This is a genomic window from Nonomuraea sp. WAC 01424 (genome assembly GCF_003947315.1).
Lineage (GTDB): Bacteria > Actinomycetota > Actinomycetes > Streptosporangiales > Streptosporangiaceae > Nonomuraea > Nonomuraea spiralis.
The window spans coordinates 1-114,789 of the sequence record NZ_QHHZ01000003.1 but is presented as its reverse complement, the minus strand read 5'-3'; the positions used below and the strand labels follow the sequence as shown (position 1 = coordinate 114,789).

Genomic DNA, 114,789 nt, shown 5'->3' with positions numbered 1-114,789 from the left:
GCGGTTGTGCATGGCGTTCAGGTTGGCGATGGCCGCCTCCAGGTCCGCCTCGCCGGGCTGGTCGAACGTCGCCGGGTCGCACTTGGCCGTGTTCCAGGTGTTGCGCCAGGGGTAGACGTAGCTGCGGTTCGGGGAGGCCGCGTTCGTCCGGGTGCCGACGGTGAACGGGTCGCCGCTCGCGCGGTTCTCGTACGTCCGGGTGGCGTTGCCCGCGCTGGTGTACGTCGGCGTGCCCGTGGCGTGGTCGACGTCCCACGCGCGGCCGGTCGCCGGGTCGCCGCCGGTCGCGAGGTCGCAGCCGGGGCCGGGCGCCTGGCACCAGGTCCGGCGGGCGTCGGCGGAGGAGTAGTCGCCTGGCGGGTTGACCGGGAAGGCCGCCCATCGCGGGTTCTCGGGGTCGAAGTGGTCGACCAGGTTCTCGCGGGTGAGGATGCCGCCGCTGACCGCGTCCACGTGCGTGGTGTACGCCGCCGCCTGGCCCTCGCCCCCGCCGATCAGGACCACCTGGTACGCGCTGTGCACCCCGTCGGGCGCGGGCACGGCCACCTTCGTGACCTGCTTCGTCGTCGCCGTGGCGAGGTCCACGCCGCCGTCGCGGGCCGCGATCTCCAGGGCCCGTGCCTCGCTGATCGCGGCGGCCGGGGGAGCGGTCTGCTCGCGGGCGAGCGAGGAGGTGACGTGGCGTACCTTCCCGTGCACGACGCCGACGGCGACGAGCCCGTCCACCCCGGCCGGCAGCCCGCCGAACTTCTGGCGCAGGAGTACGGCGTAGCCGGCGCCGAGCGGGTTGACCGCGACCTTCTCCAGCCCGGCGACCTCCTCGGCCGACAGGCCGAACAGCGGCTCGTTGGCGGTCAGGTAGGCGCGGGCGGCCCGCTCGGGGTCCTCGCCCAGCCCTTCGGCGAGCGGCGCGGCGCCGGTGACGACGGCGGGCGTGCCGAGCGCGTTCCAGCGGATCTCGGCGCCGGCGGCCCGCGCGCCGAGCCCGGCGGGTGGCGCCACCCGGCCCTGCCGGTTGTCCACGTCCGGCTTCTCGTGCTGCTCGGCCTGGAAGTCGTGGGCGATCGGGGCCTGTCCGCCGGGTTCGCCCCGGGCGGCGCCGGAGAGGGGCAGGGCAGAGACGGTGACCGCGACGGCGATCACGGCGCTGCGTAACCAGGGTCTCGTTGACACAGTTCCTCCTGGGCACGAAAGACGCGCGATTGACGCGCGTCCCGCAAGTGGTAACACCGCCCCGGGGTCCTGACAAGATCGGGTAAACGTGTGGGCTGTCCAGTTCTTGACACGGCCACGTAATCAACCTGTAGGTTGATAAACCAATAGGTTGAACAAGGAGGAAGAGATGCTGCTCCAGGACAAGGTCGCGGTGGTCTACGGCGCGGGCGGCTCGATCGGCGGGGCGGTGGCGCGCGCCGGCGCCTGCGAGGGCGCCCGCGTCCACCTGGCCGGCCGTACGCGGGCCACGCTCGACAAGGTCGCCGACGACATCCGCGCCGCCGGCGGCACGGCGGAGACCGCCGTCGTGGACGCGCTGGACGAGCGGGCCGTGGACGACTTCACCGGCTCGGTCGCCGCCCGCGCCGGCCGCATCGACGTCTCCTTCAACGCCATCTCTGTCCAGGACGTGCAGCGGCCGCTGGCCGAGATCTCCGTCGAGGACTTCCTGCGGCCGATCCAGGTCGCCGCGCGCACGCAGTTCCTCACCATCAGGGCCGCCGTCCGGCACATGACCGGCTCCGGCGTCGTCCTGCTGTTCGGCGGCGGCGGCCCGCAGACGCAGCCGGGGCTGGGCGGGTTCAAGGTGTCGCTCGACACCATGGAGGGCATCCGCCGCCAGTGGGCGTGCGAGGCCGGGCGGCAGGGCGTGCGCGTCGTCACCCTGATCACCGGCGGCGTGCCGGAGAGCATCCCCGACTCCTACCCCGGCAAGGACGAGCTGGAGGCCGAGCTGCGCGGGCCCACCCTGCTCGGACGGCTCGCGACCCTGGCCGACGTGGGCGAGGTGGCGGCGTTCGTCGCCTCCGACCGGGCCCGGACCATGACCTCGGCGACCGTGAACGTCTCCTGTGGCGCGATCGTGGACCATTAGGTCAGCGCCACCACGGAAGGAACGTACACCCCGATGCCCGACGACCAGCTGAGCCTCACCTTCGCCGCCCTGGCCGACCCCACCCGGCGGGCCATCCTCGCCCGGCTGGCCGACGGCGAGGCGACGGTCAACGAGCTGGCCGGGCCCTTCGACATGAGCTTGCAGGCCGTGTCCAAACATCTGAAGGTGCTGGAACGGGCCGGGCTGATCAGCAGAGGCCGCGACGCGCAGTGGCGGCCGTGCCGGCTGGAGACCGCCCCGCTGGAGGGCGTCTCCGAATGGATCGACCGCTACCGCGAGCGCTGGACCGGCCGGTTCGACCGGCTCGACCAGGAGATCAGGAAGCTCCGGCGCGGCGAGGAAAGGACGTGACCATGGGTGACACCGAGTTCGTCATCGAGCCGGGCCGCCAGGACATCATGATGATCCGGGCCTTCGACGCCCCCAGGGACGTGGTGTTCCGGGCGGTGACCGACCCGGAGCTGATCCCGCGCTGGTGGGGCCCCCACTGGCTGGACACCAGGGTGGAGGCCATGGAGGTCAGGCCGGGCGGCCGGTGGCGTTTCGTCAACATCGACGCCCGCGGCAGGGAGTACGCCTTCAGCGGCGTCTACCACGCCGTCCTCCGGCCCGAACGGCTCGTGCGCACGTGGGAGTACGAGGGTGCGCCGGCCGAGGTGGCCCTGGAGACCGTCACGCTGGAGGAGTCCGGCGGCCTGACCCGGTACGTGGCCCAGTCGGTGCACCCGTCCGTCGAGGCCCGCGACGCGATCGTGCGCGCCGACGGGGCCAAGGGCGGTGCGCAGTCGATGGACCGCCTGGCCGAGGTGCTGAAGGGCCGCTGACCGCTACTTCGGGGCGCAGGCCAGGCGCCAGCCGCCGAACAGCGCGGCGTCGGGCGCCGCGAACGCCGACTCCGGCACGCCGCGCAGCGCCTCGGCCATCGAGGCCCGCCAGATCGGGCCGGGGATCGCGGCGCCGTCCACGACGTCGTACCGGCGTCCGCCGATGGAGGTCTCGGCCAGCCCGTGCCGTACGGGGACGTCGGGGAATCCGAGGCTGACGGCGGAGGCCAGGTCAGGGGTGTAACCGGCGTACCAGGCCGACCTGGGCTCGTTCGTCCGGTCGGCGATGCCGGCCGCGTCCCGGCCGAGGCCGCCGGTCCGCAGCAGGCCGGTCACCGCGTCGGCGACGGCGGGGTCGAGCGCCCGCTCGCACTTGGGGGCGAGGGCGTGCAGCACCTTGCCGGACGCGTCGCGCACCTCCTTGACCGCCCTCGGCGCGCAGCGCAGGCCGTGGGCGGCCAGCGTGGCGTAGGTGCCGGCGACCGTCACCGTGTCCACGTCGTTGACGCCGAGCGTGAACATCTCGTACTCCGACACCGGCACCCCGCCGGGCCGCGTGAGGCCGAGCGCCCGCGCCGTGCGTACGGTCTCGCAGAGGCCGATCCGCTCCTCCAGCCGCATGAAGAAGGTGTTCAGCGCGTCGCGGGCGCCCGCCCGGAGGGTGACGAACGTGCCGTCGGACCTGTCGCGGGCGTCGACGACGGTGAGGGCGGGGTCGGCGACCTGGTCGCCCTCGCAGTCGGTGAACGCCTCGCGGCCGGCGGCCTGGTAGGGGCCGGAACGGGGGAGGCCGTCGTCCGCCCGCATGCCGCCCGCCATCGCCGCGGCCAGCGTGTACGCCATCGCCGTCGAGCCCTGCGGCAGGCCGGGCGCGCCGTCGCCACGGCTGGCGGCCAGCGCCCTGATCTCGCCGCTGCCCGGCGCCACCATGGCCTGGACGGCGATCGGGGCGTCCGTGGCGCGCACCCGGGCCTCGATGGCCCGCTGGGCCGCCTGCTGCGCCCGCGGGTCGAGCGTGGTCGCGACGACCAGGCCGCCCCTGGTGAGCAGGCGCGGATCGATCGCGGTCAGCTCGTCGCGCACCCGGCGGCAGAAGGCGGGGTGGGTGCTGACCGCGCAGTCGGGGGCGAGCTTCTCGACGACCTGCCCGCCGCCGTCGACGATCACGCTGTCGCGGACGACCAGCGGAGCGACGTTCAGTCGCTGCCTGTCCGGAGCCTGACCGGCCGGCGCGGACAGCAGCACGACGGCGCCCCACACGGCCGCCGCCACCGCGACGACGCCCAGGACGAGGAGGAGTCGCTTCATCGGCGCCTTTCGGGGGGAGGGGTGCGGCCGGACTGCCCATCATGGCCGACCGCACCGCCCCCGTGCACCGGAGTTAGGCGGTCACACCCTTTGCCACAGGGCGGGCACGTTCGGCGGCTCCCAGCCGGGCAGCGCCGTGTGCGGCTGGACGCACCGGTAGGTGGCGTTGTTGTAGACCACCTGGTCGCCGCTCTTGTACGCGGTTCCCGCGGTCCAGTTGCCGGTCGGGCCCGTGGTCGGGGTCACCGTGGGCGTGGGGGTCGGGGTCGGGGTCACCGTGGGGGTGGGAGTGGGCGTCGGGGTCGGGCCGCCGGGGCCCACCTGGAGGTCGACGCAGTTGTAGAAGGCGTTCTCGGTGTCGGCGATGTTCCAGATGGCCAGCAGCTTGATGCGCCCGGTACGGCCGCCCAGGCTCACCGAGTGCGTCACCGTGGAGCCGGGTTGCCTGCCGCGGTCGTCGAACACCGCGACCCGGGTGCTGCCGACGTAGTACTCCCACGTGCTGGTGGCGTGGCGGGCCTCGATGAGCCACTTGAAGTTGACCGTGTCACCCACGCTCGCGGCCGGCCAGGCCTTGCTGTCGTCGTCCAGCGGGGCCCATCGGGAGTCGCCGCCGCTGCAGTTACGCAGGCCCTTGGGGCCCTCGACGCTCTGCGGCTCCCAGATGATCTGGCCGCAGTTCTTGACCTTTCCGGCCGCGCAGTTGGCCTGGCGGCTCGGGGGGTCGGAGATGTAACCGTGCGCCGAGGCCGGCGGGGAGAGGGCGACGACGGTGGCGACGGAGACCGCCGCCATGGCTAAGAAGGTCCATACTCTGCGCATGTCACCGTTCCTTCATGCTGGGGGATGCTTCCAAATATAAAGGAAAGTTTCCTAACGGTAAATGGCGCAGTCAGCGGGTTTCCCGTCCGGAGTCAGCTTTCCGGCGGGCGCCGGTGCCCGCCTCCGCGCGGACGGCGGCCGGGCCGGTCAGGACCGTCCCGCACGGTCGTGCTCGCCTTGAGGTGGTGACATGTCGGGACATCGCCTAGGCTGAGCTCGGCGAGGGGAGTACTTCGCAAGCGCCGGCCCGGTCAGTACGGACGTCCCAGACGGTCCCCGGGCGGCCGCCCGCGCGACGACGCACGGGCGAAGGAGACCTCGAACGATGACGCGCGTTCGAGGAGGACCCATGCCCATGGGCGTACCGCAGCCTGTCCAAGCCCTGACCACCATCGCCACGCCGGCACTCTGGCTGGTCGCGATCGGCGGCCTGGTGCTGCTGCTGGCGCTGGACCTCCTGCTGACCCGCCGCCCGCACGAGGTGCGCATGCGCGAGGCGGCCGGCTGGTCGGTCTTCTACCTGATCCTGCCGGTCATCTTCGGCGGCTATTTGTGGGTCGCCCATGGCGGCGGCGTCGCGGCGGAGTTCTTCACCGGTTTCGTGGTGGAGAAGTCGTTGTCGGTGGACAACCTGTTCGTGTTCATGTTGCTGCTGGCCGCCTTCGCCGTCCCGGCCGCGCTGGCCCGGCAGGTCCTGCTGTACGGCATCGTCGGCGCGCTCGTCCTGCGCGCGGTCTTCATCTGGCTCGGGGCCGCCGCGCTGCAGAGCGGCACGTGGGCGTTCCTGCTGTTCGGCGCGATCCTCATCGTCACCGCGGGCAAGATCCTCGACGACGTGCTCGGCGGCCACGAGCAGCAGGTGGACATCTCCTCCATGCGCAGCGTGCGGCTGGTGCGCCGCTTCGTGCCGGTCACCGACGGCTATCACGGCTCCCGGCTGACCGTGCGCGAGGGCGGCCGGCTGGCCCTGACGCCGCTGGCCCTGGCCGCCGTCGCCATCCTGGGCACCGACATCGTCTTCGCCGTGGACTCCGTCCCCGCCGTGTACGGCGTGACCGAGGACCCGTTCCTGGTCTTCGCCACCAACGCCTTCGCGCTGATGGGCCTGCGGGCGCTGTACTTCGTGCTCCAGGGCGTCCTGACCAAGCTGCGCCACCTCAACCACGGGCTGAGCGTCATCCTGGCCTTCATCGGGGTCAAGCTCATCCTCCACTGGGCGCACGGCGTCTGGGACTGGGTGCCGCAGATCCCCACGCTCGCCTCGCTCGGCGTGATCGTCGCCGTCCTGACCACGGTCACCCTGACCAGCCTGTACGCCAACCGCCGCGACCGGGACAAGGAGGTCGCGGGGTAGGTTCACCGCTCGGACGCCTGGGTGCCCCCGATGCGAGAGCCGGCCGTCATGTCGGCATGACGACATGGTCGCGAGACGCTTTCAGGGAAGGACCCCGCGCCCATGACGATCTCTCTTGCCACGAACCGGTACACGGTCGGCATGGCCACCAGCCCCGCCGACCTCCAGGCCGCACAGCGGCTCAGGTACGAGGTCTTCGCCGAGGAGATGGGGGCGCGGCTCGACAGCCCGGTCTCCGGCCTCGACGTGGACAGGTTCGACGCCTACTGCGACCACCTGCTGGTCCGCGAGGGCCGGCGGGTGGTGGGCACATACCGGCTGCTGCCGCCCGGACGCGCCGACCGGCTCTACTCCGACACCGAGTTCGACCTGCGTGCCCTCGCGCCCATCAGGAAGAACCTGGTCGAGGCCGGGCGTACCACCGTGCACCCGGACCATCGGGACGGCGCGGTGGTCGCGCTGATGTGGGCGGGGATCGCCCGGTACATGGTCGACGGCGGCCACCAGTGGCTGGCCGGCTGCTGCTCGGTGCCGCTCGACGACGGGGGTGCGCTCGCGGCCGGCGTGGCCGGGCGGGTGCCGCTCGGCCCCGAGGAGTACCGGGTCACGCCGCACGTGCCGTGGGCCGGTTCGGGCGCGCCCGGCGCCGACCGGTTCGTGCCGCCCGCGCTGCTGCGCGGTTACCTGCGGCTGGGCGCGTGGGTGTGCGGGCCGCCCGCGCACGACCGGGACTTCGGCACGGCCGACTTCTTCGTGCTGCTCCCGATGGCCCAGGTGAACGCCCGCTACCTGCGCTACTTCCTGGGCGGGACGCCGTGACCGGCGTATGGCTGCGGATGGGGCCGTGCACGCCCGACATGTGCGTGCGGGCCGCGGTCCTCGGCGCGGGGGCGGCGCGCCGTACCCTGCGGCTGCTCGCGGCGGTCCTGGTGGTGCTGGCCGGGGTGCCGGTCGCGCTGACCGCCCGCCACGCCCGCGCCGACCGGCGGGCCCGGATCACCGGCGCGTGGGCACGCCTGCTCCTGCGCGCCCTCGGCATCCGCCTGGACGTCATCGCCGAGGAACCCGTCGGGGAGGGGGCCGGGGCGCTGGTGGTGGCCAATCACGTGTCGTGGCTGGATCCGCTGGTCATCGCGGCGGCGCTGCCCTCGCGCCCGCTGGCCAAGCGGGAGATCGCCGGCTGGCCGGTCGTCCGCACGCTGGCGGCGGGCTCCGGCGCGCTGTTCATCGACCGGGAACGCCTGTCCGCGCTGCCGTCGGCGGTCGCCACGGTCGCCGGGGCGCTCCGGGCGGGCGACACCGTCGTGGCCTTCCCCGAGGGCACCACGTGGTGCGGGCTCGGTATGGGCGTGTTCCGGCCGGCGGTGTTCCAGGCGGCGATCGACGCGGGCGCCGTCGTACGCCCCGCGGCCCTGCGCTACCGCGAGGACGGCCTGACCTCGACCCGGGCGAGCTACGTGGGCGAGGACTCGCTGCTGGCCTCGGTGCTGCGGGTGGCCGCGACCCGGCGGCTGGCCGTCGAGGTGCGGCTGCTGGCTCCCCTGCGCGCCGTCCCGTCGGCCCGCCGGCCCGAGGTGCGCGCCGCCCTGGCCAGAAGCGCCGAGGCCCTGGTACGCGCCGGCATCGAAGCCCCGGACGGCCCTCCCGGACGGGGGAGGGCCGCCGTTCACCTGCCGAAGCCCGCGGTCAGCCCGCTGAGGAGCTGACGCCGGCCCACCACGTAGAGGACCAGGATGGGCAGCGTGGTCAGGACGACCGAGGCGAGCACCGCGGGCACGTTCACGCTGTACTGCCCCTGGAACGTCCACAACGCCAGTGGCAGCGTGCGCTTGTCCGGGCTCTGGGTGAGGATCAGCGGCAGCAGGAAGCCGTTCCAGATCGTCAGCGCGTTGTAGATCGTCACCGTGACCACGGCCGGGCGGGTCAGCGGGAAGGTCAGCCGCCAGAGCATGCCCCAGTCGGTGGCGCCGTCCAGCCGCATCGACTCGAACAGCTCCTTGGGCACGTCCCTGATGAAGTTCGACAACACCAGCACCGACAGCGGGATCGCGAACGCGATGGAGGGCAGGATCATGCCCAGCAGCGAGTCGTACAGGTGCAGCCGGATGATGATCAGGTAGATCGGGATGATCGTGGCCTGGAGCGGGATCGCCAGCCCCATGAGGAACAACGAGTTCACCCCGCGCAGGAACCGCCCGCCGCCCCGCACGATCGCGTACGCCGCCATGAACGACACCCCGACGGCCGGGATCACCGCGCCGAGGGTGACGAGGAGGCTGTTGAGGAAGTACAGCGCGAAGTCCGACTCCAGCAACAGCCGGTACGCGCCGAGCGTCGGCCCCGTCGGCGGCGCGAGCGGGTTCGAGGCGTAGTAGGAGCTCTGCTCCTTGAAGCTGGTGATGACGATCCAGTAGATCGGGACCACCACGACCGCCAGCCAGAGCCACCCGGCCACCCCGGCCACCCAGTTCCTGCGGGTGGTGGCCGGGCCGCCCGCCCGCGGGGACGCGCCGGCGGTCCGGTGCGCGGGCTTCGTCAGCGTGGTCGCCATGTCAGGCCCCTTCCTGCTGGCTCGCCGAGGCGTCGCGGCCGCCCAGGCGGCGCAGCAGCAGCGCCAGCGCCAGCCCCACGAGGACGAGGATGACGGCGATCGCGCTGGCCGGGCCCATCAGGTTGGCCTGGAACCCCCGCTTGTACATGTCCAGGGCGAGCACCCGCGTCGCGTCGCCGGGACCGCCCGCGGTCAGCACGAAGATCAGGTCGAAGAAGGTCAGCGACCCGACCACCATGAGCGTCGACGACGTGATGATCGTGTACTTGAGCTGCGGCAGCGTGATGCTGAAGAACATGCGCACCCGGCCCGCGCCGTCGAGCTGGGCGGCCTCGTACATCGAGCGCGGGATCTGCCGCACGCCGCCCTGGTAGATCAGCGAGTGGAATGGGATGAACTGCCACGACACCACGAAGATCACCACGCTGAACGCCAGGACGGGCTCGCCCAGCCAGTCCTGGGCCAGCAGGTCGAGGCCGAGCCCGGCGCCGAGCCCGAAGTTCGGGTCCAGCAGCGCCTTGTAGGTGATGGCGATGGCGGCCGAGCTGAGCAGCAGCGGGATGAAGTAGAACACCGACAACACCGCGCGGTAGCGCTGCGCGCCGGCCAGGAACACCCCGAGCAGGATGCTGGCCGGCGTCTGCACCGCCCAGGAGGCGGCCATCACCAGGAACGTCACCCACAGCGCGTGCGGCAGCCCGGGGTCGGACAACACCGCCTGCCAGCTCGACAGGCCGGCGAAGCCGATGTCGCCGAGCCCGTCCCAGGAGGTGAAGCTGAGGACGAGGACGCCGATCAGCGGGAGCACGCCGAAGCCGACGAAGAACAGCAGCGCCGGCACGGCCAGCCAGGCGAGGGAGCCGCGGCCGTCCCGCCGGGCGGCCGGCGGCGCCCCCCGCCCGGCGGGGATCGGGATCACGCTCACTTGCCGATGACCGCGTTCATGTTCGTCTGGAACTGCTGCGGCGAGATGGACAGCTGGAACAGCTTGGCGATGTTGTCCAGGAGCACCTCGGCCGCGGTCGGGCTGAGCGCCTGGTCCCACGACTGGGCGAAGGTCTTGGCGTTGGCGGCGATGCCGTAGACGAACTTCAGGAACTCGGCGTCGGGGGAGGAGGCGAAGGCCGCGTCGGCGCCCTTGGCGATCGGCACGCCGCCCGTGTCGGCCCACTCCTTGACCTCGGTCTGGTCGAGCACGCCGCTGGTGAAGAACTTCTTGGCGATCTCCTTCTGCTCGGGGGTGGCCTTGGCGGAGATCGACAGGTACTGGCCGGGGTTGCCGACGGTGTTGCTCGGGTCGCCCTTGCCGCCGTCCACGGGCGGGAAGTTCATGTAGCCGAGGTGGCCGCCGGGGACGAAGTCGCCGCCGTCGTTCTTCATGCCGCCGTACGTCCAGGCGCCGTGCAGCATCATGGCCGCCTTGCCGGTGTAGAGCAGCGCCTGGTCGGCGTTGGAGTCGGCGGTGATGGAGGAGAAGCCCTTGATGAAGCCGTTCGCCTTGATCAGGTCCTGCATCTTGGTGAGGGCGTCGAGGGCGGCGGGGTTGGACCAGGCGTCCTTCTGGCCGTCGAACACCGCCTGGAACACCTCGGTGCCGCCGATCCGGTCGAACAGGAACTCCAGCCACATCATGTTCGTCCAGCGCGACTGGCCGCCGAGCGCGAACGGCGCGATGCCCTTGGCGTTGATCTTGGGCACGATGTCCATGATCTCGCCCCAGGTCGTGGGCGGCTGCACGCCGACCTTCTCCAGGACCTCCTTGTTGTAGTACAGGACGATCGGCTGCACGGTCTCGCACGGCATCGCGTAGATCTTGCCGTCCACGGTGGCCGCGCCGAAGGAGGAGGGGAACAGCCGGTCCTTGACGGCGGCGTTCTCGGAGAACCAGGACGTCAGGTCCTCGACCTGGCCGGCCTGCACGTAGCTGCGCAGCGTGCCGCCGCCCCAGCCCCAGATCAGCGTGGGGGCCTGGCCGGCGCCGATGGCGGTCTTGATCTTGGTCTTGTAGGCGTCGTTCTGGAACGCCGTGCCCTCGATCTGGGTGTTGGGGTTGGCCTTGTTGAAGCGCTCGATCGCCCGGCGGCGCACGCCTTCCTGTGGCTCGACCGACAGGTACCAGTAAGTGGCCTTGGCGCCGCCGCCGCCACCTCCGGTCGCGCCGCCGTCACCCGCCCGGGTGGGGCCGGACGTGCCGCAGGCCGCGAGCGCGGCTCCCAGGGGCAGCCCCATGGAGAGGCTGAGGAAGGTGCGGCGAGAGGTTGACCTGGTCTCCACGCTGATCTCCGTACTCGAATGCCGTGGCCTGGCCGCGGCTCGGTTGTCCTAGGGACGCGTTGGGCCGGCGGTCGGATCGGCAACCCCCCAAATGCCGCTCGTCCACTCGCCGTTGAGTGAACTCGTCGAAACATTTGCGACATGACCGCGCGGCACGTCAATCTAGATTTCGACCATTACCGTGTCAAGACCTCTGGCCGGAAACCGCCTCTGGGCGGGGGTGGGGGCCGTGTAGTACTCTCGCGCGGGCATCTAGCTGGCTATTCCATCGCCTTTGCGGCATTGTGCCGGTAGTCGGGCCAAGGCTCGAAACATTTCGAAAGTTTGCGGCAGGAACACTTGAAGGAGTGCAGCTCATGACGGCTCTAGATCGGACACCGGCGGCGGATCGGGTCCTCGGTCCGTGGCTGGACCCGGCGCTTCCCGTGGCCGAGCGGGTCGAGGCCCTCCTTCAGGAGCTGACCCTGGAGGAGAAGGTCGCCCAGCTCGGCAGCCGATGGGTGGGCAACGACATGCGGCACGAGGAGGAGGCCCCCGCCCCCGACCCGGACGGCACCGGCACCCACAACGTCGCCCCGATGCAGGACGTGTTCGCCGCCTCGGGCACCGTCCCCTTGGGAGAGGCCGCCCGGCACGGGCTCGGCCACCTGACCCGCGTGTTCGGCAGTGTCCCGGTGACGGTGGCCGAGGGCGTCGCCGAGGTGGTACGCCTGCAACGCGAGGTCGTCGGCCTGTCCAGGTTCGGCATTCCCGCCCTCGTCCACGAGGAGTGCCTGACCGGTTTCACCACCTACGGCGCGACCGTCTACCCCGCGGCCATCGCCTGGGCCGCCACCTTCGACCCCGAGCTGGTCGAGCGCATGGCGGCGGCCATCGGGCGGGACATGCGCGCCGTGGGCGCCCATCAGGGCCTCTCCCCGGTGCTCGACGTGGTCCGCGACTACCGGTGGGGCCGGGTGGAGGAGACGATGGGCGAGGACCCGTACCTCGTCTCGATGCTCGGCGCCGCGTACGTGCGCGGCCTGGAGAGCGCCGGCGTGATCGCCACGCTCAAGCACTTCGCCGGCTACTCGGCCGCGCGGGCCGCCCGCAACCACGGCCCGGTCCCGATGGGCCGCCGCGAGCTGATGGACATGATCCTGCCGCCGTTCGAGGCGGCCATCACCCTCGGCGGCGCCCGCTCGGTGATGAACTCCTACTCCGACGTGGACGGCGTGCCCGCCGCCGTCGACTCCTGGCTGCTGACCGGCCTGCTGCGCGAGGAGTGGGGCTTCACCGGCACCGTCGTGTCCGACTACTGGGCGGTCCCGTTCCTGGCGACCATGCACCAGGTGGCCGCTGACCGCGCCGACGCCGGGGCGCAGGCGCTCGCCGCGGGCGTGGACGTCGAGCTGCCCGACACCCTCGGCTTCGGGCGGAACCTGGTGGAACGGGTGCGCGCGGGCGAGCTGCCCGAGTCGCTGATCGACCGCGCGGCACGCCGGCTGCTCACCCAGAAGGTGCAACTCGGGCTGCTCGACCCCGGCTGGACGCCGGAGGGCTCGGTGGCCGGGGCACAGGACGTCGAGCTGGACTCGGCGGCCAACCGGGCGCTGGCCCGCGAGCTGGCCGAACGCTCGATCGTGCTGCTCGACGCCGGTACCGCGCTGCCGCTGCGCGCCGGTCTGGGCCGGGTCGCCGTGGTCGGGCCGTGCGCCGACGACCCGCGCACGTTCATGGGCTGCTACGCCTTCCCCAACCACGTGTTGCCCCGCCACCCCGGGCTCGGGCTCGGCGTCGAGGCCCCGAGCCTGCTCGACGCGCTGCGCGCCGAGCTGCCCGAGGCGGAGATCGCGTACGAGCCGGGATGCGCGGTGCAGGGCGGCGACCGGACGGGGTTCGCCGCCGCCGCCGAGGCCGCACGCGGGGCCGACCTGTGCGTCGCGGTCGTGGGCGACCTGGCCGGGCTGTTCGGCCAGGGCACCTCGGGCGAGGGCTGCGACGCCGAGGACCTGCGGCTGCCCGGCGTCCAGGCCGACCTGCTGGCCGAGCTGTTCGCGACGGGCACGCCGGTCGTCGTAGTGGTCGTCTCGGGCCGCCCGTACGCGCTGGGCGAGGTGCACGCCGGGGCCGCCGGGCTGGTCCAGGCGTTCATGCCGGGGGAGGAGGGCGCCGGGGCGATCGCCGGTATACTGAGCGGTCGTGTCCAGCCTGGAGGCAAGCTTCCCGTGCAGATACCCCGCCATCCTGGCGGGCAGCCGGGCACCTACCTGCAGCCACCGCTCGGAGCCGACAGCAAGGGCATCAGCAACCTCGACCCCACCCCGCTGTTCCCCTTCGGGCACGGCCGCTCCTACACCACGTTCGACGTCGGCGACCTGCGTGTCAGCGCCGCCGAGGTGCCGACCGACGGCGAGTTCACCGTCTCGGTCCGCGTCGCCAACACCGGCGGCCGGGCCGGCGACGAGGTCGTGCAGCTCTACCTGCACGACGTCCTCGCCCAGGTCACCAGGCCGGTGAAGCAGCTCACCGGCTTCGCCAGGGTCCGCCTCGAACCCGGCGAGAGCAGGCGGGTCTCCTTCCTGGTGCACACCGACAGGACCGCCTTCACCGGGCGCGACCTGCGGCGCGTCGTGGAGCCGGGGGACATCGAGGTGCTGGTCGGCACGTCCGCCGCCGACCTGCCGTGCCGCGGCGTGGTCCGGCTGACCGGGCCGCTGCGGGCCGCCGGCACCGGCCGGCGGCTGGTCACACCCGTGGAGATGCGAGGAGGAACAGATGCCGGCTCCTAGGCGCGCCACGCTGGCCACCGTCGCGGCCTCGGCCGGCGTGTCCGTCGCCACCGTCTCCAAGGTGCTCAACGGCCGCAGCGACGTGGCCCCGGCGACCCGTTCGCTGGTGCAGTCGCTGCTCCAGCAGCACGAACACGTGCCCGCCACGCCGCGCCGCGCCGAGGCGGGCGGCCCCGCCACGATCGAGGTGCAGTTCGACGACGACCTCAACGCCTACTCCACGGAGATCATCCACGGCGCGATCGAGGCCGGCGACGAGCTTCGGACATCGGTCGTGGTCAGCATCAGGAAGAGCCACCAGCGCACCGGCGGCTGGGCGCGCGACCTGGTCGCCGCCGGCCGGCGGGCGCTCATCGTGGTGACCAGCGAGCTGACCGGCGCCCAGCTCGGGGCGCTGTCACGGGCCCGGCTGCCGCTGGTGGTGATCGACCCGCTCAACCTGCCGACCACCAGCGTGACCAGCGTCGGCTCGACCAACTTCGCCGGGGGCCTGACCGCCACCCAGCACCTGCTCTCCCTCGGCCACCGGCGCATCGCCTACATCGGCGGCCCCCCGAACTCGGCCTGCAACCAGGCCCGACTGCACGGCTACCGGGCGGCCATGGAGGCCGCGGGCGCGCCCGAGCCGCCCGGCTACGTCCGCGCCGCCCACTTCCACTACCAGGACGGCGTGGTCAACGGCGCGAGCGTGCTCGACCTGCCGCAGCCCCCGACCGCGATCTTCGCCGGCTGTGACGAGATCGCGCTCGGGGTCATGGAGGCCGCCAGGTCACGCGGCCTGCGCATCCCCGAGGACCTGAGCGTCGTCGGCTTCGACGACACCCAGATCGCGCGGATGGCCTCGCCGCAGCTGACCACCGTACGCCAGCCGCTGCGCGAGATGGGCCGGGCGGCCTTGCGTACCGCGCTGCGGCTGGCGGCGGGCGAGCGGATCGACTCCCACCACGTCGAGCTGGCAACCGAACTGGTGGTCCGCGGCTCCACCGCCCCGGCGGCCCCTACGGGAGACCGAAGGCCAGGAACACCGACCCGTACGGATTCGGGTACGGCGTGAAGGAGTACCCGGACTGGATGAACATCATGCCGTGCGCCACCACGGCGCCGCCGCCGCCCGAGCCCGCCCCGCCGCGCCCGGTCAGGCCGTTGACGCCCGCCACCTCCTGCATGGTGTCGTAGGCCCACACGACCTCGCCGGTGCGCGCCGAGTAGGCCCGCATCTTGCCGTCCATGCTGCCCTCCCACACCAGGCCGGGCGTGCTGGAGACGGCCGGGGTGTGGCCGAGGCGGCAGACGTTCGGGAACTGGGCCGCGCCGCCCGTGGTGCAGCCGTCGGCCGGGTTGGGCGTCTCCCAGAGCAGGTGCCCGGTCGCCGGGTCGAGGGCGAACAGGGTGCCCGGCTGGGCCATGTACGTGGCCACGTACAGGCGTTCGCCGTCGAAGGAGGTGCCCCACTGGACGCCGGACAGGCCGCCGCCGGGCATCGGCTTCGACAGTTGCCGCTGCCACACGATCTTCCCGGTACGGGCGTCGAGCACGTGGTACACGCCCGCCTTCTGCCCGATGCCGATCAGCGCCCGGCCGCCGGCCCTGAACACGTTGGGCGCGGCCCCGAGGTCGAAGTCGAGCGCGGTGCCGTCGGGGAGGTTGGGGCAGAACTCGCGGTCCTCCGGGGTGGGCAGCGAGCACTCCAGCCGCCAGGTGTCCACGTCGGTCATCCGCCGGGTCCAGCGCGGCCGGCCGGTGTCGATGTTCAGCGCGAGCACCGAGTCGTAGTGCCCGGCGCTGCCGGTGTAGTTCTGGCCGGTGCCGACGTACAGGGTGCGGGTGTACGGGTCGATGGCGGGCGAGCTCCACACGCCGCCGCCGGAGGGGGCGTACCGGGGGACGCCGTTGGGCCAGGTGCCGTCCTGGACGGCCTTCGGCACGGTGTTGAAACGCCAGACCGGGCGGCCGGTGTCGGCGTCCAGGGCGTCGAGGTGGCCGCGGAAGGTGCAGCAGGCGTGCTCCTTGCCGAGGATGTTCTCGCCGCTGGAGACGCCGACGTAGACGCGGTCGCCGAAGACCAGGGGCGAGCTGGTGACGATCGCCGTGATGGTGTCGTCCAGCCTGCGGGCCCAGGCCAGGCGGCCGGTGCGCTGGTCGACGGCGTAGAACCAGCCGCGTACGTCGCCGAAGTACACCTTGCCCCTGGCCACGGCCGGGCCGTCCTGGACCTGGGTGCGGCCGGTGCCGACGGTCGTCAGGTCGAACTCCCAGCGGGCGGCGCCGGTGGCGGCGTCCCTGGCGTACAGCTTGCCTTCCGGCGAGCCGAAGTACACCGTGTCGCCCACGACGGCGGGCTGGCTGCGCGGCGTGCCGGCCTCCTTGGGGTAGGCGAAGGCCCACTTCAGGGCCAGGCCGCCGACCGTACGCGGGTTGATCGCCCGCTCGGCCGCGTTGTGCCGCCAGCCGAGCGGGCTCTGCTGCCACATCGGCCAGTCGCCGCCGCCCCCGGACGCCGCCTGCGCGGGCACGGGGCCCACGAGCAGCGCGAGGCAGAGCGCGGTCAACAGACGGATCATGACGTCGCCTCCCTGTTCCAGAACGCGCACTGGTGCTGCCTGGCGATCTCCCGCGTCATCTGGCTGTCACCGGCCGGGGCCAGGGACATGACGGCGGGATCGGTACGGGTGTAGCGGGACCAGAGCGGCGTCCCGTCCGCGGTCGGGTCGCCGGTACGGGCGAAGCCCGTCCACTGGGCGACGAGCTGGGCGCCGAAGGAGCGCTGGTTGGCGTCCATGTCCTTGACGTCGGAGGACAGGAAGGGCACCTCGCTGACGTGGAAGGCGCCGTTCGGCTTGGTCTGGTCGAGGAAGAACAGCGGGGGCGCGTCGGTGTTGTCCACCTGGAAGGCGTACACCGGGAGGTGCGCGGCCAGCCGTTCGTCGTTGAGCAGCGCCGGGCAGACCGAGTTGCTGTCGGCCACGATCGTCCGGTACGCGATGAACGCCGCGGGCGCGGGGAACCTGGCCAGCGGGTAGCGGGCGAAGACCTCGGGGGCGAGGGACCCGTACTGCTGGCGGACCAGGGTCTCGTACTCATCCGGGGTGCCGGCGGAGGGGAGCTGGACCTCGTCGCGGCCCACGCCGTGCATGAGGGCCACCTTGTTGACCTTGCCCTTGGCGAACGCCCGCGACGGCGACATGGTCAGGATGCGGCCGTCCACGATGGGCGCGATCGTCCCGCGATCGGGGCCGAGGCCGTCGGAGGACTGGTCGAGCAGCGCCTTGACCGGTTCGGCCCGCAGGCACGCGCCCGGGTCGGCGGCCTGCTCGCAGCCGAGCGCGGCGGCGAACCTGGCGCCCTGCTCCTGCGCCTCGGACTGCGTGGGCAGGTCGGCCTTGCAGTCCTGCGGCTGCCAGAAGGTGTTCGCGCCGCGCAGCGAGTTGTACTCGCCGCTCTGCACGATCCCCTTCTCGAACAGGCCCTTGGCGGTCGGCGAGGCCGTGTGCGCGCAGACGCTCGAACCGCCCGCGCTGGCCCCGAAGATCGTCACGTTGCCGGGGTCGCCGCCGAAGCGGGCGATGTTGCGCCGCACCCAGCGCAGCGACTCCTGCTGGTCGGACAGGGCGTAGTTGCCGGCGTTCGGGCCGAACGCCCGGTGTGACAGGAACCCGAACACGCCGAGCCGGTAGCCCACGCCGACGTGCACCACGTTCCCGGCCTTGGCCAGGTAGGAGCCGTCGGAGGGGGAGCCGTACCGGAAGCCGCCGCCGTGGAACTCCACCATGACGGGCAGCTTCCGCGCCCCGGCGGGGGCGGCGACGTTGAGCTTCAGGCAGTCCTCGTCCTCGGAGGGGGAGCCGAGCAGCTCCGCCTGCGGGCACGGGCTGCCCCGCCCGGTCGTGGCCAGCACGCCGGTCCACGGCGTGTGCCGGCGCGCGGGCGTCCAGCGCAGTTCGCCGACCGGCGGGGCGGCGTAGGGAATGCCGAGCCAGGAGCGCAGGCCCTCGCCCACGATCCCGCACACCTGGCCCGTGTCGGTGGTGACGGTCGTGTCGGACGCGCAGGCGGGCGCGCTGCGCGGAGCCGCCAGCGAGGGCGGGGTGGTCAGGCCGAGCGCCGCTATCACGACGAGCGCGCTCAGCCCAGGTCGGAGCTTCATCATGCGCAAGTTCCCTCAGCAGATTTACTCGGGATCTTGCGCATCGTGTCAAGGCGAGTCAGCCGGATCAACCGCGGCCGTCATACCGGCCCACCATCACGCCCGTGTGATCACCGGGACCCGCGTGGCTAGCGGTCGCTCCACCTGATCTCGTACGGCTTGAGCGTCAGCTCCTTGCCGTCCACGGTCGTGGTGACCTGCTTGCCGGCCGTGTTGACCGCGAGGAGCTGCTGCGGCTGGGCCAGCACCCGCACCCGCGCGTCGGAGGAGGTGACCGGCACCAGCTCGGCGCCCGCCGGGAACCACCGGGTGAAGTTGCCCACCAGCTCCCCGGTCGGCATCAGCGCGCCCGTGCGCGGGTCCCACATGCAGGCCCGGCACTCGCCCTCCTTGGCCTGCGGGTTCCAGTACAGCGCGGTGCTCGCCCCGCTCTTGGCGAACTCCATCATCGAGGCGGCCTGCACCGCCAGGCGCTTGGGCTCGTCCCAGGTGGTGCCGTCCTCGGGCACGAAGTACCACTCCGACCACCACACCGGCAGGTCGCCGGACTTCTCGCGCAGCCACTTGGTGATCGCGCTGAACTTGGCCAGCGCGCCGAACGCGTCCGGCAGCAGCTCGTGGGTCTCGGTGGGGGAGGCGCCGTCCACGACGATGAAGTCGGCGCCCTTCTTGTTCTTGAACCAGTACTCGAAGGCGTCGAGGGCGTGCCGGCTGACCGCGCCCCACGGGCCGCGCAGCTCGGTGTCGCCGTCGCTGTCGCTGTCGAAGCCCAGGTACGGGCCGCCGATCTTGGCGTCCGGCCGGACCGCCTTCACCGCGTCGTACACCTTGTTGTACATCTCGGTGTAGCCCTTGTAGTCCGCGGGTTTCTTGTGGTCGCGCCAGAAGCCCTTGAACTCGTTCCAGACCATGAAGTACTTCACGTCCGGGTACCTGCGGGCCACGGCCGCCGCCAGCTTGGCGAAGTCGTCGAAGCGCTCCGGGTACGGCGCGTCCTCCAGGTGCTCCTTCCAGGCCGACTCCTCCGTCGGGCCCTCGGGGCCGCCCTTCATCCAGTCGGGGGCGCAGCACAGCGTGATGATCCCGGTGCCGCCGGACTCCCGCATGAAGGAGGTGCGGCTGTCGAGGTCCTCCCAGAAGTACTCGCCGCGGCGCGGTTCGGGGTTGAGCGCCCCGAAGCCCATGATGTGCTGGTTCTGCAACATCGGCGTCTCGGACAGCGCCCTGGCGACGTCCTGCTCGAAGCGCGGGCTGATGTTGTTGGCGCTGACGCCGGTGTGGGTGAGGCCCCAGCGCGGCCAGTCGGCGTCCACGGGCGGCGGCTTCTGGATCTTGGTGGTGGGGGCGGCCGGCGAGGACGCCTCGGGCGGCTGGGCCGCGCTGGTCTCCTGGCCGGCCGTGGCGCCGAGCGAGCAGCCCGCGGCGATCATCGCCATCGCGGCGAACCCCATGACCGAGGCGGCCAACCGGCCAGAACGGCGAACCGTCGTTCCCCCGCTTACTGTCGACACCTGAATCCCCACCCGGTCCTCAGCGCTTTTTGCCTTGAGCGTTCCATGCCCCCGCAAACGCGGCAAACCGGCGAGCAGGATTCACAGCCAAGCGTTACCAATGACGAACGCGGCGGCGCTCCCGGCGCCCCTGGCGCGCCGGAAGGCCACCGCGTCCGCGTCCCTAGCGGCCCTGCAGACCTCTGACGTTGTCCCCGAACGTCCAGCCCTTCGAGCCGTCCCAGTTGATCGACCAGGTCATCAGGCCCTTGAGCTGGCCGTTGAAGGCGTTCCAGCCCTGCGACACCAGCGAGGGGGCCATGTATCCGCCGCCGGCGCCGGGCTGCGCGGGCAGTCCGGGCACCTGCTTGTCGTAGGGAACCGTGATCGTGGTGCCCTGGATGGTCAGGCCGTTGTTCAGGCAGGTGGTCTGCACGGTGAAGCCCTGCACGGTGCCGGCGGAGTAGGAGTCGCCGGAGCAGCCGTACATGCTGCCGTTGTAGTACTGCATGTTCAGCCACCACAGGCGGCCGTTGTCGGCGTACTTCTTGATGATCGGCAGGTACGCGCCCCAGATCGAGCCGTACGTCACGCTGCCACCCGTCACGTACGCCGTCTCCGGCGCCATGGTCAGGCCGAACCCGGCCGGCATCTGGGCGAGCACGCCGTCGATGATCCGGATGAGGTTCGACTGCGAGGCGGAGAGCTGGGTGATGCTCCCGCCGCCGGTCAGGCCGGTCTCGATGTCGATGTCGATGCCGTCGAAGTTGTACTTCTTCAGGATCGGCACGACGGTCGCCACGAACCGGTCGGCGACGGTGCTGGAGCCGAGGTCGATGCCGGCCGCCGCGCCGCCGATGGACATCAGGATCGTCGCGCCCGCGGCCTTGGCCTGGCACATCTCGGCGGGGGTGGCGACCTTGACGGTGGCGTCCATGCCGTCCTCCCACAGCACGGTGCCGTCGGAGCGGATGACGGGGAACGCGGCGTTGATCACGTTGTAGCCGTGCTGCTTGATGCGCGGGTCGGTGATCGGGATCCAGCCGAGCGGCGGGTGCACGCCGTTGATCGCGCCGTCCCAGTTCTCCCAGTAACCCTGGATCACCTTGCCCGCCGGGCGCGGCTTGGTCGGGCAGGTGGTGTCGGTCGGCGTCACGGTCGGCGTCACCGTCGGGGTCACGGTGGGCGTGACGGTCGGCGTCACCGTCGGGGTCACCGTCGGGGTCACCGTCGGGGTCACGGTCGGGGTGACCGTGGGCGTGACGGTCGGGGTGATCGTGGGGGAGGGGCTGCCGCCGGGGCCGTCGAAGCTGACGTCGTCGGCGTAGTAGGTGCCCTGCCCGTACCAGCCGTGCAGGAAGATGACCGCGGTGTTCTGGTTCGCCGTGGTCGTGAACGACACGGTGAGCTGCGCGTACGCCGAGGCCGACGACGTCGTCGAGGAGGAGCCGCCGGTCACGCCGAGGTAGACGTAGCTGCCGCGCACCCACGCGCTCAGCGTGTACGTCGTGCTCGGCCGCACCGACACCGACTGGGTGCACTGCGCGGTGTCGGACCCGCTGGCCGCCGCGGCCAGCGCCTTGGTGCCGGAGTGGACCGGTGTGGACACCACGGACCCCAGCCCGCCGGTGCACGACCAGGGTGACAGGGACCCGGTCTCGAAGTCGGCATTGGTGAGGAGGTTGGCCGCCTGGGCGGAGGTCTGGACGACGAGGACGCCCAATGCCGCCAGGACCGAGGCCAGCAGCACGACGAGGAGACGGCGTGTTCGCTTCATGGTGGACAACCCTTTCGTCGCCCGAGCGCGGGCCCGCGACCAGCGGGTTCATCGGATTATGTAAAGAAACTTTAAAGTTGTCCACGGGGCTTCCATATCACTTGGGTCATATCGCGGACGTGCCGTCCGGGCCCCCGCGGACCCGGACGGCACGTCGGAACGGGCTCAGTTCACGTTGAGCGTGAACGTGCTCGTCGTGTTGCGGATGTCGGTGGCGTTGCCGCTCAGCCGCAGACCGTTGAACGTGGCCGACCCGATCGCCGGGCCCTGGCCGGGCTCGGGCAGCTCGTTGACCCAGATGCCGAAGCCCGACTTGGCGTCGAAGGCGTCACCGCTCCTGCGCGCTCCCGAGATCGACACGTCCGTGAAGACCGTGTCGGCGACCGGGTTCAGCGGCGTGCTCGGGCTGGAGTAGCCGGTCTGGAACATGATCCCGCTGTAGGTCGGGTCCACGATGTCCACGTCGTTCACCCGGATCGCGGTGAACTTCTTGGACGAGGAGAAGATCCACAATGCCGGGAACGTCTGCTGTCCCCAGAAGTGCCCGCCGGCGCGTACGAGCGAGATGTTCTCGAACTTCGTCTGCCCCGGACCGAAGTCCCGCATCGGGATGCCGAAGTCGAGCGAGCTGATCGTGATGCCCGAGTAGACCAGGGTGTCGGCGATGTAGGCGTTGCGGACCGTGTTGTTCTGGCCGCCGTACACCGCGACGCCCGCGGCCCGCCAGGTCAGCAGCGAGGTGATGTTCTCGAAGACGTTGCCCGACTGGTCGGCGTTGACGTTGTCGATCGCCGCGAACAGCGCGAAGCTGTCGTCTCCGGTGGCGCGGGTCTCGACGTCGGTGATCAGGTTGTCCGTGCTGCCGTTGGTGAAGTTCGCGCCGTCGGCGAAGGTGTTCCTGATCCGCGAGTTCTTGATCGTGACATGGTCGACGTTCGTGCCCCAGAACATGCAGATCTGGTGCTCGACCCAGATGTTGTCGATCGTCATGTTCGACACCTTCGACAGGTCGAAGATCTTGCCGGGGCCGTCGATGCGCGAGGTGTAGTTGCCGAAGTGGGCGAAACCGGCGAACGTCGAGCCGTTCGACGACGCCTCGGTGCGCCAGCCGACGTCGGTGCCGTCCTGGCCGGAGGGGGAGACGAACCTGGTGTACCAGGGGCCCGCGCCGACCACCTTGACGGCCTTGCCGTACACCTGGAACTTGCCCGTCGTCTGGTACGTGCCCGCGGGCAGGTAGACGCCGGTCAGGTTGCTGTCCTGGCGCGCCTTGTCCAGCGCGTTCTGCACGTCCTGCTGGGAGAACCCGGCCGGTACGGCGTAGTGCGCGGGGTCGGGGTTCCCGGCCGGCGAGACCTGCTCCAGGCTGACGAAGTCGACGGCGTACGTGGTGGTGTTGGCCGGGTCCTTCTGCAGCCTGATCCTGCTGCCCTTCGGGACGGTGGCGTCGAGCATGACGTTGGCCTCGTCGTAGATGTGCCGGGCCGGGCCGGCGCCGGGCGAGTTGCCGGGGCTCGCCTCCGCGCCGTACAGCCAGGCGTACTTCGAGGTCAGGTCGATGGCCTTGTGGAAGGCGCCGTTGATGTAGATGTTCAGGGTCGAGTTCGTCCCGCCGCCGCCCGGCGCGTCCGGGATGGAGAAGCGGGTGACCAGGGTGTTGGTGTCGGCCTTGGTGGTCCACTCGACGTAGGAGCCGTTCTGGTTCAGCGTCACCGCGCGGCGGCCCGACGCCTCGCCGGCCACCGTGCCGACGTCCCTGCTCGGGCCGACGACCTGCGCGCCGCCGCCGGTCACGCCGTCCTCGGCCTCGTAGGTGTCGTACGGCATGTTCGCCCCGCGGCCCACGAAGAGCTGCTGGGTGCTGGTGTTGTTGGCCTGCTTGACCGGCAGTTCGTTGGCGTCGTTCGCGATGACGGTCCTGACCGTGTACCTGCCGTTGGCGGCCGTCCACGTGCCCAGGGTGACCGGCGCGGCGGTGGCCCCGGGGGCGATCGCGCCGGTGTGGCTGCCGGTCAGGGTCCTGACGACCGTGCCGGCCTCGTTCGCGACGGTCAGCGTGACGCCGTGCGCGCCGGCGGCCGAGGCGACCGTGCCCTGGTTCCTGATCGCGACCGAGAACGTGACGGTGCTGCCGCCGGCCGGGTTGCCCGGCGTCCAGGACACCGGCGCGGCGACCAGGTCGGAGGTGTCCACCGGCTTGACGACCAGCGGCGACGCGCTGGTGAGGGAGTTGTTGGACTCGTTCTGCTCGATGACGGACCCGGCGTCGTCGGCCTTCGCGCTGACCGGGTAGCTGCCCGCGTCCCTGGTCCCGATGTTCGCGGTCACGGTCGCGGAGGCGCCGGCGGCCAGCGCGCCCACGTTCGCGGTGGCGACCTTGGCGGTGCCGAGGGAGAAGGCGACGTCGGTCGCGGCCGACGCGGCGTTGCCGGCGTTCCTGACCACGGCCGACAGCGTGACCGCGTCGCTCTCCACCGGCGCCTGCGGCGTCCAGGACAGCGAGGTGACGGTCAGGTCGGGGTTCGGCGCGGGCGCGCCGATCACCTGGAGCTCGGCGACCTGCCCCGCCGGGGCCCCGGTGTTGGCCGTGAACGACAACCGCACGTCGGCCACCCGCCCGCTGACCGGGACCGTCACCGTGTTGCCCGAGGCCGGGGCGAACGTGTACGGCGCAGAGGCGACCAGGCTCGTGAACCCCGAGGCGCCCTGCTCCCTGCCCAGCACCTGGAACGTCTGGGTACGGGTGCTCCACGCGGCCGCCGGGTCGAGCTTGACCACGACCGAGGACACATCGGCGTTCGCGCCGAGCTGGACGGTCAGCGTGTTCGGATAGCTGCCGCCCGCGCCCTCCCAGTACGTCGTCACGCTGTTGTCGTTGGCGTTCGCGGCGACGTAGGTGTGCACGTAGGAGGAGGCGGTGATCGGCTTGCCGGCGGCCAGGTTGGAGCCGGGGCCGCCGCTGCCGGTGCGGGTGACGGTGTTCTCGCCGGCGACTGGTTGCCCGCCGCGTCCCTGGCCTTGACGTAGTAGGCGACGGTGAGCGTGCCGGGCTGGTTGTCGGTGTAGGTCAGCACGTTCCCGGCGACGCTGCCGCGCAGGGTGTTGTTGGCGTAGACGTCGTAGCCGGTCACGCCGACGTCGTCGGTGGCGGCCGTCCAGGTCAGCTTGATCTGGCCGCTCGCGGGCTCGGTGTAGGCCAGGCCGCCGGGCGCGGTCGGCGCCTGGGTGTCGCCGGAGCCTGGGCCGTACACCTCGAACTCCGAGAGCTGGCCGGCGGGCCAGCCGGTGTTGGCGGTGACGGTCACCCGGATGTAGCGGACGGTCGCCGCGGTGAAGGTGATCGTGGCCGCCGGGGCGAACGTGCGGGTGGCCGAGGCCGAGAGCGTGGTGAGCGGGGGGTTGACGGTGCCGCCCTGCACGGTCAGCGTCTGTGTCCTGGACTCCCACGTGGAGGGGAGCTTCAGGACCAGCTCGTTCACGCTGACGGCCGAGCCGAGGTCCACCTGGATCCACTGGGGGAAGGCGTTGTTGGCGCTCTCCCAGTAGGTGGCCTGGTTGCCGTCGGTGGCGTTGCCGCCGCCGTACACGTCGGTGGTGCTGCTGACGGTGACCGGTTTGCCGGCCGCCAGGTTCGGGCCCGCGGCGGCGGCCGGCGGGGCGCTCCAGCCGATCACGGCCAGGGCGACGGCGATGGCCGCCGCGAGCGGTCGTAAGAGGGATGGCTTGCGCTTCATGGGGGGTGTCGCCTCTCGTCGGGCTGGGAGGGTTGCCCGCACCTTAAGTTGACACTTAGAAATCCGCAATGTTTCTACTTAGTTTCGCAAATAATCGACTGTCATGCGATATCCCGCCCGTTACGAAGGAACCAGGTCACAAGCCCTGCGTGCGCCGCAGATCGCGCAGAGTTCTCCTGCAAGGCTGGCCGCAAGCTGTTGCAAGTGTTTGCGGATCTGGTCGTATAGTTTGCGCATGACCCGACGACTCGGAGACGTGGCCAAGAAGGTCGGCATGAGCGAGGCGACCGTGAGCCGGGTGCTCAACGGCAAGCCCGGCGTGTCGGAGGCCACCAGGGAGGCCGTGCTGACGGCGCTCGACGTTCTCGGGTACGAGCGCCCGACCCGGCTCCGCGGCGACCGCGGCCAGCTGGTCGGCCTGGTGCTCCCCGAGCTGCAGAACCCGATCTTCCCCGCGTTCGCCGAGGTCGTCGGCGGCGCCCTGGCCCAGCAGGGGTTCACCTCCGTGTTGTGCACGCGCACGGTGGGCGGGGTCAGCGAGGCCGACTACGTGAGCCTCCTGCTGTCCCAGCAGGTCTCCGGCGTGGTCTTCGCCGGCGGCCACTACGCCCAGGCCGACGCCTCCCACGAGCACTACGAGCTGCTCTACGAACGCGGGCTGCCCACCGTCCTGGTCAACGCCGCCGTCGAGCACCTGGGCTTCCCGCAGGTGTCGGCCGACGACGTGGTGGCCGCCGAGATCGCGCTCGGCCACCTGCGCAGCCTCGGCCACGAACGGGTGGGCCTGGTGCTCGGGCCGCGCGACCACGTGCCGTCCAGGCGCAAGCTCGCCGCCGTGGCGGGGGTGGTCGATCCCGGCCTGGTCGAGCACAGCATGTACTCGCTGGAGGGCGGCCACGCCGCGGCCGCCAGGCTGGTCGCGAAGGGCGTCACCGGCATCGTGTGCGCCAGCGACCTCCTCGCGCTCGGCGCCGTACGGGCGGTGCGCCGGGCCGGGAAGTCGGTGCCCGAGGACGTCTCGGTGGTCGGGTTCGACGACTCGGCCCTGATGAACTGCACCGACCCGCCGCTGACCACCGTCCGCCAGCCGATCGACGCCATGGGCCGGGCCGCCGTCGACCTCCTCATCGCCCAGATCGACAAGCACGCGGTGCCCGCGGACGAGCTGCTGTTCGACCCGGAACTGGTGGTCAGAGCCTCGACGGGACGGGTGCGCGGCTCCTCCTGAAGAGCTCTTCCGGTGACCTAGTCGTTATCTTGCAACCCCATGTCGAAACATTGCGGACATCTGAGGGATCTGCCATTGTGAGCGCACAGCGGGGCGCCTCACCGTCCCCTCACCGCCTTGTCGGGAGCGGCATCTCGACCGGCTTCGTCAAGCTTCAGAAGGGTCAGATCGATGAAGAGATCGGACTATCGCAGGACTGTGGGGCTGCTCCTGGCGGCAGGCCTGAGCATGAGCGCCGTGGCCTGCGGCAGTGGCGACGACACCAAGCCCCAGGCGCAGGGCAGCGCTTCGGGTGCCGCGCAGGTGAGCATCACCGTCGCCTGCCAGCCGGCGAAGTCCGCGCCCAAGGAGCGGCAGGCCTGGGACGACGACGTGGCCGCGTTCCAGAAGGCGCACCCCGGCGTGACGGTCAAGAGCACCGACCAGCAGCCCTGCTTCGATCCCAAGACCTTCGGGCCGAAGCTGGCCGGCGGCCAGATGGAGACCGTGTTCGTGGTGCCGGTCACCAACTACGCCGACGTGATCGGAAAGGGCCAGGGCCTCGACATCACCTCGTACACCGGTGAGATCAAGAACTGGAACGACCTGCGTCAGGACGTCCGCGACCTGGTCACCAAGGACGGCAAGGTCTACGGCGTCCCCAACGTCCACTACAGCGTCGGCCTGGTCTACAACCGGGCGCTGTTCACCAAGGCCGGGCTCGACCCCAACACCCCGCCCAAGACCTGGGCCGAGGTGCGCGAGGCGGCCAAGAAGATCGCCGCGCTCGGCGGCGGCGTCATCGGCTACGGCGAGTACTCCGGCGGCAACACCGGCGGCTGGCACTTCAACCAGGCCCTGTACGGCCGCGGCGGCGACATGGTCTCGGCCGACGGCAAGACCGCCGCGTTCAACTCGCCCGAGGGCAAGGCCGTGCTGCAGTTCCTGAAGGACCTGCGCTGGGTGGACAAGAGCACCGGCGCCAAGCTGTTCAACGCCTGGGAGCCCCTCATGCAGGCCATGGGCTCGGGCAAGGTCGGCATGATGCTCGGCGCCCCCGACGTCGTCACCGACGTGGTCAACAAGTTCAAGGGCGCCGCCACCGACTACGGGATCACCGGCTTCCCCGAGGCCAAGGCGTCGCTGAGCGGCGGCGAGGCGTTCTTCGTCAACCCCAAGGCCACGCCCGAGCAGATCAAGGCCGGTCTGGCCTGGGTGGACTTCCGCTTCAACACCGTCGACAAGGGCCGCTTCGACTTCGCCCGCGGCAAGTCGCTCGGCAACCCGGTCGGCGTGCCCGACAACGACGTCTACGGCGCCTCGGCCACCGGCAAGGCCCTCCAGGAGTCCCGCAAGGCCAGCGCCACCCTGCCGGTCGAGAACTACCAGCCGTACGTGGACGCCTCGGCCACCATCCCGCCGAAGATGGAGCCGCCGCACGCCCAGGAGCTCTACGCCATCCTCGACGTGGCCATGTCCGCCGTGCTGAGCCGCGAGGACGCCAATGTGGACCAGCTCCTCGCGGACGCCGAGACCAAGGCGAACGCCATGCTGGCCAGCAAGGGCTGAGCGGAACGTGAGACCGGGGCGCCGCGCCCGCCGGCGCCCCGGTACGTCGAGTCGGTGATCGGAGACACCCCATGAGCATTGCGACCGCCGGAACCGCGCGACGGCCGAGGCCGCCCTCGCCGCTGCGCCGGGCGCTGCGCAGGAACCTGACGGCCTACGGGTTCATGGTCGGGGCGCTGTTCTGCTTCGTCCTGTTCTCCTGGTATCCCATCGTCCAGGAGTTCATCCTCAGCTTCCAGAAGACCGACCTGGTCAACGAGCCCGAGTGGGTCGGCCTGGAGAACTTCAGGACGGCCTTCGCCGACCCGGCGTTCGGTCCCGCGTGGCTGAACACGCTCACGTTCACGGTCCTCGCGCTGCTGCTCGGCTACGGCCTGCCGTTCGCGGTGGCGATCCTGCTGAACGAGCTCCGCCACTGCCGGGCCTACCTGCGGTTCGTCGTCTACCTGCCGGTCATGTTGCCCCCGGCGGTCGCCGTGCTGCTCTTCCGCTGGTTCTACGACCCCGACGTCGGCCTGTTCAACCAGATCCTCGGCTTCTTCTCGCTGCCCGGCCTCAACTGGATCTACTCCACCGACACCGCGCTGATCTGCCTGGTGCTCGTCTCGACCTGGATGAACATGGGCTCGGCGACCCTGATCTACCTCGCGGCGCTGCAGAACATCTCACCCGACCTCTACGAGGCCGCCGAGCTCGACGGCGCCGGCGTGTGGAAGCGGATCAGGCACATCACGATCCCGCAGACCAAGCTGATCCTGCTGCTCATGCTGATGTTGCAGATCGTCGCGACCATGCAGGTCTTCATCGAGCCGTACCTGCTGACCGGCGGCGGCCCCGAGAACGCCACCGCCACCGTCGCCTTCCTGATGTTCCAGCAGGCGTTCACCTACAGCAACTACGGCGCGGGCGGCGCGCTCGGGATGATGCTCATGGTCGTCCTGCTCGCCTTCGCCGCCGTGCAGCTCCGGCTGACCCGCGAGGAGAAGAGCTGACCATGTCGAACGTCACCCTGCAACGCCCCGCCGCGCCCCCCTCGCCAGGACGCAGGGCACGACGGCGGCAGCCCAAGCGCATCGAGGTGCAGTTCCGTACGATCATCTCCCCGCACCAGCTCAACAGCCGGTGGGGACGGCGCGTCTACTGGACGGTCCTGGTCGCGACGGTCGTCACGTTCACGGTCGTCTTCCTCCTGCCGATGTACTGGATGATCACCGGCGCGCTGAAGTCGGCCGAGGAGTTCGCCCAGGTGCCGCCCACGCTCTTCCCGAAGGAGCTGAACTTCGGGAAGTTCCTGGAGTCGTGGGAGCTGTTCGACATCGGCACCCTGCTGAAGAACACCGTCTTCTACGCCGTCGGCGGCTGGCTGATCACCATGGCGGTCGACGTCACGGCCGCGTACGCGCTGTCCAAGCTCCGCCCGGCGCTCGGCAACGTCATCCTCGGCGCCATGCTGGCCACCCTGATGATCCCGCCGATGGTCGTGCTCATCCCCACCTACCTCGCCATCCACGACGTGCCGCTGCTCGGCTGGGACCTGCTGAACAACCCGTGGGGCCTGTGGCTGCCCGCCGCCGCCAACGGGTTCAACATCTTCCTGCTCAAGAGGTTCTTCGACTCCATCCCCCGCGAACTGCTCGAAGCCGCCCAGATCGACGGGGGCGGGCCGTTCCGCATCCTGTGGTCGGTGGTGCTGCCGGTCTCCCGCCCGATCCTCGGCGTGACGTCGATCTTCACGATCGTCACCTCGTTCAAGGACTTCATCTGGCCGCTGCTCGTCATGAGCGACAGCGACAACATGACGCTCAGCGTGGGCCTGGCCCAGACCGCAGGGGCCGTGTCGCAGGACCAGGTCATGGGCGGCCTGGTGATCGCGAGCATCCCGACCGTCATCGTCTTCTTCATCTTCCAGCGGCACATCATGGCGGGACTCACCGCCGGCAGCCTCAAGGGCTGAGTGCCTTCACCTATGGCAAGGAGTTGTCTTCAGCATGTCCGAAACGTGGTGGCGGGGAGCCGCGATCTATCAGGTCTACCTGCGCAGCTTCGCCGACGGCAACGGTGACGGCGTGGGCGACCTGGCGGGGCTGCGGGCACGATTGCCGTACCTTTCGGCGCTCGGGGTGAACGCGATCTGGCTCAACCCCTGGTACCCCTCGCCGCTGGCCGACGGCGGGTACGACGTGGCCGACTACCGGGACATCGATCCCGTGTTCGGCACCCTGGCCGAGGCGGAGGAGTTCATCGCCGAGGCGCACGAGCTGAACATCAGGATCATCATCGACGTGGTGCCGAACCACAGTTCGACCGCGAGCGCGTGGTTCCAGGAGGCGCTGCGCGACCCGTCCGTACGCGACCGGTTCTGGTTCCGGGACGAGCCCGGCGAGTGGCAGTCGATCTTCGGCGGCCCCGCCTGGACCCAGCTGCCGGACGGCCAGTGGTACCTGCACCTGTTCGACCCCGGCCAGCCCGACCTCAACTGGACCAACCCGGACGTGCACCGCGAGTTCCACGACGTGCTGCGCTTCTGGTACGACCGCGGCGTGGACGGCATCCGCATCGACTCGGCCGCCCTGCTCACCAAGCCCGAGGGCCTGACCGGCTCGTACGAGGACCTGGACGAGGTCCACGACGTCTACCGGAGCTGGCGCCTGATCAACGATGAGTACGCCGACCGCGTCCTGGTCGGCGAGGTGTGGCTGCCCGACCAGGAGCGCCTGGCCCGCTACCTGCGCTCCGACGAGCTGCACACCGTCTTCAACTTCCCGTTCCTGGCTTGCCCCTGGGAGCCCGCCGGGCTGCGCGAGGTGATCGAGCAGACCCTCGCCACCCACGCCCCGCTCGGCGCCCCGCCCACCTGGGTGCTGTCCAACCACGACGTCGCCCGCGTGGTCACCCGGTACGGCCGCGCCGACACCTCCTGGGACCACGGCGACCGCCGGGACGGCGCCCCCGCCGACCTGGAGCTCGGCTACCGCCGGGCCCGCGCGGCGGCCCTGCTGGCCATGGCCCTGCCCGGCGGCATCTACATCTACCAGGGCGAGGAGCTGGGCCTGCCGGAGGTCGATGACATCCCCGACGAGCTGCGCCAGGACCCGATGTGGCGGCGTTCGAACCACACCGTCAAGGGGCGCGACGGGTGCCGGGTGCCGCTGCCGTGGTCGGGCGACGAGCCGCCGTTCGGGTTCGGCACGGCCACGCCGTGGCTGCCGCAGCCGGACGCCTGGAACAAGCTCACCGTCGAGGCCCAGACCGCCGACCTCGGCTCGATGCTCAACCTCTACCGGAACGGCCTGCGCATCCGTGCCGAGCGGCTCGGCGACGGCACGCTGACCTGGCTCGACCTCGGCCCCGACGTGCTCGCCTTCACCCGGGACTCCGGCCTGACCTGCGTGGTCAACCTCGGGGCCGAGCCGGTGCCGCTGCCCGGGCCCGCGACGGTCCTGCTGGCCAGCGGCCCCCTGGACGGCGACCGCCTCCCCACCGACACCGCCGCCTGGCTCATCTGACCCTCACCCGCCCGCCTCACCCCCGACGCCCACCCCCGCCCCACCCTCCCCCCCCCCCGCCCCGGACGGCCTCCCCCCCCCCCCCCAGCGGCGCCCCCCCCCCCCCCCCCCCCCCCCGCGCCCGTTCTCGCACCGGGCGTGGGTCAGGTTCGGAGGCGCAGGTCGGCGAAGAGGGCGCGGTGGTCGGAGCCGGGCAGGTCGAGGATCCGCGTGTCCACGGCCCGCCCGCGCCCGTCCGTCAGCACGTGGTCGATCGCCACCAGCGGCGGGATCCGGCGCATCGGCCAGGTGGGCACCAGCCCCTTCCCGGTGGCCGCCGCCGCGTCGGCGTACCCGGTGCCCAGCAGCCGCCGGAACACGGCGTGGTCCAGCGTGGCGTTGAAGTCCCCGGCCAGGATCCGCGGCGCGCCCGTGGACGGCGCGGGCGGCAGCGTCCCGACCCCCGCCTCCCACTCCGGCACCGTCGAGGGCACCGGCGCGACCGGATGCACGAGCACGACCTCCACCGCCCCGCCGGGCGCCGCCACCTCCGCGACCGGCATGTGATGCCCGACCGGCTGGAACACGCCCGTACGCTCGCGCAGCGGGTACCGCGCGTAGATCCCGCTGCCCACCGGCCCCCACGTCTCCGGCTTGGTGAGCTGGTACGGCAGCAGCGCCTCCAGCCCGGCCGCCGCCAGCCGGTCGCGTTCGGCCCAGGTCAGCTCCTGGAGGCTGAGCACGTCCACGTTCAGGCTGCGGACGTATTCGACGACCGTCTCCGCGTCGCCGCGTCCGCCGTTGAGGTTGGCGGTCAGGACGCGCAACGGGCGGCCGGAGGCGGCGTCCGTACCGCCGCCGAGGGCGCGCGGGAGCACGACCCAGGCCAGGCACACGCACACCGCCAGCATGATCGCGACGGCCGCCCGGCTGCGGACCAGGGCCGCGACCCCGAGCATCAGCAGCGCCGCGACCCCGAAATAGGGCGTGAAGGAGACCAGCGGGACCAGCAGCACCCCGGACTCCAGGCCGCCGAGCCGCACCGCCGTCCCCGCCGCGAACAGCACCGCGACCGCCGTCGCCAGCCGCCGCCGCCAGACCCGGCGCGGCGGCTTGCGCACGGTCCCCTGCACAACCTCGTCCATCAGCACAGCCACGAACCCTAGGCCGCGATTCTTAAACGCAGATGAGCGTCAGGCGGGACCGAGGCTCCAGGCGCTCAGCAGGGCGTCGCCGCCCGTGCCCACGACGACGGGACGGCCTGGCAACTCGGCCAGCGCCAGGGCGCGGATCTCGGCTCCCGGCCCCGGGCCCAGCTCGCCGGCGACCTCGCCGTCGGTGAGCCTCCAGACGCGGACGGCCGCCTCGCCGCTGCCCGGCGCGTGCGCGACCACCGCGACGGGCGTGCCGCCGAGCATGCCCGTGACCAGCGCGGACGTCCCACGGTCGTCGGGGCTGCGGCGGCTGAACGGCCACTTCTTCCTGCGTTTGCCCGTGGCCAGGTCGTACACGCGCAGGGTGGCGTCGAGGTGGGTGGAGACGAGCACGGGCCGCCCGTCCAGCTCGCCGCAGGCGAGGAGCTCGATGCCGCCGATCTCGCCCGTCTTGTACGTATGTGTCACCTTGCCGTCGGACAGGCGGCGCACCCGGACGCGGTTGGCGCCGTCGCCGGTGACGAGCACGTCGTCGCCGCCGAGCCGGCCGAACGTCAGCCCGTTGACACCCTGGAAGTGGTCGGTGACGGCGGGGCCGATCTGGCGGCCCGTGGACAGGTCCCACAGGCGTACGACGCTGTGCAGATCGGTGAGGCTGTCGTACTTCTGGGTCACCGCGACGCCGCGGCCGGCGATGGTGACGGCGATGACGGGGTCGGCCGCCCTGGCCCTGCCGGTCTCGCCGGTCCCGCCGCCCGCCGGGTTCCACAGGCGCATCGCGCCGGCGCGGTGCCCGGAGGCCGTACGGCCGCCGCCGCAGGCCACGGCGGTGGCGGCGCCGCCTCCGTCGCCGAGCCTGACGACGGGCGTGCCGGACGAGGTCAGGTCCCAGGTCAGCACCGTGCCCTTGGACGTGCCGCAGACGACGGTGGCGCCGGCGGCGGCCAGCACGGTCGGCTCGCCGCTCCCGGCGGGCAGCGCGACGGGCTCCCTGACCGGCGCCCCGAACGGCTCGGCCGTGGGCGTGGCCGGGCGTTCCGTCGCGGTCGCGGTCGGAGTCGCGGACGCGGCAGGGCCGGTCGTACGGGTGGCCGGCGCGTCGGTCGTACGGCCGGCGGGCTGGTCGACCGGGTCGTCGCTCAGGCCGCTCGCGGGACGCAGCAGGACGAAGGCGGACGCCGCGGCGGCGGCGGCCGCCGTGACACCGCCGACCACAACGGCCCGGCGGCTGACCCGCCGTTCGACACCCGCCCTGGTCGCCTCCCCTTGAACCCCCGGCCCCGTGGCAAGCCCCCCGGAGGGGATAGCAGCCCCACCCGCGGGCGCCCCGGGCACAACCCCGCCGTGATGCCCCGCGCCTTGGGCGGCGCCGGGCTGGGTGGGGGCGTGGCGTACGGGCCCCAAGCCCCCGGCGGGCCCTTCGGGCGCTCCGCCGGCGCCCTGGGCGTCGGTGGAGGGTGAGGCGGGGGCGGCGATGAGGTGGCGGAGGAGGGTTGTGGGGGTCGGGCGGGCGCTCGGGTCCTTGGCGAGGCAGGCGCCGATCGGGCCCGCCAGGTGGGCCGGTACGCCCGCGAGATCCGGTACGCTGCTCATGACCTTGTGCAGGATGGCGGCGACCGTCTCACCGGCGAACGGCGGGCGGCCGGTCGCCGCGAACACCATCGTCCCCGCCCAGCTGAACACGTCGGACGCCGGCCCGACCCGCTCACCCGCGAACTGCTCCGGCGACATGAACGCCGGCGTCCCCATGGGCGCCGAGGCCTGCGTGGTGGCCCCCAGCGCCTTGGCGATGCCGAAGTCGATGACGATCGGCCCCTCGGGCCCCATCAGCACGTTGCCCGGCTTGAAGTCCCGGTGCACGATCCCGGCCTCGTGGATGGCGGCCAGCGCGGTCAGGGTCGAGATCGCCAGCCGGTCCAGCGCACCCCCGGTACGCGGCCCCGACTCCCGGACGAGCGTCTGCAGGGTGTCGCCCGCGACGTACTCGCTCACGATGTACGGCCGCCCGTCGGCCACCCCCACGTCCAGCACCGCGGCGGTGCAGAACGCGGCCACCCGGCGCGCCGCCTCCACCTCGCGCAGGAACCCCCTGGTGACGGTGTCGTCCTGGGCCAGGTGGCTGTGCAGCAGCTTGACCGCGACCTCGCGGCCCGTGCCGTCGACCCCCTTGTAGACCACTCCCTGCCCGCCGGAGCCGAGCACGCCGCGCTGCCGGTGGTCGCCGATCCGCGCGGGATCGCCCGGCCGGAGCGGACGGACTTCCGGCATTCCGCTCCTTCCCCGGGCATGTGCGGGCGTATGTCGGTGATCCACACGATAGGGCCGCCCCGGCGGGGTGGGAAAGGCGGGGTCCGCGCCGGATGACAGGATCGAAGCCGGTACCGCACAGGAAAGGCGTCTCAGATGGCTCCGAGGATCGCGACCGCCCAACGCGTCGACCTGCCCGAACTGCTCGACTTCCTCCGCCCCCGGCATCACGGCCTGCTCTCGACGACCCGCTCCGACGGGCGTCCCCAGCTCTCGCCGGTCTCGTGCGGCGTGGACGACGAGGGCCGGATCGTGGTGTCCACGTACCCGGAGCGTGCCAAGGCCGGGAACGTGCGCCGCGACGAGCGGGTCTCGATGTGCGTGTTGTCCGACGACTGGGACGGCCCGTACGTGCAGGTGGACGGGCGGGGCGAGGTGCTGGACATGCCCGGGGCCCTGGACGGGCTGGTGGACTACTACCGGTGCGTCGCCGGCGAGCACCCCGACTGGGAGGAGTACCGGGAGGCCATGCGCCGCCAGAACAAGTCGCTCATCCGCATCACGATCGACCGCTGGGGGCCGATCGCGACCGGCGGCTTCCCGGCGAACCTGACCCCCGGCGGCTGACCGCTGAGCGCGGCTGACCGCGGCTCAGCGCGGCTCGGCGCGGCCGCCGGAGGCCGGGCTCGGTCAGCGGGCCAGCACTTCGCGCAGCACGTCGGCGAACTCCTTCGGATGGTCGACGAAGCCGCCGTGCTCGCCGGGGAACTCGACCGTCGGCGCGCCGAGCAGGTCGGCCAGCGCCTTCGAGGTACGGGCGGTGAGCAGGCCGCTCGACTCGGCCCCGATGCCCACGACCACCCGGGCCGGGCCGGCCTTCAGCGCCGCGACGTCGGGGACGTGGCGGGTGGTGCCGCGCAGCTCGTGCAGGAAGAAGTGGGTGGCGTCGGCGAGGTCCTGCTCGGGCGACTCGCTCGGCGGCGGGGGAGAGTCGTCCTCGCCGGGCTCGTAGCCCGCGGTGGCCATGAACTTCCCGAACGCCGCCCCTGGCCCCTCCCGGCGGAACGTCTCGATGATGTCGTCCACCTCGGCGCGTCGTTCGGCGACGTCGGGCAGCAGCTCCAGCAGGGGCGGCTCGTGCGCGACCAGCGTGCGCACGCGGGTGGGGTGGCGGGGGGGGAGGGCGAGGCCGGTCACCGCGCCGCCGCTGCTGCCGACCACGTCGGCGGACTCCGCCCCGAGCGCGTCGATGAGCGCGAGGGCGTCCTCGGCCCGCAGGGCGGGGGTGGAGTCCTGGCCGGGGTCGTCGAGGGTGCTGCCGGACGCGCCGCGCGGGTCGTGGGTGACGACCGTGTACTCCCCGGCCAGCTCCTCGGCCAGCGGGGCGAAGAAGGCTGCGTTCATCGGCGCGCCCACGAGCAGCAGCACGGGGCCGCTGCCGCGGACGTGGTAGCTCAGCCGGCCGCCGGGTATGTCGAGGATGTGCGTGGTGCTCATCGGTGTGGGTCCTTCCGCGGAATCGAGGTGACACCGGTTGGACTTCCGCGGGCGGCGGAACTCATCGCCCGGCGCGGCACGAATTCGGCCCGGCGTTGATCGTCCCGCGCGGACGCGCCCGAAGGGTGCTCCGGCGTCCCACCCCCGTCACGGGTGAACGGGGGCCGAAGGGAGGACACTGAGGTGCGGAAAGCTGCGAGAACGGCCGTGGCCGGCCTGCTCCTGACCATGGCGGCGGCGTGCGGAGGCACGCCGTCCGGCGGCGGCGCGACCCCGTCCGGCGGCGCGATGACCGGACGCGGCCCGATCACGCTCGCGACGGGCAAGGACACCTCCCGCAACCTGCAGAACCAGGTGGACGCCTGGAACAAGGGCCATCCGGACGAGCAGGCCAGGATCGTCGAGCTGCCCGAGTCGGCCGACGTGCAGCGCGACCAGATGATCCAGAACGCCCGCGCCAAGTCCGACGCCTTCACCGTGCTCGCCCTCGACGTGGTGTGGACCTCGGAGTTCGCCGCCAACCGGTGGATCCTGCCGCTGCCGCAGGAGCAGTTCGACCTGGCGGCCTTCCTCCCGCCCACCGTGGCGACCGGCCAGTACCGAGGCAGGCTCTACGCCGCGCCCTGGAAGACCGACGCCGGCCTGCTCTACTACCGCAAGGACCTGCTGGACAAGGCGGGCGTCAAGGAGCCGCCGAAGACGTGGCGGGAGATGGAGGCCGACTGCGCGAAGGTCCCCGGCGTGAGCTGCTTCGCCGGCCAGTACGAGAAGTACGAGGGCCTGACCTGCAACTTCGCCGAAGCCGTGAACAGCGCGGGCGGGACGATCGTCGACCCGGCCACCGGCCGCCCCGACGTCGCCGACCTGGCCGCCAAGCGCGGGCTCGACTTCCTCGTCGACGGCTTCAGGACCGGCCTCATCCCCAAACAGGCGATCACCTTCAAGGAGGAGGAGGGACGCCGCTACTTCCAGGAGGGCAGGTTGCTCTTCCACCGCCAGTGGCCCTACCAGTACGCCCTGGCCGACAGGCACGACGGCTCCTCCAAGGTCGCGGGCAGGTTCGCGGTGGCCCCGCTGCCCGGCCTGAACGGTCCCGGCGTGCCCACGCTCGGCGGGCACAACCTGGCCGTCTCGGCGTTCGCCGGGAACCGGGCCAGCGCGCTCGACTTCGTCACGTTCCTGTCCAGCGAGGAACGGCAGCGCGCCAACCTGCTGGCCAGCTCCGAGGCCCCCACACGGGCCGCCCTGTACGACGAGCCAGAGCTCCAGGCGAAGTACCCGTACCTGAAGGTGCTCAAGGAGTCGGTGCTCAACGCCAAGCCGCGGCCCCAGGTCGTGCGGTACGGCGACGTGACCGCGGCCATCCAGGAGGCCGCCTACGCGGCCATCACCGGCGCGCGGCCGTCCGGGCAGGTCCTGGCCGACCTGCAGACCAAGCTCCAGACGCTGACCCGGTCGTGACCGGGACGCGACGGGCGTCCCGCCCGGGGGAGACCTCGTGACCGTCGCCGCCGATCAGGGGGCCGCCGTCCCGGGCGGGGACGGCTCCGGGCGGCTGGCCGCGCTGCTCATCTCGCCGACGTTGCTGGTGATCGGGCTGGTCGTCGGCTTCCCGGTGCTGGCGGCAGTCCGGGAGTCCCTGTTCGAGGAGGGCCAGAGCCTCGACCCACAGGGCTTCGTGGTCGAGGGCGAGAGGTTCGTCGGCCTGTCCGTCTACGCCGACATCCTCGCCGGCGAACGCGCGCCCGCCTTCTACGGCGCGCTGTGGAACACCACGTTCTTCACCGTCGTCACCGTCGTGATCGAGACGGTCCTCGGGGTCGCCATGGCGCTGGTCATGCACCGGACCTTCCGCGGCCGGGGCGTGGTACGGGCGAGCATCCTGGTCCCCTGGGCCATCCCCACCGCGGTCTCGGCGTTGTTGTGGCGCTGGATCTTCCAGTCCGGCGGCGTCGCCGACCAGATCATCGGCAGTGACGTGTTGTGGACCACGGAGGGCTTCCAGGCCAAGGTCGCGGTGATCATCGCCGACACGTGGAAGACCGCGCCGTTCGTCGGGCTGCTGGTGCTGGCCGGCCTGCAACTGATCCCCGGCGAGGTGCACGAGGCGGCGAGGGTGGACGGCGCGACCGCCTGGCAGCGGTTCTGGCGGGTCACGCTGCCGCTGGTCAAGCCGGTGCTGCTGGTGGCGGTGCTGTTCCGGCTGCTGGACGTGCTGCGCATGTTCGACCTGCCGTTCGTGCTGGTCGGCCCGCGCAAGGAGTCGGTGCGTACGTTGTCCATGCTCGCCTACGACGAGGCCACCAACCTGCGCTACGGCGCCGCCGCCGCGTACGCGACCGTCCTGTTCCTGTACGTGGCGGTCGTGGCCTACGTCTTCGTCCGGCTGCTGGGCGCCGACATCCTCGGCCGGCTGCGCGAGCCGTCCGGGCGGGAGGCGGCCGGATGACCGCCGGGAACACGCTGCGCCGGGCCGGGATCGCGGCCGTCGCCGCCTACTGCCTGATCCCGTTCTACTGGATGGTCGTCTCGGCCTTCCGCCGCCCGCAGGACCAGTTCGACAACACGCCGCTGCCCGCGCCCTGGTCGCTGGAGAACCTGGCCGCGGTGTTCGGCCCGGACGTCGGGTTCGGGCGGTCGCTGCTCAACAGCGTGGTGGTGGCCGGCACGACCACGCTGCTCACGCTGGTCGTCGGCGTGCTGAGCGCGTACGCGCTGGCGCGGTTGCGGTTCAGGCTGAAGAACGTGGTGCTGGGGGTGGTCATCGCGACGTCGATGTTCCCCGGCATCTCGCTGATCGTGCCGCTGCTGAAGTTGTTCACCGGCATCTCGTGGATCAACACCTACCAGGCGATGATCCTGCCCAGCCTGTCGTTCGCGTTGCCGCTGGCGGTGTGGAACCTGACCATGTTCTTCCGGCAGCTCCCGTTCGAGCTGGAGCAGGCGGCGATGGTGGACGGGTGCAGCCGGGGCCAGGCGTTCCGGAAGGTCGTCATCCCGCTGGCCGCGCCCGGCGTGTTCACCACGGCGATCATCACGTTCATCGCCGCCTGGAACGAGTTCATCATCGCCCTGAGCATGGTCAACGAGAAGGAGATGCAGACCGCGACCGTGGCCGTCTCCAAGTTCACCGGCGCGTACGGGTTCGACCAGCCGTTCGGCACCCAGATGGCGGCCGGGGTGGTCGTCACCGTGCCGCTGGTCGTGGTGGTGCTGGTCTTCCAGCGGCGGATCATCGCCGGGCTCACCTCGGGCGGCGTCAAGTAGCGGGCCGGGCCCCCTCAGGGCTCCTTGACCTCGTCGAACAGGTCCTCGACGGCCGCGACGATCCGCCGTACGGCAGGGGAGGCGGCGTCCGGGCCGTCGAACGGGTGCGCCGCGCCCTCGGCGACGCCCTCGATCGTGGCGAGGTCGGCCCCGGGATGGCAGACGACGTCCGGCTCGGGCAGGTCGGCCAGCAGGAACTCGCCCCTGGCCGCGCGCGCGTCGGACGGGTGCGCCCCCCGCCGCACCCACCGCAGCCGGCCCGACCCGTCCAGCCGGTAGACGCCGGGGCCGTGCGCGGCGGCCACCCGTACGGGGGTGTCGCGGGCCAGGCGCACCCTGACGTGGAAGGGGCCGCCCGGCTGGACCGCGCGCAGCAGCGTGAGCTGGTTGAACTCCTGCGCGTCCCCCAGCCAGGTCACCTGCCCGCCGAGCATCACCGACAGGTGGGCCAGCACGAACGGGGGCAGCCCGACGGCCTGCTGGTTGACCGCCGACACCTCGGTGCCCTGCTGGTGCCGCCACTTGATCGCCGACAGGTAGACCCGTTCGCCCGGGGTGAGCAGGGCCTTGACGTTGAACAGGCCGGCCGCGCCGTACCTGCGCCAGGCCCAGATCGCGATGCGCTCGGCGCACTCGATGAGCAGCGCGGCGGCGGGCGTCGGCCAGGGGCGCGACCAGTCGCCGCCCGCGCTGCGCAGCGGCCCGGCGCCCAGCTCGGCGACGCCGGCCGAGGCGTGGGCGGGGCGGTCGGCGTAGACCTGGACGCCGCCGTCGCGGTCGGGGACGCTGAGCACCGCGATCGTGCACGGCCAGCCCGGCACGTACGCCGCCACCCGGTACGGGCCGAGCAGCCGCGCCGCGCGGGCCATGCCGTCCTCGCCCGACACGACCACGGTGCCGCGCCGGTCCGCCGTCCGGCCGGCCTGGACCACGACCCGCGCGGAGCCGACCGCGCGCCGCAGCTCGGCCAGGCCGGGCAGCCGCTCGACGTGCACGCAGGGGATGCGGGCCACCGCCGGCACGCCGGCCGCCCGCAGCAGGTCGTCCAGCAGGTGCTTGGACTCGATCGCGGCCCGCACCCCGGCGTCGACGGCCGCGATCGTCGCGCCGGGGCCGGCCAGCTCGCGCAGGCGGGCGTTGTCGTACCAGGTGAACACGACCGGCGGGCGGTCCAGCTTGAGCAGATGGCGGGCGGCCTCGTGCCGGACGCGGGGCACCCAGGTGGTCCGCTCGGCCACCGAACGGGTGCGGGTGCGGTCCTCGGCGGCGACCACCATGCCGGGCAGCGCCGGGTCCCACGCGGCGTAACAGCCGATGCTCAGGGCGGGGCGCAGGGCCTCGACCGGGGCCGGGCCGGTGTAGCCGGTGCGCAGCGCGGTGCTGAACCGCTCGACGCCGACCAGCGGGCGGCCCGCCAGCGCGGCCGTGAGCTCCTGGTGCGCGACCTCCGCAAGGCCGCTCTCGCGCCGCCCCTCGCCGCCGTACAGCGCGTTCATCGGCTCTCCCTCGTCGGACTCGGCTTCCCGCACTCTTGACGGTGCGCCACGCCGGGCGCATCGTCTAGGCCACCGCGATGTGAAGCGAAGTGAAGATGAGATGCCGCCCCGGCGCACCCACCCAGTCGTCAACCGGGCGCTGGCGGCGTTGATCGAGCAGGCGGGCTGGACGCACGCGGCCACCGCGCGGCACGTCAACGCCGTCGCGGCCGAGAGCGGCGAGCGCGTGCACTACGACCGTTCGGCGGTCGGCCACTGGCTGACCGGTACGATCCCGCGCCCCGAGGCGGTGGGCGCGGCGATCGAGGCGTTCCGCCGCCGTCTCGGCAGGCCCGACCTGCGACCGGCGCATCTGGGATGGCCGGAGCCGGGGACGCCGCCGTCCGCCGACGACCCCTGGCGCGGCGACCCGGTCGCCCGGCTGGCCGTGCTGGGCGAGGACGACCTGCTCAACCGGCGTACGGTGCTGACGGCCGGTACGTTCACCCTGGCCGCCTTATCCGGCCTGTCCCGCCTGTCCGCGCACCGGGCCCAGGGACGCGCGGCGGCCCGGCGGGCGGGCGCGGGCGACGTCGAGCGAATCCGCGCCACCACCCGCGCCTTCGCCGACCTCGACGACCGCTACGGCGGCGGCCACGGCCGGGCCGCCGTCGCCGCCTACCTGTCGCGCGAGGTCACGCCCCTGCTGCACGGCACGTCCGGCCGCCGCCGGCCCGACCTGTTCGCCGCCGCCGCCGAGCTGAGCTACCTGGCCGCCTACATGGCCATGGACGCCGGCGCCCACGCCCTGGCCCAGCGCTACTACATCAGCAGCGTGCGCCTGGCCGACGAGGCCGCCGACCTGCTGCTGCGCGCCACCGCCCTGCGCAGCATGGCCGTCCAGGCGGCCGAGCTGGGCCATGACGGCGAGGCGCTGGCGCTGGCCGAGGCCGCCTCCTCCGCGCTGGCCGGGCACGGACCCGCCCGTACCCAGGCGTGGATCACCGGCATGCGCGCCGAGGCCCACGCCGCCGCCGGCACCCGCTGGGACGCGCTCAGCCTGCTCCGCCACACCGAGTCCCAGCTCGAACGCGCCGACTCCGTGCCCGAGTCGGAGTGGACGGGCAACTACCGGCGCGAGTCCCTGGAGCACCAGATCGGCCTGACGCTCACCCAGCTCGGCGACCACGCCACCGCCGCCCGCCATTTCGCCGCGTCCATGAGGGCCAGGCGGCCGGTCGAGCTGCGTACCCGGGCCCTGATCGGCCTGCGCGCCGCCCACGCCTTCCTGCGCGCGGGGGAGGTCGACCGGGCCGCGGCGACCGTGCTCGACCTGAGCGACGACATCCGCCTGATCTCCTCGGCCCGCGTCCGGGACGAGTTACGCGGCCTGCGCGCCGCCTGGCAGCCGCACCGCGGGAACGCGCTGGTCACCAGGGCGGACCGGGCCGTCGCGGGGTGACCGCTGTGGTGCTCGCCCGCCCGCTGTCAGGGGGTGTGCACGCGGCGGATCGTGATGTCCCCCGACCCGGTACGGGCCCGCACCTCGACCGTCTCGGCGGCGTCGGCGGGCCGCCGGGCCGGTTCGACCGCGCTGTGCACGCGGCCGGTCCGCGACCTGACGTCGAGCCGGGCGGTGCTGCCGTCGCGTACGCCGATGTCGAGGTCGCCCGCCCTGGTCTCCAGGTCCACCCGGCCGCGGGACACCTCCTCCAGCCGGGTGTCGCCGCCGGCCGACCTGGCCACGACCGAGCCGTGGGCGCGGCCGACGGTGACGTCGCCGTTGGCGATCCGCAGCGTCAGGTCGCCGGTGACCTCGCCGATCCAGGTGCGGCCGTGGTGGTTCCTGATCTCGGCGGCGCCGTCGATCCGCCCGGCGCGGATCTCGCCGGAGCCCGTGGTGAGCCTGGTGTCGCCGGTGACGCGCTCGACGACGATGTCGCCTTGATGGGTGTGCAGCTCCACCGGGCCGGCCCGGCCGATCCGTACGTCCCCGGCGCCGATCGTGACGTCGCACGCGCCCATGTCGCCCTCGACCACGACGAGGGCCAGGTCAGCGGTGGCGTGCAGCCGCGAGGCCGCCGGCAGCCCGATCTCCACGGACACCGAGCCGGGCTCGCCGAACAGGCTGAGCGAGCGCGGCGTCCTGACCGCGAGGCGGCCGGCCGCGTACTCGATCCGGGTCTGCGCGGCGGCCTCGACGTCGGCCTTGACGTCCGGGGAGCAGGGGCGTACCTCGACGGCCGTGTCGGTACGGTCGCCCGCGACGATCGTGGCCTCGCCGGCGTCGATGTGGATCGTGACGCTGATCGGTTCCGGGCTGTCGAACGTGGGCACGGTGCTGCCGTCCTTCCGGGGAGTGGGGGCGTCCCCGGCTTCAAGGTGCCATATTTCACCGCAAAACGGTGCCATTCTGGCGTCCCGTCGGTAGGTCTAGGATCGCGGCGTGATCAGGAACGCGTACTGCTCCTTCTGCGGCGCCGCCTTCGCCCCCGACCAGCCCTGGCCCCGCACCTGCGCGGCCTGCGCGAACACCAGCTACCTCAACCCGCTGCCCGTCGCCGTCACGCTGCTGCCCGTCGACGACGGCCTGCTCGTCGTACGCCGGGACGTCGAGCCCCACCGCGGCCGGCTCGCCCTGCCCGGCGGGTTCGTCGACCTGGGGGAGTCCTGGCAGCAGGCGGCGGTCCGCGAGCTGCGCGAGGAGACCGGGGTGGTGGCCGAGGCCGCCGGCGTCACGCTCTTCGACGTGGTCAGCGCCCCCGACGGGACCGTGCTGATCTTCGGGCTGGCCCCGGGCACGACCGCGTCCGCGCTGCCGCCGATGGCGGCCACCGCCGAGACGAGCGAGTGGCTGGTCATCGACGGGCCTGCCGAGCTGGCCTTCCCCGCCCACACGCGGGCGGCGGCCGGCTACTTCGCGGAACGGGCCCGTCGCGCCGAGGAGTGAGACGTCAGGCCAGGTCGAGGCCCGGGTAGAGCGGATGGGCGGTCAGCAGCTCGGCCGCCGCGGCGCGGGTCTTCCCGGCGGTGCCCGGCGGCAGGTCGTACTTGGCCTTGGAGGTGGACGACGGCGTGGTGTCGGTGAGCACGCCGACGATCAGCTCGGCGACCCGGTCGAACTCCTGCGGCCCGAACCCGCGTGAGGTGAGCGCCGGGGTGCCGACGCGGATGCCCGAGGTGTACCAGGCGCCGTTGGGGTCGCGCGGGATCGCGTTGCGGTTGGTCACGATCCCCGCGTCGAGCAGCGCCGACTCGGCCTGCCGGCCGGTCAGCCCGTACGTGGAGACGTCCAGCAGGACCAGGTGGTTGTCGGTGCCGCCGGTGACCAGGCGTACGCCCCGGCGCGACAGGCCCTCGGCCAGCGCGACCGCGTTGGCGGCCACCGCGTGGGCGTAGTCGGCGAACGCCACCTGCCGGGCCTCGGCCAGCGCGACGGCCTTGGCCGCCATCACGTTGCCGAGCGGGCCGCCCAGCACCATCGGGCAGCCGCGGTCGATCGAGTCGGCGTACTCCCGCTGGCACAACACCAGCCCGCCGCGCGGCCCGCGCAGCGACTTGTGCGTGGTGGTCGTCGTGACGTGCGCGTACGGCACCGGGTCGTGCACGCCGGTGAACACCTTGCCCGCCACCAGCCCGGCGAAGTGCGCCATGTCCACCATCAGGACCGCGCCCACCTCGTCGGCGATCTCCCGCATTCGGGCGAAATCGACGCGCCGCGGATAGGCCGAGTAACCGGCGATCAGGACCAGCGGCCGGAACTCGCGGGCGGTCGCGCGCAGCGCGTCGTAGTCGAGCAGCCCGGTCTCCGGGTCGGTGCCGTAGGAGCGCTGGTGGAACATCTTGCCGGAGATGTTGGGACGGAAGCCGTGGGTCAGGTGGCCGCCCGCGTCCAGCGACATGCCCAGGGCACGCTGGTCGCCCAGGGCCTTGCGCAGGGTCTCCCAGTCGTCCTCCGACAGATCGTTGACGTGCCGGGCGCCCGCCGCGGCCAGGGCCGGCGACTCCACCCGGTGGGCCAGGATGCCCCAGAAGGCCACCAGGTTGGCGTCGATGCCCGAATGCGGCTGGACGTAGGCGTGCTCGGCGCCGAACAGGGCCTTCGCGTGGTCGGCCGCGAGCCGTTCGACGGTGTCGATGTTCTGGCAGCCGGCGTAGAAGCGGTGGCCGATCGTGCCTTCCGCGTACTTGTCCGACAGCCACGTGCCCATCGTGAGCAGGACGGCCGGTGAGGCGTAGTTCTCGCTCGCGATGAGCTTCAGCGAGGCTCGCTGGTCGGCCAGCTCGCCGCGGAGCGCGCCGGCGACGCCCGGCTCGACGGCCGCGATCACGTCGAGCGCGTTGCGGTAGGCCGCCGACACGGTGGCCGCGTCGTAGTCGCCGTACGAATGGGGGTGCTCTTCCGCCATGACATCTCCCGAGCCGTCGAAGTGAGGGCACCCAGGCGCGCGGCGACGTGCAGGACCGCTCCCCGGTGGTCAGTCCCACCTTACGATCACGCCAGTCACGATCCGAGGCTTGACACTACGGTCATCGCCCGAGACCGCGCAACGAGGGAGGCACTTGAGTCTCCCGTCAGGGGAGACGCCATGGTTGAGACATGGACGGCGGCACCCTCTACACGATCGGCGACCTGGCGCGGCGGACCGGGCTGACGGTCAAGGCCATCAGGTTCTACTCCGACCAGGGGATCGTGCCGCCGGTGGAACGCAGCCCGGCCGGCTACCGCCTCTACGACGCCGCCGCCGCGGCCCGCCTCGACCTCGTACGCACGCTGCGCGACCTGGGCGTGGACCTGGCCACGGTCCGGAAGGTCGTGGACCGGGAGCTCACGCTCGCGCAGGTCGCGGCGGCGCACGCCGAGGCGCTGGCGGTGCGCATCCGTACGCTGCGGTTGCGGCACGCGGTGCTGACGGCGGTGGCCCGGCGCGGGTCGGGACCCGAGGAGATGGAGCTCATGCACAGACTGGCCGCGCTGTCGGAGGACGAACGCCGCCGCCTGATCACCGACTTCCTGGACGCCGCCGTCCCGGACCCGGAACAGGACGCAGGATCGGACGCGGGATCGGACGCGGGATCGGACGCGGGATCGGGGTTCGCGGGGGCCAGGGTCTCGCTGACCCCCGAGCTGCCGGACGACGCCGAGCCGGAGCAGGTGGAGGCCTGGATGGAGCTGGCCGAGCTGGCCTGCGACCCGTCCTTCCGCACGCTGATGCGCCACCTGACCACGTCCTACACCGCCGACCGGAACACCCTCCCCGGCTCGGGCCGAGGGCTGCGGCGGGACGCCGTCTCGATGGGGATCGCGGCGGCGGAGGCGGCCATGGCGGCCGGGGTGGATCCCGGCTCACCCGATGCCGGGCCGGTCGTGGCCGAGGTCGCCGGCGAGTACGCCCGCCTGCTCGGCCACCCCGACGACGCCGTGCTCAGGCGGCGGCTCCTGACCAGGCTGGAGGCGGCGAACGACCCCCGCAGGGAGCGCTACCTCCGGCTCCTGGCCGTGATCAACGCCTGGCCGCCCCCCACCCCCTTGGGCTCGCCGCTCACCTGGCTCGTCACCGCCCTACGCGCCCACCCCGCGAGCTGACCCCGAGGGCCTCAGCCCCGGGCGGGGGCCTCGGCCGGGGCGGGGCCGGTCTCCGGGAGGCCGCGGGTGAGCAGCCGGGCGCCGATGCCGAGCAGCGCGCAGACCACCAGCGTGACCCCCATCGGCAGCCCGGTGTCCTCCCCGCCCAGCCCGACCAGCGGCGAGACCGCGGCGCCGAGCGCGAACTGCAGCGCCCCCATCACGGCCGCCGCCGTGCCCGTCGCGTACGGCGCCCGTCCCACCGTCAGCGCCGCCGCGTTCCCCATGATCAGCGTGAACGAGCTCACCAGCACGAACAGCACCGGCAACACCGCCACCGCGGGCAGCCCGGCGGCCAGCATCACCAGCAGGACGGCCGACAACCCCAGCACGGCCGCCTGCCCCGACCGCAGCAACCCCTCCGGGCTGAACCGGCGCAGCAGCCGGGCCCCGGCCAGGCCGGCCAGCGTCATGCCCAGCGCGTTGGCCGCGAACGTCACCGTGTAGGCCGGGGTGGACAGGCCCAGCACGTTCTGCACGACGAAGGGCGAGGCCGAGATGTACCCCATCAGGCCCCCGAAGCCGAACGCGAAGGAGAAGACGTACCCGACATAGCCCCGGTCGGCGAACAACCGCCGTACGGTCCGCCCGGTCTCGGCCAGGCCGCCCGCGTGCCGGCGTTCGGGCGGCAGCGACTCGGGCACGACGAGGGCCGAGCCGACCAGCATCACGGCCGAGATCCCGGCCATCACCCAGAACTCCGCCCGCCAGCCCGCGGGTGACAGCGCCCCGCCGGCGAGCGGCGCCACGACGGGCGCGATGCCGACCACGGAGGCCAGCAGCGAGAAGACCCGGGCCGCCGCCCGGCCCGTCGTCAGGTCAGCCGCCACCGCGCGGCCGATGACGATGCCCGCCGACCCGGCGAACCCGTGCACGAACCGCAGGACGACGAGCGTACGGACGTCCGGCGCGAGCGCGCACAGGACGCACGCGACCACGGCCGCCGCGGTGGCCAGCAGGATCGGCCCGCGCCGGCCGAACCGGTCGGACAGCGGCCCGATGACGAGCTGCCCCAGGGCGAGCCCGGCGAGGAAGGCGGTCAGCGTGAGCTGCACGCCGGCCGCACCCGTCCCGAGGTCGGCGGCCAGGTCGGTGAAGACCGGCAGGTACATGTCGGTGGCCAGCGGCGCCACCGCGGACAGCAGGCCGAGCACGACCAGCAGCGGCCAGGACACTCCCGCTCTGGTCATGGCGTGCGCCCAGGACGACGGGAGCGGTGGGGAGTGGCGAACTCCATGGTCAGGACTCCAAGACGGCCGCACGGCTAGAGATCTAGGATGTTCCGTGATCCGGCAGGGTCTAACCGCGTCATGGGACACCCGAGGGAGAGACGTGACCGCCGAGCCGCCCCCAGCGGGTCCCAGGTGACCGCCCGGCTGCCCGGCATCCCCCCTGAGGACCTGGACGACGCGCAGGCCGAGGTCTACCGCGCCATCACGGGCGGCCCCCGGGCGGCGGGGCCACAGGTCTTCCCGCTCACCGACGAGCTCGGACGGCTGCGCGGCCCGTTCAACGCCATGCTGCTGAGCCCGCCGGTCGGCGGCGCGCTCCAGGCGCTGGGCGCGGCGGTGCGCTACGGCTCGGCGTTGTCCGGCCGGGTCAGGGAGATGGCGATCCTGGTGGTGGCCGCCCACTGGGGCAGCGACTTCGAACGCGCCGCGCACGAGGCCGTGGGGCGCGCCTGCGGGCTGAGCGAGGCCGAGCTGACCGCGCTGCGCGAGGGCCGGCCGCCCGACCTGGCCGACCCGGCCGAACGCGCCGCCGTGCACGCCGCCCGCGAGCTGGCCGGGGCCGAGGCGCTGAGCGAGGAGGACTACCGGGCGGTCACGGCGGCGATCGGCGAGCGCGGGCTGTTCGAGCTGACCACGCTGGTCGGCTACTACGCCACGCTGGCGCTCCAGCTACGTGTCTTCGCCGGCGAGTCCACCCCGCACGCCGGGCCCCCGGACCCCACGCCCCCGGACCCCCGTCACGGCTGATCCCCGAGGCGGCGTGCCGGGGTGGCCGGTTTCGTGGCGACGGCCACCAGCGCCATCCTGGGCACCTCGGCCACGTACATCCCGTCGCGCCGGTGGACGACCGGGCGGGACGGTACGGAGGGGTCCCAGTGCCGGGGCGTCCCGTGGTCGAAGTGCCGTTCCAAGAGCCGCCAGGCCGCCTCGACGTCCTCCAAGGCGGCGAAGTGGGCGCCCACGCCGTACATGTCGCCTACGTAGCGGCACATCCGCTCCTTGGCCTCCGGCTCGCCGCCGGCCCGTACGACCAGCGGGTCGTACAGGTCGAGCACCCGTACGGCCAGGCCCGCGTCGGCGAACAGGGCGGCGAGCCCGGACCGGGTGAAGTGCCGGTAGGCGTGCCCGCCCGCCGCGTGCGGATGCACGACCCGCGCGAAGAACCCGGCCATCGGACCGTCGTCGTCGAAGTCGTGCAGCACGATTCGGCCGCCCGGCCGCGTCACCCGTACCGCCTCGGCCACCGCGCGCGGCCGGTCAGCCGGGTCGATGTGATGGGTCCCGTACGCCAGCAGCACCCCGTCCACCGACTCCGCCCGCAGGAACAGGAACTGGGCGGCCTGGCGCACCGCGGGCAACCCCTGGGCCAGGGCCCGGTCCACCATCTGGCCGGACAGGTCGCCGGTGATGATCGTCGGCTTGGAGTCCAGGCTGCCGAGCCGCCCGGCGGCCGCCCGCGCGACCGTGCCGTCGCCGCCGAGGACGTCGAGCAGCAGCGGCGGCCCGGCCGCCGGCTCGGGGGCGAGCAGGCCGAGCAGGGCCCGGATGCCGGTCCAGCGCACCAGCGCGTCCTGCTGCGCCCGCCGGTAGGAGTCGCCCCGCCCGCCGCGGTCGGAGTCGAACTCGCTGCTGGTCGCGGTGAGCACGCCGAGCGCCCGCGCCGCGCCCGGCCGTTCGAAGTCCAGCACGGCGTGCAACTGCGGATGGACGGTCGCGACCACGCGCAGGTACTCGTCCAGGGTCAGCGAAGGGAGGTAGGAGGCGCGCACCGGCCCTCGTCCTTTCTCGGTCACGTGGCGGCCGGCGTGGGCGGGAGCTGCGGCGGGTCGAGGTGGTGGCCGAGGCCGCCCACGAGCCGGGTGACGAACCCGCTGCGGGCGGCGAACAACCGGCTGCGCGGCTCCAGCCGCACCCCGAACTGCTTCTTCGTCTCGTAGGCCGCGCCGCCGAGCCGCAACGTACGCGCGCCCGAGCCGACGGCGGCCCGTACGCACGCCGTGAGCAGCGCGTGGTAGACGGCGGTGCCCTCGGTGGCGGCGTAGTCGCGCCCGATCCACCGGGCGACCAGCTCGTCGCCGTCGCGGAGCAGGGCGACGCAGCCGGCCGGCGTGCCGTTCCGGTGGGCGGCCAGCACGGTCAGGTCCGCGCCCAGGGCGCCGGCCGCCTCGGGGAACAGTCCCGGCCGGTAGAAGACGTGCGGGCCGTGGCGGCGGTCCACCGCGGCCACCATCCGGTCCAGGTCCGCGCCGGCCCCGCCCGCCAGCGGCCGGACCTCGATGCCCTCCCGCTCGGCCCGCCGCTGCGTACGCCGCAACTCGGCCCGCCGTTTGCGCGGCAGGTGGTCCAGGTACGCCTCGAACGACGGCCACGTCAGGTCCAGCAGCGTCTCCGGCAGCCAGCCCAGCCGGCAGTAGCCCGGCTGCCCGGCGGCGTACGGCAGGTGGTCGACGACGCAGAACAGCAGCCGCTCGCTCCTGACCAGGGATCGGATCGCGCGCAGCAGCACCCGCCGCTGCGGCCCCTCGCCGCCCAGCAGCCCGGACGTCGCCGTCATCGGCGCCTGCACCTGGAGGAACGGCCACCGCCTGGTCAGCCGCCCGAACCGCGACTCCAGCACCGGGTTGTGCAGCCGGTGCTCCAGCGCGCACACCGCGGCCGCCACGAGCCCGCCGTCCTTGCGGACCAGCAGGTAGCGGGGCCGGTGCTCGGCCAGGACCCGCTCGGCCAGGCCCAGCCAGCGATGCCGGACGAACGGCACGCCGTCGGCGAGCGCGTCCCACTCGCGGGCCCCCACCTCGCCGATCGAGCCGAGCACGTCAACGCTGTACATCGCCCCGCACCTCGAAGCGCAGCACGCGGGTCACGGCGGCGGCCGCCGCGTCCAGCTCCTCCGGGGTGTCCGCGTGCACGACGTACCAGCCGAGCCGGTCGGAGACGTCGCGGTAGGGACGCACCCGCTGCCCCGGGCGGGCCAGCAGGACCAGCTCGGCCACCTGCGGCAGCGCCCTGGCCGCCGCCGCGCCGGTCACCGAGACCAGCTCGCCCTCGTGCCCGGCGGTCAGCACCCGCCACAGGACCGGCCTGGGCCGGTGCGGCCGCAGCTCGATCGGCAGGCCGACCGCGGCCTGTACGGCGGCCCGTACCGGATCGACGCCGTGGCAGAGCCTGACCATGTCGTCGGTGCCGTTGCCGCCCGTGCGCAGCCCCAGCTCGATGACGTACGGCCGGCCGTCGGGGGTGACGATCAGGTCGAGGTTCAGCGGGCCGCGCCGGTAGTCCAGGCGGCTGCAGACCTTGTCCATGATCGAGCGGGTGGTGTCCAGGACGCCGGCGGGCAGCCCGGCCGGCATCCGGCGGCTCATGGTCAGCACCAGCGGCGGCGGGCTCACCTCCTGGAGGCTCGTCGCCACGAACACCACGCGCCCCTCGTCCACGACGCACTCGCAGTTGCACAGGGTCCCGCGGATCTCCTCCTCGACCATCACCAGCCCGCCGTACGAGCTGCGCCGGGCCTCCTCGACGGCGGCGGGCACGTCACCGGGGGCGGCGCACCTGCTCACCCCGCGCCCGCTCTGCGCGTCGGCGGGCTTGACGACCACGGGGAAGCGCATCCCGCGCGCCCGTGCCACCAGGTCGGCCGGGTCGTCGCCGATGATCCAGGGATAGGACGAAACGCCCAGCTCGTCGAGGATGCCGCGCAGCACCCATTTGTCCACCGACGCCCGCGCCGCCGTCTCCGACAACCGCGCCGGCAGCCCGTACGCCTCCGCCACCGCCCGCAGCGCGGGCACCGCGACGTCGCTGGAGGGCGCGACCACGCCCGCCAGGTCGGAACGCCCGGCGAGCGCGGCCGTGACCGCCGCCGGGTCGTGCGTGCTGACCTGGAGGTACTCGTCGGCGAGCGCGACGCCGGGGGCGTCCGGCGAGCGGTCGACCGCGATCGTCCGCAGGCCCATCGCGGCCGCCGCCCGGTAGGTGGACAGCGAGCCGTCCGCGGCCCCGAGCACCACCAGGGACCTCGTCCCGCTCATCGTGCCTCCCACGGCTCGCCGTGCGGCTTCTCGGTCCAGAACGGGCCGAGCGCCAGCGCGTCGGCGTCCGTCCTGAGGTAGCAGGCGACGGCCTCCTCGGGGGTGCACACGATCGGCTCGTCGTCGTCGCAGAACGCGGCGTTGGCCAGCAGCGGCACGCCGGTCAGCTCCTCGAAGCGGCTGATCAGCCCGTGGTAGAGCGGGTTGGCGGCACGGCTCACCGTCTGCACGCGGGCGCTGCCGTCCACGTGGGTGATCGCGGGCACCTCACCGCGGCGGTGGTCCAGCACGTCGAACCCGAGCAGCATGACCGGCGAGGGATGATCGCCGGTGAAGTAGTCGCCGGCCCGCTCGGCCAGGCACGACGGCGCGCACGGCCGGAACGCCTCCCGGTGCTTGACCCGCTCGTTCATCCGCGTCCTGGACGCTGGGTCGCGCGGGTCGGCCAGCAGCGACCGGTTGCCGAGGGCCCGCGGCCCGCACTCCATCCGCCCCTGGAACCAGCCCACGATCAGCCCGTCGGCGATGCGCGCGGCGGCCTGCCCCGCGACGTCGCCGGTACGCCGGTAGTCCAGGCCCGCGTCGCGCAGCGCCTTCTCCATACGTTCCTCGGGGAAGCCGGGCCCGGCGAAGACGTTGCCGCCCGCCGGGCGCGGACGTCCGAACCGGCCGACGCTCACCTCCAGCGCCGCGCCGAGCGAGGCGGCGGCCGGCTGGGCGGACAGCTCCTCGAAGCCCGACTCCGCCAGGATGCGGCCGTTCAGCATGGGGTTCAGCGCCACGTCGCCGGCGACCGCGAGCCGGGTCGCCCCGGTGCTGTCGTGCAGCCGGCGGGCCAGGTGCAGCCCGGCCCGCTCCAGCGTGCCCTGGAGGGCGTAGGCGATGTCCATGTAGTGCTGGGGGACGGGGTCGTCGGGGGTCGCGCGGGTCGCGCGGGTCGGCGGTCTCGGTGGTCTCGGTGGGCCGAACACGTCCAGGAACCTGGCCGACACCGTGTGCCCGCCGCCGTCGTCCCGCGCGAACCAGCTCAGGTCCAGCTCGTAGCCGCCGTCCGGGGTCAGGCGCAGCAGGTCGGCGAAGGGCTGCGCGTACGTGTCGCTCCCGTACGCGGCCAGGCCCATCACCTTGTCCTCGTCCAGGCCGGGGCGGAAGCCGAGGTAGGCGGTGACCGCGCCGTACAGGGTGCCGAGGGAGTGCGGGGGGCCGATCCGGGCCAGGTCCGTGATCCGGCTCCCGTCGGCGGCGGCCAGGCAGGTGCCGGTCCCGTCCATCGTCAGCACGGCGGCGGAGTCGAACGGGCCGGGGTAGAAGGCGCCCGCCGCGTACGCGCGGTGCAGGTCCACGAGATGCACCTCGTACCCGGCCTCGCAGGAGGGCGTGTCGCCCAGCGGGCCGGCGAAGGCCACGTGGTCCACCTCGTCCATGCCGATCCCGGCCTGCTCCAGGCAGTACGCGACCGCCCGGCGGGGGAGGCGGCAGTCGTGCCTGACCCGGGTGAAACGCTCCTCCTCGGCCAACGCCACGATCTCGCCGTCGCGCACCAGCGCCGCCGCAGAGTCGTGCACCCGGGAGATGCCCAGTACGTACATGTCGTCACTCCGAATTTCGCGAGATCAGCATCCGGCGCATCACATGGGCCTTGACGGGGACGGCCAGGGCGAGCGCCGCCACACCGCCGGCCGCGCCCAGCCACGGCACGACGGCGACGCCCAGCAGAACGGTGGCCACCAGTCCGGCGAACGCGCCCGCCGAGGTCACGGCGAGCACGTCGTTGTTGGTGTTCTCGACCAGGTAGGCCGCGTACATGACGGTGAGGAACAACACCAGCACGACGCCCACGAGCGCCCCGAGCACCGCCACCGGCACCCCGCCGTCTGCCCGGGGCCGGGCGAGCGGGGCGGCGCAGGCGAGGACGACGGCGACGGCGGCCCCCGCCCGTTCGGCCCGGCGCAGCAGCCGTACGGCACGGGCCCGGCCGGCCCGCCCGCCGGGGCCGCGCAGGCGGCGCGAGGTCGCGGGCTGCGCGACCCGCAGCAGGTAGATCGCGAGCTGGCAGACCGCGACGGCCGGAAGCAGCGCGAGGTAGAGCACACCGCTCTGATCCGTCCGCCCCGAGACGGCCAGCACCAGGTACACGCTGGCGAAGCAGAGCGTGTCGCACAGATCGGCGACCCCCAGCAGCCAGGTGGCCCGCACCATGGGCCGCAACAACCGCCGCCGCCCGCCCGCGCCTCCGACGCCGCCTCCGCCCGCGCCTCCGACGGCGGCGGGGGACGGCGGGGGGCGCAGCCAGTCGCGGGGGAGTGCCGCGAGGGCGGCGCAGGTGACCGCGACCGTCCCGGCCAGGACGAGCAGCAGGTGCGCCTGGGGCGGCCAGCCGATCCACAGGGTGGCGGCGGTGACGGCGAGCACCACGCCGCCGCTCGCCCCGAAGGCCGTCGCGTCCAGAGACGGCCGGCCGCGTACGCGGTGCAGGCCGGAGACCGCCATCAGCAGGCCGGTGCAGGCCGACCAGGCGCCGGCCGCGAGGTAGAGGGTCGCCGCCGACAGCGGCGCGGTCACCGCAACGGGGACGAGCACCGCCAGCAGCACCAGCACCGGCGCGGCCGCCATGACCAGCGTCAGTCTGGCCACCGCCGGGCCGATCCGGCTGACCCGGGCCAGCGTTTTCAGCGCCGCCTTCTCGGGGGCGTCCGCGACCAGGAGCAGCCACGCGCACAGGCCGAGGGCGGCGGCGTAGTGGCCGAACGCGGGCCCGTCCCAGACGGTCGCCGGCGCCGCCGCGGCCACCTGCGTGCCGGCCCTGAAGGCGCCGCGTCCCGCGAGCAGCCGTACCATCGCCGCCGGCCGGGGCACGGCCGCCCCCAGCGAGCTCACGAGAGGCCCGGACACGACGCCCGGCCGCGGCTGCGCGCGGGGGCCGGACGGGTGGTCACCGGCACCGGCCCAGGACCGGCGCGAACGGGGCCCAGGCCAAAGGGGCCCAGGTCAAAGGGGGCCGAGTCAAAGGGGCCCAGGTCAAGGGGGGCCGGGTCAGGTGGGCAAGGGGCAGGTGGGCGGAGGACAGGTGGAGGTGTGGGCCGGCGTCATGGGCATGGTTGGTCACCGCGGTCCCCCGGTAGTCGCCTGTCGGCGCGATGGCGTGCGTGCGCCGGATCAGAGCGTCCGCCCCGCCCTCCGAATACCGGCCGGACGGAACGGAAGGGACGGCGTCCGCCGTCGCGCGGCCCGGCCCGGACCCGTCGCGGGCGATGACGAGGTCAGTCTCCACAGCCGTCCTCAGGGTCGAACGGGCCGACCGGCGCCATGGGTCCCGCTGGACCGCCGGCGTGCCCGGTGACCGAACCGCCCGGAGCGCCACCCACCCCGGGTCCTCCCCGTGCCGTCCCCGTACGGCCCGATTCCGCTGACTGGTAATCGAGGAGAACCCCGGCGCGCATTACGCGTACGAGGAGACTTCTTCCGGGCGGACGGTCCTCAGGCGGCCCCGGAGCGCTGCGCGGCCTGGTAGACGGCCATGGCCTCGTTCCCGAAGAAGGGGCCGAACATGAAGTCGGGGGCGAAGTCGTACTTGAAGCTGTTGACGGAGTTCAGCCAGCCGAGGCCGGTGGAGGTGTCGAAGCCCTGGAACCACGGCCCGCCGCTCGACCCGCCGGTCATCGCGCAGCGCAGCCCCTGGTCCTGCGTCCTGACCGGGTCCTTGAACCCGCGTCCGCTGCAGAACGTCAGGTCGGACCCGTCGAACGGCGCGGCGGCCGGGTAGCCGAAGGAGAACAGCTGCCGTCCGACGGGCTGGTTGAAGGCCACGCCCTGCCCGCCGACGACGTCGGTCAGCGTACGGCCCTGCAACGGCGCGACCACGGCGGCGGCGACGTCGAAGTTGATGTCCTCGCGGGCGTTCCACTGCTGGGTGGTCAGCAGCCGCGTGGCCACCCACGTGCCGAACGGGCGGCGGCCGTCGTCGAAGCCCGGGACGAACACCCAGTTGCGGTGGGCGGCGCCGTCCGCCTTGACGCAGTGTCCCGCGGTCAGCACGACGCTCTGGTTCGCGCTGGTCACGGCGGTGCCCGAGCAGGAGGCCGTACGTCCCTGGGCGGTGGTGAAGAAGACGCGGCCGACCGTACGCGCGACGCCGCCGCCGTCGGCCCACGTCTGGCCCTTGCTGTCCTGGGCCGGTGCGGCCTGCCGGGTGGTCGCCGCCGCGCTCCCGGTCCACGAGGAGGTCGTGATCCGGCGGGTGGCCGCGACGCCGCGGGCCGCCCAGGGGGTGCCCTGCGTGGGCTCGCCGGACGTGCCGCGGCGCGGTTCGGGCGCCGACAGCGGCCTGGCCGCGCGCATGCGCTCCGGCGTCCAGTAGTCCATGACGGTCCTGCGCTCGGCCGACGAGCCGGCCCCCGACCAGCCCACGGGCCCGCGGTCCGCCGTGGTCCCGGCCTGTGCGGGGACCGGCGCGCCCGCCACGGCGAGCGCGACGACGGAGAGCAGGACGACTCTGCGGTGCATGACGTACCTCCGAAACCGGAACCGGGATGTGCCGTCAGGAGGTACGCACGCCGCCGCCTCGCGGGCTCAAGCCATGCGCAATCGGGTATGGGCGGCCGGACTACACACCCGGTTACACACTCTGGAGCATGCCTCCCCACCCGCCCTCTTCCTAGCGTGGGGGCCATGACTGGTTGGACGGAGGCGGTCCTGTTGCGGGCGGCCGCGCTTGGCCCGCGCGTGGCGGTCACCGAGGCCGCGGGCGGCGCGACGCTCACCTACGGCACGCTGGCCGTCCGCGCCCCCCTGGCCGCCCAGGGCCTGCGGCGGCGGGGCCTGCGTCCGGGCGACCCCGTGGTCGTGCTGCTGCGTGGCGGCTGCCACCTCCCCGTCGCCGGGTACGCCGTCCTGGCCGCGGGCGGCGTGGTCGTGTCCATCCCCGGCGGACCGGCCGCCGCCGGCGCGCGCATCATGATCACCGACCGGGACGACGCCGACGCGATCGCCCAGGAGTCCAACATCCGGCAGGTCTACTCCTTCACCGGCGTCCCCGGCACGGCCGGCTTCGACAGCCTGTTCGGCGCCGACGGGCCGGTCGCGCCCACCGCCCGGCTCAGCACCGCCCGCCTGGTGGCGGCCGACGACGTCGCGCTGGTCGCCGGGGCCGACCTGCGCGCGTACGACATGGTGCTCGGCGCCGGGGCGCGGCTGGTCGCGGCCCACGAGCCGGACCCCGCCGAGTGCCGCCGGATCATCGCCGGGCACGGCGTCACCCTGCTGATCGACGAACGGCTGCGGGTCGTTCCCGTCCGCGCGCACGACCGCGCGCTTGAGGCAAACCTCTGACACATCGTGAGGGCGGTGTCACACTGGGTGCGAACTCGGGGATCCAGACACATGAGGATCATGGTGACGTTGCTCAGACACAACCTGCCCGCCGAGCCCGACAGGTTCATCGGGCGGGAGCGGGACCTTGAGGAGTTGTGCGGGCTGGTCGGCGAGGTCAGGCTGCTGACGCTCAGCGGGGTCGGGGGCACGGGCAAGACCCGATGCGCGCTGCAGATCGCCGCCCGGCTGGCGCCGTCCTTCCCCGGCGGGGTGCGGCTGGCCGAGTTGTCCAGGCTGACCCGCGCCGACCTGCTGGTCCACGAGGTCACCAAGGTGCTGGGCGTGCACGAGGAGGGCGTGCGGCCGCTGCTCGACACGCTGGTCGACTTCCTGCGCGGCAAGAAGCTGCTGCTCGTGCTGGACAACTGCGAGCACCTGGTCGAGGCGTGCGCCGAGCTGGCCGAACGGCTGCTGACCTCGTGCCCGGACCTCCGGCTGCTGGTGACCAGCAGGGAGCCGCTGAAGATCCCCGGCGAGCTGGTGTGGCGGGTGCCACCGCTGGCGCTGCCCGGCCCGGCGGAGGCGGCCGAGGAGGTCGAACGGGTCGAGTCCGTGCAGCTCTTCCTCGACCGGGCGCGGGCGGCCGGGTCGGGGCTCGCGGTCACCGCGGCCAACGCCCGCGACATCGTCCGGCTCTGCCACGCGCTCGACGGCCTGCCGCTGGCGCTGGAGCTGGCCGCGGCCAGGACGGTCGCCATGTCGCCCGGCCAGATCTCCGCCCGGGTCGACGACCGGTTCCGGCTGCTGACGGCGAGCGGCCGTACGGCGCCGGCCCGGCAGCGTACCCTGCTGGCCACCTTCGAATGGAGCCACGACCTGCTCGCGCCGCGGGAGCAGGTGCTCTTCCGCCGGCTCGCGGTGTTCAGCGGGCCGTTCACCCTCGATCTGGCCGAGGCCGTCTGCGCGGGGCCGAGCCTGGCCGCCGCCCAGGTCCTCGACGTGCTGAGCGGCCTGGTCGACAAGTCGCTCGTGCTGTTCGACCAGGGCAGCTCGTGCTACCGGCTGCTGGAGTCGGCCCGCCAGTTCGCCGCCGGGAAGCTGGAGTCGGCGGGCGAGACCCGCGCTCTGCGCGACCGGCTGCTCCACGGCCTGGCCGACCTCGCCCACCGGCACGGCCGCGACGTGTGGGCCACGCCCGGCCTGACCTGGCCCGACCGCTACGCCCGGCTGCTCGCGCTCCAGGACCTCCTCGGCAACACCCGCGAGGCGCTGTCCTGGGCCGTCGAGTCCGGCCTGGCCGAGCCGGGCCTGCGGCTCGCGTGCGGCTACATGCCGCTGTGGGTCGGGTTCGGCGAGCTGACCGAGGGCCGCCGCTGGTACGAGAGCCTGCTCGCGCTCCCCGCCGCCCGTACCCTCGACGACCTGACCGCCGAGGCGCTGCTCCACCACGCCAACCTGGCCTACGAGCAGCAGGACGCCGCCGCCTGCGGCGACTCGGCCGCCCGCGCCCTCGAACTGCGCCGCGGCATCGACGACGACTTCATGCTGGCCTTCACCCTCGTGATCGCCGGCATGTACGAGGGCACCAAGGGCGACCTCGCCCTGGCCGACGAGCGCGGCGAGGAGGCCGTCGCGGTCTACACCCGGTTCGGCCACCTGTGGGGCGTCACCAGGGCCCGCCTGGAGCTGGGCCGCTTCGCCGACTTCCTCGGCGACCTCGACAGCGCCCGCCGCCACCTGGAGGAGTGCGCCGCCCTGGCCGAGGAGATGGGGGCCAAGCCCGTCCTCGCGACCGGTCTCGCGCTGCTCGGCACGGTCCTGGCCCGCCAGGGCGAGGCGGAGCCGGCCAGGGCGCGGCTGGCCCGGTGCGTGACGCTGAGCCGGTCCATGGGGCAGCACCTGCCGATCATCTCCGCCCTGGTCGCGCTGGCCGTGCTGGCCGAGGGGCAGGACGACCTCGAACCCGCCGTACGCCTCTGGGCCGCGGCCAAGGCCATGGAGGACCGGCTCGGGCTGCCCGTCTGGACGTCCGCCACCCCCGAGCCGCTGCTCGCCCGCGCCCGTGCCGAGGCCGGCGAGGGCCGGGTCCAGCTCTGGTGGACGATGGGCGGCGGCATGACGGAGGAGGAGGCCCTGCGGTACGGCCTGGAGGGCGAGCGGCCGGCCCGGGGCACGTCCAGGCCGCCCGCGGGCCCGGCGTCGGTGCTCACGCCGCGCGAGCGGGAGATCGTCGTGCTGATCAGCCGGGGCCTGTCCAACCGGGCGATCGGCGAGGAGCTGTTCATCAGCCCGGCCACCGCCGCCCGGCACGTCGCCAACATCCTGCTCAAGCTGAACTTCGGCTCGCGCACGCAGGTCGCCGCCTGGGCCGCCGAGCACGGCGTCCTGCGCTGATCGCGGGCCTTCGAGGGGTTCGGTCACAGGCCCGCCGCCATCTTCGCCGGCCGGGCCGGTGGGGGGTCGAGCACCGCCGTGAACAGGTCGCCGGCCCGTTCCTGGAAACGTTCGGCGGCCGGTTCGTCGCCGGTGTGCCGGTGGGCGCGTCCCAGGGTCAGCAGGGCCCGCGCCTCGCCCAGCTTGTAGCCGCTGCCGGCGTGGACGCGGGCCGCGCGGGCGGCGTAGGCGATGGCCGCGCCCGCGTCGCCGGCCGCCAGGGCAGCCTCCGCGCCCGCGGCCAGCGCCGCGCCCTGCACCAGCACCGCGCCCGCCTTCCTGGCCAGCGCCAGCCCCGCCAGCGTGTCGCGCATGGCGGGCGCGTGCTCGTCCAGGCGGGTACGTGCCACCGCCAGCCCCACGAGCGCGTCGGCCTGGCCCACAGTGGCGCCGATGCCGCGGGCCCGCTCCAGCGCGGCGCTCAGGTGCCCGATGGCCGCCCGCGGATCGCTCTGGCAGCGGATCCGGCCGAGGCCGAGCAGGGCGTCGAGCTCCAGTTTGGGATCGCCGACCGCCAGCGCCCGCCGTAGCGCCTCCTCGGCGCAGCCGAGCGCGTCGGCCCGTCGGCCCGCGTCCAGATGCACGTCGGCCAGCTCCCGGCACAGGTCCGCCTGGTAACGCTCGCCGATCGCGGCGCCGAGCCCGCGTGCCGCCGTCAGGCACCGTACGGCCTCGCCCAGCCGCCCGGTCAGCCGGAACACGGCCCCGAGGCTGGCCAGGGCGGCGGCCTCGGTCGCCGGCAGCCCGCGGTCACGGCAGAGCGACAGCGCCTCCCGCAGGCGTTCCTCGGCGACGCCGAGCCGGCCCATCTGGGTGAGCGCCAGGCCGAGGTCCACGAGCGGGGCGGCCACCACCGAGGAGCCGCGCCGCGAGCCGTCCACGGCCAGGGTCAGCAGCCGCCGGGCCGCGCCGAGCCTGCCCTGCTGGAGGTGGACCACGCCGAGCGCGGCCAGCGCGGCGAGCTTGCCCTCCGGCCAGCCCGCCAGCTCGGCGGCCGTGAACGCCCCCCGCAGCTCGGTGACCGCCTCGGTCAGCTCGGCCGCCCGCCAGCGCGTGGAGGCCAGGCAGTGCCCGACGGCCGCCTGCCCGAGATGGTCGCCGGCCGCGCGGGCGGCCCGGCGCGCGTCCCGCAGCACGTCCGTCCAGCCGGGCTGGCCGCCGGTCAGGTCGAGGTAGCCGTTCATCGCGTCGATGAGCCGCCAGCCGTACGGGTGGTCCGTGGCGGTCCGTACGGCGGCGACGAGGTTGGCGCGTTCGGCGTCCAGCCAGGCCAGGGCGTCGGCGGGGGCGGCGAAGGCGGGCGGGCGGGCCGGGCCGTCGGCGGGGGCGCGCAGCAGGTGCGGGTAGGCGACGTCGCCGGCCTGCCGGACCATCCGCAGGTACCAGGCCAGCAGCGCGTCGAGGGCGCTTGCCCGTCCCGGTCCGGCCTCCTCGGCCAGCACGCGTTCGCGGGCGTACTCCCGCATGAGGTCGTGGAAGGTGTAGCGGCCCGGCTCCGGCTCCTCGACCAGGTGCGCGGCGGCGAGCCCGGACAGCAGGCGCTCGGCCTCGGCCGGTACGGCCCCGGCCAGCGCGGCGGCCGCCCCGGCGGTGAACGTGGGCCCGGGGACGAGCGCGAGCAGCCGGAACAGCCGCCGCGCCGCCGGATCCAGGCGGTGATAGGACAGGTCGAACGCGCCGCGCACGGCCGCGTGCGGATCTCCGGTGACGGCCAGGGCCGATAATCGGGTGCCGGTCAGCCGGCGTACCTGACCGGAGATGTCGCCGCCGGCGTCGCCGCCGGGCCGGCCGAGGATGCCGGCGGCGGCGATGCGCAGCGCCAGCGGCAGCCGGCCGCACGCCCTGGCCAGCTCCAGCGCCGCGTCCCGCTCGGCGGCCAGCCGTTCGCCGCCGAGCAGCCCGCCGAACAGCGTGACCGCTTCTCCGGCGGACAACATGCCGAGCGGTACGGGGACCGCGCCGTCCCTGGCGACCAGGCCGTCCAGGCGGTCCCTGCTGGTGATCAGGGTGGCGCAGAGCCGGCCGCCGGGCAGCAGCGGGCGTACCTGCTCCTCGCTGCCGGCGTTGTCCAGCACCACCAGCATCCGCCGGTCGGCGAGCAGGCTGCGGTAGGCCGCGCTGGCCTCCTCCACCGTGCCGGGCACGCGCTCGGCGGGCAGGCCGAGCCCGCGCAGGAACTGCCCGAGCGCCTCGATCGGCCGCAGCGGGCGCTCCGCCGAGTGCCCGCGCAGGTCAACGTAGAGCTGGCCGTCCGGGAAACGGTGGCGGTTGCGGTGGGCCCAGTGCAGGGCCAGGGCCGTCTTGCCGGCGCCGCCCGCGCCGGTCACCACCGAGATCGCCGCCCCGCGGGCGGCCGGGTCGCCGCCGGTCACGAGCGGGTCGAGCAGCCGCAGCTCGGCGGCCCGGCCGGTGAAGTGGCCGGGGCCGGGCGGCAACTGCGCGGGGGTCACCGTTTCCCGGGAATCGGGTGTCCTGATCGGGGGAACGTTCCCGCGCAGGATGCGCTGGTGCAGTTGCCGCAGCTCGGGTCCGGGGTCCAGGCCCAGCTCCTCGGTGAGGCGGCGGCGGGTGCGCTCGTACCGCTCAAGCGCGTCCGCGCGGCGGCCGGCCCGGCACAGCGCCAGCATGAGCAGCCCGACCAGCCCTTCGCGGAAGGGGTGCTCGGCGACCAGCGCGATCAGCTCGGGCACGAGCACGGCGTCGCGGCCCGCCCGGGTCTCGGCGTCCAGGCACTCCTCGACGGCGCTCAGGCGTTCCTCGCCGAGCGCGTCCCGGAGCCGGTCCAGCAGCTCGCCGCCGGAGACGCCGGTCAGCGGCTCGCCCCGCCACAGGGCCAGGGCGCGGCGCAGCCCGGCGGCCTGCCGCTCGGCCGTCTCCCCGGCCCGCGCCCGCGCGACCGTCGCCCGAAACTCGTGCACGTCCACCTGCCCGGGGTCGAGGCCGAGCTGGTAGCCGCGCGGGCGGTAGGCGATCGTGACGCCGGCCGCGGCCAGGGCCGGGCGCAGCCGGGAGACGTACCCCTGGAGCAGGTTGGGCGCCCCGGCCGGTGGGCGTTCGCCCCACAGGCCCTCGATCAGCCGGTTCACCGACACGAGCCGGCCCGCGTCCAGCGCCAGCAGGGCCAGCGCCGCCCGCTGCCTGGGTGGCCCGAGCGGGATCTCCTGACGCCCCCGCCACGCCCGCACCGCCCCCAGGATCCCGATCCTCAGTACGTCCACCAGACCCGCTCGTTCTGTTTTGTCGGACATGTCGCTCTTCCCCTTTGCCACGTCGCAGGCCGCCGTACGGCAGACATGACAGGCAGTACAGCCGAAATCCTGACGCCATCAAGCCCCCGTGCAGCACCCTCCTGCACTCTGAACGCGATCTCGCTTGGTTCGCTCCACATTCGCTTGACACGGGCTGACAGACGCGCGGGTTCGGAGCCGGCGTCGCGGCGTCACCCGGGGAAGAGGCAGCGTTGTCCGAACCGCACCACGACGTTCTCCAGGAGTTCGCCCGGACGGCCGAACGCCATCCGGACCGTACGGCCCTGGTCCACGACGGCCGCACCCTCACCGTCGCCGAGCTGGCCGCCCTGGTGCGCGCGACGGCCCGCCGGCTCGGGCCCGATCCGGGGGCGGTGGGCGTACTGGCCTCCCGCACGCCGGAGACCGTGGCCGCGCTGCTGGGCACACTGGCGGCGGGCGGCGCGTACGTGCCCGTCGACCCGGCGCACCCGCGGGCCCGGCGGCGGGCGGTGCTCGCGGCGGCCGGCTGCCGCACGCTGATCGCGTCCGGGCCGGACCGGTGGGCGCCGGAGGGCGTGCGGGTGATCGAGCCGCCCGATCGGGGTGTCCCCGGTGACGGCCCGGCGTGGGAGCCCGCGGCCGTCGCGGGGGACGCGCCGGCGTACATCCTGTTCACCTCCGGCTCGACCGGCGCGCCCAAGCCCGTGGTGACGCCTCGGCGGGCGATCTCCGCCGTGACCGGGGCGCTGCGCGAGCTGTTCGGGATCACGCCCGCCGACCGGGTGCTCCAGTTCGCCTCGCTGAACTGGGACACCTGCCTGGAGGAGATCCTGCCCGCCCTGACCGCCGGGGCGGCGCTGGTCTTCCACGACGGCGCGCGTTCGGGCTCGTTCCGCCGGATGTTGCGCGCGGTCGCCGACGAGCGCGTCACCGTGCTGGACCTGCCCACGGCGTTCTGGCACGAGCTCGTACGCCACCTGGCCGACGAACGGGCCGCGCCGCCCCCGTGCGTCCGGCTGGTGATCATCGGCGGCGAGGCGGTGAGCCCGCCGCGCCTGGCGGACTGGCGGGCGCTCGACACCGCCGGGATCCGCCTGCTCAACACCTACGGCTGCACCGAGACCACGCTCATCACGCACGCGATCGACCTGCACGGCCCGCTGGCCGAGGGGGAGACGGGGGCGCCGATCGGCCGGCCGCTCCCGCACGTCGTGCAGCGCGTCACCGGGGAGGGCGAGCTGCTGGTCGGCGGGCCGTCCCTGGCGCTGGGCTACCGGGGGCTGCCGGAGGAGACCGCCGCGCGTTTCGTCACCCCCGAGCCGGGGGCCGGGCGGTACTTCCGCACCGGCGACCGGGTCGGTGTGCGCGAGGGCGGGGCGCTCGTCCACGAGGGACGGCTCGACCACGAGCTCAAGATCCGGGGCATCCGGGTGGACCCGGCCGAGGTCGAGGCGCACATCGCCGGCCATCCGGGGGTGGGCGCGGTGGCGGTGGCCGGAGTCACGGTCGCCGACCGCACCACGCTCGCCGCGTACGTCGTGCCCCGGCCCGAGCACGGGGAGGGGCTGGCCGCCGAGGTCCGGGAGTACCTGCGGGACCGGGTGCCGGGCCATCTCGTGCCCGGCCGGATCACCGTCGTGCCCGAGCTCGCCTACACCACCAGCGGAAAGGTCGACCGGGCCGGTTCGCACCGCCGCTACACCACCAACTGAAGGAGATCATGTACGTGGAAGTCACCGCCGTTTCCGACATCTTCCGGCGCGTGCTGGAAAACCCCGAAATAACGGATGATTCCGACTTTTTCGTCTTGGGTGGAGATTCGCTGCTCGCCACCCGCGTCCTCAGCGCGGTCGCCCGCGACTGCGGCGCCGAGCTGGACTTCGACGACTTCCTCGACGCGCCCACTCCGGCCGCGCTGGCGAAGAAGATCGCGAGCCTGGCATGAACGTCGTCGTCGTGGGAGCGGGCCTGGCGGGGCTCACCGCCGCCGCCGACCTGGTCGCGGGCGGCGCCGAGGTCACCGTGATCGAGGCGCGGGACCGGGCCGGCGGCCGTACGCACGGCCTGGAGGTCGTACCCGGCGGCTGGGTGGACGCGGGCGCGGCGTACCTGGGGGAGCGGCACACCGCGCTGACGGCCCTGCTGGCCGAGCTGGACCTGAAGACCACCCCGGCCACCGTGGGCGGCGCGGCCAGGTTCGCGCTCGGCGGCGAGGCCGGGACCGGGAGCTTCCCGCCGCTGTCGGCGGTCGCCCTGGGCGGCCTGTTCGACGCGCTGGAGGAGCTGACCGCCGCCGTACGCCCCGACGCCCCCTGGTTGTCACCCGGCGCCGCCCGCCTGGACGCCATGACCGCCGCGGACTGGGCCGCGGAACACCTCAGGCACCCGGACGCCCGGTTGTTCTTCCCGCTGTTCGCCGGCGAGATGATGGCCGCCGACCCGGCGGACGTGTCCGTCCTGCACCTGGCCTTCTACCTGCGCTCGGGCGGCGGGCTGCGCTACCTGAACGCCTTCCAGGGCGGCGCGCAGGAGGACCGGGTCGACGGCGGCGCGCACCAGGTGTGCCTGCGCCTGGCCGCCCGGCTCGGCGACCGGGTGCGCCTCGGCGAGCCGGTACGCGCGATCCACCAGGACGCGACCGGCGCCGAGGTGGTGACCGCGACCGGGACGACGACCAGGGCGGACGCGGTGGTCGTCGCCGTGCCGCCGCGGCTCGCCGACACCATCGACTTCCGGCCGGGGCTGCCCGCGCCGAGGTCGGGCCCGCGTACGGCGCCCGGCTGCGCGATCAAGGTGCACCTGGTCCACCCCTCGCCGCTCTGGCGCGAGCAGGGCCTGTCGGGATGGTCGGTCAGCGCGGACGGCCCCCTGCCGTCCACCGTGGACGACTCGCCCGCGAACGGCGCCGCCGGCGTGCTGACCGGGTTCGTGACCGGCGCGCAGGCCAGGGCGTTCGCCGCGCTGCCCCGGCACGAGCAGGAGGAACGGGCGCGGGCCCAGGCCGCCCGGCTGTTTCCCGGCCTGCCCGCGCCCACCGCCGTCCACGTGACCGACTGGCTCGGCGAGGACTACAGCCGGGGTTGTTACGCGGCGCTGTTCGGGCCGGGCGACTGGCTCCGGCTCGGCCCGCGGCTGACCACCCCCCACCAGCGGGTGCACTGGGCCGGCACCGAGACGAGCACCGAGTTCTTCGGCCTGATGGAAGGCGCCATCCGCTCAGGACACCGGGTGGCCGCCGAGATCCAAGCGACACGGAGGGACATCCATGACTGACCAGACCCCCATCGCCCCCCTGTCCGTGCGGCAGGGCTTCATGACCGAGCCCGGCCTCGGCGCGGGCAACTTCCTCGACCACGCGCTCGCGGCCAACCCGAACCGGGCCGTGCCGTTCGTCTACAGCCACCACAACGACCACCGCGGCCAGGTCGTCTTACGCGGCCACAGCCTGACCGACCTCGCGGCGCTGCGCGACAGGTACGCCACCTGGTACCACGCCAACGGCGTACGGCCGGACGACGGCGTGGGCGTCGTCGTCGCCGAGGGCCTGGAGCCGCTGCTGCACTTCCTGGCGCTCACCGCGCTCGGCGCCATCCCCGCGATGGTCAACGACGCCATGCGGACCGACGTCATGGCCGGCTACCTGGAGCACGTCGGCGTGGTCGGCGTGGTCGCCGACGACACGACCCGGCTGCAGCTCGCCTACCGCAACGCGCCGCGCGCCCGGCCCAGGTTCATCGCCCTGGCCGCCGAGGTACGGGCGCACGACGCCGCGTCGGGCTCCCTGCCGGACGAGTACCCGTACCGGCACGAGCCGGACGACGTCGTGGCGCTCATCCACTCCTCAGGCACCACCGGCACGCCCAAGTCGACCATCCTCGGGCACCGCAGCTTCTGGGACGGCAAACAGCCCCGGATGGTACGTTTCCCGGCCGAGCCGTACGACCGGCTGATGTCGCTCATGCCGCACACGCACGCGGGCGGGCTCAGCTACTTCCTCACCGCGGTCCTGCTCGGGCTGCCGACCGTGATCATGTCCGACTGGCGGCGCGCCGCCGTCGAGCCGGTCATGGAGGTCTTCCAGCCGACGATGGTGGCCTCGTTCCCGCGTACGTTCGTGGAGCTGGCCACCGGCGAGCTGCCGGTCAAGGGCGCGGCCAAGGTGCACTCCTGGTTCAACACCGGGGACAGCGCCCACTTCGGGCACATCCGGCGCCTGGTCCAGCTCGGCGAGCGGCCCGCCGGGCTGATCAGGTCGTGGCTGCTGCCGCGCGGCGAGGCGGCCGGCGCGCCGCTGCCCGGCTCCCAGTTCGTGGACGGGCTCGGCTCCTCGGAGATGGGCATGGCGCTGTTCGGCCAGGTCACCTCCCCGGAGACGCCGCGTTCCGACCGCTGCGTCGGCAAGGCCCAGGACGCGGTCGTCAAGGCCGCGGTGCTCGACGAGAACGGGCACGAGCTGCCCGACGGCACGGTCGGCCTGCTGGGCGTGATCACCCCGTCGCGCACCCCCGGCTACTGGAACGACCCGAGGCTGACCGGCAGCTTCGAGCTCAACGGCTACTGGCTCACCGGGGACGTCGCCCGCCGGGACGCCGAGGGCAACTTCTACCACCTCGACCGCACCGTGGACGTGATCGACACCCTGGCCGGGCCGGTCTACAGCCTGCCCGTCGAGGAGGTGCTCATCGCCGACTGCGCCGACCTCGTCCAGGACTGCTCGGTCGTCGGCGTGCCGGCCGACGAGGGGCAGGTGCCCGTCGCCGTCGTCCGGCCGCAGGCCGAGGCCGCCGGCGTCGGCGCCGAGGAGGTCAGGGACAAGGCCAACAAGGCGCTGGCCGACGCCGGGCTGGCCACGCTGGCCGCGGTGATCCTGGCGCGTACCGAGCAGGACTACCCGCTCGGTCCCACAGGCAAGGTGCTCAAGCGCGAGCTCCGCACCCGGCACGCGGCGCTGTTCGCCGGATGAACCCGAACGACGACGACGCCGCCCGTCCCGGCGGCCGTCCCACCGCAGGGCCCGGCGCGGCCGGTCCCGAAGCCCGGTCCGATGCCGCGCGGGCCTATGTCTACGCCCGCCGGGCGCTGGCCGAGCCGGACTGGCGGCGGCTGCCGGGCTGGCGCGGCGTCACCGACGCGCAGTGGCGCGACGCCCAGTGGCAGCGCGCCCACTGCGTACGGAACGCGGCGCAGCTCCGCGCCGTGACCGGCGACCTGCTCCAGGACTCCTTCCACGCCGACCTGGCCACCGACCACGTCCGCTTCGCCACCATGTCCACGCTGGTCACGCCCCAGCTCCTCAACGTCATGGCGCCCGACGAGGCGGCCGGGCCCGCCGCGTTCACGGCGGCGTTCCTGGCGAACCCGGTCCGCCGCTACCTGCTGCCGGTCGCCTCCGACCGGCACCCGGTCTGGCCCAGCCATCCGCGTGCCCAGCGGGACTCCCTGCACGAGGCCGAGATGTGGGTGGTGGAGGGGCTGACCCACCGCTACCCGACCAAGGTGCTGGCCGAGCTGCTGGCCACGTGCCCGCAGTACTGCGGCCACTGCACCCGCATGGACCTGGTCGGCACCTCGACGCCGCAGGTCGACAAGGCCAGGCTCACGCTCAGGCCGGTGGACCGGCAGGAGCTGATGCTGGACTACCTCAAGCGCACACCCGTCGTGCGCGACGTGGTGGTCTCCGGCGGCGACCTGGCCAACATGCCCTGGCCGCGGCTGGAGGCGTTCCTGCTGCGGCTTCTGGAGCTGGAGTCCGTACGTGACATCCGCCTGGCCACCAAGGCGCTGGTCGGCCTGCCGCAACACTGGTTGCAGCCGGCCGTGGTCGAGGGCGTGGGCCGGGTGGCCGCCGTCGCCCGCGCCCGCGGGGTGAACCTGGCCGTGCACACCCACGCCAACCACGTGCGCTCGGTCACGCCGCTGGTCGCCGAGGCGGCCAGGGCGCTGCTGGAGGCCGGGGTGCGGGACGTGCGCAACCAGGGCGTGCTCATGCGCGGCGTGAACGCCACCCCGCACGACCTGCTCGACCTGTGCTTCGCCCTGCACGGCGAGGCCGGCATCCTGCCCTACTACTTCTACGTCTGCGACCTGATCCCGAACGCCGAGCACTGGCGCACCCCGCTCCACCAGGCGCAGCACCTCCAGGAGGCCATCATGGGCCACCTGCCCGGCTACGCCACGCCCCGGATCGTGTGCGACGTGCCCTACGTCGGCAAACGCTGGGTGCACCAGGCCGCCGCCTACGACCGGGAACGCGGCGTCTCGTACTGGACCAGGAGCCACGGGATCGGTCTGGAGCCGCCCGGCCCGGCCCGCCGCTTCCCCTTCTACGACCCGATCGACACCCTGCCCGAACCGGGCCGCCGCTGGTGGGCGAGCACGGAAGGAGAGTCATGACCTCGTTGCGCCGCATGTGCTGGATCTTCCCCGACCGGGAGTCCACCCGGGCCACCGCGATGTGGCACCCGTTCTTCTGGGACCTGTACGAGGACGTCGCCGCCGAGCTGGGCCTGCGCTGGACCAGGAACTCCCCGGACTCGGTGACCGTGGACGCGCTGGAGCCCGGCAAGCCCCGCGTGTTCGTGGACGGCGAGCCGGTCACCCCCGAGGACACGCTCTTCATCACCGCCCTGTACTCGCTGCCGTACCAGTCCATGGACGTGTTCAACCAGTACGCCCTCTACGCCGTGCTGGAGCAGGCCGGCTTCTACCTGCCGTTCCCGCCGTCCCTGTCGCCGGTGGCCAACGACAAGCTGGCCACGATCCTGTGCCTGCGCGACTCGCCCGTCCCGCCGATCCCGACCCTGCGTCTCGGCACCGGCCCGGACATCGGCAAGCACCTGTACGAGGCCGCCCTCGGCAACCTCACCTACCCCGCCCTGGTCAAGCCGGCCGGCTGGTGCGGCGGCGGCGGGGTGAACCTGGCCCGCGACTCCGAGGAGCTGCGCGGCCTGGCCAGCCTCGCCCAGGGCGGCGACACCACGCTCGTCGTCCAGCCCTACCTGGGCGACGGGACCGTTGACTACCGCGTCTACGTCGTGGACGGCGTGCCGTACGCCGTGATGAAGCGCATCCCCGAGCCGGGCTCGCCGGTCGCCAACGCCAGCAGGGGCGGCACGATGGAGTTCCCGCCGGTCCCGCCCGAGCTGGCGGCGGCCACGGCGTACTTCTACGAGCGGCTGCCCATCCCGTTCTTCTGCGTCGACTTCCTGTACGACGGCGAGCGCTACTGGTTCTCCGAGCTGGAGCCGGACGGCGTGATCGCCCCCGATCTGGGCGATCCCGCCCGTACCCTCCAGCGCGACGTCACCCGCGCCCGCTGGACGGCCTACCGCGACGGCCACGCCCGTTTCCTGAACGAGTCCGAGAGCTGGTGACCCCCATGACCGAATCGTTCTCGCTGACGCCGGAGGCGGCCGAGCCGCACCTGCGCGTCCCCCGGCGCTCGCTGGAGCGGCTGCGGAGCGTGCCCGCGCTCGCGCCGCGCTACGACGGCCACGAGAAGGTGCTCACGCTGGAGGACCTGGCCGCGCTGCCCCCGCTGGTCAAGGACGACCTCAACGTCGCCCTCGCGCACCTGGAGCCCAAGGCCGGGAACGGCGCGACCTGGCTCTTCCAGAGCGGCGGCAGCACCGGCGCACCCAAGGTCGGCTACGCCCCCACCGGCTTCTACATGGAGGGCGTGCACCGCCAGTGGCGGCCCCTGGAGCCGGACGACGTCTTCGTCAACGCCTGGGGCGCCGGCCGCATGTGGGGCGCCCACTTCCTGGCCGCCGCGTTCGCCGACCTGTCCGGCTGCCGGGTCATCGCCCTCGGCTCGGTCGGCAAGGAGGAGTACGGCGACTGGCTCGGCTTCTTCGCCGACCGGAAGGTGACCGCGTTCGGCGGCACGCCCAGCGTGCTGCGGTTGTGGTTCGCCCACGCGCGGGCGGCCGGGCTGCGCCTGCCCGCGCTGCGCAAGGTGTTGTGGCTGGGCGAGGCGTGGCATCCGCAGCTCGACGAGGACCTGGCCGAGGTCGCGCCGGACGCCCGCCGCTGGGGCATGTTCGGCAGCACCGAGACCTGGGTGGCCGGCACCAACACCCCGGACTGCCCGGCCGACGTCTTCCACCCGCTGCCCGACCAGCTCGTCCACAGCGACGCCGACGAGCTGCTGGACTTCACCACGCTCAACCCCGACATGCTCAACCCGGTGCTGCGCTACCGCACCGGCGACGCCGGCCGGTTCGTCGCCTGCCCGTGCGGCCGGGACGGCAGGGCGCTGCGCATCCTCGGCCGCCGCGACTCGGTCGTCCAGGTACGCGGCCTCGGCCTGCACGTGGACGACATCGTCGCCCAGGCCGAGCGCGAGCCCGGCGTGCTGCGGGCGCAGGTCCTGGTCACCGAGCGGCACGGCCGGGTCTCCGGTGTGGACGTACTGCTGCTGACCGGCCCCGACGCCCCGCCCGGCCTGCCCGAACGGCTGCGCCACGACCTCATGGCCGCCACCTTCACGATCAGCACCGCCTTCCAGCACGACCCGGGCTCCTTCCGCGTACGGGCGGTGGACACGCTGATCAGCAACGACCGCACCGGCAAGACCGCCTCCTTCGTCGTACGGGAGGAGCAGTGAGGGTGCCGGGGTCGCTCGGCAGGGAGTTCAACCTCTACTGGAGCGGCCAGACGGTGAGCCTGCTCGGCGACCGGATCACCGTGTTCGTCGTCCCCACGCTGATGATCTTCGTGCTGCACGCCTCGGCGCTGGAGGTCGGCATCGTGGCCATGGCCCAGTACCTGGGCATCCCGCTGCTGGGGCCGGTCGCCGGGGTGCTCGTGGACCGGTGGGACAAGCGGCTGACCATGGTCGTCTGCGACCTCGTACGGCTGGTGGCGGTGGCGGCCATGCCGATCGCGTACTGGTGCGGGGTGCTCTCGACGCCGCTGCTGTTCGTGTGCGTGGCGCTGATCAGCGGCGCGACGATCTTCTTCAACATCGGCTACCTCGTCGCCGTGCCCACGACCGTGCCGCAGGACCGGCTGGTACGGGCGTACTCGCGGCTGGAGGGCAGCAGCACGGTGTCGGAGGTGGCCGGGCCGTCGATCGCGGCGGGCCTGTACCACCTGCTCGGCGTGGCCGCGATGCTCGTGGACGCGGCCAGCTACCTGGCCTCGGCGGCGTGCCTGCGGGCCATGAAGCCCTGGGGCGTCACGACCGGGGAACGCGTGCCGGTGCGTTCGCGGCTGATGCTGGGCTTCCGGCTGAACTGGGCCGACCCGGTGCTGCGCCGGGTGGTGCTGGCCGCGGTGGTGCTCAACTCGGGCGGGCCGGTCTTCGTCACGGTCCTGCCGGTGCTGGCCTATCAGGGGCTCGGCGTGTCGGTGGGCGTGTTCGGCGCGGCCATGTCGGCGGCGTCCGTCGGCGCGGTGCTCGGCGCGCTGGCCGCACCGAAGATCAGTGACCGGCTCGGCCTCGGCCGGACCATGGCCTGGGCGCTCCTGCTGCACTGTCTGGTCGGCCTCGGCGTGCTGGCCGCGCCCGCGCTGCCCGCAGCGCCGGTGATCGGCGTGACGTTCGGCTGCTACGGCTTCTTCATGTCGTGCATCAACGTGTGCAGCGCGCCGATCAGGCAGTCGCGGATGACGGCGGAGAACCAGGGCGTGATGCACGCGGCGTTCCGCACCGCGACCTGGGGGGTGATCCCGCTGGCCGCGCTCGCGGGCGGGTCGGCGGTCACCCTGCTGACGCCCGCGCTGGGCGTGCTCGGCGCGGCGCAGGCGGTCATGGCCGGCGGCACGCTGCTGGCCGCGTTCTCGTTCCTGCCCGCGGCGGGGATCCAGGCCCGGATGGACCGGGCCGAGCCGCGGGCGCACCTGGCGGGGAGCGCGTCATGACGACGGTGCTGATCACGGGGACCTCGTCGGGGATCGGGCTGGCCACCGCGGTGGCCGCGGCGCGGGCCGGGCTCACGGTGGTGGCCACCATGCGCGACCCCGGCCGGGACGGCGACCTGCGCGCGGCGGCGGCGCGGGCCGGCGTCACCCTGGACGTCCGCCGCCTCGACGTCACCGACCCCGCCTCGGCGCAGGCGTGGGTGGAGGGCGTGCGGGAGACGTACGGAGGGCTGGACGCGCTGGTCAACAACGCCGGCGTGGCCAACTTCGACCCCACGATGGAGATGTCCACGCTGGCGGCGCTGCGCGCCAACTTCGAGGTCAACTTCTTCGGGGTCGTCGCGGTGAGCCGGGTCGTGATGCCGCTGCTGCGCGCCGCCCGGGGCCGCCTGGTGACGGTCGGCAGCGTGCACGGCGTGGTGGGCCAGCCGTTCAACGAGGCGTACGCGGCGGCGAAGGCGGCGGTCGAGGGGTTCATGGAGAGCCTGGCCCCGGTCGCCGCCGAGCACGGGGTACGGGTGAGCGTGGTCGTGCCCGGCTTCGTCCCCGACACCCAGTTCGGGATTTTTCCGGACATCAATCGGGGGACGATCCGGGCCGCCTCCGGCCCGTACGCGCCGACCTTCGACGCCTACCTCGACTGGGTGCGCGGCGCCGGCTGGGAGGGCGCAGGCCAGTCCTCCTGGCAGGTCGCCGACGCGGTCGTGGCCGCGCTCACCGCGGACGACCCGCCCTTCCGCGTCCCGACCAGCCCCTGGGTCGCGGAGTACGTGGCCCGCAAGCTCGCCGACCCCGACGGCTCGGCCGTCCAGACCATGGCCAGGACGTGGGTCGGGGGCACGTCGTGACCGGCCCCGACCCGGCCTGCCGGGCGCTCGGCATCGCCCTGGAGGAGGCGGCGGCCGGCCGGGCCAGGCTGCGCATGCGCGTCACCGAGGACATGGTCAACGGGCACGGCGTCGCCCACGGCGGCTACCTGTTCCTGCTGGCCGACGCCGCGTTCGACCACGCCTGCAACAGCCGCGGCCCGGTCATGCTGGCCCACAGCGCCCAGGTGACCTTCCTGCGCCCGGCCGCGGCGGGCGACGTGCTGGTGGCCGAGGCCACCGAACGGGCCAGGCACGGCAGGCACGGCGTCTACGACGTCACCGTGCGCCGCCCGGCCGGCGAGATCGTCGCCGAGTTCCGCGGCCACGGCGTCGTGGTCGCCGGCCGGCCCACCGACGAAGGGAAGACCCCATGACCGGGCAGAATCGACGCACCGGACGCTGGATCGAGCACTGGGAACCCGAGGACCCGGGGTTCTGGGCGGCCGTCGGACGCCGCGTCGCCACCAGGAACCTGATCTTCTCCATCTTCGTGGAGCATCTCGGCTTCGCGGTGTGGCTGCTGTGGAGCGCCGTCGTCGTGCTGCTGCCGAAGGCGGGCTTCCCGTTCACCGTCGACCAGCTCTTCTGGCTGGTCGCGGTGCCGAACCTGGTCGGCAGCACGCTGCGGCTGCCCTACACCTTCGCGGTCTCGGCCTTCGGCGGGCGCAACTGGAACGTGGCCAGCGCCCTGCTCCTCCTCGCGCCGACCGGGCTGCTGGCGTGGCTGGTCACCGATCCGGCCCGGCCGTACTGGATGTTCCTGGCCGCCGCGGCCACGGCCGGGCTCGGCGGCGGCAACTTCGCCTCCTCCATGGCCAACGTCTCCTACTTCTACCCCGAGCGGCGCAAGGGGTTCGCGCTGGGCGTGAACGCGGCCGGCGGGAACCTGGGCGTGGCGGTCGTGCAACTGCTGATCCCGCTGGTCGCGGCGGGCGGCCTGGTGTACGCCGGGCTGGTCTGGATCCCGCTGGTCGTGGCCGCCGCGCTGTGCGCGTACCTGTTCATGGACAACCTGGCCGTGGCCAGGACCGGCTTCGCCACGCAGGGGAAGGCGTTCCTGCGCCCGCACACCTGGGTCATGTCCTTCCTCTACATCGGCACCTTCGGCTCGTTCATCGGCTACTCGGCGGCGTTCCCGCTGGTCGCGAAGGCGGCGTTCGCCGGGTCCGCCTCGCCGTACCTGGCCTTCCTCGGGCCGCTGGCCGGGTCGCTGGCGCGGCCGGTCGGCGGCTGGCTGGCCGACCGGTACGGCGGAGCCAGGGTCACCTCCTGGTCCTTCGTCGCCATGGCCGCCGGGGCCGTGGCCGCGCTGGCCGCGCTCGGACGGCACAGCTTCCCGCTCTTCCTGGGCGCGTTCCTGGTGCTGTTCGTCGCCTCGGGGGCGGGGAACGGGTCCACGTACCGGATGATTCCGGCGATCTTCACCGCGCAGGCCCGCGACGGGTCGGCGGACGTGCGGCTGCGGGCCAGGCGCGAGGCCGCGGCGGCCATCGGCATCGCCTCGGCGATCGGCGCGTTCGGCGGCTTCCTCATCCCGCGCGGCTTCGCCGTCTCGCTGGCCGGAGCCGGGTCCGTCGCGCCCGCCCTCCAGGTGTTCATCGGCGCCTACGCCGTCTTCCTGGCCACCAACTGGTGGTTCTACCGCCGCCGGGTGCTGGCCCGGGTTCCCAGCCTGGCCCACAGCCGGATCTGAGCATCGGCTCTGAGCACCGGCTTTGAGCATCGACGACCAAGGAGTGACACATGCCCGCAAAGTCCCTGCGCGACCTGATCGACTTCGCCCGGCGGCACTCGCCGTTCTACGCCGAGACGTACCGTGACGTGCCCGACGGCGTGGACGACCTCACCGCGCTGCCGATCATCGACCAGAACGCCTTCTGGGCCGCCAACACCTACCCCGACAACCGGCTGCTGACCGGGCCGCTCACCGACGCCGGCGTGTACGCCTCCGGCGGCACCACCGGGGCGCCCAAGTTCTCCCCGTGGACGCGCTCCGAGCACGCCGACTCGGTGACCGCGTTCGGCGCCGGCATGGTGAAGGCGGGCCTGCGGCCGGGCCACCGGGTGGCGAACCTGTTCTCCGCCGGCGAGATGTACGGCGGCTTCCTCTACATCGAGCACGCCCTGCACAACGCCCCCGTGGAGAACGTACGCCTGCCCATCGCCTGCCACGCCGAGGACGGCTACATCGCCGGCCTGATCGAGCTGTTCGGCGTGGACGTGCTGGCCGGGCCGCCGATGAAGCTCGCCAAGGTGGCCGAGGCGGTGATCGCCCGCGGGCGGGCCGCCGACTCCGTCGAGCTGCTGCTGTTCGCGGGCGACCTGCTCTTCGACGACCTGCGTCCCCAGCTCGCCAAGGCGTTCCCCGGCGCGGCGATCGCCTCGCTCGGCTACGCCTCGGTGGACGCCGGGCTGGTCGGCGACCCGGTGGCGGGCGCGGACGTACGGGTGCACGAGGCGTTCCCCGACCGCACGCTCGTGGAGCTGATCGACGACGTGACCGGCGAGCCGATCACCAGGCCGGGCGTGCGCGGGCGGGTGGTCGTCACCAACCTGTTCAGGACCCTGATGCCGATCATCCGTTACCCGGTCGGCGACCTGGGGGAGTGGACCGACGCCGAGTGCCGGGCCTTCCGGCTGGTCGGCAGGACGTCCGAGGGGGCCAGGGTGGAGACGGTCGCGATGTCCAGCGAGGCCGTACGCGCGGTGCTCGTCGCCGCCGACCCTGAGCGCGCGATGTCGGCGATGCAGATGGTGCAGCGCCGCTGGGACGGCAAGGACGGCCTGCTGCTGCGGCTGGCCTGTACGCACGAGCCGCCGCCCGGCCTGACCCAGCGGCTCGTGGACGCCCTGTACGCGGCCAAGCCGCTCTACCCGAAGTCCGTGGCCGAGGGCCTGGTGCACCCGCTGGCCGTGGAATGGGTGCGGCCGTCGGAGCTGGTGACGCACCCGCGCACCGGGAAGGTCCTCCAGGTGGTGGACGAGCGCCCGCATCCCTGACCGGCGCCGGAGCCTCCGGCCTGACCGGAGGCTCCGGATTCATGGTTGTTTTCCCGAATCTATCCAGCATGTTCTGATGTTTCGTTTCTATGATGGAAATGATCGCCCGCCGGGCGATGCTCATTCGGGTACGCACCACCTGACGACGACCCGGCAGGTCCCCCATGGCGGATTCGTTCGACGACGCCCACCTTCGCCTGGTGACGAAGGAGTGCCTCCCGCTCGGCAGCGGCGACCGGCTGCCGGTCATCGTGCTGCTCGGCCCGGACGGCACCGACAAGGACGTGTGCCTGACCCGCGTCTGGCGCAGCATCGCGCGGCCCGAGTCGCCACGGGTGCGGGTGGACTTCCGGCTGCCGGGCCTGCGCGACGCGCCCGTGGTCAAGACCGTGGAACGCATCGCCCACGACCTGATGGAGAGCTCCAGCGTCAGGCTGCCCCGGGTGGTCTTCGCGCTGCACGTGCTGGCCCTGGACCCCCGGGACCGCTCCGACAACGAGCTGGCGAGCGAGCTGGACGACCTCGTGGACGGCGGCGACCCCGAACGCCTGTCGGACGCCCTGGCCCTGCTGCGCGACCTGCTCGGCCGCATCCCGGGGGCCGAGCCGCTGGCCGCGCTCACCTCGCTGATCGAGTACGCCGCCAACGGCCAGCGCCGCCGCGTGGTGAGGCTGCTCAACGGCAAGGGCCGTACGTGGCTGACCGCCCAGATGGCCAACGGCAACGTGATCGACCTGGCCAGGCGGCGGGACGGCCACGGCGGCGACCCGTCCGGGTCCGCCGGGTCGATCCTGTGCCGGGCCCTGGTCGCAGACCTGACCGACTCCTGGTCCAAGAGCCACCGCCACGCCCGCGGTTGCCTGCTGCTGCTGGAGGGCGCCGAGACCGCTGGGGGACGCGCGTTGCTGAAGGCGCTCGGCCCGGCCAAGGGCGAAGACCCGCTGCTGGTGGTGGCCGAGTCGAAGCAGTGGTTGCCGATGGGCGGCTCGTGGTCGCGTCCGGGCACGGCCGTCCCCGGCGCGGCCGGCCCGCCGCCGCTCAGCGAGGCGAGCTACCGCGACTGGCGGGCCGGGTACGCGGGCCGGGAGCAGCCGTGGTGGTATCCCGTGCTGATGCCGCCCCTGCGGGCCGACAGGTCGCGGGCCTACGCCCCGGCGGTCCAGGAGCTGACCGGCGGCCATCCGGCGGTGACCCGGCGGCTCGGCAGGCTCGCCGCCACGGCCGAGGACGACGACGCCTTCCGCGCCGTCCTGTGCCGCGAGGACGTGCTGCGCTGGCCCGACTGGCTGCACCTGGCCCACCTGGACGAGCTGACCGACTGGGCGGCGGCCCGGAACCTGGACGACGCCGAGAGCGCCCTGCTCAGGCGGGCGGGCCGGGCACCCGACCTGCGCAACGAACTGGCCGACCTGCTCTGGCTCACCCGCCGCCCCGAGGACCTGGACCCGCACGGCCGGTACGCCGGGGCCCGCGGCCCCCAGGTCGCCGTGATCCACCCGTGGTTGCGGCGGCTCCTGCTGCACCGGCTCGACGTCACCGGCCGCTGGGACGACATCCACCGTGACCTGGAACGTTTCCACCACGGCCCCGAAGGCGAAGAGGACGCGCGCAGCCTGCACCACCGCCTGGCCCGCGCCGGCCGGGACGACCCCGAGGGCCATCTGGCGCACGTGGCCGGGGAGCTGCACCGGCTCTTCGACCGGCTCGACGTGCGCGAGGACGGCCGCAGCCGCCTGCCGGAGTGGCTCGCCTGCTTCAACGAGGTGACCGCCGCCCCGAACCGGCTGCCGCTCGTCACCCCCCTGGACGAGCTGTACGACTCCCTGGTGGCGACCGCCGCCCCGCACGGGCGCGGGGACTGGCTCGTCGTGATCAGGGCCCTGGTCGTGGACCGCTGGTTCTGGCTCGACCCGCTGCTCGACCCCTCCGGGAGCCGGGCCGAGCAGATCGCGCGCGGGCTCCGGGACCTGGCCAGACGTTCCGCCACCAGTCCGGCGATCTTGTTACGGGAGGCCGACAGGTATGAGCAGCGATGGTGACCTCGGTGGGGCGGGGACGGGCGACCCGGTCCCCGCGGAGGTCGGTGCGAGATGGGCGGCGGGCCGCCGCAACCGCGTCCTCCTCCGCAGGGGGCTGGCCGGGGTGCTCGACGTCGCGGTCGTCGTCGTCCTCGGCCTCTACGTCAGGACGTCGCGGCTCACCGACGACAGCGACGCCTTCGGCCCCGACCTGGCCCCGGTCATGAGCCGCATCGCCGCCGAGAACGCGGAGGTGGACCGGAACCATCCGGGCGAGTACGTCACCGTCGTCGCGATGTTCCCGATGACCGGCTCGCAAACCGACATCTCCCTGAACAGGGAGAGCATCAGGCACGGTCTGGAGGGCATCCATCTGGCGCAGGTGTGGCGCAACCGGCAGCCGTCCTCGCCGCCGTACGTGAAGGTGCTGGTCGGCAGCGACGGGCCGGAGGACTGGGAGCCGACGGTCGAGGCCGTCAAGGCCCGGACCGGGGACGAGCACATCGTGGCCGTGACCGGCCTGGGCGCCAGCACCGGCAACACCCGCAGCACGGTCGCGAGCCTGAGCGCGAGCCGGTACGCGATGGTCTCGGCGGTCATCACCTCCGACGAGCTCGCCGGCTTCCCGGGGCTGGCCCGCGTCGCCCCGCTGAACAGCGAGCAGGCCCAGGCCGGGGTGGTCCACGCCAGGAAGGTGAACCCCGCGCTCAAGGCGGTCGTCGTCAAGGACCTCAACCAGGCCGACAGCTACGTCAAGACCCTCGCCCGGTCCTACACCGGCGCGCTGAACGGCGGCGAACGCGTCATGGAGCTGTCGTTCGACTCTTCGACCAGGTTCTCCGGCACCGTGCTGGACGTCATCGCCGAGCGCGTCTGCAACTCCGGCGCGAACACCGTCCTGTACGCCGGGCGCAGCGAGCAGTTGCCCGCGCTGATGCAGGCGCTCAGCCAGCGCGACCGGTGCGTCGGCGGGGGCGTCACCGTGGTCACCGGCGACGACGCCGCCGAGATCAGCCACAAGGTCGACATGAGCATCTGGGGGGACACCAGGATCAGGCTCTTCTACACGGCCCTGGCCCACCCGGCGAGTCTCGCCCAGCGCGACGGGCCGGTGCTCGCGGCGATCCGGGCCAGGTTCGCCGTCGGCGACCCCGACAGCTTCCAGAGCATGTTCCCGCACGAGAGCCTCGACGACGGCATGGCCATCATGCATCACGACGCCATGTTCGTGGCGCTGGAGACGGCCAAGGCGTTCGCCCGGGAGCCGGACGTGCCCTCGCCGCAGGACATGGCGAACATGCTGACCAGCGGCACGATCGCGGTGGACGGCGCGAGCGGCCCGATCAGGATCGTCGAGGGCGGCGCCCGCGAGACCAAGGACGTCCCGGTGCTCCAGCTCAACCCCAACGGCACCACGATGTACTCGGGCCGGGTCACGGTGACGGGCGGGCGTCCCGGCGGGGGCTGAGAGTTTCCATGTATTACCTATTGCTTTTGTGGGAAATTTCGCGCAGGATCAAGGGCGTGAAGAGCTTTCTGGTGGCCCGCCTCCACGTCGACCTCCGGCGGCAGGCGAGCGCGCTCTGTGCCGTGCGGTGACCTCCGGGTCCCCGCTCTCCTCGGACGCCCGAGCGTCCTCCCCCAGACCTTCCCCGAAGCTCAGAGGAGTGGCCGAACCATGTCAACCACCAGCGTTCTCACCGTCCGGCGCGTCGCCGGGCACATCGGCGCGGAGATCACCGGCGTCGATCTCGCCCATCCCCTCGATCCGTCCGTGGTGGCGGAGATCCGGCAGGCCCTGCTCGCGTACAAGGTCGTGTTCTTCCGTGGCCAGGAGCTCGACCATGCCGCGCAGATCGCCTTCGCCCGCCAGTTCGGCGAGCTGACCCACGCCCACCCGCACGAGGACGCGCCGCCCGAGGAGTTCCCGCAGATCCTGACCATCGACCCCCGCCGCTACGAGAAGCGGTACGGCGTCAACTACCGCGAGCTCTACCAAAGGAGGCGCTACTCCTACTTCTCCGGCTGGCACACCGACGTCACCGCCGCCGTCAACCCGCCGGCCGCCTCGATCCTGCGGGCGGAGACCGTCCCGGAGTTCGGCGGCGACACCCAGTGGACCAACCTGGTGGCCGCGTACGAAGGACTGTCCGCGCCGCTGCGCGACCTGGTGGACGGCCTGCGCGCCGAACACCGCTTCCTGGCCGGCTACCAGGCCGCCGACGAGGACGGCAAGCTGGTCAAGCGCATCAACGACAACCTGCTGATCTCCGTGCACCCGGTGGTGCGGGTGCATCCGGAGACCGGTGAGCGGGCGCTGTTCGTCAACCCGGGCTTCACCGACCACATCGTGGGCCTGTCGGCCGTGGAGAGCCGTCGTGTCCTCGACCTGCTCTACGAGCAGCTCGCCCGGCCCGAGTACACCGTGCGCCTGCGCTGGCGGCCCGGCACCGTCGCCTTCTGGGACAACCGGGCCACCGCGCATCTGGCGCCGTCCGACCTCGACCACCTCGACGTGCAGCGCACGCTGCACCGGGTCACGCTGATCGGCGACCGTCCCGTCGGTCCCGACGGGTTCGTCTCCGAGATCGTGGCGGGAAGGGAGTTCAAGGCGCAGTCCCTCGTGGTCGCCTGACCGAGGGCCGCCACACCCGCGAGCGGGACCCGCTCGCGGCCACCGGACGCGCGGGCGGGGGCTGGGGGGTGCCCGCCCGCGACTCCCTTTTCTACGGCCGGGCCGCGACGCGCCGGCCGGCCGGCCGCCGGCCGAGACGCTGGGCCGGCGCCTCGATCACGTGGTACGTGACCAGGCACAGCGGGATCAGCACGAGGTAGTACAGCACCGGGTTCGGCAGCAGGTGCAGCAGGAGCGGGTGCAGCAGGTAGAGCGAGAAGCTGATCACGCCGAGCCGGGTCAGCGGGCGCGGGAACGCCCTGCGCCGCAACGCCAGCGCCAGCGCGAAGACGGCGAACGCGAGCACGAGCGCGGGCGCCCAGCCGGGATCGTCCTTGGCGGGGATCCCGCAGGCCAGCACCGCCAGCGCCGCCAGCCCGGCGGCCCGCCAGGAGATCGTGCCCTGCTCGGCGCGGTACACGGCGGTCCCGGCGAACATCGCGGCCAGGATGATCACGCCCTGCCAGGTGCCGGCCCGGCTGCCCAGGATCACCAGGGCCAGCCCGAGCAGCCCGCCCGCGACGGCGGCCGCCGTACGGGCCCGGCCGTGTCCGAGGACGGTGACCGCGATCGCCGCGACGACCGCGAGGCCGAGCAGCGCGGCGACCAGGTCGGCCCCGCCGTTGATCGACCGGGCGGGCAGCAGCAGCCCCGCCGGCACGGCCAGCACCGCCAGGAAGACCGCGATCCCCGCCGACCGGTGGGCCTGGCCGGTCGCGAACAGCCCCACGCTGATCAGGTAGAACGCCATCTCGTACGAGAGCGTCCAGGTCACGCCGATGACGGGCGGCAGGTTGAGCAACTCCTGCGTCATGGTCAGGTTCCCGAGCGCGACCAGAGGCGTGGGGCGGTCGCCGAGCCCGGAACCAAGGGGGAACAGCCCCGCCAGGCCGAGCAGGAGCGCCAGGGCGAGGGCGGTGAGCAGCAGCGGCAGCAGGCGGAAGGCCCGGCCGGTCCAGAAGGCGCGCAGGTCGCCGCGCCGTTCCAGGGAGGCGGGGATGATGTAGCCGCTGACCAGGAAGAACACGAACACGCCCCACGTGCCGACGTCGATCCTGCGGTCGACGACCGCCCACACGGCCGGGACGAAGGCCCAGCCGGCGTGGTGGGCGGTGACGGCCAGCGCTGCCGGTCCCCGCAGGGCGTCCAGCCAGGCCAGCCGGGCGGAGGCGGGGGACATCTGTCGGATTCTAGGCCATTTGCGACAGACCTCTCCGGCGGTGTGGCCTAGTCGCCGCGGCGGCGGGACGGCGCCCGCAGCAGGCGCAGGCCGATCACCACGACGGCGACGCCCACGACGAGGACCACCGGCCCGATGACCGCCCAGGTGGCGTTGCCGCTCATCACGCTCCCGCCGAGCCCGCCGAGCCCCTGGAGCGTCCACAGCCCGCCCACCAGGGCCAGGAGTACGCCGACGACGATGAGGATCCAAGAGGTCATCGTTCTTCCCGTCTCTCTTCGGTGAACGCGCTTACCTGAGGGTCACCGCGCACTCTTCCACATCCCGGAGAAAAGGGGCATGGGCCACCACTTGGCAGGAGCTCTTCTCCGCCTTAGAGTCAGTGCAATGCCACACATTACTAATTGGGAAGGGATGTGCGCCGGTGCGTGACGGCAGGCCCCCGAAGCTTTCCGAGATCCCCGCGTTCGCCGCGTACATGAACACCGGCTGGGACACCCCCGACCGCAAGCCGTCCGTCGTGCCGGGCGCGGCGCAGGCGGCCGCCGCCCACCGGGCCCGGCTGGCCGAGGCGCTGCCCGGCCGGACCGTCGTGCTGGCCGCGGGGCAGGCCCCGGTCCGCAACAACGACACCGTCTACGACTTCCGCGCCGACAGCGACTTCGTCTGGCTCACGGGCTGCCAGATCGAGAACGCCGTCCTGGTGCTGACGGGCGCCGAGGCCACCGTCTACCTCCCGCCGCCCGCCTACCCGGGCGACCCGGCGTTCTACACCGACGCCAGGTACGGCGAGCTGTGGGTGGGCGCCGCGCCGGGCCTGGAGGACTGGGCGAAGGCGCTGGGCGTCGCGGTCCGGCCGCTCGCCGAGCTGACCGCCGAGATCCCGCAGGACCAGGAGGTCCGCCGCGTGCTCGCCGAGCTGCGCATGTACAAGGACGACTGGGAGGCCGGGCAGCTCCGCGAGGCGGTGGACCGTACCGTCGAGGGCTTCGCCGCCGTCGTCCGCGAGATCCCCGCCGCGATCGACGGCCCCGGCGAGCGCTGGCTCCAGGGCACCTTCGACCGGTACGCCCGCGCGTACGGCAACGGCCCCGGCTACGCCTCCATCGTCGGCAGCGGCCCGCACGCCCCCACGCTGCACTGGGTACGCTGCGACGGCCCGGTGCTCCCCGGCGAGCTGCTCCTGCTCGACCTCGGCGTCGAGGCGGCGAGCTGCTACACCGCCGACGTCACCCGTACCTTCCCGGCCTCCGGCCGTTTCTCCCCGGCGCAGCGGCAGGTGCACGACCTGGTCGAACGGGCCCACCGGGCCGGGCTCGCCGCGGTGGCCCCCGGCCGCCGATTCAGCGACTTCCACCACGCGGCGATGGAGGTCATCGCGTACGGGCTGGCCGACTGGGGCCTGCTGCCGGTCTCGGTGGACGAGGCGCTGTCCGACGCCGGGCAGCACCACCGCCGCTACCTGGTCTGCGGCGTCGGCCACCACCTGGGCCTGGACGTGCACGACTGCGGCCGGGCGAGCCAGGAGTCCTACCAGGACGCGATCATGGCCCCCGGCATGGCGCTCACCGTCGAGCCCGGCCTGTACTTCCACGCCCACGACCTCACCGTCCCGCCCGAACTGCGCGGCGTCGGCGTACGGATCGAGGACGACCTGCTGGTCACCGAGCACGGCGCCGACGTGTTGTCGGCCGCGCTGCCCCTGGACGCCGACGGGCTGGAGAAGTGGATGGCCGCCGGCCAGCCGCCGTCGATGTGACATTGCACCGCGTAACCTTTTGCACATCCCCAGTGAGGAGAACCTTCCGCATGACCACCTCCGCCACTCCGTGGCGTGGCATCCACGTCGCGACGGCCCTGCCCTTCCACGACGACCTCTCCGTGGACCACGACGCGTACGCCGAACACGTGCGGTTCCTGGCCGAGGGCGGGTGCGACGGCGTGACGCCCAACGGCTCGCTGGGCGAGTACCAGACGCTCACCCCGCAGGAGCGGGCCCGGGTCGTCGAGACGGCCGTCGCGGCCGCCCCCGAGGGGTTCGGCGTCATGCCGGGCGTCGCCGCGTACGGCTCGATCGAGGCCCGGCGCTGGGCCGACCAGGCCGCCGAGGCCGGGGCCACGTCCGTGTTGCTGCTGCCGCCGAACGCCTACCGGGCCCCGCGCGAGGCCGTCGTCGCCCACTACCGGGAGGTCGCCAAGGCCGGGCTGCCGGTCGTCGCCTACAACAACCCGTTCGACACCAAGGTCGACCTGACGCCGGAGCTGCTGGCCGAGCTGTTCCACGAGGGCCTGATCGTCGGCGTCAAGGAGTTCACCGGGGACGTGCGCAGGGCGTACGAGATCGCCGAGCTGGCGCCGGAGCTGGACCTGCTGATCGGGGCCGACGACGTGCTGCTGGAGCTGGGCATGGCCGGGGCAGTCGGGTGGATCGCCGGGTACCCGAACATGATCCCGCTGGCCACGACCCGCCTGTACCGGCTGGCGACCTCGGGCGACCCCGCCGACCTGCCCGAGGCGCTGCGCCTCTACCGCGATTTGCACCCGCTGCTGCGCTGGGACTCCAAGCCCGAGTTCGTGCAGTCGATCAAGTTGTCCATGGACCTCGCCGGACGCAAGGGCGGCGCCTGCCGGCCGCCGCGCCTGCCGCTCGCGCCCGAGCTGGTCGCCCGTATCACCGCCGACACCGAGGCCGTCCTGGAAAAGGGCTACAAGTGAGATCCCGCCGCACCTTCCACGCCGTCGACTCCCACACCGAGGGCATGCCCACCCGCGTGATCGTCGGCGGCGTCGGCACCATCCCCGGGGCGACCATGGCCGAGCGCCGGTTGTGGTTCATGGAGAACAGCGACGACGTGCGCACGCTGCTCATGTACGAGCCGCGCGGCCACGCCGCGATGAGCGGCGCGATCCTCCAGCCGCCGACCCGGCCCGACGCCGACTACGGCGTGTTGTTCATCGAGGTCTCCGGGCTGCTGCCGATGTGCGGCCACGGCACGATCGGGGTGGCGACCGTCCTGGTGGAGACCGGGATGGTGCCCGTCGTCGAGCCGGTCACCACGATCCGGCTGGACACGCCCGCCGGGCTGGTGGTCGCGTCCGTGACGGTCGAGGACGGCGCGGCGACCTCGGTGACCATCCAGAACGTGCCCTCGTTCGCGTACGCGCTGGACCGCAAGGTCGAGGTGCCCGGCTACGGCGAGATCGGCTACGACCTGGCCTTCGGCGGCAACTTCTACGCGTTCGTCGAGCTGGCCGACCTGGGCCTGCCCTTCGACCGGGCGCGCGCCGGCGACCTGCTGGCGGCCGGTCTCGCGATCATGGACGCGGTGAACGAGCACGACCGGCCGGTCCACCCCGAACGTCCCGACATCAACGGCTGCCACCACGTCTACCTGGCCGCCCCCGGCTCGACCGCGCAACTGTCCAGGCACGCCATGGCCATCCACCCCGGCTGGTTCGACCGCTCGCCGTGCGGCACCGGCACCAGCGCCCGCATGGCCCAGTTCCACGCGAAGGGCGAGCTGGCGATCGGGGACGACTTCGTCAACGAGTCGTTCATCGGCACCCGCTTCACCGGGCGGCTGCTCGGCGAGACCACGGCCGGCCCGCTGCCCGCCGTGCTGCCCTCGATCACCGGCCGCGCCTGGGTCACCGGCACCTCGCAGTTCCACCTCGACCCGACCGACCCGTTCCCGGCGGGTTTCCTGCTGTGAGCCTCGCACCCGAACTGCGCGTCATCGGCCGCAGGGAGAACCTGCGCGACCGTATCAGGGACGCCCTGCGCGCCGCGATCATCTCCGGCGAGCTGGAACCCGGCGTGGTCTACTCGGCCCCCGCCCTCGGCGCGCAGTTCGGCGTGTCGGCCACCCCGGTCCGGGAGGCGATGCTCGACCTGGTCAAGGAGGGGTTGATCGTGCCCCACCCCAACAAGGGCTTCCGGGTGACCGAGATGTCGGAGGAGGACCTCGACAACCTGGCCGCCGTCCGGCTGCTCATCGAGCCGCCGGCCGTACGCGAGACCGTGCCGGTGATCCCCGAGGCCGACTTCCCGCACCTGCGCGAGCTGGCCCAGGACATCGTGGACGCCGCCGAACTCGGTGACCTGGTCGCCTACGTCGAGGCCGACCACGTCTTCCACCTGACCCTGCTCGGGCACACCGGCAACCGTTTCCTGCTCGACGTCGTGTCCGACCTGCGCGCCAGGACGCGGCTGCTCGGCCTGACCCCGCTGCTGCTCGGCGGCGGGCTGGCGCGTTCGGCGGCCGAGCACCACGAGCTGCTCGACCTGGTCGAGGCGCGCGACCCGGTGGGGGCCGAACTGCTCATGCACCGCCACATCGGCCACGTACGCGGCCTGTGGGCGGGCGGCGCGAAGGGCACGCCGTGAGCGCCGACCTGGTCGTGGTCGGCGCGGGCGTGGTGGGCGCGGCGAGCGCGTACTTCGCCGCGCGGGCCGGGCTGCGCGTGGTGGTCGTCGAGCGCGGCGCCATCGCCGGGGGCACCTCCAGCGCGGGCGAGGGCAACCTGCTGGTGTCCGACAAGGAGGCCGGCCCCGAGCTCGACCTCGCGCTCTACTCCCAGCGGGTGTGGCGCGAGGACCTGGGCGAGCACACCGGGCTGTGGGAGTTCGAGGCCAAGGGCGGCCTGGTCGTCGCGGCGTCGGAGCACGGCGTCGCGTCGCTGCGCGAGCTGGGCGAGCACCAGCGCCGCCACGGCGTCGAGGTACGCGACGTCGCCGGGGACGAGCTGCGCGACTACGAGCCGCACCTCGCGCCCGGCCTGGCCGGAGCCGCCTTCTACCCCCAGGACGCCCAGGTCCAGCCCATGCTGGTGGTCGCCCACCTGCTCCGCCTGGCCCGCGCCCACGGCGCCCGCGTACGCACCCGCACCGCCGTCACGGGCTTCCTGCGCGACGGCGACCGCGTGACCGGCGTGCGCACCACGGCCGGCGACCTGTCCGCCGGGGCGGTGCTCAACGCGACCGGCACGTGGGCCGGCGACGTCGCCGCCCTGGCCGGGGTGCACGTCCCCGTGCTGCCCAGGCGCGGGTTCGTCCTGGTCACCCAGCCCATGCCGCCCCGGACGATCCGGCACAAGGTCTACGCCGCCGAGTACGTCGGCGACGTGGCCAGCTCCGACGCCGCCCTGCAGACCTCGCCTGTCGTCGAGGGCACCGGCAGCGGCACGATCCTCATCGGCGCCTCCCGTGAGCGCGTCGGCTTCGACCGCACGTTCTCCACCGAGGCGGCCGGCCCGCCGGCGGCCAAGGCGATCGTGTTGTTCCCGATGTTGCGCGACGTCCGGGCCATGCGCACCTATCTGGGGTTCCGGCCGTACTGCCCGGACCATCTGCCGGTGATCGGCCCCGACCCGCGCGCGCCCGGTCTGTGGCACGCCTGCGGGCACGAGGGCGCCGGCATCGGCCTGTCCGCGGGCACCGGCAAGCTGATCGCCCAGGCGCTCACCGGGCGGGCTCCCGACCTCGACCTCGGGCCGTTCGCGCCCGACCGTTTCCCCGACACCGTTCCGGCGACCGAGGAGGCGCCCCGATGACCCACGAGCTGACCTTCCGCGGCACGACCGTCCGCGCCGAGCCCGGCCAGAGCGTCGGCGCCGCCCTGGTGGCGGCCGGCATCCTCGACTGGCGAACCACCCGGGTGGCGGGCCGGCCGCGCGGCCTGTTCTGCGGCATCGGCGTCTGCTTCGACTGCCTGATCACCGCCGTCGGCGTCCCCGACCAGCGCGCCTGCCTGGTCCCGGCCCGCGACGGCATGCGCCTCGGCGACGAGCCCGTCCGGGGCGACGGCGAGCCGGGAGGCGGCCATGCGTGAGACGTACGACGTCGCCGTGGTCGGCGCGGGCCCGGCGGGGCTGGCCGCCGCCGTCGAGGCCGCCGAGGCCGGGCTCGGCGTCGCCCTCGTCGACGCCGCCGGGCAGCCAGGCGGCCAGTTCTGGCGGCACTACGACGAACGCCACGCCCGCCCCGGCGACAGCGCCGGCCACCACGGCTGGGCGGTCTTCACCCGGCTCCGCGACCGGCTGCGCGCCCTGAGCTCCGCCGGGCGGATCCGCTACCTGCCCGGCCTCCAGGTCTGGCTCGCCACCCGCGACGGCGGCGGCACGTTCACACTGCGCGCCACGCCGGTCGCCCCCGGGGAGGGGACGGCGGTCGCCGCCCGCGCGCTGATCCTGTGCCCAGGCGGTTACGACCGGCAGCTTCCCGTCCCCGGCTGGGATCTGCCCGGCGTGATGGCGGCCGGGGGAGTGCAGGCCCTGCTCAAGGGGCAGCGCACGCTCGCGGGCCGCCGCGCGGTGGTCGCCGGGACCGGGCCGTTCCTGCTGCCCGTCGCGACCGGCCTGGCCGCCGCCGGGGCGCGGGTCGCGGCCGTCGCCGAGGCCAACGCCACGCTCGGCTGGCTGCGCGACCTGCGGGGAGCGGCGTCGGCGCCCGCCAAGGGGTTCGAGGCCGTCCAGTACGCGGCGCTGATGGCCCGCCACCGCGTCCCGTACCGGACGAGGACCGTGGTCACCGAGATCCTGGGCGAGGACCGGGTCGAGGCGGTCCGGCTCAGCGGGACAGGCCGCGACGGCGCCCCGGCCGGGCCGGTCACGGAGGTCACCGCCGACCTCGTCGCGCTCGGCTGGGGCTTCACGCCCTCGCTGGAACTGCCGCTCATGCTCGGCGCGGACACCAGGAAGGACACCGACGGCTCGCTCGTCGTGACCGTGGACGCCTTCCAGCGCACCGGCGTCCCCGGCCTGTACGTCGCGGGCGAGGCCACCGGCGTCGGCGGCGCCGTCCTGGCCGGGCAGGAGGGCAGGCTGAGCGCCCTGGCGCTGGCCCGTACGCTCGGCCGTCCCGCCGACCCGGCGCTGATGGGCCGGTTGCGCCGGTCGATCGTACGCGGGCGCCGCTTCGCCGCGGCCATGCACCGGACCTACCCCGTGCCGCCCGCCTGGACGTCCTGGCTGCGGGACGACACGCTGGTCTGCCGCTGCGAGGAGGTCTCCTACGGCGATCTCCGCCACGCCCACGACGACCTGGGCGCCGACGACCCGCGCACGATGAAGATGCTGGCCAGGCCCGGCATGGGCTGGTGCCAGGGACGGGTGTGCGGGTTCGCCACCGCCGGCGTCGCGGCCTGCCTGAGCCGCCGCGAGAGCACGGCGGACGACCTGCGCCCGCTGTCCACCCGGAGCCTGGCGGCCCCGGTGCCCCTGGGCGAACTGGCCGCCCTGACCGACGAAGACGCCGAAGGAAGAGGAAGAGACCTTGAGTGACGTTCTGAGTGTCGACCCGCGTACCGGGGAGCCCCGCGAGCGCGTCGCGGCGGAATCGGCCCCGCAGGACGTGGACCGCGCCGTACGGCCCGCCGCCGCCGCCCTCCCGGCGCTGGCCGACCGCGCCGTACGCGCCGACCTGCTGCGTACCGCCGCCGCGCTCCTGGAGGAGGGCGGCGAGGAGATCATCGCGACCGCCGACGCCGAGACGGCGCTCGGCCGGGTGCGCCTCACCGGCGAGCTGGCCCGCACCTGCTACCAGCTGCGTGCCTTCGCCGAGGTGGCCGAGGCGGGTGCCTTCCTGGACGTGATCATCGACCACGCCGACCCGGCCGCCCGCCCGGCCCCCCGCCCCGACCTGCGGCGTTACAAGGTGCCGCTGGGCGTGGTCGCGGTCTTCTCGGCGAGCAACTTCCCGCTGGCCTTCAGCGTGCCGGGCGGCGACACCGCCAGCGCGCTGGCCGCCGGCTGCCCGGTCGTCGTCAAGGCGCACCCGGACCACCCGGCGACCAGCGTCCTGACCGCCCGCGCGCTGCGTGCCGCCGCGGAGAAGGCCGGCCTGCCCGCCGACGTCGTGGGCCTGGTCCACGGCTTCTCGGCGGGCCCCGAGCTGGTCCGCCACCCGCTGACCGCCGCCGTCGGCTTCACCGGCTCGGTACGCGGCGGCCGGGCGCTGCACGACCTGGCCGCCGCCCGGCCGAGGCCGATCCCGTTCCACGGCGAGCTGGGCAGCCTCAACCCGGTCGTGGTGACCGAGCAGGCCGCCGCGACCAGGGCGGCCGCGATCGGCGCCGGGCTGGCCGCCTCCTACACCCAGGGCCTCGGCCAGTTCTGCGTCAAGCCGGGCCTGGTCCTGCTGCCCGAGGGCGCGGCGGGCGACGCGGTGCTCGACGCCGTGGTCACGGCCGCGGTGCCCGCCGGGCCGCTGCTCGACCCGCGTATGCGGGCGGCCTTCCTCGACGGCGTACGCTCCCGGGCCGCGTTGCCCGGCGTCGCGCAGGCGCTGGCCGCGGGGGAGGACGAGGCCGCGCCGCTGGCCGTCCGGCCGGGCGTGCTGACCGTGGCGGCCGGACGGCTCGCCGCCGGCACCCACGCCGAGCTGCTGGAGGAGTGCTTCGGCCCGGTCACCGTCGTGGCCCGCTACGGCTCCGAGGCCGAACGGGACGCGGTGCTCGGCACGTTGCCCGGCAACCTCACCGCGACCGTGCACCTGGGGGCCGGCGAGCGCGAGGGCGCGGCGGCTGGGCTGGTCGCCAGGCTGGCCGGACTGGCCGGGCGCGTCGTCGTGGACGGCTGGCCCACCGGCGTGACGGTCGCCCCCGCGATGCAGCACGGCGGGCCGTACCCGGCCTCGACCAGCAGCTCGGCGTCGGTCGGCAGCACCGCGATCGAGCGCTGGCTGCGTCCGGTGTGCTTCCAGGACACCCCCGACGCGCTGCTGCCGCCGGAGTTGCGCGAGGACAACCCGCTCGGCGTCCCGCGCCGGGTGGACGGAGTCGCCTGACAGGTTTATCTACACTTGTAGACGTTCTGGGGCTATATTGCTCGTGTGTCCACCACCGACTCCACGGTCGTGGCCGTCACCGGCGAGGTCCCAGCGGCCTCGCTGGGCGCGGTCCTTCCGCACGAGCACCTGCTGAGCGACTTCGCCCCGCCCGACGACACCCCCGAGTCCTGGGCCCTTGCCGGCCGCGTCCGTCCCACGGCCGCGAGCCGGCTCCGCCTCTACCGCGTGCCGCTCACGATGGACCTGCTCGGCGAGGTCGGCATGGGCGCCGTCAACCGCGACGACCTGCTGCTCGGCGACGCGGACCTGGCCGCCGCCGAGGCCGCCGCGTTCCGGGAGGCCGGCGGCGGCACGCTGGTGGACCTCACCACCGACGCGCTCGGCCGCGACCCGGCAGGGCTGCGCCGGCTCGCCGAGGCGACCGGCCTGACCGTCGTCATGGGCTGCGGCTGGCACCACCCGGCGCGCGTCGAAGGTCTCGCCGGACGGGACGCCGGCAGCCTGGCCGCCGAGCTGGTCCGCGACCTCACCGAAGGCGTGCACGGCGTACGCGCCGGCATCATCGGCGAGCTGGGGGCGCTCGACCCCGGCGTGCCCGCCGAGCGTGCCGTACTCGCCGCGGCCGCCCGCGCGTCGGCGGCCACCGGCGCCGCCGTCTCGCTCGCCCGCCACGACGACCCCGGCGTCCAGCAGCGGGTCCTCGACCTGCTCGCCGAGGAGGGTGCGGACCTCACGCGGGTGGCCGTCGGCCACTGCGACGCGCTGTCCCCGCGGCCCGACGAGCTCGAACCGCTGCTCGAACGCGGCGTCTTCGTCCAGTTCGACCAGCTGGGCCGGCTGCCCACGGCGCTCAGCGTCGCCGACGACCAGGACGTCGCCGCGGCCGTCCTCGAACTCGCCCGCCGCGGCCACGCCGGACGCCTCCTGCTGTCGCACGACGTACGCGCCAAGTCGCAGCTCCTCGCCTACGGCGGCGGCGGGTACACGTTCGTCCTGCGGCAGTTCGTGCCGTATCTGAGGATGCTCGGGGCCGGCGACGAGCTGATCGAGACCCTCACCGTGCGCAACCCGAGCCGGCTGCTCACGCTCCGGACCGAGGAGGCGGGCTCGTGAGCCGCTACCCCTTCGCCATCCCGAACCTGGCCGGTCAGGCGCTCACCGTGGCCGGACCGGTGGACCCCGCGCGGCTCGGGCCGACGCTCATGCACGAGCACATCTTCGTGGACCTGCGCCGGCCCGCCCGGTCCCGCCGGCCGGGCGAGGACGCGCCCGCGGCGGCCGAGCCGCTCACGCTGGCCAACCTCGCGCGCACCCGCCACGGCGGGCCGAACGCCGACAACGACATGCTGGGCGACCTGGACGAGATGCTCGCCGAGACCCTCGCCTTCGCCCACAGCGGCGGGCGCACGATGGTCGAGGTCTCGCCCATCGGTCTCGGCCGCGACCCGGAGGCGCTGCTGCGGCTGTCGCGGGCCGGCGGGCTGCACATCGTCATGGGCGGGGGCTGGTACACCCCGACGTTCCATCCGGCCGACATGGACGGGCGCGACGTGGACGAGCTGGCCGACGTCATCGTGCGCGACGTCGTACTCGGGGCCGACGGCACCGGCGTCCGTACGGGGATCATCGGCGAGGTCGGCGCGGAGTCGGCGCCGCTGACCGGCAACGAGCTCAAGAGCGTTCGGGCCGCCGGACGGGCCAGCCGGATCACCGGCGCGCCGGTCACCTTCCACTTCGGCGGCGTCGGCGAGGAGAAGTTCCGGGTGCTCGACATCCTCCAGGAGGAGGGCGTCGCCCCCGCCAACGTCGTCATGGGGCACTGCATGGACGTCCTGTCCGGCCCCGCCTTCGCCGAGCGCCTGCTCGCCCGCGGCGTCTTCGTCGAGTTCGACTTCCTGGCCGCGCCCGGCAGCCCGTGGGGCCACCTCGTCCTGGGCAGCGACCACAAGATCCTGCGCGGCATCGCCGACCTGGTCGAACGCGGCCACGCGGGCCAGATCGTGCTCGGCCACGACGTGTGCCAGAAGATCCAGCTCAAGAGGTACGGCGGCAAGGGCTACGACTACATCCCCCGCCACTTCCTGCCCGCCCTGCGCCGCCTCGGCGTCAGCCCCGAGGCCATCCACACGATCATGGTCGAGAACCCGGCACGGGCGCTCGCCTTCGCAGAACCGCAGTGATCAGGAGAACCATGCCCCCCACCCCCGTGCCCTTCGACCCGGCGCTGACCGCCGTCCTGGCCGGCTTGCCCGCCGCGGACGGCCCCGCGCCGACCCTGGACACCATCCCACTCATGCGCGCCGCCGGCGCGGCCATGCCCATGCCGCCGGTCGCCGAGGTGATCGGCGACCGGGAGATCGACGCCGAGGAGCGGCTCGTGCCCGGCCCGGCCGGCGCGCCCGACCTGGAGATCACCGTCCTGCGCCCGCGCCGCGCGACGACTCCGGTCCCCGGGCTGTACAACATCCACGGCGGCGGCATGATCACCGGCCACCGGGCCATGGACACCCCGCGCCTGGTCGCGCTCGTCGAGGAGCTGGGCGTCGTCGCCGTCAACGTCGAGTACCGCCTGGCCCCCGAGCACCCCCACCCGGCGCCGGTCGAGGACTGCTACGCCGGTCTGACCTGGATGTCCGGGCACGCCGCCGAGCTGGGCGTGGACCCCCGGCGCATCGTGGTCATGGGCGGCAGCGCCGGAGGCGGGCTGGCCGCCGGGGTCGCCCTGCTGGCCCGCGACCGCGGCGGGCCGCACCTGGCCGGGCAGCTCCTGCTCTGCCCGATGCTGGACGACCTGAACACGACGGTGTCCAGCCACCAGTACGACGGCCTCGGCACCTGGCCGCGTGCACTCAACCTGCTCGGCTGGCGGGCGCTGCTCGGCGAGCGGGCCGGCGACCCGTACGCCGACGTGCCGGCGTACGCGGCCCCGGCGCGGGCGGCCGACCTGTCGGGGTTGCCGCCCGCGTTCGTCGAGGCGGGCAGCGCCGAGCTGTTCCGCGACGAGGACGTGGCGTACGCCACCCGGATCTGGGCCGCCGGCGGGCAGGCCGAGCTGCACATCTGGGGCGGCGCCTTCCACGGGTTCGACATCTTCGCCCCGGACCACGAGGTCACCGCGGCCGCCCTCGCCTCCCGCCTCTCCTGGTTCCGCCGCACCCTCACCCTCTGACCCCCGGGGTCCGGTCCCGCCGCCTGCCTTCGCCTCCGGGACGCCCCCACCTCAGATGCCCAGGGTGCGTTGGAACCAGGAGTGTCTGGCCTCCAGGGCGGCGCGGGAGACGCGGGCGCCGGGCGTGCTCGCGAAGCCGTGGTGGCCGCCCGCCCACACGTGCAGCTCGGCCTGCCCGCCGGTGGCCCAGACGCGGCCGGCGAACTCGACCGCCTCGTCGCGGAACACCTCGGCCGCCCCGACCTCGATGAAGACCGGCGGCAGTCCCGACAGGTCGGCCGCCCGCGCCGGGACCTCGTGCGGCAACACGTCCGGGCCGCCGCGCCGGTCGCCGAGCAGGGCGGTCCAGGCGGTGTCGTTGTTGTTGCGGTCCCAGGCGCCGATGCCGTCGTACTGGTGGCTGGACACGGTCGAGTTCCGGTCGTCGATCATGGGCGCGCCGATGTAGAGGCCGGCGGCGGCCGGGCCGTTCCGGTCGCGCGCGAGGATGCCGACGGACGCCGTGAGCCCGCCCCCGGCGCTGAACCCGGATACGACCAGACGGCCCGGATCGAACCCCAGCTCGCCGGCGTGCCCGGCGGTCCAGAGGTAGCCCGCGTAGCAGTCCTCGGCCGCCGCCGGGGCCGGGTGCTCGGGAGCCAGGCGGTACTCGACCGTCACGCCCACCATGCCGTGGTCCAGAGCCGCCTGGATCAGGCTCTCGATGCCGAAGAACCGGGTGCCGAGGATCATCCCGCCGCCGTGGATCTCGTACACGGCCGCCCCGGGCGGCGCGGGCCCGCCCTTGGGACGTACGACGGTGAGGGTGACGTCGGGGGCGCCCTCGGGGCCGGGCACGTCCACGTCCCACCACTCGACGGGCCGGCCGCCGACGATCTCCTCCATGGGCGGGATCAGCCCGGCGAAGATCTCGCGATTGCGCAGGATGGTGTCCGCGCGCAGCGGGACGCTCTCGACCGCCGCCAGGAACGCCGCGAGACCTTCCGCCAGCTCAGGGTCGTAGGGAACGGGGACGTAGCTCATCGTGCCGCCTCTCGGAGGTGTACGGGCGGTTTAAAGTCTACGAGTGTAGAAGCTATCTGTCCTGATATACACGGGTACGCGATCAGTCTGACCGTGCCCCCCAAGGAGATGACCATGGTGAGAAGACTCCTCGAAGCGACCCCGTTACGTGCCGGGCTCGTCGCGGCCGTCGCCCTGACCGGCGCGCTGCTGACCTCCGCCCCGGCCGGCGCTGCCACGTCGGGCCTGGAGACCGCCTCCGTCACACAGTCGGCCGCCGCCTCCCGCCCGTCCAACGGCCGGATCATCTACGACCGCATCAGCGGCGGCAACGGCGTACTCAAGATCAAGAACGGCACGTCCAAGGACGGCGTCGTCACCATCGTCAGAGGCCGGGCCAAGGCGGTCAGCATCTACGTGCGGGCGAGATCCACGGCCCGCATCAAGGACGTCAGGGACGGCACGTACCGGATCTTCTTCACGACCGGCTACCGGTTCAGCACGTCGAAGGGCCGCTTCACCAGGGCCGCGACGTACCAGAAGTTCAACAACCGGCTGCGGTTCCGTACGACCTCGACCCAGTACACCATCTGGACCCTGACCCTCAACCCGATCAGGGGCGGCAACGCGCGCACCAGCCCCGTGAACCCGAAGGACTTCCCCTGATCCACGGCCGGGCGGCGCCGACCGGAGGGGCCGGCCCTCTGGTCAGCGCTTGCCGAACCCGCTGCCGCCGCCGATCCAGCCCATCGCGCGGTCGGCCATGATGTACAGGCGGGGCGGCACGTGCGGGAGCACCGCGGAGTGCCGCTGGCCGAGCAGCGCGATCATCTGGATCGGCGGGTAGCCGATGTAGCGCGGCAGGTTCTCGTACCACTGGGCGCTGTAGCGGGCCGACTTCTGGTGCGGGCGGATCGCCGAACGGCGTTCGCGGTCGTAGCGGGCCAGGGCGGCCTCCAGCTCCGGTTCCGCCTGTAGCGCGTTGACCAGGAAGGCGGCGTCCCCGAAGGCCAGGGCGGTGCCCGCGCCGATGGAGTAGTGGGTGGTGTGCGCGGCGTCCCCGAGCAGCACGAGGTCGTCGCGGTACCACGTGCGGTTGGTCAGGGTGCGGAAGTTCAGCCAGTTGGCGCTGCCGTCGGAGTTGGCCCGGCCGATCAGCGGATGGCCGTCGAGGATGTCGGCGAACAGCTTCTCCAGCAGCGCCAGCCCGTCGGCCTGGGAGGCCTGGTCGAGGCCGAGCCCCTTCCAGGTCTCGGGGGAGCACTCGACGACGCACGTGCTGTGGTCGTCGCTGTAGACGTAGCAGTAACACCAGATCCAGCCGTGCGCGGTCTCGACGAAGGCGAAGGTGAAGGAGTCGAAGAACTTGGTGGTGCCGAGCCAGATGTAGTGGTTGCGGCCGACCGCGACCTCGGAGCCGAAGTGGTCGGCGTGGCGCTCGCGCAGCACGCTGTTGATGCCGTCGCCCGCGACGACGAGGTCGGCGTCCAGCTCGTCCCGGCTGGTGATCTCGCGGCCGTACTCGACCTGCACGCCGAGGGGGCGGGCGCGGTCGGCGAGGATGTCGAGCAGGCGGTGACGGCAGATGCCGAAGCCCTCGTCCGACTCCGACAGCGTCACCGTCGCGCGGTCCTGGACGTGGGTGACCCAGCTGTCCCAGCGGATCGAGTTCTCCCTGATGACGTCCGCCGACTCGGCGTCGGCGGCGCGCAGGTTGTTGAGCAGGTCGTCCCAGTAGGTCACACCCCAGCCGTACGTCGACCCGGCCGGGTTGCGCTCGTGGACGGTGATCTCGTAGGACGGGTCGACGCGCTTCATCAGGATCGAGAAGTACAGGCTGGCGGGACCACCGCCGACGCAGGCGACCTTCACACTAGCTCCCCTAGCGACAGAAAGTAATCAATTCATCACAGAGGGTATCAGGTGGTCGATGTGAGAGAAGGAGGCGCGCCGCCCGCCGGCCGGGGCAGGTCGTGGGCCGGGCCAGGCCGCGCCAGCCGAAGGTGAGGCTGCCGGCCAGGAGCACGACGCCGGACAGCACCCCGCTGACGATCGGCACCCACGCCACCGCCGGCGTGGCCGCCAGCACGAGCCCCCCGGCGCCGAGCAGCGTGAGCGCCACGCCGGGCACCGCGATGCTCCAGTCCTTCCAGATCGGCGCCAGCGCGACGAAGTGCACGCCCACCACGAACGCGACCCACCCGACGTTCCCCTCCTCGGGACGTCCGAGGGCGGCCAGCACCCGCAGCCCGCCGAACAGCAGGACCGCCTCGGCCACGACCACGGCCAGGTAACCGGCCCCGAACATGCCCCGCCGGGCGGCCGGGGCGGCCCGGCCCGGACGTTCCCGCCGGGCGGTACGGAACCACATCGCGAGCACGGCCGCCGCCGCCAGGCAGGCGGCCGCCCGCAGGACGTTCGCGGTCACGGGGTCGAGGGGGCCGCGCGCGTTGACGACGACGAACACCGCGCCGAACACCGCGCCGACCAGCAATCCAGTCATTCGCTGCATGAGGTCCATCGAAGTGCTCCGGGCGACCCGCGCACACGGGGGCTGGGACGAGGCCGGGGTAGCCCTGGCCCTACCTCGCCGAGCCGCGCAGGTACGCCAGCACCGCCAGCACCCGCCGGTTGTCGTCCTCGGTGGCGGGCAGGTCGAGCTTGGCGAACACGGAGGCCACGTGCTTGCCGACGGCCGCCTCCGTGATCGACAGCGTGCGGGCCACCGCGCTGTTGGACCGGCCCTCGGCGATCAGCGCCAGCACCTCCCGCTCCCGCGGCGACAGCCGGTACGCCGGCTCGGTGACCTCCCTGGCCCGGGCCCACGCGTGCTCGAACAGGTCGATGAGGGTGGCGATCAGCCCCTGCTGCCTGATCATCAGCGCCCCGGGCGTGTAGGCGAGCGGGGTGATCCGGACGAACGCCACGGAGCGGTCGAAGATGAGGAGCTGCTGGATCGGCTCGTCGATGACCCGGTGCAGGTCGCCGGCGGCGTGCAGCTCCCTGATCCGGGCCGCCTTGCGAGGGTCGTCCAGCAGGCTCGAATGGACGATGGTGCGCATCGCCAGGCCGTCGCGCAGGGCGTCCAGGACGGTACGCCGGCTGCGCTGCTCGTCGCGGCCCTGCTCGCGTGAGCCCACCGGGTGCATGGCGCGCAGCTCGTCCGCCGCGCCTGAGGCCCGCAGGATCTGCCGCTGGATGAGCTCGGGGTCCTCCAGCCGCTCGACGTCCACCGGGATGCCGCGCAGCTCGCCGACCACCTCTTCCAACCGGCGGGCGAGCTGGTCCAGGGACTGGCTCTCGTTCACATGCCTCCTCCGCGGGCGGATTCCTATTTTGTCCGGCGGGCGGAGGGATGCCCAAATCGCGAAGGGATGCTCAAATCGCAGAAGGATGCCCAAATCGCGAAGGGCGCCGCCCGATCGGGCGGCGCCCCGGCCGCGCGACCGCCGGGCAGGGGCGGTCGCGCGGGTCCGGCGGGGTGAGTCGCGTGGGATGAGTCGCGTGGGGTGCGAGCGGGTGAGTCGCGTGGGGGCGAGGGGGTCAGTCGCGTGGGTCCCAGCCGTCCGTGTCGACGTCCAGGTCCAGCTCGTCGGCGATGTCGCCCCAGCCGGCGAACTTGAAGTTGGTGTTCTCCCGGTCCGCCGTGGCGGGCGTGTTAACGCCGTCGTGGGCGATGAACATGCCCTCGTCGAACTCGCCCAGCGGCACGTTGAGCACGGTCGAGCCGTCGCTCACCTCCGAGCCGTCGATGCCGTTCGCCTCGCCGATCCGGAACTGCCCGAGGTAGGCGTTGGAGCCTTCCCTGCGGTAGACGGCGAAGGTGTTGTCACCCTGGCTGGAGGCCAGCAGGTAACCCTTGCCGTCCTCGCGGTAGTAGATGGTCAGGCCCTCGGCGTCCGCGGTGAGGTGCGTGCCGCCGTAGCCGGGGTCGGCGCCGGGGGTGCACTCCTCGGTCGTGGGGTCGTAGGTGCCCGGGACGCCGAACTCGCGGACCTTGTCCACCAGGACGGGCGTGCCGGTGAGGTCGGCCCGCATCCGCCAGATGCCGACGTCCTCCTGGGCAGCGTAGAGCACGTCCCGCTGCTGGTCGACGACCATGCCCTCGACCTGCGCCTGCTCGTCCGGCTCCAGGCAGGGGGACCAGGTCTGGCCGTTCGGCAGGCTGAAGGAGCCGGGCAGGGTGAGCGTCCTGACGAGCTGGTAGCCGATCTTGCCGCCCGGCTTGGCCAGCAGCTTGACCAGGCCGACCGAGGTCTTGTGCCGACGGCTGACCAGCGCGTACGTGCCGGTCGAGTCCTTCCAGGCGGCCAGGCCGTAGGCCGTCTCGGCGTCGTTGACCTGCTGCTGGGTGGCGTTGAACACGAACGGCGCGGCCGGGTCGGTCACGTCCGTGAGGTGGCCGTGCGAGATGGCGTAAATGCGTAGCGTGTCCCGGCCACGGTCGGAGACGATCGCCAGGTCCCTGCCGCCGAAGCCGTAGGCGACGTCAACGTTGTTGAAGCGGCCGGCCTCATCGTCCGGTCCGGGGGCGGCGGGCGCCGGCAGGTGCTGGAGCTGGTGCCCGTCGAGGTCGTAGACGTACAGGCCGCCCTTCTTGGCGGTGGCGATCACGACGCTGTCGTCGGAGTCGGACGGGTCCACCCAGATCGCGGGGTCGTCGCCGTTGGCGTCGCCGCCGGCCTCGTCGTCGTAGAGGGAGGGGGTTTCGACTTCGGGGTACACGGTCGACACGCCGGAAGCCGTCGCGGGTACGGCGATCCCGCCTAACACGGTCAACATCAGGGCTGCCAGGGAGAGCCTGGGCAGGGGACGCATTGCGCCTCCTCGTTCGGGGTGGTGATGTTGCCAAAAACGTAACGACAGGCTAACAAGAAATCAATAGGTCATCGTTATGTCAGGACATTAAGTCTTAGGCTGATGTCAGGGCATGCCGAAGCGCCCGGCCGGGGGTCTTCCCGGCCGGGCGGGCCTCGGTCGTTCTCAGCTCCGGTTGACCCGCCAGAAGTCGGACATGGCCTGGCGGTTCCGCAGGTCGCCGAGCAGGCCCTTGGGGTCGGTGTGGAAGAGCTGACCCTGCCAGTCGGACAGGCCGGGCGGAGTGACCAGCGGCTTGACCGTGCTGTTGCCCGAGATGCCGCCCTCGCCGATCTCGTGCTTGACGCCTTCCTCGGACATGATGAAGTGCACGAACAGCTTGGCCGCGTTGGGGTGCCTGCTCTTGGCGGCGATCGCCGCGTACTTGGGGTAGCTGAAGCCGACGAAGGGGGTCATGCCCTCGCAGGCGGCCTGGTGGTAGCCCTTGTCCTCGTTGTTGCGGAACTTCGAGATCGACATGAAGCCGATCTTCTTGTCCGTGGCGGCCGGCGCGCCCACGGCGGCGGAGATGTCTTCGTCCGAGCCGGTCAGTACCGGCTTGTTGAGCGACAGCCGCTTGATCCACTCCAGGGCGGCGCTCTTCTCCTCGGTCTTCAGCGGCTTGCCGTACTTGGCCTGGAAGGCCTGCTCCAGTTTCTGGTTGCCGTACGCGTCGAGCTGGGTGAAGAACGACAGCACGGTCGGCTTGCCGAGCGGGTCCTGCATGACCAGCTTGCCGGACCACTCGGGATCGGTCAGGTCCCAGACGTTCTTCACCGGGCAGCCGCCGGGGGAGAGCCTGGTGTTGTAGCCGAAGACCGTCGCCTTGGAGAGCGCGAGCAGCGGGTTCTGGTTCTCGGCGGGGATCTGGTCCTTCAGGTCCCCGGGGATCCAGGTCTGCGTCACGCCCTGCGGCGCGAGCTGGCCGACCAGGACGCCGCCGTCCTCGTACATGGCCGCGTCGATGGTGACGTTGTCCGCGGCGTGCTCCCTGGTCATCTTCTCGGCCGTCTGCGGGGTGTCCGACTTCACCCCTTCCATGGCGATGCCGTACTTGGCGGTGAACGCCTTGGCCACTTCCTCGATGTCGCCGCTGGAGTCGTAGACCAGGACGCTGCCTTCCTTCTTCGCGGCGGCGACCAGCGCCACCAGGTCGGCGTCGGCGTCGAGCGACGGGCCGGGCAGCGCCTTGGCCGTCGCCGCCGCCGACGGTCCTCCCCCGGCCGTGGAGGGCGCGCACGCCACGGCGGCGGTCGCCAGCAACGCCATGGAGATGATCTTCCCGGTACGCCTCATGGTGGCGTCACTCCTCTTGCCTCTCGGGTTCGCGGGCGCCGCGCCAGCCCCGACCGGCGCCATTGTGTGCTCACGATGAACGTCACGTGAATAATTTGTCAAGACATTCTTACGTAGAGGCCGAGCCATGGCCTCGCGTCCCAGCTACGACAGTTCATCCTTATGTCAGGACAAAGTCTTGACTGTTCATCTCTTGTTCATCTAGAACTGAAGGCCCCTGGATGAGGAGCGATCATGCGTGTGGGTCTGCTGGGCCTTGGGCGTATAGGCATGTTCCATGCCACAACCCTGGCCACCTTGGTTGACGAGCTTGTCGTGTCCGACGTGGACGGGACAAGAGCGGAGGAGGTGGCGCGGCGGCTCGGCGCCCGGACCGGAGATCCCTTCGACGCGGACGCGGTGGTGATCGCGACGCCGACCTCCGCCCACGCCGAGGGGCTGCTGCGGGCCTGCGAGGTGGGCGTCCCGGCGTTCTGCGAGAAGCCCGCCGCGCCGACCGTGGCGCAGACCCTGCGGGTGGCCGAGGCCGTCGAGCGGGCCGGGATCAGCGTGCACATCGGCTTCCAGCGCCGCTTCGACGCCGGCTACCGGGCGGCCCGCGAGGCGCTGCTGGCGGGCGAACTCGGCGAACTGCACCGCGTCCACATGCTGACCGGCGACCCCGCGCCGCCGCCCGCCGAGTACGTGGCCCAGTCCGGCGGCATCTTCCGCGACTGCCACATCCACGACTTCGACATCCTGCGCTGGGTCACCGGCCACGAGGCGGACACTGTGCACGCCGTCGGCGCCAACCGCGGGGAGCCGTACTTCGCCGCCGCCGAGGACGTCGACACCAGCGCCGCCCTGATCGTCATGGACGACGGCACCCTGGTCACCCTGCAAGGCTCCCGCTACAACGGCGCCGGCTACGACGTGCGGATGGAGCTGGCCGGCACCCTCGGCACCCGCGCCGTCGGGCTCGGCGACCGCACCCCGCTGTGCTCTGCCGAGGGCTTGAGCCCGGACGGCCCGCCGTGGCCGGACTTCCAGAGCAGGTTCGAGGCCGCCTATGTCGCCGAGATGAGCGCGTTCCTGTCGATGGCCAGGGGGGAGAGCGAGAGCCCCTGCACCGTCCGCGACGCCCTGGCCGCGCTCTACCTGGCCGAGGCCGCCGACCTGGCGCGCCGCGAGGGCCGTCCGGTGCGGGTCCTGGAGGTGGCCAAGTGAGGATCGCCGCCGCACCCATCTCCTGGGGCGTGTGCGAGGTGCCCGGATGGGGACACCAGCTCACCGCCGACCGGGTGCTCGCCGAGATGGCCGGGCTGGGCCTGACCGCCACCGAGCTGGGCCCCGAGGGTTTCCTGCCCGCCGACCGCGACCTGCTCGGCCGGTACGGGCTGCGGGCCGTGGGCGGCTTCGTCCCAGCCGTCCTGCACGACCCCGGCCACGACCCGCTGCCGGGCCTGCGCGCCACCTGGGAGTCCTTCGACCCGGACGTGGTCGTCGTGCTGGCCGCGGCCACCGGCGCCGACGGCTACGACACCCGCCCCGAGCTGGACGACACCGGCCGGCGCACCCTGCTCGGCAACCTCGACCGCGCCTTCCGCGAGGCGGCGGACGCAGGCCGCGCGCTCTGCCTGCACCCCCACGTCGGCACCATGGTCGAGACCGGCGAGGAGGTGGACCGGGTGCTCGCCGGCAGCGCCGTCCCGCTCTGCCTGGACACCGGCCACCTGCTCATCGGCGGCGGCGACCCGCTCGACCTGGTCAACCGCGCCCCCGGCCGCGTCGCCCACGTGCACCTCAAGGACGTCGACGCCGAGCTCGCCGGGCGCGTCCGGGCCGGCGAGCTGACCTACACCGACGCCGTCCGCGCCGGGATCTACCGCCGCCTCGGCCTCGGCGACGTCGACGTCAAGGGCATCGTCGAACGCCTCACCGCCGCCGGGTACGACGGCTGGTACGTCATGGAGCAGGACGTCGTCCTCGACGCCGAGCCCCCGGCGGGCGCCGGCCCGGCCGACGACGTACGGGCGGGCGTGGCGTTCCTGCGGGGCCTGGCGTGAGCGCCCTGGACGTGCTGACGATGGGCCGGGTGGGCGTGGACGTCTATCCGCTCCAGAGCGGCGTGTCCCTGCGGCACGTGGAGACGTTCGGCAAGTACCTGGGCGGCAGCCCCACCAACGTGGCCGTGGCCGCCGCCCGCCTCGGCCACTCCAGCGGCGTGATCACGCGGACCGGCGACGACCCGTTCGGCGCGTTCGTCCGCGACGCGCTGCGCTCGTACGGGGTGGACGACAGCCTGGTCGGCGTCGCGCCCGGTCGGCCGACCCCGGTCACGTTCTGCGAGATCAGGCCGCCCGACGACTTCCCGCTCTACTTCTACCGCCAGGACGCGCCCGACCTGGAGATCGCGCCCGGCGACCTCGACCCGGCGGCCGTCACCGGGGCGCGGCTGTTCTGGGCCACCGTGACGGGGCTGTCGGCCGAGCCCTCCCATGCCGCCCACCTGGCCGCCTGGCGGGCCCGCGGGCGCGCCAGGCACACCGTGCTCGACCTGGACTACCGGCCCATGTTCTGGGCCGACGCGGCGTCCGCCCGCGAACGCGTGCGAGAGGCGCTCGCGCACGTCACCGTCGCGGCCGGCAACCTCGACGAGGTCGAGGTTGCCACCGGCACCCGCGACCCGCGCGCGGCCGGCGAGACCCTGCTGGCCGCCGGCGTCGAGCTGGCCGTCGTCAAGCAGGGGGCCGACGGCGTGCTCGGCATGACCGCCACGGAGACCGTACGGGTGCCGCCCATCCCCGTCGAGGTCGTCAACGGGCTCGGGGCCGGCGACGCCTTCGGCGGCGCCCTGTGCCACGGCCTGCTCGAAGGCTGGCCGCTGGAGCGCACCCTGCGCTTCGCCAACGCGGCGGGCGCGATCGTCGCCGGGCGCCTGGCATGCGCGCCCGCGATGCCCACGGCGGACGAGGTCGAGGCCGTCCTGTCCGCCACCCTCTCGGAAGGAGCCGTCACGCATGCGTGAGCAGGACTACCGCCGGCTGCTCGACCAGCGGGCCTGGCAGCCGGAGCGCGTCGCCGAGGCGGCCGCCGCCCGCCGGCGCAGGCCGCTCAGGAACGGCAGGGAGCAGTTGCTCATCATCGCGGCCGACCATCCGGCCCGCGGCGCGCTCGGCGTGGCAGGCCACCCGATGGCCATGCGCAGCCGCGCCGACCTGCTCGACCGGCTCATGACCGCCCTGGCCAGGCCCGGTGTGGACGGCCTGCTGGCCACCCCCGACATCGTCGAGGACCTGCTGCTGCTCGGCGCGCTCGACGACAAGATCGTCATCGGCTCGATGAACCGCGGCGGCCTGCACGGCTCGGTGTTCGAGTTCGACGACCGCTTCACCGCCTACGACGTCCCCTCCATCGCGGCGATGGGCCTCGACGGCGGCAAGATGTTGTGCCGGATCGCGCTGGAGGACAGCGCCACCGTCGCCACCCTGGCGAGCTGCGGTCAGGCCGTCACCGACCTGGCCGGACACGGCCTGATGGCGATGGTCGAGCCGTTCTGGTCCAGGCGCCAGGAGGGCGTGGTGCGCCACGACCTGTCGCCCGAGGCGGTGATCCACGCCATCAGCGTCGGCCAGGGGCTCGGCGCGACCTCCGCCCGCACCTGGCTGAAGATCCCGGTCGTCCCCGACATGGAACGCGTGGTGGAGTCCACGACCCTGCCCGTGTTGCTGCTGGGCGGCGACTCCGGCCCGGACTCCGAGGAGATGTTCGAGTCCTGGAGCAAGGCGCTGCGGCTGCCCGGCGTACGCGGCCTGGTGGTCGGCCGGGCGCTGCTCTACCCGCCCGGCGGGGACGTGGGAGCCGCCGTGGACACCGCGCTCGGCCTGCTGGAGGGCGGCGTGCCCGATCTCGTGCAAGGAGGTGCCTCATGAGGCTGACCGTGGCCCAGGCGCTGGTACGTTTCCTGGCCTGCCAGTGGTCGGAGCGCGACGGCGCCGAGCAGCGGCTGATCGCCGGCGTGCTCGGCATCTTCGGCCACGGCAACGTGGCGGGGATCGGCCAGGCGCTGGCAGAACAGGGCGCGGGCACCCGAGACCCGCTGCCGTACTACCTGGCCCGCAACGAGCAGGCCATGGTCCACACCGCCGCCGGCTACGCCCGCACCCGCTCGCGGCTGTCCACCTTCGCCTGCACGACCTCCATCGGCCCCGGCGCCACCAACCTGGCCACCGGGGCGGCGCTGGCAACCGTCAACCGGCTGCCCGTGCTGCTGCTGCCCGGCGACGTCTTCGCCACCCGCGCCGCCGGGCCGGTGCTCCAGGAGCTGGAGGATCCCCGCTCCTACGACGTGTCGGTCAACGACTCGCTGCGCCCGCTGTCGCGCTTCTTCGACCGGATCAACCGGCCCGAGCAGCTCCCGTCCGCGCTGCTGGCGGCGATGCGGGTGCTGACCGACCCCGCCGAGACGGGCGCGGTCACGCTGGCGCTGCCGCAGGACGTGCAGGCCGAGGCGTACGACTGGCCCGAGGAGCTGTTCGCCCGCCGGGTGTGGCACGTGCCCCGCCCGGTGCCCGAGCCGGCCGCGCTGGCCAGGGCCAAGGAACTGCTGCGCGGCTCCCGCCGCCCGCTGATCGTGGCCGGCGGCGGGGTCAAGTACAGCCAGGCGTGGGCGGAGCTGACCCGCTTCGCCGAGAACCACGGCGTGCCGGTGGGCGAGACGCAGGCGGGCAAGGGCGCGCTGCCGTACGACCATCCCTGCGCGGTCGGCGCGATCGGCCACACCGGCACTGACGCGGCCGACACCCTGGCCCGCGAGGCCGACCTGGTCATCGGCGTCGGCACCCGCTACACCGACTTCACCACCGCCTCCAGGACCCTGTTCGGGCAGGCCGCGTTTCTCAACGTCAACATCGCCGCCTTCGACGCGGCCAAGAACGCGGGCGGCATGCTCGTCGCCGACGCCCGCGCGGCCCTGCGCGCCCTCGACGAGCTGGACTGGCGGGCCGACCCCGACTGGACCCACCGCGACGCCGCCCTGGCCACCGCCTGGCAGTCCGAGATCGGCCACACCTACGCGGGCGCCGAGCTCACCCAGCCCGTCATGCTCGGCATACTCAACGAGCTCGCCGATGGCGGCGTCGTGGTCAACGCCGCCGGATCGATGCCGGGAGACCTGCACCGGCTCTGGCGTCCCGGCGATCCCGAGCAGTACCACGTCGAGTACGGCTACTCGTGCATGGGCTACGAGATCGCCGGGGGGCTCGGGGTGAAGCTGGCCGCGCCGGAACGCGAGGTGTTCGTGCTGGTCGGCGACGGGTCGTACTTGATGATGGCGCAGGAGATCGCGACCGCCGTGCAGGAGCGGATCAAGCTGGTGATCGTCCTGGTGGACAACCGGGGCTTCGCCTCCATCGGCGACCTCAGCGAGTCGGTGGGCGCGCGGCGGCTCGGCACCGCGTACCGGAGCCGCGGCCCCGGCGGCGACCTCGACGGCGAGCCCCTTCCGGTGGACCTCGCCGCCAACGCCGCGAGCCTGGGCGCCGACGTGCTGCGCGCGGGCAGCCCGGACGCGCTGCGGGCCGCCCTCGTCAAGGCCAAGGAGTCGCCCAGGACCACCGTTGTCCATGTCGAGCCCGTCCCCGGCGGCGGGCCCGGCGCGCAGGCCTGGTGGGACGTGCCGGTCGCGGAGGTGTCCGGGCTGCCCGAGGTCCGGGCCGCCCGCGAGCGCTACGACGAGGCCAAGCGCGAACAGCGGCCCTACCTCTGATGGGCTGGACGCTGGCCTTCGCCGCGGTGGCGGCCCTGTTCGTGCTGATCAGCGGGGCCAACGACGGCGCCACGCTGATCGGGCTCGGCCTGCGCTTCCCGCGCACGCCCGGCTGGCTGGCCGCCGCGCTGCTTGTGACGGTCCTGTTCGCCGGGCCGTACGTGCTGGGCGTCGCGGTCGCGCGCACCTTCACCGAAGGGCTCGCGGGACTCGGCTCCCGCGGCGGCGCGGCCGTGTTCCTGGCCGGCGTGGTGATCGCCGTCGTGGTCGTGGCGGCGCTGACCGGCAGAGGGCTGCCCACCAGCCTGACGCTGGCCGTGATCGGCGGCATCGCCGGTGCCGGGCTCGGTGCGGGACTGCCGGTGGCCTGGGCCGGGCTGGGCACGGTCCTCGCGATCGGGGCCTGCGCCCCGCTGGTCGGGCTGGCGCTCGGCTACCTGCTGGGGACGGCGTCCCGCCGGGTGCCGTCCTCCCGCCGGATGCCGGGGCTCGTGCTGGCCGCCCACCTGGTGGCCTACGCGGCCCAGTGCCTGGCCTACGCCGTCAACGACGGCCAGAAGATGATCGCCGTCGTGAGCGTCGCCCTGGACGTGGGCCGCGACGGGCGGGAGCGGGTCGGGCCGGTCCATGTCGCGCCGGGCTGGATGGCCGTGCTGGTGGCGCTGTTCCTCGCCGGGGCGCTGACCACGCTGCCCCGGGTGGGCGGCCGGGTCGGCCGCGGGCTGGTCATCACCCGGCCGCTGCACGTGCTCTCGGCCGAGACTGCGGCCACCGGCGCCGTCCTCGGCAGCTCGGCCCTGGGCAGCCCGGTGAGCATGACCCAGTCCGTGACGGCCGGCGTCGTCGGCGTGGTGGCAAGCGAAGGAAGCAGGAGGGTGCGATGGCAGGGAGTGCTGAACATGGGTACGGCGTGGCTGGTCACGCTGCCGTCGTCCATGGCTCTGGGCGTCCTGGCCGGGCTCGGGCTGAGGCTGCTGTGAGCGGCGGGAGGCCCAGCCGGCTCGCCCGCGCCTGGGACGAGCTGCGCGGCCGGTCCGGACGGCGGGTGATCGACCTGGTCCGCAGCCAGGTCGCCGTGGCCAGGGAGGGGGCCGTGCTGGCCCGCTCGGCCGCCTCGGGCACCACCGGGCAGGCCGCCGCCCGCGCCCGCATGGCCGACGTCGAGCACGAGGGCGAGGCCGCGCGCGCCGAGCTCGTCCGGGCTCTGAGACGGATCCTGGCCACCCCCATCGACCGGGAGGACCTGTTCCGGCTCTCCCGCTCGATCGACGACGTGCTCGACCAGTTACGGGACTTCGTGCGCGAGGCCGACCTGTTCGGCCCCGCCGATCTCTCCTTCGCCGCCGAGCCGCTGCGCGCCGTCATCGACGGCCTGGACGCACTGGACCGGGCCCTGCTGAAGATCACCGGCGATCCCGGCTCGGTGACCGTGGCCGTGCTCGCCACCCGCAAGTCCCGCAGCCGGGTCCGCCAGCTCCACCAGGCCAGACTCACCGAGCTGTTCGCCGGCCCGCTGGACATGGACACCCTGCGCGAACGTGAGCTGCTGTCCCGCCTCGACGCCGTGGGCCGGCGGCTCGGCGAGGCGGCCGACGCCCTCGCCGACGCCATGCTCAAGCGAAGCCACTGAAACCCCCCGAAGGAAGACCCATGGCTGTCCTGACCAAGACGGAACCGCCGCCACGCCCGCCGAGAAGGCGCCGCCTCCGCTACCGCTTCCAGGTCGTGCGGCACGACCCGACCGCCGCGCTCGGCCTGATCCTCGTCGTCCTGCTCGCCTACCTCGTCGTCGCCCCCCTGATCGCCGTCCTGTCGGACGCCTTCCGCCTCCAGTACGGCGACGAGCTGCACGCCGGCCAGCAGCCGGGCGAGTGGACCGGCTACTACCTGTGGCGGGTCTTCCGCTCCCAGATCAGCGGCCTGCTGTTCTGGGGCCCGCTGGTCAACACGCTCGTGGTCGCGGTCGGCACCACCCTGTTCGCGCTGCTGCTCGGCGGCGGCATGGCCTGGCTGGTGACCCGGACGAACGTGCCGGGGCGCAAGTGGCTGGCCGGGGCGCTGGTGGTGCCGTACATGCTGCCGTCGTGGACGTTCTCGCTGGCCTGGCTGACGCTGTTCAAGAACGAGCGGGCCGGCGGGCAGGTGGGCTTCCTGGAGTCGGCCGGCGTGCGCACCCCCGACTGGCTCGCCTACGGTCCGCTGCCGATCATCGTCACGCTGGGGCTGCACTACTACCCGTTCGTGCTGCTGCTGGTCGGCAACGCGCTGCGCCGGATCGACGTGCAGCTTGAGGACTCGGCCCGGGTGCTCGGGGCGCCGCGGCGCGTCGTCGTGCGGCGGATCGTGGTGCCGCTGATGCTGCCCGCGCTCTCCTCGGCCGTGCTGCTCGTGGTCGGGCGAGTGCTCGGCACGTTCGGCACTCCTTACGTGCTCGGCCTGCCCGCCGACTACCAGGTGCTGTCCACCGGCCTGTTCCAGTCGATCAGGGACCGCAGCACCGGCGTGGCCTCCGTGCTCGCCACCGTCATCGTGATCATCGGAGTGCTGATCGTCTTTACCGACATGCGGCTGATGCGCGAGCAGCGCAGGTTCGTCACCGTGGGCGGCAAGGGCGCGATGGACCGGCTGGGCGACCTGCGCGGCTGGCGCTGGCCCGCGTTCGCGCTGGGCCTGGCGGTCTTCGCGGTGAGCGTGCTGATCCCGGTGCTCACGCTGCTGCTGTCCACGCTCACCCGCACCCCGCTGGACCTGTCCACCCTGACGCTCGACTACTGGATCGCCGACCGGCTCCCGGGCGCGGTCGGGTTCCCGCACGGCATCCTGCGCGGCTCGGAGCTGTGGGAGGCCGCGTGGAACTCTCTGCGCATCGTCGGCCTGGCCTCGCTGGTCTGCGCCGTCGCCGGCCTGCTGATCGGGTACGTCGTGGTCCGCGGCACCGCCCCGCGCATCGCCGGGTTCCTGCGCCAGGTGTCGTTCCTGCCCTACCTCATCCCCGGCATCGCCTTCGCCGCCGCTTCGCTGTCGCTGTTCGCCGTCGCCCGCGGGCCGGTCCCGGCGCTGTACGGGACGACGTTCCTGTTGATCCTGGTGATGGCGGTCACGCACCTGCCGTACAGCTCGCGCTCGGGCATCGCGGCGATGATGCAGCTCGGCCGGGAGCCGGAGGAGGCCGCGCAGATCGCCGGGGCCTCCTGGTGGCAGCGGATGCGGCGGATCATCTTCCCGATCCAGAAGGGCGCCCTGGTCACCGGGATCGTGCTGCCGTTCATCTCGGGGCTGAAGGAGCTCAGCATCGTCGTGATGCTGACCACCACCGGCACCCAGCTTCTCACGACGCTCTCCATCGGCCTGGTCGACTACGGATACACGCAGCTCGCCAACGGCGTCGTCCTCATGATCGCTTTGCTCTCCTTCACCATGACTTCCCTGACCCAGCGGCTGACCAAGAGCAGCCTGGCGTCCGGCCTAGGAGGATAGATGCCGAACATCACCTTGAGCGCAGTCTCCAAGAGCTACGGCGGCGGCGACCACGCGGTGAAGAACCTCGACCTCGTGGTCCCCGACGGTGCCTTCATGTGCCTGCTCGGCCCCTCCGGCTGCGGCAAGACCACCACGTTGCGTATGATCGCCGGGCTCGAACAGCCCACCGCGGGCAGCATCTCCGTCGGCGACCGCGTCCTGGACTCCGTCGAGCAGGGGATCTACGTCCCGCCCGAGAAGCGCGCCATGGGACTGGTCTTCCAGAACTACGCGCTCTGGCCGCACCTGTCGGTGCGCGACAACGTGGAGTTCGGGCTGCGCATGCGCAAGGTCCCGGGCCCCGAGCGGCGCTCGCGGGCCGAGGCGGCGCTGCGGATGGTGCACGTCGACGCCGCCATGGACCGCTACCCCTCCCAGCTCTCCGGTGGCCAGCAGCAGCGTGTCGCCCTGGCCAGGATGCTCGCGGTCAACCCGTCCGTGCTGCTGCTGGACGAGCCGCTGTCCAACCTCGACGCCCGCCTGCGCCTGGAGATGCGGGCCGAGCTCAAGCGCATCCACGAGGAGTCCGGCGCGACGATCGTCTTCGTCACCCACGACCAGCTCGAAGCCCTCACCATGGCCACCGACGTCGCGGTCATGAACGAGGGCGAGCTGCAGCAGCTCGCGGCCCCGATGGAGATGTACGAGCGGCCCGCCAACCGGTTCGTCGCCGAGTTCGTCGGCAGCCCGCCGATGGCGATCGTGGATACCGGGCCCGCGCCCGGCGGGCTGGCCGCGTCCCTGCTGCGGTTCGTGGAGGCGCGCGGCTCGGGGGTCACCCCGTCCGCCGTCGGCATCCGGCCCGAGGCGCTGCGGCTCGGCGCGCCGCCCGCCGCGGCCTGGAGCGAGGAGGCGCTGGTGGAGGCCGTGCTGCCGGCGGGCTCATCCTGGACGGTACGGTTGCGCGTGCTGGACACCGAGCTGTTCGCCCTGTCGTACACGCCGGTGCGGGCCGCGCCCGGCGACGTGCTGGCCTGCTGGACCGAGCAGCTCCACCTGTTCGGCGCGGACGGCGCCCGCATCTCCTCCTGGGACCGGGCGGAGGTGAGCGCGTGATCCGCCCCAAGGCGCTGCTGCTCGACTTCGGCGGCGTGATCGTCGAGACCGCCAAGCGGCCGTCCTGGGCGGCCGAGCTGGCCGCCGAGGTGCGTACGATGCTGGCCAGGACCGGGTTCGACGGCCTGACGGCTGAGGACATCGAGAGCGACATCCGGGCCGGCGCGCGGGCCGACAAGTTCTGGAAGGACTCAACCTCCCGGCAGTTCGCGCCGGAGGAGATGACGCACCGCCGCTTCTGGGCCGAGTTCGTCGCCACGGACTGGCCGGAGCGGGCCCGCACGCTGGTCACCGTCGAGGCGACGCCCCTGTGCAGGCGCATGGGCGAGCTGCGCAGCGACAGGAAGCTGCGCACCGGCATGGAGGAGCTGCTGAACGCCTGCCTGCGCCACGGCGTCGTGCCCGCCGTCGTCAGCAACGCCCTGTGCGGGACCGTGCACCGCGACTACCTCGCCGGCAGCGGCCTGGACCACCTCGTGGCCGCGCAGGTCTACAGCGATGAGGTCGGCGTGCGCAAACCGAACCCCGAGATGATCTGGCTCGCCTGCCGCGCCCTGGGCGTGGACCCCGCCGACACCTGGTATGTCGGCGACAACTACGACCGGGACGTCATCTGCGGCGCCCGGGCCGGGGCCGGGGCGACCGTCCTGATGGTCTCTTCGAGCACCGACAAGATCCCGTACCGGGTGCGGCAGCGCCCTCAGGCCACGGTCGAGGACCCGCGCGCCCTGCTGACCCTCCTGGAGGAGACATGGACGTGAACACCTCTCGCGAGCTGGCCGCCGTCGCGGCCGAGGCGGCCAGGGCGGTCGGCGACCGGCTGCGCGGCGCCTTCCGCTCCCGTCCCGAGATCCAGACCAAGCGCGACTTCCACGACCCGGTGACCGAGCACGACAAGGCGGCCGAGGACGGCATCCGCGAGGTACTCGACCGGCTCTGCCCCGACAGCGTCGTGGTGGGCGAGGAGGGCGGCACCAGGGGACAGGGCGCCATCAGCTGGTACGTCGACCCCATCGACGGCACCGCCAACTTCGCCGTCGGCCTGCCGTTCTTCTGCACCTCGATCGCCGCCGCCGTGGACGGCGAGGTGGTGGCCGGAGTGATCTACGACCCGGTGCGCGACGACGAGTACACCGCCTGGCTCGGCGGAGCCGTCTGCAACGGCGAGCCGCTGCGCAGCGCGGGCGCCCGATCCGACCGCGAGGCGGTGCTGCTGTCCAGCTACCCCACGCCGCGCGACCTGGCCGAGGACGAGGAGGGCGCGCTGCGCCGCTTCTCCAGAATGACCCAGTCGTTCGCGACCATCCGCCGGCCCGGGAGCGCCGCGCTCAAGCTGGCCCACGTCGCCGCCGGATGGTCCGACGTCGCCTACGGCACCCGCGTCAACGCCTGGGACGTCGCGGCCGGCTCCCTGCTGGTCACGCAGGCCGGCGGCCGCTACATCCCGCTGTCCGGCAGCGTCTTCGAGCCGGGCGGCTACCTCGCCTGCGTCGGCGGGTTCGACCTGGCCTCCTCGGTGCTGGCCGAGGTGGCGGGGGCGAGGAGCGCCTCGTGATCCGCTGGATCGTGACCGACCTGGACGGCACGCTCGTCGGGCGCGACCTGGCGATGGTCCCCGCCGCCCGGGACGCGCTGCGCCGCTTCCGCGCCGCGGGCGGCGAGGTCGTCATCGCCACCGGCCGCATGGAACGCTCGGCCCGTCCCTACTACGACGAACTGGGCCTGGACGGCCCGGCCATCCTCTACAACGGCGCCCGTACCGTGAACCTGGCGACCGGCGAGGTGCTGCGCTCCCGCCACCTGCCGGCGACCGCGTGGAAGACGCTGCTCGGCCTGTTCGGCGAGCTGCCCGTGGGCGTCTACCCGGTCGCGTTCTCCGGCGGGGAGGCGCTGGCCGTGGACGACGTGCCCGAACTGCGGGACTACGCCCGGCGGGACGGCATCACGCTGCGCGACCCCGGCGACTGGGCGGCGCTGCCCCCCGACGGGATCACCAAGTGCATGCTCATCGGCGACCGTCTGCCGGATGTGGACATCGTGGGCACGGTCACCGTCCGGTCCGAGCCGACGTACCTGGAGGTGCTGCCGGAGGGGGCGACCAAGGGCGGCGCCCTGCGCGAGCTGGCCGCGGCGCGGGGGGTGCCGCTGGAACAGGTCATCGCCATCGGCGACAACCCGAACGACATCGACATGATCCAGGCGGCCGGCGTCGGCATCGCGGTCGGCGACGGTCACCCGGACGTCCTGGCCGCCGCGGACGCGGTGGCACGTCCCTGCGCCGACGGCGCGCTGGTGGACGCGGTGGCACTGGCACTGGGAGAGGGAGAACAGTGAAGTCGGTCAAGCATTGGATCAACGGCGCCCTGACGGACGGGGGTGGCCGGACCGCGGAGATCTTCAACCCGGCCACCGGCGAGGTCGGCGGGCACGTCGCGCTGGCGTCGGCGGCCGAGGTGGACGCGGCGGTGGCGGCCGCGGCGGCGGCGTTCCCGGGCTGGCGCGACGCCTCGCTGGTCAAGCGGGCGCAGGTGTTGTTCCGTTTCCGTGAGCTGATGGACGCCCATCGGGACGAGCTGGCCGCGTTGATCTCGGCCGAGCACGGCAAGGTACACGCCGACGCGCTGGGGGAGGTGGCGCGCGGGCTGGAGGTGGTGGAGTTCGCGTGCGGGATCCCGCATCTGCTCAAGGGCGGGTTCTCTGAGGGGGTCTCCTCGCGGGTGGACTCGTACTCGATGCGGCAGCCGCTCGGGGTGGTGGCGGGGATCACGCCGTTCAACTTCCCGGCGATGGTGCCGATGTGGATGTTCCCGGTGGCGATCGCGTGCG

At 73.2% G+C, this 114,789-nt stretch carries 98 protein-coding genes and 1 riboswitch (1 of these 99 only partly in view); of the genes, 64 read left to right on the top strand and 34 right to left on the bottom strand.

The annotated features are described in order from the left end of the window. Positions 1 to 1,173, bottom strand: partial view of a M36 family metallopeptidase gene (locus DMB42_RS09890; protein WP_260477594.1) — the start only. The gene continues 1,722 nt to the left of window position 1, outside the view; the window shows 1,173 of its 2,895 coding nt (coding positions 1-1,173); its start codon is at positions 1,171 to 1,173; the stop codon falls past the left edge of the window. A gap of 169 nt (positions 1,174 to 1,342) precedes the next feature. Between DMB42_RS09890 and DMB42_RS09885 the strand changes: the two genes are divergently transcribed. From DMB42_RS09885 to DMB42_RS09875, 3 genes are read left to right on the top strand one after another with little or no spacing between them, the layout of a single operon-like run. Then, positions 1,343 to 2,089, top strand: coding sequence for an SDR family NAD(P)-dependent oxidoreductase (locus DMB42_RS09885; RefSeq protein WP_125632934.1), 747 nt, complete (start codon positions 1,343 to 1,345; stop codon positions 2,087 to 2,089). A gap of 33 nt (positions 2,090 to 2,122) precedes the next feature. Then, positions 2,123 to 2,461, top strand: coding sequence for a helix-turn-helix transcriptional regulator (locus tag DMB42_RS09880; protein WP_125632932.1), 339 nt, complete (start codon positions 2,123 to 2,125; stop codon positions 2,459 to 2,461). Between the two features lie 2 nt (positions 2,462 to 2,463). Next, complete coding sequence (locus DMB42_RS09875) at positions 2,464 to 2,934, top strand: SRPBCC family protein (protein WP_125632930.1); 471 nt, start codon at positions 2,464 to 2,466, stop codon at positions 2,932 to 2,934. Between the two features lie 3 nt (positions 2,935 to 2,937). Here DMB42_RS09875 and DMB42_RS09870 read toward each other — a convergent pair whose 3' ends face one another. Together DMB42_RS09870 and DMB42_RS09865 are read right to left on the bottom strand one after the other, a co-directional pair. Continuing rightward, positions 2,938 to 4,242, bottom strand: a complete 1,305-nt coding sequence (locus DMB42_RS09870) for a hypothetical protein (RefSeq protein WP_125632928.1) — start codon at positions 4,240 to 4,242, stop codon at positions 2,938 to 2,940. An 81-nt stretch (positions 4,243 to 4,323) separates the two neighbouring features. After that, positions 4,324 to 5,064 carry a lytic polysaccharide monooxygenase gene (locus tag DMB42_RS09865; protein ID WP_125632926.1) on the bottom strand — a complete coding sequence of 247 codons (741 nt, stop codon included), beginning with the start codon at positions 5,062 to 5,064 and terminating at the stop codon, positions 4,324 to 4,326. A gap of 349 nt (positions 5,065 to 5,413) precedes the next feature. Here DMB42_RS09865 and DMB42_RS09860 point away from each other — a divergent pair, with 349 nt between their 5' ends. The 3 genes from DMB42_RS09860 (at position 5,414) to DMB42_RS09850 (ending at position 8,124) form a co-directional block, all read left to right on the top strand. Then, on the top strand, positions 5,414 to 6,418 hold the full coding sequence (locus tag DMB42_RS09860) for a TerC/Alx family metal homeostasis membrane protein (protein WP_260477593.1): 1,005 nt from the start codon (positions 5,414 to 5,416) through the stop codon (positions 6,416 to 6,418). 102 nt (positions 6,419 to 6,520) lie between these two features. Continuing rightward, positions 6,521 to 7,237: a GNAT family N-acetyltransferase gene (locus DMB42_RS09855; protein ID WP_125632924.1), complete on the top strand. Its 717-nt coding sequence runs from the start codon at positions 6,521 to 6,523 to the stop codon at positions 7,235 to 7,237. Continuing rightward, positions 7,234 to 8,124, top strand: a complete 891-nt coding sequence (locus DMB42_RS09850) for a lysophospholipid acyltransferase family protein (protein WP_125632922.1) — start codon at positions 7,234 to 7,236, stop codon at positions 8,122 to 8,124. The genes DMB42_RS09855 and DMB42_RS09850 overlap by 4 nt, the downstream gene beginning before the upstream one ends. Here the strand turns inward: DMB42_RS09850 and DMB42_RS09845 are convergent. From DMB42_RS09845 to DMB42_RS09835, 3 genes are read right to left on the bottom strand one after another with little or no spacing between them, the layout of a single operon-like run. Further along, the gene (locus DMB42_RS09845) at positions 8,085 to 8,969 is read right to left on the bottom strand and encodes a carbohydrate ABC transporter permease (RefSeq protein WP_125632920.1); all 885 of its coding nucleotides are present in this window, start codon (positions 8,967 to 8,969) and stop codon (positions 8,085 to 8,087) included. The two genes, DMB42_RS09850 and DMB42_RS09845, sit on opposite strands and share 40 nt — an antisense overlap. A 1-nt stretch (position 8,970) precedes the next feature. Further along, positions 8,971 to 9,894: a carbohydrate ABC transporter permease gene (locus DMB42_RS09840; RefSeq protein WP_185844565.1), complete on the bottom strand. Its 924-nt coding sequence runs from the start codon at positions 9,892 to 9,894 to the stop codon at positions 8,971 to 8,973. Further along, positions 9,891 to 11,243 carry an extracellular solute-binding protein gene (locus DMB42_RS09835; RefSeq protein ID WP_260477592.1) on the bottom strand — a complete coding sequence of 451 codons (1,353 nt, stop codon included), beginning with the start codon at positions 11,241 to 11,243 and terminating at the stop codon, positions 9,891 to 9,893. Before DMB42_RS09835 ends, DMB42_RS09840 begins: the two co-directional genes overlap by 4 nt. A 356-nt stretch (positions 11,244 to 11,599) precedes the next feature. On the opposite strand from DMB42_RS09835, the gene DMB42_RS09830 reads away from it, so the two are divergent. Together DMB42_RS09830 and DMB42_RS09825 are read left to right on the top strand one after the other, a co-directional pair. Continuing rightward, positions 11,600 to 14,014 carry a glycoside hydrolase family 3 N-terminal domain-containing protein gene (locus tag DMB42_RS09830; RefSeq protein WP_125632918.1) on the top strand — a complete coding sequence of 805 codons (2,415 nt, stop codon included), beginning with the start codon at positions 11,600 to 11,602 and terminating at the stop codon, positions 14,012 to 14,014. Next, entirely contained in the window at positions 14,001 to 15,068 is a 1,068-nt protein-coding gene (locus DMB42_RS09825) for a LacI family DNA-binding transcriptional regulator (RefSeq protein WP_125632915.1), read from the top strand. The genes DMB42_RS09830 and DMB42_RS09825 overlap by 14 nt, the downstream gene beginning before the upstream one ends. Here the strand turns inward: DMB42_RS09825 and DMB42_RS09820 are convergent. The 6 genes from DMB42_RS09820 to DMB42_RS54150 form a co-directional block, all read right to left on the bottom strand. Then, positions 15,013 to 16,575 carry a PQQ-binding-like beta-propeller repeat protein gene (locus DMB42_RS09820; protein WP_125632913.1) on the bottom strand — a complete coding sequence of 521 codons (1,563 nt, stop codon included), beginning with the start codon at positions 16,573 to 16,575 and terminating at the stop codon, positions 15,013 to 15,015. The genes DMB42_RS09825 and DMB42_RS09820 overlap by 56 nt on opposite strands. Beyond that, complete coding sequence (locus DMB42_RS09815; RefSeq protein WP_221762078.1) at positions 16,572 to 18,161, bottom strand: carboxylesterase/lipase family protein; 1,590 nt, start codon at positions 18,159 to 18,161, stop codon at positions 16,572 to 16,574. Before DMB42_RS09815 ends, DMB42_RS09820 begins: the two co-directional genes overlap by 4 nt. A 125-nt stretch (positions 18,162 to 18,286) precedes the next feature. Beyond that, positions 18,287 to 19,624 (bottom strand): xylan 1,4-beta-xylosidase, encoded by a 1,338-nt coding sequence (locus DMB42_RS09810; protein ID WP_125632911.1) that lies wholly within the window; start codon positions 19,622 to 19,624, stop codon positions 18,287 to 18,289. A gap of 208 nt (positions 19,625 to 19,832) precedes the next feature. Next, a complete protein-coding gene (locus DMB42_RS09805) occupies positions 19,833 to 21,425 on the bottom strand; it encodes a carbohydrate binding domain-containing protein (protein ID WP_125632909.1) in 1,593 nt (530 codons plus the stop codon). Between the two features lie 165 nt (positions 21,426 to 21,590). Further along, positions 21,591 to 24,329, bottom strand: coding sequence for a CARDB domain-containing protein (locus DMB42_RS09800; protein ID WP_221762077.1), 2,739 nt, complete (start codon positions 24,327 to 24,329; stop codon positions 21,591 to 21,593). Continuing rightward, positions 24,287 to 25,159 (bottom strand): discoidin domain-containing protein, encoded by an 873-nt coding sequence (locus DMB42_RS54150; protein WP_221762076.1) that lies wholly within the window; start codon positions 25,157 to 25,159, stop codon positions 24,287 to 24,289. Before DMB42_RS54150 ends, DMB42_RS09800 begins: the two co-directional genes overlap by 43 nt. A gap of 235 nt (positions 25,160 to 25,394) precedes the next feature. On the opposite strand from DMB42_RS54150, the gene DMB42_RS09795 reads away from it, so the two are divergent. From DMB42_RS09795 to DMB42_RS09775, 5 genes are all read left to right on the top strand, one after another. Next, entirely contained in the window at positions 25,395 to 26,387 is a 993-nt protein-coding gene (locus DMB42_RS09795) for a LacI family DNA-binding transcriptional regulator (protein WP_125632907.1), read from the top strand. A gap of 171 nt (positions 26,388 to 26,558) precedes the next feature. After that, a complete protein-coding gene (locus DMB42_RS09790) occupies positions 26,559 to 27,935 on the top strand; it encodes an ABC transporter substrate-binding protein (RefSeq protein ID WP_125632905.1) in 1,377 nt (458 codons plus the stop codon). Positions 27,936 to 28,006: 71 nt separating this feature from the next. Then, positions 28,007 to 28,927, top strand: coding sequence for a carbohydrate ABC transporter permease (locus DMB42_RS09785; protein WP_125632903.1), 921 nt, complete (start codon positions 28,007 to 28,009; stop codon positions 28,925 to 28,927). A 2-nt stretch (positions 28,928 to 28,929) separates the two neighbouring features. Continuing rightward, positions 28,930 to 29,889: a carbohydrate ABC transporter permease gene (locus tag DMB42_RS09780; RefSeq protein WP_125632901.1), complete on the top strand. Its 960-nt coding sequence runs from the start codon at positions 28,930 to 28,932 to the stop codon at positions 29,887 to 29,889. A 34-nt stretch (positions 29,890 to 29,923) separates the two neighbouring features. After that, positions 29,924 to 31,441, top strand: coding sequence for a glycoside hydrolase family 13 protein (locus tag DMB42_RS09775; protein WP_125632899.1), 1,518 nt, complete (start codon positions 29,924 to 29,926; stop codon positions 31,439 to 31,441). A gap of 143 nt (positions 31,442 to 31,584) precedes the next feature. Here DMB42_RS09775 and DMB42_RS09770 read toward each other — a convergent pair whose 3' ends face one another. After that, complete coding sequence (locus tag DMB42_RS09770; protein WP_260477591.1) at positions 31,585 to 32,565, bottom strand: endonuclease/exonuclease/phosphatase family protein; 981 nt, start codon at positions 32,563 to 32,565, stop codon at positions 31,585 to 31,587. A gap of 48 nt (positions 32,566 to 32,613) precedes the next feature. After that, positions 32,614 to 34,842 carry a WD40 repeat domain-containing serine/threonine protein kinase gene (locus tag DMB42_RS09765; RefSeq protein ID WP_185844564.1) on the bottom strand — a complete coding sequence of 743 codons (2,229 nt, stop codon included), beginning with the start codon at positions 34,840 to 34,842 and terminating at the stop codon, positions 32,614 to 32,616. A 135-nt stretch (positions 34,843 to 34,977) separates the two neighbouring features. Between DMB42_RS09765 and DMB42_RS09760 the strand changes: the two genes are divergently transcribed. Continuing rightward, a complete protein-coding gene (locus DMB42_RS09760; protein ID WP_125632895.1) occupies positions 34,978 to 35,448 on the top strand; it encodes a PPOX class F420-dependent oxidoreductase in 471 nt (156 codons plus the stop codon). A 63-nt stretch (positions 35,449 to 35,511) separates the two neighbouring features. Here the strand turns inward: DMB42_RS09760 and DMB42_RS09755 are convergent, their stop codons facing one another. Then, positions 35,512 to 36,318, bottom strand: coding sequence for an alpha/beta fold hydrolase (locus DMB42_RS09755; protein WP_125632893.1), 807 nt, complete (start codon positions 36,316 to 36,318; stop codon positions 35,512 to 35,514). A gap of 183 nt (positions 36,319 to 36,501) precedes the next feature. Between DMB42_RS09755 and DMB42_RS09750 the strand changes: the two genes are divergently transcribed. Genes DMB42_RS09750 through DMB42_RS09740 form a run of 3 tightly spaced genes read left to right on the top strand, consistent with a single transcriptional unit; the run spans position 36,502 to position 39,585 of the window. Then, positions 36,502 to 37,779, top strand: coding sequence for an ABC transporter substrate-binding protein (locus tag DMB42_RS09750; RefSeq protein WP_221762075.1), 1,278 nt, complete (start codon positions 36,502 to 36,504; stop codon positions 37,777 to 37,779). 37 nt (positions 37,780 to 37,816) lie between these two features. After that, entirely contained in the window at positions 37,817 to 38,767 is a 951-nt protein-coding gene (locus DMB42_RS09745; RefSeq protein WP_221762074.1) for a carbohydrate ABC transporter permease, read from the top strand. Further along, on the top strand, positions 38,764 to 39,585 hold the full coding sequence (locus DMB42_RS09740) for a carbohydrate ABC transporter permease (RefSeq protein ID WP_125632891.1): 822 nt from the start codon (positions 38,764 to 38,766) through the stop codon (positions 39,583 to 39,585). The genes DMB42_RS09745 and DMB42_RS09740 overlap by 4 nt, the downstream gene beginning before the upstream one ends. 14 nt (positions 39,586 to 39,599) lie before the next feature. Here the strand turns inward: DMB42_RS09740 and DMB42_RS09735 are convergent, their stop codons facing one another. Continuing rightward, on the bottom strand, positions 39,600 to 41,081 hold the full coding sequence (locus tag DMB42_RS09735) for a hypothetical protein (RefSeq protein ID WP_125632889.1): 1,482 nt from the start codon (positions 41,079 to 41,081) through the stop codon (positions 39,600 to 39,602). Positions 41,082 to 41,181: 100 nt separating this feature from the next. On the opposite strand from DMB42_RS09735, the gene DMB42_RS09730 reads away from it, so the two are divergent. Continuing rightward, positions 41,182 to 42,522 (top strand): hypothetical protein, encoded by a 1,341-nt coding sequence (locus DMB42_RS09730; RefSeq protein ID WP_260477590.1) that lies wholly within the window; start codon positions 41,182 to 41,184, stop codon positions 42,520 to 42,522. Positions 42,523 to 42,548: 26 nt separating this feature from the next. Here the strand turns inward: DMB42_RS09730 and DMB42_RS09725 are convergent, their stop codons facing one another. Next, a complete protein-coding gene (locus tag DMB42_RS09725) occupies positions 42,549 to 43,397 on the bottom strand; it encodes a DUF4097 family beta strand repeat-containing protein (protein ID WP_125632887.1) in 849 nt (282 codons plus the stop codon). A 109-nt stretch (positions 43,398 to 43,506) separates the two neighbouring features. On the opposite strand from DMB42_RS09725, the gene DMB42_RS09720 reads away from it, so the two are divergent. Continuing rightward, positions 43,507 to 44,010 carry an NUDIX domain-containing protein gene (locus DMB42_RS09720; protein WP_125632885.1) on the top strand — a complete coding sequence of 168 codons (504 nt, stop codon included), beginning with the start codon at positions 43,507 to 43,509 and terminating at the stop codon, positions 44,008 to 44,010. Between the two features lie 4 nt (positions 44,011 to 44,014). On the opposite strand, the gene DMB42_RS09715 is transcribed toward DMB42_RS09720, so the two are convergent. After that, positions 44,015 to 45,421 (bottom strand): glycine hydroxymethyltransferase, encoded by a 1,407-nt coding sequence (locus tag DMB42_RS09715; protein ID WP_396981969.1) that lies wholly within the window; start codon positions 45,419 to 45,421, stop codon positions 44,015 to 44,017. Between the two features lie 70 nt (positions 45,422 to 45,491). Beyond that, positions 45,492 to 45,578: riboswitch (ZMP/ZTP riboswitch) on the bottom strand. A gap of 82 nt (positions 45,579 to 45,660) precedes the next feature. Between DMB42_RS09715 and DMB42_RS09710 the strand changes: the two genes are divergently transcribed. Beyond that, positions 45,661 to 46,647, top strand: a complete 987-nt coding sequence (locus DMB42_RS09710) for a MerR family transcriptional regulator (RefSeq protein WP_125632881.1) — start codon at positions 45,661 to 45,663, stop codon at positions 46,645 to 46,647. Between the two features lie 11 nt (positions 46,648 to 46,658). Here the strand turns inward: DMB42_RS09710 and DMB42_RS09705 are convergent, their stop codons facing one another. After that, entirely contained in the window at positions 46,659 to 47,876 is a 1,218-nt protein-coding gene (locus tag DMB42_RS09705; protein ID WP_185844563.1) for a multidrug effflux MFS transporter, read from the bottom strand. 174 nt (positions 47,877 to 48,050) lie between these two features. On the opposite strand from DMB42_RS09705, the gene DMB42_RS09700 reads away from it, so the two are divergent. Then, positions 48,051 to 48,665 (top strand): carboxymuconolactone decarboxylase family protein, encoded by a 615-nt coding sequence (locus tag DMB42_RS09700; RefSeq protein ID WP_125632879.1) that lies wholly within the window; start codon positions 48,051 to 48,053, stop codon positions 48,663 to 48,665. On the opposite strand, the gene DMB42_RS09695 is transcribed toward DMB42_RS09700, so the two are convergent. The 6 genes from DMB42_RS09695 to DMB42_RS09665 form a co-directional block, all read right to left on the bottom strand. Further along, entirely contained in the window at positions 48,656 to 49,687 is a 1,032-nt protein-coding gene (locus tag DMB42_RS09695; RefSeq protein ID WP_125632877.1) for a class I SAM-dependent methyltransferase, read from the bottom strand. The genes DMB42_RS09700 and DMB42_RS09695 overlap by 10 nt on opposite strands. 20 nt (positions 49,688 to 49,707) lie before the next feature. Then, complete coding sequence (locus tag DMB42_RS09690; protein ID WP_125632874.1) at positions 49,708 to 50,748, bottom strand: GNAT family N-acetyltransferase; 1,041 nt, start codon at positions 50,746 to 50,748, stop codon at positions 49,708 to 49,710. Next, positions 50,735 to 51,949 (bottom strand): ATP-grasp domain-containing protein, encoded by a 1,215-nt coding sequence (locus DMB42_RS09685; protein WP_125632872.1) that lies wholly within the window; start codon positions 51,947 to 51,949, stop codon positions 50,735 to 50,737. The genes DMB42_RS09690 and DMB42_RS09685 overlap by 14 nt, the downstream gene beginning before the upstream one ends. Continuing rightward, positions 51,946 to 53,538: a carbamoyltransferase C-terminal domain-containing protein gene (locus DMB42_RS09680; RefSeq protein WP_125632870.1), complete on the bottom strand. Its 1,593-nt coding sequence runs from the start codon at positions 53,536 to 53,538 to the stop codon at positions 51,946 to 51,948. Before DMB42_RS09680 ends, DMB42_RS09685 begins: the two co-directional genes overlap by 4 nt. A 4-nt stretch (positions 53,539 to 53,542) precedes the next feature. Beyond that, complete coding sequence (locus DMB42_RS09675; RefSeq protein ID WP_221762072.1) at positions 53,543 to 54,826, bottom strand: hypothetical protein; 1,284 nt, start codon at positions 54,824 to 54,826, stop codon at positions 53,543 to 53,545. Positions 54,827 to 55,426: 600 nt separating this feature from the next. Next, positions 55,427 to 56,452: a serine protease gene (locus DMB42_RS09665; RefSeq protein ID WP_125632864.1), complete on the bottom strand. Its 1,026-nt coding sequence runs from the start codon at positions 56,450 to 56,452 to the stop codon at positions 55,427 to 55,429. Between the two features lie 165 nt (positions 56,453 to 56,617). Here DMB42_RS09665 and DMB42_RS09660 point away from each other — a divergent pair, with 165 nt between their 5' ends. Both DMB42_RS09660 and DMB42_RS09655 read left to right on the top strand, forming a co-directional pair. Next, positions 56,618 to 57,277: an AMP-binding protein gene (locus tag DMB42_RS09660; RefSeq protein WP_185844562.1), complete on the top strand. Its 660-nt coding sequence runs from the start codon at positions 56,618 to 56,620 to the stop codon at positions 57,275 to 57,277. Between the two features lie 51 nt (positions 57,278 to 57,328). Then, on the top strand, positions 57,329 to 59,653 hold the full coding sequence (locus DMB42_RS09655; protein WP_125632860.1) for a LuxR C-terminal-related transcriptional regulator: 2,325 nt from the start codon (positions 57,329 to 57,331) through the stop codon (positions 59,651 to 59,653). 23 nt (positions 59,654 to 59,676) lie between these two features. On the opposite strand, the gene DMB42_RS09650 is transcribed toward DMB42_RS09655, so the two are convergent. Further along, complete coding sequence (locus tag DMB42_RS09650) at positions 59,677 to 62,940, bottom strand: BTAD domain-containing putative transcriptional regulator (RefSeq protein WP_125632858.1); 3,264 nt, start codon at positions 62,938 to 62,940, stop codon at positions 59,677 to 59,679. A 212-nt stretch (positions 62,941 to 63,152) separates the two neighbouring features. On the opposite strand from DMB42_RS09650, the gene DMB42_RS09645 reads away from it, so the two are divergent. The 16 genes from DMB42_RS09645 (at position 63,153) to DMB42_RS09575 (ending at position 81,311) form a co-directional block, all read left to right on the top strand. Next, complete coding sequence (locus DMB42_RS09645; RefSeq protein ID WP_125632856.1) at positions 63,153 to 64,634, top strand: amino acid adenylation domain-containing protein; 1,482 nt, start codon at positions 63,153 to 63,155, stop codon at positions 64,632 to 64,634. An 8-nt stretch (positions 64,635 to 64,642) separates the two neighbouring features. Further along, entirely contained in the window at positions 64,643 to 64,867 is a 225-nt protein-coding gene (locus DMB42_RS09640; RefSeq protein ID WP_125632854.1) for a phosphopantetheine-binding protein, read from the top strand. Then, complete coding sequence (locus DMB42_RS09635; protein ID WP_125632852.1) at positions 64,864 to 66,195, top strand: FAD-dependent oxidoreductase; 1,332 nt, start codon at positions 64,864 to 64,866, stop codon at positions 66,193 to 66,195. Before DMB42_RS09640 ends, DMB42_RS09635 begins: the two co-directional genes overlap by 4 nt. Continuing rightward, positions 66,188 to 67,885: a class I adenylate-forming enzyme family protein gene (locus tag DMB42_RS09630; protein WP_125632850.1), complete on the top strand. Its 1,698-nt coding sequence runs from the start codon at positions 66,188 to 66,190 to the stop codon at positions 67,883 to 67,885. Before DMB42_RS09635 ends, DMB42_RS09630 begins: the two co-directional genes overlap by 8 nt. Further along, positions 67,882 to 69,315, top strand: coding sequence for a KamA family radical SAM protein (locus tag DMB42_RS09625; RefSeq protein WP_221762071.1), 1,434 nt, complete (start codon positions 67,882 to 67,884; stop codon positions 69,313 to 69,315). Before DMB42_RS09630 ends, DMB42_RS09625 begins: the two co-directional genes overlap by 4 nt. Continuing rightward, the gene (locus DMB42_RS09620) at positions 69,312 to 70,295 is read left to right on the top strand and encodes a RimK family alpha-L-glutamate ligase (protein ID WP_125632848.1); all 984 of its coding nucleotides are present in this window, start codon (positions 69,312 to 69,314) and stop codon (positions 70,293 to 70,295) included. The genes DMB42_RS09625 and DMB42_RS09620 overlap by 4 nt, the downstream gene beginning before the upstream one ends. Positions 70,296 to 70,300: 5 nt before the next feature. Then, positions 70,301 to 71,530 (top strand): phenylacetate--CoA ligase family protein, encoded by a 1,230-nt coding sequence (locus tag DMB42_RS09615; RefSeq protein WP_125632846.1) that lies wholly within the window; start codon positions 70,301 to 70,303, stop codon positions 71,528 to 71,530. A 2-nt stretch (positions 71,531 to 71,532) separates the two neighbouring features. Beyond that, complete coding sequence (locus DMB42_RS09610) at positions 71,533 to 72,789, top strand: MFS transporter (protein WP_185844561.1); 1,257 nt, start codon at positions 71,533 to 71,535, stop codon at positions 72,787 to 72,789. Continuing rightward, positions 72,786 to 73,637: an SDR family NAD(P)-dependent oxidoreductase gene (locus DMB42_RS09605; protein WP_125632844.1), complete on the top strand. Its 852-nt coding sequence runs from the start codon at positions 72,786 to 72,788 to the stop codon at positions 73,635 to 73,637. The genes DMB42_RS09610 and DMB42_RS09605 overlap by 4 nt, the downstream gene beginning before the upstream one ends. Next, positions 73,634 to 74,032, top strand: a complete 399-nt coding sequence (gene paaI, locus DMB42_RS09600; protein WP_221762070.1) for a hydroxyphenylacetyl-CoA thioesterase PaaI — start codon at positions 73,634 to 73,636, stop codon at positions 74,030 to 74,032. Before DMB42_RS09605 ends, paaI begins: the two co-directional genes overlap by 4 nt. After that, positions 74,029 to 75,351 carry an MFS transporter gene (locus tag DMB42_RS09595; RefSeq protein WP_125632842.1) on the top strand — a complete coding sequence of 441 codons (1,323 nt, stop codon included), beginning with the start codon at positions 74,029 to 74,031 and terminating at the stop codon, positions 75,349 to 75,351. The genes paaI and DMB42_RS09595 overlap by 4 nt, the downstream gene beginning before the upstream one ends. A gap of 50 nt (positions 75,352 to 75,401) precedes the next feature. After that, the gene (locus tag DMB42_RS09590) at positions 75,402 to 76,658 is read left to right on the top strand and encodes a phenylacetate--CoA ligase family protein (RefSeq protein WP_125632840.1); all 1,257 of its coding nucleotides are present in this window, start codon (positions 75,402 to 75,404) and stop codon (positions 76,656 to 76,658) included. 164 nt (positions 76,659 to 76,822) lie between these two features. Beyond that, positions 76,823 to 78,697: a hypothetical protein gene (locus tag DMB42_RS09585; protein ID WP_125632838.1), complete on the top strand. Its 1,875-nt coding sequence runs from the start codon at positions 76,823 to 76,825 to the stop codon at positions 78,695 to 78,697. Next, positions 78,681 to 80,144 carry an ABC transporter substrate-binding protein gene (locus DMB42_RS09580; protein WP_125632836.1) on the top strand — a complete coding sequence of 488 codons (1,464 nt, stop codon included), beginning with the start codon at positions 78,681 to 78,683 and terminating at the stop codon, positions 80,142 to 80,144. The genes DMB42_RS09585 and DMB42_RS09580 overlap by 17 nt, the downstream gene beginning before the upstream one ends. 8 nt (positions 80,145 to 80,152) lie before the next feature. Next, a complete protein-coding gene (locus tag DMB42_RS56325) occupies positions 80,153 to 80,275 on the top strand; it encodes a putative leader peptide (RefSeq protein ID WP_379478635.1) in 123 nt (40 codons plus the stop codon). A gap of 79 nt (positions 80,276 to 80,354) precedes the next feature. Further along, complete coding sequence (locus tag DMB42_RS09575) at positions 80,355 to 81,311, top strand: TauD/TfdA family dioxygenase (RefSeq protein ID WP_125632834.1); 957 nt, start codon at positions 80,355 to 80,357, stop codon at positions 81,309 to 81,311. A gap of 91 nt (positions 81,312 to 81,402) precedes the next feature. Here DMB42_RS09575 and DMB42_RS09570 read toward each other — a convergent pair whose 3' ends face one another. Both DMB42_RS09570 and DMB42_RS09565 read right to left on the bottom strand, forming a co-directional pair. Then, complete coding sequence (locus DMB42_RS09570; protein WP_125632832.1) at positions 81,403 to 82,530, bottom strand: acyltransferase; 1,128 nt, start codon at positions 82,528 to 82,530, stop codon at positions 81,403 to 81,405. A gap of 47 nt (positions 82,531 to 82,577) precedes the next feature. Next, a complete protein-coding gene (locus DMB42_RS09565; RefSeq protein ID WP_125632830.1) occupies positions 82,578 to 82,790 on the bottom strand; it encodes a hypothetical protein in 213 nt (70 codons plus the stop codon). Positions 82,791 to 82,954: 164 nt separating this feature from the next. Here DMB42_RS09565 and DMB42_RS09560 point away from each other — a divergent pair, with 164 nt between their 5' ends. From DMB42_RS09560 to DMB42_RS09510, 11 genes are read left to right on the top strand one after another with little or no spacing between them, the layout of a single operon-like run. After that, positions 82,955 to 84,289, top strand: coding sequence for an aminopeptidase P family protein (locus DMB42_RS09560; protein ID WP_260477589.1), 1,335 nt, complete (start codon positions 82,955 to 82,957; stop codon positions 84,287 to 84,289). A gap of 50 nt (positions 84,290 to 84,339) precedes the next feature. Continuing rightward, a complete protein-coding gene (locus DMB42_RS09555) occupies positions 84,340 to 85,245 on the top strand; it encodes a dihydrodipicolinate synthase family protein (protein WP_125632828.1) in 906 nt (301 codons plus the stop codon). Further along, on the top strand, positions 85,242 to 86,243 hold the full coding sequence (locus DMB42_RS09550; protein ID WP_125632826.1) for a proline racemase family protein: 1,002 nt from the start codon (positions 85,242 to 85,244) through the stop codon (positions 86,241 to 86,243). The genes DMB42_RS09555 and DMB42_RS09550 overlap by 4 nt, the downstream gene beginning before the upstream one ends. Then, positions 86,240 to 86,917, top strand: a complete 678-nt coding sequence (locus DMB42_RS09545) for a GntR family transcriptional regulator (protein WP_125632824.1) — start codon at positions 86,240 to 86,242, stop codon at positions 86,915 to 86,917. The genes DMB42_RS09550 and DMB42_RS09545 overlap by 4 nt, the downstream gene beginning before the upstream one ends. Next, entirely contained in the window at positions 86,914 to 88,083 is a 1,170-nt protein-coding gene (locus DMB42_RS09540; protein WP_125632822.1) for an FAD-binding oxidoreductase, read from the top strand. The genes DMB42_RS09545 and DMB42_RS09540 overlap by 4 nt, the downstream gene beginning before the upstream one ends. Continuing rightward, complete coding sequence (locus tag DMB42_RS09535; protein WP_125632821.1) at positions 88,080 to 88,361, top strand: (2Fe-2S)-binding protein; 282 nt, start codon at positions 88,080 to 88,082, stop codon at positions 88,359 to 88,361. The genes DMB42_RS09540 and DMB42_RS09535 overlap by 4 nt, the downstream gene beginning before the upstream one ends. Beyond that, positions 88,354 to 89,811 (top strand): NAD(P)/FAD-dependent oxidoreductase, encoded by a 1,458-nt coding sequence (locus DMB42_RS09530; RefSeq protein ID WP_125632819.1) that lies wholly within the window; start codon positions 88,354 to 88,356, stop codon positions 89,809 to 89,811. Before DMB42_RS09535 ends, DMB42_RS09530 begins: the two co-directional genes overlap by 8 nt. Further along, entirely contained in the window at positions 89,804 to 91,315 is a 1,512-nt protein-coding gene (locus tag DMB42_RS09525; protein ID WP_125632818.1) for an aldehyde dehydrogenase family protein, read from the top strand. Before DMB42_RS09530 ends, DMB42_RS09525 begins: the two co-directional genes overlap by 8 nt. 45 nt (positions 91,316 to 91,360) lie before the next feature. Further along, the gene (locus DMB42_RS09520; protein ID WP_260477588.1) at positions 91,361 to 92,431 is read left to right on the top strand and encodes a phosphotriesterase; all 1,071 of its coding nucleotides are present in this window, start codon (positions 91,361 to 91,363) and stop codon (positions 92,429 to 92,431) included. Further along, positions 92,428 to 93,498, top strand: a complete 1,071-nt coding sequence (locus DMB42_RS09515; RefSeq protein WP_125632814.1) for a phosphotriesterase — start codon at positions 92,428 to 92,430, stop codon at positions 93,496 to 93,498. Before DMB42_RS09520 ends, DMB42_RS09515 begins: the two co-directional genes overlap by 4 nt. 11 nt (positions 93,499 to 93,509) lie before the next feature. Then, on the top strand, positions 93,510 to 94,487 hold the full coding sequence (locus DMB42_RS09510; RefSeq protein ID WP_125632812.1) for an alpha/beta hydrolase: 978 nt from the start codon (positions 93,510 to 93,512) through the stop codon (positions 94,485 to 94,487). A gap of 51 nt (positions 94,488 to 94,538) precedes the next feature. On the opposite strand, the gene DMB42_RS09505 is transcribed toward DMB42_RS09510, so the two are convergent. Beyond that, entirely contained in the window at positions 94,539 to 95,510 is a 972-nt protein-coding gene (locus tag DMB42_RS09505; RefSeq protein ID WP_125632810.1) for an alpha/beta hydrolase, read from the bottom strand. 114 nt (positions 95,511 to 95,624) lie between these two features. On the opposite strand from DMB42_RS09505, the gene DMB42_RS09500 reads away from it, so the two are divergent. Then, positions 95,625 to 96,155: a hypothetical protein gene (locus DMB42_RS09500; RefSeq protein WP_125632808.1), complete on the top strand. Its 531-nt coding sequence runs from the start codon at positions 95,625 to 95,627 to the stop codon at positions 96,153 to 96,155. 42 nt (positions 96,156 to 96,197) lie between these two features. Here DMB42_RS09500 and DMB42_RS09495 read toward each other — a convergent pair whose 3' ends face one another. The 5 genes from DMB42_RS09495 to DMB42_RS09475 form a co-directional block, all read right to left on the bottom strand. Further along, positions 96,198 to 97,361 carry an FAD-dependent monooxygenase gene (locus DMB42_RS09495; protein WP_125632806.1) on the bottom strand — a complete coding sequence of 388 codons (1,164 nt, stop codon included), beginning with the start codon at positions 97,359 to 97,361 and terminating at the stop codon, positions 96,198 to 96,200. A 10-nt stretch (positions 97,362 to 97,371) separates the two neighbouring features. Further along, entirely contained in the window at positions 97,372 to 98,001 is a 630-nt protein-coding gene (locus DMB42_RS09490) for a hypothetical protein (protein ID WP_185844560.1), read from the bottom strand. Positions 98,002 to 98,071: 70 nt separating this feature from the next. Next, positions 98,072 to 98,797, bottom strand: coding sequence for a helix-turn-helix transcriptional regulator (locus tag DMB42_RS09485; RefSeq protein ID WP_260477587.1), 726 nt, complete (start codon positions 98,795 to 98,797; stop codon positions 98,072 to 98,074). A gap of 235 nt (positions 98,798 to 99,032) precedes the next feature. Further along, complete coding sequence (locus DMB42_RS09480) at positions 99,033 to 100,307, bottom strand: phytase (protein ID WP_125632804.1); 1,275 nt, start codon at positions 100,305 to 100,307, stop codon at positions 99,033 to 99,035. A 165-nt stretch (positions 100,308 to 100,472) separates the two neighbouring features. Next, complete coding sequence (locus DMB42_RS09475; RefSeq protein ID WP_125632802.1) at positions 100,473 to 101,642, bottom strand: ABC transporter substrate-binding protein; 1,170 nt, start codon at positions 101,640 to 101,642, stop codon at positions 100,473 to 100,475. Positions 101,643 to 101,876: 234 nt separating this feature from the next. Here DMB42_RS09475 and DMB42_RS09470 point away from each other — a divergent pair, with 234 nt between their 5' ends. The 13 genes from DMB42_RS09470 to DMB42_RS09410 form a co-directional block, all read left to right on the top strand. Further along, complete coding sequence (locus DMB42_RS09470) at positions 101,877 to 102,848, top strand: Gfo/Idh/MocA family oxidoreductase (protein ID WP_125632800.1); 972 nt, start codon at positions 101,877 to 101,879, stop codon at positions 102,846 to 102,848. Next, a complete protein-coding gene (locus tag DMB42_RS09465) occupies positions 102,845 to 103,687 on the top strand; it encodes a TIM barrel protein (protein ID WP_221762069.1) in 843 nt (280 codons plus the stop codon). The genes DMB42_RS09470 and DMB42_RS09465 overlap by 4 nt, the downstream gene beginning before the upstream one ends. 20 nt (positions 103,688 to 103,707) lie before the next feature. Next, positions 103,708 to 104,649, top strand: a complete 942-nt coding sequence (gene iolC, locus DMB42_RS09460) for a 5-dehydro-2-deoxygluconokinase (protein WP_125633800.1) — start codon at positions 103,708 to 103,710, stop codon at positions 104,647 to 104,649. Continuing rightward, complete coding sequence (locus tag DMB42_RS09455) at positions 104,642 to 105,553, top strand: class I fructose-bisphosphate aldolase (protein WP_125632798.1); 912 nt, start codon at positions 104,642 to 104,644, stop codon at positions 105,551 to 105,553. The genes iolC and DMB42_RS09455 overlap by 8 nt, the downstream gene beginning before the upstream one ends. Then, positions 105,550 to 107,388: a 3D-(3,5/4)-trihydroxycyclohexane-1,2-dione acylhydrolase (decyclizing) gene (gene iolD / locus DMB42_RS09450; RefSeq protein ID WP_125632796.1), complete on the top strand. Its 1,839-nt coding sequence runs from the start codon at positions 105,550 to 105,552 to the stop codon at positions 107,386 to 107,388. Before DMB42_RS09455 ends, iolD begins: the two co-directional genes overlap by 4 nt. Next, positions 107,388 to 108,368 carry an inorganic phosphate transporter gene (locus DMB42_RS09445; RefSeq protein ID WP_125632794.1) on the top strand — a complete coding sequence of 327 codons (981 nt, stop codon included), beginning with the start codon at positions 107,388 to 107,390 and terminating at the stop codon, positions 108,366 to 108,368. The genes iolD and DMB42_RS09445 overlap by 1 nt, the downstream gene beginning before the upstream one ends. Further along, the gene (locus tag DMB42_RS09440) at positions 108,365 to 109,018 is read left to right on the top strand and encodes a DUF47 domain-containing protein (protein ID WP_221762068.1); all 654 of its coding nucleotides are present in this window, start codon (positions 108,365 to 108,367) and stop codon (positions 109,016 to 109,018) included. The genes DMB42_RS09445 and DMB42_RS09440 overlap by 4 nt, the downstream gene beginning before the upstream one ends. A gap of 20 nt (positions 109,019 to 109,038) precedes the next feature. Further along, positions 109,039 to 110,865, top strand: a complete 1,827-nt coding sequence (locus DMB42_RS09435; RefSeq protein WP_125632790.1) for an iron ABC transporter permease — start codon at positions 109,039 to 109,041, stop codon at positions 110,863 to 110,865. Then, on the top strand, positions 110,866 to 111,963 hold the full coding sequence (locus DMB42_RS09430; RefSeq protein WP_125632788.1) for an ABC transporter ATP-binding protein: 1,098 nt from the start codon (positions 110,866 to 110,868) through the stop codon (positions 111,961 to 111,963). Next, positions 111,960 to 112,724, top strand: coding sequence for an HAD family hydrolase (locus DMB42_RS09425; RefSeq protein ID WP_125632786.1), 765 nt, complete (start codon positions 111,960 to 111,962; stop codon positions 112,722 to 112,724). The genes DMB42_RS09430 and DMB42_RS09425 overlap by 4 nt, the downstream gene beginning before the upstream one ends. Further along, a complete protein-coding gene (locus DMB42_RS09420; RefSeq protein ID WP_125632784.1) occupies positions 112,715 to 113,518 on the top strand; it encodes an inositol monophosphatase in 804 nt (267 codons plus the stop codon). Before DMB42_RS09425 ends, DMB42_RS09420 begins: the two co-directional genes overlap by 10 nt. Then, the gene (locus DMB42_RS09415) at positions 113,515 to 114,297 is read left to right on the top strand and encodes a Cof-type HAD-IIB family hydrolase (protein WP_221762067.1); all 783 of its coding nucleotides are present in this window, start codon (positions 113,515 to 113,517) and stop codon (positions 114,295 to 114,297) included. Before DMB42_RS09420 ends, DMB42_RS09415 begins: the two co-directional genes overlap by 4 nt. Further along, positions 114,294 to 114,789: aldehyde dehydrogenase family protein (locus tag DMB42_RS09410; protein WP_125632782.1), on the top strand; the 496-nt coding region annotated here is incomplete at its 3' end. The genes DMB42_RS09415 and DMB42_RS09410, both read left to right, overlap by 4 nt.

Bases quoted from the DNA above. Each gene is read 5' to 3' on its own strand.
- DMB42_RS09885 (WP_125632934.1), top strand. From the start codon at position 1,343: ATGCTGCTCCAGGACAAGGTCGCGGTGGTCTACGGCGCGGGCGGCTCG.
- DMB42_RS09880 (WP_125632932.1), top strand. From the start codon at position 2,123: ATGCCCGACGACCAGCTGAGCCTCACCTTCGCCGCCCTGGCCGACCCC.
- DMB42_RS09875 (WP_125632930.1), top strand. From the start codon at position 2,464: ATGGGTGACACCGAGTTCGTCATCGAGCCGGGCCGCCAGGACATCATG.
- DMB42_RS09870 (WP_125632928.1), bottom strand. From the start codon at position 4,242: ATGAAGCGACTCCTCCTCGTCCTGGGCGTCGTCGCGGTGGCGGCGGCC.
- DMB42_RS09865 (WP_125632926.1), bottom strand. From the start codon at position 5,064: ATGCGCAGAGTATGGACCTTCTTAGCCATGGCGGCGGTCTCCGTCGCC.
- DMB42_RS09860 (WP_260477593.1), top strand. From the start codon at position 5,414: ATGCCCATGGGCGTACCGCAGCCTGTCCAAGCCCTGACCACCATCGCC.
- DMB42_RS09855 (WP_125632924.1), top strand. From the start codon at position 6,521: ATGACGATCTCTCTTGCCACGAACCGGTACACGGTCGGCATGGCCACC.
- DMB42_RS09845 (WP_125632920.1), bottom strand. From the start codon at position 8,969: ATGGCGACCACGCTGACGAAGCCCGCGCACCGGACCGCCGGCGCGTCC.
- DMB42_RS09830 (WP_125632918.1), top strand. From the start codon at position 11,600: ATGACGGCTCTAGATCGGACACCGGCGGCGGATCGGGTCCTCGGTCCG.
- DMB42_RS09825 (WP_125632915.1), top strand. From the start codon at position 14,001: ATGCCGGCTCCTAGGCGCGCCACGCTGGCCACCGTCGCGGCCTCGGCC.
- DMB42_RS09820 (WP_125632913.1), bottom strand. From the start codon at position 16,575: ATGATCCGTCTGTTGACCGCGCTCTGCCTCGCGCTGCTCGTGGGCCCC.
- DMB42_RS09815 (WP_221762078.1), bottom strand. From the start codon at position 18,161: ATGATGAAGCTCCGACCTGGGCTGAGCGCGCTCGTCGTGATAGCGGCG.
- DMB42_RS09805 (WP_125632909.1), bottom strand. From the start codon at position 21,425: ATGAAGCGAACACGCCGTCTCCTCGTCGTGCTGCTGGCCTCGGTCCTG.
- DMB42_RS54150 (WP_221762076.1), bottom strand. From the start codon at position 25,159: ATGAAGCGCAAGCCATCCCTCTTACGACCGCTCGCGGCGGCCATCGCC.
- DMB42_RS09795 (WP_125632907.1), top strand. From the start codon at position 25,395: ATGACCCGACGACTCGGAGACGTGGCCAAGAAGGTCGGCATGAGCGAG.
- DMB42_RS09790 (WP_125632905.1), top strand. From the start codon at position 26,559: ATGAAGAGATCGGACTATCGCAGGACTGTGGGGCTGCTCCTGGCGGCA.
- DMB42_RS09785 (WP_125632903.1), top strand. From the start codon at position 28,007: ATGAGCATTGCGACCGCCGGAACCGCGCGACGGCCGAGGCCGCCCTCG.
- DMB42_RS09780 (WP_125632901.1), top strand. From the start codon at position 28,930: ATGTCGAACGTCACCCTGCAACGCCCCGCCGCGCCCCCCTCGCCAGGA.
- DMB42_RS09775 (WP_125632899.1), top strand. From the start codon at position 29,924: ATGTCCGAAACGTGGTGGCGGGGAGCCGCGATCTATCAGGTCTACCTG.
- DMB42_RS09770 (WP_260477591.1), bottom strand. From the start codon at position 32,565: ATGGACGAGGTTGTGCAGGGGACCGTGCGCAAGCCGCCGCGCCGGGTC.
- DMB42_RS09765 (WP_185844564.1), bottom strand. From the start codon at position 34,842: ATGCCGGAAGTCCGTCCGCTCCGGCCGGGCGATCCCGCGCGGATCGGC.
- DMB42_RS09760 (WP_125632895.1), top strand. From the start codon at position 34,978: ATGGCTCCGAGGATCGCGACCGCCCAACGCGTCGACCTGCCCGAACTG.
- DMB42_RS09755 (WP_125632893.1), bottom strand. From the start codon at position 36,318: ATGAGCACCACGCACATCCTCGACATACCCGGCGGCCGGCTGAGCTAC.
- DMB42_RS09740 (WP_125632891.1), top strand. From the start codon at position 38,764: ATGACCGCCGGGAACACGCTGCGCCGGGCCGGGATCGCGGCCGTCGCC.
- DMB42_RS09735 (WP_125632889.1), bottom strand. From the start codon at position 41,081: ATGAACGCGCTGTACGGCGGCGAGGGGCGGCGCGAGAGCGGCCTTGCG.
- DMB42_RS09730 (WP_260477590.1), top strand. From the start codon at position 41,182: ATGCCGCCCCGGCGCACCCACCCAGTCGTCAACCGGGCGCTGGCGGCG.
- DMB42_RS09710 (WP_125632881.1), top strand. From the start codon at position 45,661: ATGGACGGCGGCACCCTCTACACGATCGGCGACCTGGCGCGGCGGACC.
- DMB42_RS09705 (WP_185844563.1), bottom strand. From the start codon at position 47,876: ATGACCAGAGCGGGAGTGTCCTGGCCGCTGCTGGTCGTGCTCGGCCTG.
- DMB42_RS09690 (WP_125632874.1), bottom strand. From the start codon at position 50,748: ATGTACAGCGTTGACGTGCTCGGCTCGATCGGCGAGGTGGGGGCCCGC.
- DMB42_RS09685 (WP_125632872.1), bottom strand. From the start codon at position 51,949: ATGAGCGGGACGAGGTCCCTGGTGGTGCTCGGGGCCGCGGACGGCTCG.
- DMB42_RS09680 (WP_125632870.1), bottom strand. From the start codon at position 53,538: ATGTACGTACTGGGCATCTCCCGGGTGCACGACTCTGCGGCGGCGCTG.
- DMB42_RS09665 (WP_125632864.1), bottom strand. From the start codon at position 56,452: ATGCACCGCAGAGTCGTCCTGCTCTCCGTCGTCGCGCTCGCCGTGGCG.
- DMB42_RS09660 (WP_185844562.1), top strand. From the start codon at position 56,618: ATGACTGGTTGGACGGAGGCGGTCCTGTTGCGGGCGGCCGCGCTTGGC.
- DMB42_RS09655 (WP_125632860.1), top strand. From the start codon at position 57,329: ATGAGGATCATGGTGACGTTGCTCAGACACAACCTGCCCGCCGAGCCC.
- DMB42_RS09650 (WP_125632858.1), bottom strand. From the start codon at position 62,940: ATGTCCGACAAAACAGAACGAGCGGGTCTGGTGGACGTACTGAGGATC.
- DMB42_RS09640 (WP_125632854.1), top strand. From the start codon at position 64,643: ATGTACGTGGAAGTCACCGCCGTTTCCGACATCTTCCGGCGCGTGCTG.
- DMB42_RS09635 (WP_125632852.1), top strand. From the start codon at position 64,864: ATGAACGTCGTCGTCGTGGGAGCGGGCCTGGCGGGGCTCACCGCCGCC.
- DMB42_RS09630 (WP_125632850.1), top strand. From the start codon at position 66,188: ATGACTGACCAGACCCCCATCGCCCCCCTGTCCGTGCGGCAGGGCTTC.
- DMB42_RS09625 (WP_221762071.1), top strand. From the start codon at position 67,882: ATGAACCCGAACGACGACGACGCCGCCCGTCCCGGCGGCCGTCCCACC.
- DMB42_RS09620 (WP_125632848.1), top strand. From the start codon at position 69,312: ATGACCTCGTTGCGCCGCATGTGCTGGATCTTCCCCGACCGGGAGTCC.
- DMB42_RS09615 (WP_125632846.1), top strand. From the start codon at position 70,301: ATGACCGAATCGTTCTCGCTGACGCCGGAGGCGGCCGAGCCGCACCTG.
- DMB42_RS09605 (WP_125632844.1), top strand. From the start codon at position 72,786: ATGACGACGGTGCTGATCACGGGGACCTCGTCGGGGATCGGGCTGGCC.
- DMB42_RS09595 (WP_125632842.1), top strand. From the start codon at position 74,029: ATGACCGGGCAGAATCGACGCACCGGACGCTGGATCGAGCACTGGGAA.
- DMB42_RS09590 (WP_125632840.1), top strand. From the start codon at position 75,402: ATGCCCGCAAAGTCCCTGCGCGACCTGATCGACTTCGCCCGGCGGCAC.
- DMB42_RS09585 (WP_125632838.1), top strand. From the start codon at position 76,823: ATGGCGGATTCGTTCGACGACGCCCACCTTCGCCTGGTGACGAAGGAG.
- DMB42_RS09580 (WP_125632836.1), top strand. From the start codon at position 78,681: ATGAGCAGCGATGGTGACCTCGGTGGGGCGGGGACGGGCGACCCGGTC.
- DMB42_RS56325 (WP_379478635.1), top strand. From the start codon at position 80,153: ATGTATTACCTATTGCTTTTGTGGGAAATTTCGCGCAGGATCAAGGGC.
- DMB42_RS09575 (WP_125632834.1), top strand. From the start codon at position 80,355: ATGTCAACCACCAGCGTTCTCACCGTCCGGCGCGTCGCCGGGCACATC.
- DMB42_RS09570 (WP_125632832.1), bottom strand. From the start codon at position 82,530: ATGTCCCCCGCCTCCGCCCGGCTGGCCTGGCTGGACGCCCTGCGGGGA.
- DMB42_RS09565 (WP_125632830.1), bottom strand. From the start codon at position 82,790: ATGACCTCTTGGATCCTCATCGTCGTCGGCGTACTCCTGGCCCTGGTG.
- DMB42_RS09555 (WP_125632828.1), top strand. From the start codon at position 84,340: ATGACCACCTCCGCCACTCCGTGGCGTGGCATCCACGTCGCGACGGCC.
- DMB42_RS09535 (WP_125632821.1), top strand. From the start codon at position 88,080: ATGACCCACGAGCTGACCTTCCGCGGCACGACCGTCCGCGCCGAGCCC.
- DMB42_RS09530 (WP_125632819.1), top strand. From the start codon at position 88,354: ATGCGTGAGACGTACGACGTCGCCGTGGTCGGCGCGGGCCCGGCGGGG.
- DMB42_RS09510 (WP_125632812.1), top strand. From the start codon at position 93,510: ATGCCCCCCACCCCCGTGCCCTTCGACCCGGCGCTGACCGCCGTCCTG.
- DMB42_RS09505 (WP_125632810.1), bottom strand. From the start codon at position 95,510: ATGAGCTACGTCCCCGTTCCCTACGACCCTGAGCTGGCGGAAGGTCTC.
- DMB42_RS09500 (WP_125632808.1), top strand. From the start codon at position 95,625: ATGGTGAGAAGACTCCTCGAAGCGACCCCGTTACGTGCCGGGCTCGTC.
- DMB42_RS09490 (WP_185844560.1), bottom strand. From the start codon at position 98,001: ATGCAGCGAATGACTGGATTGCTGGTCGGCGCGGTGTTCGGCGCGGTG.
- DMB42_RS09480 (WP_125632804.1), bottom strand. From the start codon at position 100,307: ATGCGTCCCCTGCCCAGGCTCTCCCTGGCAGCCCTGATGTTGACCGTG.
- DMB42_RS09475 (WP_125632802.1), bottom strand. From the start codon at position 101,642: ATGAGGCGTACCGGGAAGATCATCTCCATGGCGTTGCTGGCGACCGCC.
- DMB42_RS09470 (WP_125632800.1), top strand. From the start codon at position 101,877: ATGCGTGTGGGTCTGCTGGGCCTTGGGCGTATAGGCATGTTCCATGCC.
- iolC (WP_125633800.1), top strand. From the start codon at position 103,708: ATGGGCCGGGTGGGCGTGGACGTCTATCCGCTCCAGAGCGGCGTGTCC.
- DMB42_RS09455 (WP_125632798.1), top strand. From the start codon at position 104,642: ATGCGTGAGCAGGACTACCGCCGGCTGCTCGACCAGCGGGCCTGGCAG.
- iolD (WP_125632796.1), top strand. From the start codon at position 105,550: ATGAGGCTGACCGTGGCCCAGGCGCTGGTACGTTTCCTGGCCTGCCAG.
- DMB42_RS09445 (WP_125632794.1), top strand. From the start codon at position 107,388: ATGGGCTGGACGCTGGCCTTCGCCGCGGTGGCGGCCCTGTTCGTGCTG.
- DMB42_RS09435 (WP_125632790.1), top strand. From the start codon at position 109,039: ATGGCTGTCCTGACCAAGACGGAACCGCCGCCACGCCCGCCGAGAAGG.
- DMB42_RS09430 (WP_125632788.1), top strand. From the start codon at position 110,866: ATGCCGAACATCACCTTGAGCGCAGTCTCCAAGAGCTACGGCGGCGGC.
- DMB42_RS09420 (WP_125632784.1), top strand. From the start codon at position 112,715: ATGGACGTGAACACCTCTCGCGAGCTGGCCGCCGTCGCGGCCGAGGCG.